The following is a 101,681-nucleotide window of genomic DNA, read 5'->3' on the forward strand; positions in this document are numbered from 1 at the left end:
TTCGCTGCGTCTCTAATGGTAGCACCATTCAGCAGCAGGTTAGCACCAATTGTGATGCCATCCATATCCAGATCTCCGTTCTGAACAGTGTACCTGAAGGATAAATCCTGTGTACCGGCGCCTCCAGTATAAACCGCTGAAACATTTGTTCCGCCTATATTTACACTGATGGATGGCACACCGCCTGTAGTATTGATGAGCACATTTTCACTGTACGTCACTATAAAGGTCAACACACTGCCAGCTTTATAATAACCATTCGCAGGCACAATTACCTGTGTAACTACTGGTGCCGTGATATCTGCAGTAATACTAATGGTGTTACTGGCAGTGTTCCCGTTGTTGCCAATATTCACGGCTACATCTGCAGGCAATGAAATACCAACAGCCCCATTGGCTGTTGGCGTTATATCAATGGTATAGGTAATGTTGTCGGTAGTTTGCAGCGTAGCAGCACTCGCATTGGCTAATGCAAAGTCTGCTACGGTAAGACCAGTTACCGCTTCGCTGAAGACAGCAGTTACCGTAAACGGTGCGTTCACAACGGCAGCGGCAGCGGTAGACAGCGTTACTGTTGGATGCGCCGTATTCACAAATATCCTGGTGGTGTTGGCAATATTATTCAAAGCAGTCAGCGCATTATTGCCAACAGCATCTCTAATAGTACCTCCATTCATGACCATGCCATTATTTAGAACGATGCCATCCATATCCATATCTCCATTCTGCACCGTATAGCTAAAGGATAACACCTGCGTACCAGAACCATTGGTATAAACTGCCGGAACCGTTATGCCACCAATATTTATCCCTATGGCTGGCTGGCCAAGGGTAGTATTTACCACCACATTCTCACTGTATTGCAATGCAAAGGTTAATGTGTTCCCGGCCTTATAGTAGCCATTGGCGGGTACACTTACCAGCGTAATTACCGGTGCGGTTTTATCCGCAATTACGCTGAGCGTGTTACTGGCGGTATTGCCGTTATCACCAATGTTAATGGCTGCATCTGCCGGCAACAGAACACTGACAGCACCGTCTGTAGTGGGAGTTACGGAGAAAGTATACGTGATATTATTTGTCGTCTGAAAATTGCTGACCGTGCCATTGGTAACGGTGAAATCTGCCGCAACAAGACCAGTCACTACTTCCGTGAAAGTCGCCGTAACAGGGAATGGCCCACTAACACCTGGGCCTGCGGTGGTAGATAACACAACATCCGGATGCACGGTATTTATAAATATGCCACTTGCATCCACATTGCCGGGGAAAATCGGGTTCACATCATTACCCGCAATATCCCGGATGGTGGCGCCCGCACCTAATGAAATGGCTGGGCCAATTGAAATACCATCTACATCCATATCTCCATCCTGTATCACATAGCTGAATGTCAGCGCATTGGTACCGGAACCGCTTACATATTCAACCGGAACGGTTGCTGCGTCCATATTAATAGCCATCAGCGGAATACCATTGGTGGTATTCACGATCACGTTTTCATCAAAGTGAACAACGAAACTCAACGTCTTCGTGGCATTATAATATCCATTGGCAGGGATATCTACCTGCGTCACTTTAGGCTGCTTAAAGTCGGCAGTCACAGTAATTTGATTCGATGCCGTGTTACCGTTTTGCCCCGCATTCACCGCTGCATCTGCAGCAACTGATATACTTACAGGCCCGTTTGTCATCGGCGAAATATCTATCGTATAGGTAATATTGTCTGTTGTTTGTGGCGCATCTGCCGTCGCATTCACCAAATTGAAACCCGCTGCCGTGAGTCCCGTTACCGGTTCGCTGAAAACAGCGGTTATGGTAAATGTACTGTTCAGTATCGCCGGAGCGGTGGTTGATAATGTTACAGTGGGATGTGTTGTGTTGACCAATACTCCGCTGGTAGGGGCGACATTTTGCAGTGTAAGCGCAGCATTATTGCCAGCTGCATCGCTGATCACCGCGCCATTCAACAGAAGATTTGCACCAACAGCAATACCGTCCATATCTCCATCGCCATTCTGCACCACATAATCAAAGATCAGTTGAGAAGTGCCGGAGCCGCTGGTGTATTGCGCCTGCACTGTTGTTCCGCCGATAATCACCGCCAGAGAGGGTGTACCACCTGTTGTATTAACAATTACATTCTCATTATATGCTACTGTAAAGCTTAATGTACCGGAAGCATGGTAATAACCATCTGCCGGCACGCTTACCTGCGTAACTACCGGCGGTGTTAAATCAGCAGTAACAGCAATCTCGTTAGATGCAGTATTACCATTTTGCAATGCATTTTCTACAACATCTGCAGGAAGCGATACGCTAACAGGGCCGCCACCGGTAGGTGTTACCCATATTGTATAAGTGATATTATCGTTCGTTTGCGGAGTAGTTACGTTCGCATTTGTCATAATGAAATCAAATGCGGTTAGTCCCGTCACTGCTTCACTAAAAACAACCGTTACCTGGAATGGATCTTTCAACACAGCTGGTGCAGTAGTTGACAACACAACTGATGGACGTGTAGTATTCACCGTAATGCCAACAGTATTATTTGCTGGCAGTCTGGTGAGTGCATCATTTCCCGCCAGATCCTTAACACGTCCACCGCCCCATCCAATATCACGCCCCAACAATATGCCATCCAGATCTTTGTCACCATCTTTTATGGCATAACTGTAAACCAATGTATTGGTACCGGATCCAGAGGCATAGAAAGCCTTTACCGCCTTTGTTCCTATGGTGATAGGTATATTAGGTGTGCCTCCGGTTGTTGTAACATACACCACTTCATTATACTCCACTGTAAAGTTCAGCACACCGGTAACATTGTAGGTACCGTTGACCGGTAAGGTCAGCTTTGTGATTTTGGGGTCCGTATAATCAGCCATCAGGGTGATCTCATTAGAGGCGCTATTTCCGCTTGAATAGCCATTCACAGCTCCATCAGCCGGCAACAATATCTTTACCGGGCCATTATAATTTGCTGCTACGTCTAAAGTATAGTGGATATTATCTGTTGTGGTTATCCCATCAAAATAGAGATTGGTTGTCTGGAAACTTGATGCTGTTAACCCTGTTACGGCTTCACTGAAAACGAGTGTTATGGTAAACGGATTATTTACCAGGGCAGGTGCCGTGGTGGATAATACCGCTGTTGGGCGTACCGTATTCACAGTAATTCCGCTTGGATCAATACCGGCAGGCAATGTGAGATTCGCCTTATTCCTGGCGGCATCCCGGATACGGGCGCCGTTCAGCAACAGGGTGGCTCCCAGTGCAATGCCGTCCATATCTATATCCCCATCCTGTATCTTATAGCTAAAGGTCAACGCATCATTACCTACCCAGGCAGTAAAGTCTGTCACTACTGTTTTCCCTCCGATGGTTAACTCCAAAGAAGGATTTCCATTGGTTGTCTGCACAATTACATCTTCACTGAAATGGACGGTAAAATCCAACGTGCTGGTAGTACCATATTTTCCTGCAGCGGGGATATCCAGCTTTGTAATCGTGGGTATCGTCAGGTCAGCCGTCAAGTCCAGTTGATTAGAAGCGAGGTTGCCATTCGGACCTGTATTCACCGCTGAATTTGCAGGAAGTGATACGCTCACCGGGCCATCGGTAACAGGGGTGATGTCTACAAAAAAATTAACGTTATCGGTAGTTGTTGGCTCACTGGCGGTAGCATTTACTAATGTAAAGTCTGATGCGGTAAGGCCGGATACGAAATCGCTGAATACTACGAGAATTTGAAAAGGACCATTTACGATCGATGGTCCCGGGCCGCTTATATCCACTGTCGGAATCTTTGAATTAATTAACACACCACTGGCATCCGTTACATTATTCAGTGTCATTACGGCGTTATTCCCTGAGGCATCCTGTATCGCCCCCGATGAAATCGTCAATGCTGGTCCTATCTCTATTCCATCCAGGTCCTGATCCCCCGGTTGTATGATATACTTGAACATCATACTCGTAGGACTATTAATACCATATAAGGGGATCATCACTTGTCTGGAGCCTATCGTTACAGGTAAATAAGGTGTTTCACCAACAGGATTGACAGCAACCGCTTCAGAAAAATCAACAATAAAATAAAAGGGATCTCCTGTTACATATGCTCCCGCTGCAGGCACACTTACCATGGTAATTACCGGTGCTACATTATCCACCGAAATACTCACAACGCCGGAAGCTACATTATTCTCTCCAAGGGTGTTAGTTAACACCCCCGCAGGCAAGCTAACAGAAAGTACGCCGGTTACAGCAGCAGGAAAATGTACAGTGGCTGTATATATATTGGGATCTGGCGTTGCCATCATGTTATTCACATAAGCACCCGGCATTCCGCTTAAACTGAAATCACTTACCGAAAACCCTACGGCCGGCTCACTGAATGTAACCGTAATAATAGCCGTGGTGGAATTGGATTTCAGAGGCATTGACAGCGTCGCTGTAGGAGGCACACGATGAGCTACATCTGCGGCCTTTACCAGGTAGCTGCCGAAGAGCATAATAAATACAAGGAGCAGTAACTTAATATTATTGAGTAGAGAATGATTCATATAAACTCATTAAAAAGGCATAGAGGAAGGATACTATTCTTCGGAAATCCGGAGAATAATAATGATGGATTGACTAAGATTATCTGAACAGGTGGATAGTAGCCCCTATTTCATAAGTATTATTAACATAGGTTTTGATTCCCCCGGTCTGAGCAGTGTACAAAACCCGGAGGGCTAAAGTTTTCATGATATCTACCCCAATTCCGGCAGTTACGCTTTTAGAGGTATGATATATGGCCAGTACGTTGGCAACCTCATTTAGTACGGCCACGTTGACGCCTATATCAAAGATGTTATCATAGCCTCTTACGCCACGATAACAAATCTTTGGTTCCACACTGCTGATCACCGCATCGGATGTAAACCGATAGGAGGTTGCGGAATAAAAGGTATTACCACCATCTACTTCATTATTGTCTCCCGTAACCAGGCCTCTTATATTAGGGACGGCGGCTTGCAGGTTCCAATGCCCATCTGTATAGGCCATTCCGAATTCGCCTTCAAAATAATCATCCCGGCGGTTGAATGCCCCGATAGAAGGATCGTTAGGGTCTCCACTCAGGTCTTTAGTATTTAACCGTTGCATGTTAAGTGCAAGCGAAAGTCCGAAACTTAACTGCTGTCCCTTATCACTTAGTGGCAGGTGATAAGCATAGGAAAGCGCTATTCGTGTGCGGTTAAGTAAGCCGGCAGCATCATTAAACACCCGAAATCCCGCACCCACTCTGTTACCGATGTTCCCATCGGCCGACAAAAATTTGGTGACGGGTGCGCCCGCGATATCCCCCCATTGATTACGGTAGGAAGCATTGATGTGCAACCCCGTATCTATGCCTGCCATGGCAGGATTGGCCAGGTACTGATTTTGAAAGAATTGGGTCCCGGAAGGCTCCAGTAACGCAGCTGCTTTGCTGAACGATTGAGCCATACCACGTAGGGAGAGCAGGAAAAGACCGGATAACAGGAATAAACAGATATAGGATTTATTACGCATAATCTCTTATTGGTTCAATTTTAACCCAGGATGATCGCTACATAAATAATTACCTGCGCTATTACAGCAGGTAAATAGATGCGTTGCACTCATTCGTCCTGAATAAATGAAACAGGCAAATAAGTGCACTTCCAACCATCTGGAATTTTCTGTAAAGAGATATCATCCACGATAAATAAACCAATAACAGGTGTCGACAAAGTGTATACACATAGAAAAACTTTCGTTGTACACACAAACGGAAAGTTCTATAATTAATTGATTATCTAATAGTTATATAAACAGAGATTAGTTCTGTTCCGGAGAGGATGGAATGGAACCTGTAGGGTTATTCATCTTTTTATTTAACCTTGCTTTCGCCTGTCTTACACTGGCGGGTTCTATATTAAGTAACGCCGCAATTTCTTTGGTAGACAAATGAATATGGAAATAAGCGTACAATCTTAGTTCATTTTTGGTCAGAGTAGGGTGACTGGCTTGCAGGTTTTCAAAAAAATCGGGATGTACCTGTTCAAAATGCAATTTGAATTTATCCCATTCTGCGTCCAGGTGCTGTCCATCCTTCAGGGAAGACTTAATATTTTTTAAGCCGGGATGTTTAACATGTGGATAAAGATTGTCAATATCCTGTAGCTGATCTTTCAGATCTGCCAGCAATTTATTTTTTTGATGTATGTACAAACTGTTACCAACAAGTTCTCGTTGGTTGGCTTCCAGTTTTTGTTGTAGCAAATCATTCTTGTCCTTTTCTTCCTGGATAGTCAGCACAATCTGTTCATTTTCCTTTTCAATCACCTCACATTTGTACATGGCCTGTGCAATATCTGTTTCCAGCTTCTCCAGCTCCAGTTCTTTTAGTTTCAACTCCTCATTCACCACCCGGATACGGGCCAGTAGTGCTACCGCAAATGTGAATATCTGGGAAAATATAGCCATTTCAGGCAACAGTAAGTGATTTTCTACATAAGGTGGCGATGAATGAATAATGAAATATGTAGCAAAAATGACGATAAAAAGTAACGGCAACATATTCGCCAGTAAAAAATGCTTGGCGGCTCTTACTTTGTATTTATAGGCAATTAAACAGGTAAGGATAACGGTTAACATAATAGATACGATGAGAATATTATCGTACAACAATGTGAAACTATCTGAGTAATATAATCCCGTAATAGTAATAACGGCAGACACCAATGCAAACAAGACATAACCATACGTAAGATATTTAAGCACCTTATCACAGCGAGGCAACAGTTTTTCCGTACGCAGGTATATCCGGGTCAGCTGAACAGCTCCCGAAACAATAATCGCAGATGCCACATGTAAAAAGAAAGCATTAAGATCATAGGCATATACGGTTCCGTCAGGGTTCAGTCTTACATTGTATATGGCAACCGGAAAAAACAGGTTAAAGAAATGCTTGAACGAGGTAACAAAAATAATTCCGCCAATCTGTACTGCCAGGTAACAGCCATAAATATTATCCTTTAACTGCAAATAGGTATATAAGCTATAGCCGCAGAAGCTGAGTAATATAAACACGCCCACCAGCCAGGAATACCATAAAAAGCTTTCCCGCCCATCGAAGGAGATCTCTTTTTCCAGTATAATAAATGGTTGGATACTATATCCATAAGATTGTACGTCGCGGATATCGATTTTTATATACAGCGTATTTTTGGTGTCTCCCTGTAGAAAAAGCGGCACCACTTCTCTTTCCCTTTGTTGGGCTGGTACTGCTAAACCAGCGCGGTAACTGACCCATTTGCCCTTATTACTATCAAAAAAATACAGGGTATAATTTAACCGTAGCGATAACGAAAGCCGATAGCTCTCCTTATTGGGGTAAGGGTTTTCCACCACCACTTTCACCCAGTAGTAATCAGTAGCAGCGGTATTTAATAAGGTATGCTGTGAAAAAGCCAGCGTGGTATCTGTCAGGATCCGATCAAAGCTATACTGACTATCCCGCAGTACATCATACGTTTTAATCTGTAAAAAAGCATCGTTTGTTAAAACATGCGTGGTTTGTGCGTTTAACCTGGTAACAACACAAAGCAGTATAAGGAATAAATATTTTATTTTTCGGGTTGGCATCCGGACCTATGTTACGAGTATTTCGTACTGACGTTAAAGTTAGTAGGTTTAACTTTATCATAGGTAAATAATTTAAAGAAAAAGAAAGGAGAGGAGGGAATTATTAAACGCGGGTTCGGAAAATAATTTCATTTATGTAATTGATAATTTTCAATATGTTATAAATGTTATTATGTAATTGATTCTATTCTTATAACTTAGATTTTAATACATTACTTATTCCCTTTTGATTCAAAAAAAGAAAAGGCTTTCAGGTATAAACACTGAAAGTCTTTAACAGGTTTTACCGTTTTCGATTACTTTTTGTGTCACCTGGGAAGGTCGTAGGTTTGGAGTGTTATTATCCAGGATAAAAGCAGGAAATAGAAATAGGTTTATATTTATAATTCATCCATAAAATTATTCAGTATGTATTTTATCCAGGTAACAAAGTATGAAAGTGGCGATGTTGTTGAATTAAATATCAATCATATCGTTTTATATCGTAACAGTGTTGATACTGAAGATGCGGTTATTATTGAGACTACTCAGAGTAAAGTTCTGGTGAGGGAGTCTATGGAAAGAATAGGTGTTTTGATTAAGAATGCACGTGATAAATAAGGGGCCCGTCAGTCTTTTACTTATTTACTTTGTTCTCGGTAATCACCGTTTACATAGCTCATTTAACGTCCATCTGCCAGTATACGGATAACAACATCGCCTTTGTCGAACGAGGCCTGCTAAATACTAATAATAGCGCAATCTGTATTATTAGATAAGGTGGCATCTGCCATTAATGCCTCCCCGTTCTGAATGCTAATAAAACTCGCGGAATATCTTTTTTCAATATTCTCTAAATGCCCATACACTCGCATTTGCCATTCTCAAATCCCCATTGAACTATCCTTGAATATTATACAATACTCAATACACTAGCTATAGATAATCTTCAATTTGTCCCGAAAACACGTTCCCCGAATTATGTTATATTTATAGTAATCAAAATAATCTCCCATGGCAAAACAAATGTCTGTCATTTCCTTTACGGGAAAACTCGGCCATCTCATTGGGTATAAGCGCAATGGCAAATACTTCCTGCGCTCCATGCCGGAAAGCGTGCAGCAAACGGCTGCTACCCGCCGCGCATCCCGTCGCTTTGGCATCGCCAGCAGGAAAGGCGCTTTTATCCGGCATGCTTTCTACCCCCACCTGGATATCCATTGTGACGGTGGCCACATCAATCGGCTCAACAAGCTACTCATTGCTGCCGGCGATCATCATGCCGCCCTGACAGGCTTCCGCTTCAATCAGCATACCGGCGTAGATCGTTTCTTTGCGGTGGCTCCCCGGCTTCTGAGTAACGGGGTATTAAATATTCCTGCACAAACCATAGCCGGGTATAAAGGTATCGCTGCCCTGGAAGTAAAAGTGATCGCAACACGCATTGATTTTAGATCACGCCAGGTGGCGGGTAGCGAAACGGTTACGCTGATGATAGATCCGGATGGCACTTTCCAGGAAACAAATGTTTCTTTGGATGTACCCGGACAGGGTTCACTGGTAGTAGTTTTCCAGGTAAGAGCAATGTACAAAGATGGCCCATCCAACAGCAGACAATATACGGCGGCCGATATTATTGCAGTGGCAGCGCCACAGTTACTCAAATACACCCATAAACGTACTTACCCCAAGCGGAAGATATTGCTTCCCAACCTTACCTATACATACACATATCCAGCTGTCATTCAACTGGAATAAAGCCATCTTGCCCCCGGAGATATTTTGATGAATAAACCCTTTATACCTGCTTTCTTTAAATAGTATATCTCTTTCCGCAACTACAGCCTGGTACTGAAGCAGCCCTTCTATGGCCAGTTCTGACCTCCAGCCGTCTTCTGATTCAATTTCATCCCGGTTATACACCCTGACGTCATCCCCGCATCAAGTCCACCTCTGCTGCGGTGTTTCTATAGGTACATAGCGGGTACTAAGCATAGCATAGACGGAGTCTACGTAATGAAAAGGTAATGTTGATTATAATGATGGGGTTCTTAATGTACTTATCTTAAAAGAGTGTTCAGAGATAACGAAAATAAAATTCCTTCTAAAATATCCGTGATGCAGGTTTTGGGGCAGCTGGTAGGCTTCTTCCTTTGTAGATTAACTAAACTGTTTGCTTAAAATTTACACTATCTCCCAAGTTTTCAACTTGATCGCCCAAGCTCAATTAGGGCTGATCTGATTGTAAAAATCTATCTTCCGTTATTGAAAACAAAGTTTAATATCCTTCTCCAAAAAACTCCTCCATCGTCATTCCAAACGCACTAACCACCTTCACCAAACTACTAAACCTCAAATCCTTCCCTTGCTCATACCTCCCAAACTGCGCCCGTGGAATATTATGCTCATAAGCAAAATACTCATAGCTGGTATACCCCGCCTTAATTCGCAAATCTTTAATCCTCGCGCCCAATTTCGCGAGCTGGTCATCTGGATCAAGCTGCACTTTTTCAGTGTTTTTCTTTTTACTATCCATACACTAAAATAAATGAATAGTTTATACATTAGTAACCATCAATATATTACTACCAATAAGAAACCACTAATAAATAACTACAAATAAGTAGCTAAATTCATTCTTTTTTTTTAATTTGCTTTAAACACTAACAATATGCTCAAGCTATCAGGTTAAAAAAAATCAAAGTACTATTTTAGCGATCTAAAGATATTTCAAGCTTCTTGCTTTAGATCTCGTCCTGGTAAACTGGTAATTTCAATGGCGACGAGGAGGAAAGTGGGTAGCCCATGCTATGACGCATGGGCTCACTTAATCGTCGCCGGGTATACCAGTACCTCCAGGACGTTAAGTTGGGTCCTGCGTCTTTTTTATTTTCCTCACACCAAGACCCCTCTCTTATAAAATTATAATCAGGTATTAAACGACCAGCTGGCCGCATAGGAATGATTTTGTCATTACAGGAGGCAATTTCATATCTGTTGAATAAAAACACAAAAAGTAAAACGAGTTCTATGAATAATGAACCTATTTACCCAGAGTGGTATAATCAGCCTTTTAATTTGACCATAAACGAGCTTTCAAATCCCCTCGGTGTTATACGGGACTTTTGCTGGCAATATTCCTTGTCTGAAATCAGATCGTCATTGAAGGAGTGGTATGCTGCATCATTATCAGATGAAGCCGCAAACACCATGATGATCTTTACAATGTATACCGATGTCGAACGGTTAATTAGTGCTGTTCATCTGTTAAATAATCAAACCAAGGAAAAAGACGAAAATATTTAACTTCTATACTTCAAGAAATATTCTATTGCAAATTCATGCACTTCGAATATGAGTTATTAAACACTGTTATAAAACAATGGAACCAATCCCCCTGGCTATTCTTTGGCCGGGAGTTCATTTTATCCAATAGTAAAGGAGAGCCAAGTACAAGACTTGTTGTTTGATATATCAAGGTATAAAGCCCTTTGTATGCAAATTGTATACAAATGATAAAAGGCTTCCCGCGTCTCACCGCTGAAAGCCTTTTATGTAGTGTGGTCCCACCTGGGCATGATCCAGGGACCCCCTGATTATGAGTCAGGTGCTCTAACCAACTGAGCTATAGGACCCGTTCCGAAGAACAAAAATTCCCCTTTTCAAGGGACGGCAAAATTAATTATTTTATTGAATTAACCTAAAATATTTTTTTGATACCAACGCGTACGCCTATACTTTAATAAATTTGCCTTCAATCTTTCACCATATGCAAGGCATCAAAAATATCATTTTCGATCTGGGTGGCGTAATTCTTAATATTAACTACCAGCTTACCAGCGACGCTTTTACCCAATTGGGGGTAAAAAACTTTAAGGAGCTGTACTCGCAGTTTCATGGCTCCAGTTTGTTTAACAGGTTGGAAACAGGGCATGTGTCAACCGAGGAATTCCTCGCAGAAATGCATCAGCATGTACCGGAAACCGTAACAGATGAGCAGTTAAAGGCTGCATGGAATGCCATGTTACTCGACTTTCCGCTACAGCGCCTGCAGTTATTACAGCAGTTGCGGCAGCATTATAACCTTTATTTACTTAGTAATACCAATGCTATTCACCTGGAGGAGTTCAACAGGATGCTGCAGGAAACGCGGGGAATCCCTTCTCTGAGCAGTTTCTTCGACCGGGCGTACTATTCTCATCTGATGGGACAGCGTAAGCCGGATAAAGCATCTTACCAGATGGTATTGGATGAAAATGGGCTGAAAGCTGCGGAAACGGTGTTTATAGATGACCTTTTACCTAATATAGAAGGGGCGAAGGCCGTAGGATTACAAACCATCCACCTCGAATCTCCTAAAACGATACTGGATATTTTCCGCCCTGCGAGCGCGGTATAACAAAAAAGGCTGGTTTAGTAAACCAGCCTTTTTTGTTATTTAATTTCTTCGAAATCAAGATAATCTCCTTTATCCACTTTCTTGGGTTCAGGAGGAGAGGAGGGCTGCTTGGGATTTCCCGGCTGCGCACCTTGTTGGCTTTCATATTGCTGGCGCATATGATCTTGCATATCGCTCATCTGCCTACGTACTTGCTTGGTCATTTTATAGCCCGGTATGAGCAGGTCAAATACCAACTTGTACAGCAGCCAGGCAATAAATATGGAAAAGAGAAATTTCAACATAATGGTGCGAAGTTAGCGGAATATAGTATCCGGCGCCTTGAAAATCACCTCATTTTAAGGTTTTTTTAACTTTCCGCCAGGTTTAAAATCCAAGCAGCGCAACGCAGGTTAATGCCTCTTTCTTGTTAAATTGCCAGGTCATTTTGCGGTAGTTGACGGCGTCAATGATGGTGCCGACAAAGCAAAACCCCAGTGTGATAAAGTATATAACTCCCATAGCAATCTGGTTCAACAGAAAGCGTTGAACTCCTGCGGGACCGAGCAATCCAATCAGGCTGCAGATAAGAATAGTTTGCGGATCCTTACGTCTGCTTTGGTATACAGTCAGAAAACGTTGTTTATTTTCTTCAGAATAACCTTTGGTGAGTTCCTGTAACCATATCAATTCCTCGGTTTCTATTCCTGGAAGCGTTACAAATGAAAAAGCGGTCATAGTATTGGGTTTATTGTTGTTTAAGGTCAGCGTATTGGAGACGGGCCAGTTGTACGGTGCGGTATAGCAATACCACTACTACCAGGGGCGACAGCCAGTGATGGTGGATCGCAGCAGACCATTGACCGTGTAAAAAATAATGAATACCGTGGCCTAAGCCGCAGCCGGGACAAAAGGGGATGCCCAGGTTTTTTAGTAAACATAAGCTACCGGCATTTTCATCTGGCGTCATTAAGTATAGCAGGACCAGCCCCAGGGGCCAGGCAATTAGTTCTATATTTATTTTTCGCCAGAAAGCAGTGCTCACATCAAATATTTTAAAAATACATATGAATGATGGCAGAGCCTCTCATCTAAATATTTATATACAAGTTAAAGAAATAGTTTTTCAATCAAAATAAAATCCTAATTTTGTATGAGGAAAAATGATTCAAACGAAGGGGACGAGATATTGTCCCCTTCGCGCTTTTTGTATGGCAAACGAACACGTGATAAAAACTATCCGGGAAATGGCAGAAGGACTGCTGGCTAACGATCCCGACAATTTTTTGGTAGACATCAGAATTAAGCCCACTAACAATATCAAGCTCTTTCTGGACGGAGATAAAGGGGTGCCGGTGGCTACACTGGTGTCGTTTAACCGTCAGTTATATCCTTTGCTGGAAGCAGCTGAACTGTTCCCTAACAATGATTTCTCCCTTGAAGTCTCGTCTCCCGGACTGGATGAACCGCTCAAACTGCACAGACAATACCTTAAAAATATTGGACGCAAAGTGGAAGTAACCCTGCTGGATGGCTCAGTAAAGGAAGGTACCCTGCAATCAGCAACGGAAGAAGAGATTAACATTGAAGAGTTGATTGGCAAGAAGAAAGAGAAGAAATCAACCGATTTAAAACTTAATGAAATAAAGCACACAAAGGTGTGCATCGTGTTTTAAAATATAACAACTAAACATGGCTAGTATTAACTTGATTGAGTCATTTACCGAGTTCAAGGAGGCGGAAAATATCGACCGTCCTACATTGATGAAGGTCCTGGAGGATGTGTTCAAAACACTGCTGCGGAAAAAGTATGGCTCAGATGAGAATTTTGACGTGATTGTAAATACCGAAAAAGGTGACCTTGAAATATTACGCCGTCGTACCATCGTAACCGATGGAGAAGTAGAAGATGAAAACGCACAGATCGCATATTCCCAAGCTATCAAGGTAGAACCGGATTATCAGGTAGGTGAAGATTTATATGAAGAGGTAGAGATCATGGATTTCGGTCGCAGGGCTATCCTGGCGGCTAAACAAACTTTATCTGCCCGTATCGGCGACCTGAAAAAGAATATTCTGGTTAAGAAATACGCCGACAAAGCAGGTGAAATTGTAAATGGTGAAGTATACCAGGTTTGGAAAAAAGAAGTTTTATTGCTTGATGATGAAGGGAATGAGTTAATTTTGCCTAAATCTGAGCAAATCCCCACAGATTATTTCAAAAAAGGGGAGAACGTAAGAGCGGTGGTGAAGAAAGTGGAAATGAAAAACAACGCACCACTCATCATTCTCTCCCGTACACATCCATCCTTCCTTGCTAAATTGCTGGAAATTGAGGTGCCTGAGATCTTTGACGGCCTGATTGTGATCAAGAAAATAGTTCGTGAACCAGGTGAAAGAGCCAAAGTGGCAGTAGAATCCTACGACGATCGTATCGATCCGGTAGGTGCCTGCGTAGGTATGAAAGGTAGCCGCATACATGGTATCGTGCGCGAACTGAGAAATGAAAATATAGATATCATTAACTTTACCACCAACATTCAACTGTTGATTCAGCGTTCCTTAACACCCGCCAGAATCAGCCGCATGGAAGTGGATAACGAAAACAAATATGCTTCCGTTTACCTCAACCCTGACCAGGTATCACTGGCCATCGGTAAAAAAGGCGTAAACATTAAGCTGGCTTGCGAACTGACTGGTTTTGAGATTGATGTATTCCGTGATGAAGCACAAGAACAGTCTGAATTTGATATCGATCTGGAAGAATTCTCGGATGAAATCGAAGAATGGATAATAGATGAACTGAAGCGAATAGGTTGTGACACTGCCCGCAGCGTATTAGAACTGACTGTTGAAGAACTGGTTCGCCGTTCAGATCTGGAAGAAGAGACAGTGCAGGATGTAAGAAGAATATTACAGGAAGAGTTTGACAAAGAATAAAGCCGAGCCACAACCCTTCCCAGGTAAAGGCCTTATTAGAAAGGGAATTGATTTTTTCGAGTTATTGTTTAAACGTAAAAAAACATCCCGTTTTGAAGAAACGGGAAACAGGGGAGGCCCGAAATACGATATGCCTGAAACAACAAACAACACACCACGCTTGCTGGCTGCAGCCAAGGAGTTTAATATTGGTAAGGAAACCCTCATCGATTTCCTTGGCAATAAAGGCTTTGACATGGGTGGCTTTGGTTCTCCCAATGCCCGCCTTACGGCTGTTATGTACACAGCACTGCAGTCGGAGTTCCAGCAGGACAAGGCTAACAAGCGCAAAAGCGACCAGATAGCCCTGCCCAAAGGAAGCGTGTTAGAAACGATGAAGAAGAAAGAGAAGGAGGAAGCGGAAGCGGCGGCTAAAAAGAATACCAATAAAGAAAATGAGGCAACTCCCGCTCCAGTAGCAGAAGCGCCTAAGGAAGAAAAACGTGAGCCTCAACCGGAACCAGTAAAGGAAACCCCTAAACCGGAACCACAACCACAGGCAACTGTTGCCCCGGCAACAACACCACCTCCCGCAAAGGAAAAAGCAGAACCGAAGCCTGAACCACCCGTTGTTACAGCTCCCCCTGTTGCGGAAGTTCCTAAAGCACCGGCAACGCCTCCTCCGGCTGAACCAGAAACAGTAAAAACAGAAGCGCCGAAAATTAACGGCCCTAAAGTCATTACTACCATCGATCTGGACGCATTAAACCGCAATAAAAAACCAGTTGCTAAAAAAGCAGAACAGGAAGAAACGCCGGCTCCGCAACCAGAAGCAGTAAAACCTCCGGTAAAGGAAGAAAAACCTACCCCGGCACCAGTTATACCAGCTCCTCCTGTTGCTGAAAAACAACCGGAACCTAAGCCAGTTCCTGCCCCTCCTGTACAGGAAGCAACTACAGCTCCAACTGAAAAACCAGTTGAGAAAGCTGATAAAGCCGTAAAAGTAGAACAGGCCCCTAAAGCCGAAACTACCCCTCCGGCAGAGAAAGTAGCGAAAACAGAAAAGACCGATACGACAGAAAAAACGGAAAAAGCCGCACCGGTTGAAGATAAACCTGTAGTTAAAAAAGTGGAAGAAGTATTACAAGAGGCAAAACCGGCTGCAGTCAAAGAACCGGCGCACATTCCTGTTAAACAAGTCGTAAAGACAGAACATCGCAAACCCACTGCTGCTGTCGATAACACACCACCAACACCTCCTCCCGCTGCCCCTCAGGCACAGGACGAACCAGCTGGTGCTGCTGTCATTGAAAATATTCAGGCCGAAAAATTAACCGGCCCTAAAGTAATCGGCAAAATTGAGCTGCCAGTTCAATCTGACAGACGCGATAATAATAAGAACAACTTTAGCAGGGACGAAAAACGCAAACGCAAGCGTATCATCGTGGAAAAGAAACCCGAACCTGTTCAGCCTAAAGATTTCAAGGAAGGCGACCGCAAAGAAGGTGGCACTCCGGGCGAACATCGCCCACATCAACACGGCGGACAAGGTGGCGGCGGAAATCGCCCTCACCATAATGATAACCGCGGTGGCGGTCATCAGGGTCAGGGACACCAGGGTGGTGGCGGAAATCGTCCACAAGGCGATAATCGCAACAATAATAACCGTCCAGGCGGCGCCAACACCGGAACCGGTGGCGGTGGTTACAACAGACCTGCAGGTCAGGGTCAGGGCGGTGGCTATAACAGGCCAGCCGGACAAGGCGGTGCAAGTGGTGCTGGTAACAGACCTGCCGGACAAGGTGGCGGATACAATCGTCCAGGCGGCGGAACCGGTGGAGGTAACAGACCAGGCGGTCAAGGCGGTGGCTATAACAGGCCAGGCCAGGGCGGCGGCGGTTACAACAGACCAGGTCAGGGTAACCGTGGCGAAGACAAACGCACTACCGAAGAAAAAGAAATCGATAAGAACGAGATCCAGAATAAGATCAAGGAAACAATGGCCAAACTCGGTGGCGGTCGCGGTAAAAACGTGAAAGCTAAACACCGTAGAGAAAAACGTGAAGAAAGAGCCCACCAGAAAGCGAAGGAAGGAGATGGAGACAACAAACTCCAGGTAACAGAATTCGTTTCTGTATCCGAACTGGCTAACCTGATGGATGTAAGCTTCGCAGAAGTTATCTCTAAATGTATGGGCCTCGGTATCATGGTATCTATCAACCAACGCCTCGATGCGGAAGTAATAGAACTGGTGGCCGGCGAATTTGGTTACGAAGTGGAATTCATCGGTCTGGAAGATGCAGAAGAATCCGATGATGAAGACGAAGTAGATGATCCTGCAGACCTGGAACCACGTGCTCCGATTGTGACCATCATGGGTCACGTAGATCACGGTAAAACCTCCCTGCTCGATTATATCCGTAGTGCAAACGTGGTAGCCGGTGAAGCCGGTGGTATCACCCAGCACATCGGTGCTTACCAGGTAACTACCGCAAGTGGTAAAAAAATCACCTTCCTCGATACACCTGGTCACGAAGCGTTTACAGCGATGCGTGCCCGTGGTGCCAAAGCAGCAGATATCGCTGTTATCGTGGTAGCTGCCGATGATGCCATCATGCCACAAACAAGGGAAGCAATATCCCACTCCCAGGCTGCTGGTCTGCCAATGGTATTCGCTATCAACAAAGTGGATAAAGAAGGCTCCAACCCTGAAAAAATTAAAGAACAACTGGCCGGCATGAACCTCCTGGTAGAAGACTGGGGCGGTAAATACCAAAGTCAGGAAATATCCGCTAAAAACGGATTGAATATAGATATCCTCCTCGAAAAAATATTGCTGGAAGCGGAACTGCTGGAATTGAAAGCAAATCCAGACCGCGAAGCATCCGGTAGTATCGTGGAAGCAACACTGGACAAAGGCCGCGGTTACGTAGCCTCCCTGCTGGTACAAAACGGTACCCTCCGTCAGGGCGATACCATTGTATCCGGCTCCTTCTTCGGTAAAATCAAAGCCATGTTCAACGAACGTGGTCAGAAAATGGAAGAAGCAGGTCCATCTATGCCAGTACAGGTGCTCGGCTTAAACGGTGCACCACAGGCCGGTGAGAAATTCAAAATGTTCGCAGACGAGTCTGAAGCAAAAGAAGTGGCTAACCGCAGAGCTCAAATCGTTCGTGAACAAGGTATCCGTACCAAGAAACACATCACACTGGATGAAATCGGTCGCCGTCTGGCACTGGGTAACTTCAAACAGCTGAACCTGATCATCAAAGCCGACTTTGATGGTTCCGTAGAAGCATTGAGCGATTCCCTGCAGAAACTGTCTACCGAAGAAATCGTTATCAGCATCGTACACAAGGCAGTAGGTCAGATCACAGAATCCGACGTATTGCTGGCTACCGCTTCTGACGCCATCATCCTCGGATTCCAGGTACGTCCTTCTTCCCAGGCTGCTAAGCTGGCGGAAAAAGAAAATATCGAAATCCGTAACTACTCCATCATCTATGACGCGATCGATGAAATCAAGAGCGCCATGGAAGGTATGTTGGAACCAAAAATCGAAAAGAAAGTGGTGTGCAACGTTCAGGTGCGCGAAACTTACAAATTCGAAAAAGTTACCGTGGCAGGTTGCTTCGTTACAGATGGCAAGCTGACAAGAAACACCCGTATCAATGTGGTGCGCGACGGTATCGTGGTTCACACCGGCGAACTCGGCTCCCTGAAACGTTATAAAGATGACGTGAAGGAAGTGGCCGCCAACATGGAGTGTGGTTTGAGTATTCGTGGATTCAGCGACCTCAGACCTAACGATAACATCGAAGGATTTGAAGAAGTAGAAGTAAAGAGAACATTATAAAACAGCTATTAGCCTTTAGCTATTAGCTTTTAGGAAAAATACAACGGAGAAAAGAGCGATTATCAGCGTAAAACCTGTAGCCGTTTTTTTCTCCGTTGTATTTTTCCTAAAAGCTAATAGCTAAAGGCTAACAGCTGAATTCTCCCTGCTTATCTAAACTTTTGTTAAATCCATCGACTTTCCCTATGCTACTGACCTTTAAATGGTTATTTTTGATTTTTACCGCTTTTGTATGAAGAAACTTTTAGCATTATCCGCAGGCGCTTTGCTGTTATGGCAAGCCTCTTCGGCTCAGCAGAAACTGATTGCAGACAAGATTATCGGCGTAGTAGGGGATAAGATTATCCTCAAATCCGATATGGATGGGGCGCTGGCCGATCAGATGCACAACTCACCAGATGGAAATCTGATGCCCGATGCTGCCTGCAAAACCCTGGAAATGCTGATTTCCCAGAAGGTAATGGTACTTCAAGCAGAAAGAGACAGCTTGCCCGTAAGCGATGGTGATGTGGAAGCTCAAATGGAAAACCGTATCCGCTACTTCGAACAGATGTACGGCTCCAAAGAAAAGATGAAGGAAATTACCGGCTACTCCATCTACCAGCTCCGCGAACGCTTCCGTTCACCCATCAAAGAAGGGTTGCTGGCACAGGCAATGCGTAACAAAATCATTGAACCGGTAAAAGTAACACCGTCAGAAGTAAAACGCTTCTACGATGCCATCCCCAAGGATAGTCTCAAATTTTACGAATCAGAACTGGAAATAGGTACCATCGTATTAACACCGAAGGCCACCCGCGAAATGGACCAATACGCCATTGAACGCCTCCTCGATTTCAAAAAACGTGTAATAAACAAGGAATCAGACTTCACCTCCCTGGCTATCCTGTACTCAGAAGATCCAAGCGTAAAGGATAACAAGGGTATCATGGTACTCAACCGTGGGGATAAAAACTGGGATCCTGAGTTCATGGCCGCTTCCTTCCGTTTGAAAGAAGGCGAACTATCTTCTCCGGTTAAATCCCAGTTCGGATACCACCTGATCCAGATGCTGAAACGTTCCGGCGATAACATCACCGTACAGCACATCATCCTGAGAGCAGCAGTTACCAAATCCGACCTGGCAGCCAATATCGCCAAACTGGATTCTATACGCACCAGCATCCTGGCAGGCAGAATTAACTTTGCCGAAGCCGTTGCTAAATACAGCGATGCGCCAAGTGCCAAATTTGATGGTGGTATGCTCCAGTCTAAAACAGGCGATGGTAGCACCCTGATCACCATTGATCAGCTGGACGATCCGGGCGAAAGAGATATCGTACTGATGCTCGACACCCTGAAACCAGGTAAAATTTCTGCACCAGTACAGTTCACAGACGAAAGCGGCCGCCAGGCGGTACGTATCGTTTACCTGAAAACACGCTCACAACCACATAGAGAAAATCTTACGGATGACTACTCCCGCGTACAGCAACGTACCCTGGATATCAAACGTGCGGAAGCTATCAACAAATGGCTTATCGAAAAGATACCAACCTTCTATGTACACGTAGATGAGGAATACAAAAACTGTAATCACATCAGCCAGTGGATGGCAGCCCTGGCCAAACAATAACATCAGCGGTTAGCTTTTAGCTATCAGCAGTTAGTAAAGCGGAGATAAGAGCGAAAAGCTTTTATCTCCGCTTTCTTTAGGACAAATAATTAAAAGTGATATCCCTTACGCCACCCCGCCATTCCCACTCTTACTGATACACTTCACTTCCCAAAACACTAAAAGCTAACTGCTAATAGCTAATAGCTTATCAGCAAAGCCTGATACCTTTACCATCCCCTTTCTGGTTTTCTCCTTTTTTGCCGTACCTTTGCGACTTCAATTTTCTGCCATGAGTGATGCGATCAAACATGAATGCGGTCTGGCATTTATAAGATTAAGAAAACCGTTTTCCTACTACCAACAAAAATATGGGAGTGTTTTCTATGGGCTAAACAAACTGTACCTGCTCATGGAAAAACAACATAACAGAGGCCAGGATGGCGCTGGTTTGGCTACCGTAAAACTGAACACCGAACCCGGCGTTCCCTTTATGCACCGCATCCGTAGTGCAGCTCCACAAGCGATCGGTGATATCTTCGCAAAAGTACGTGACGAAATACAGGAGATAGAAAAATATCAGCCGGAAATTACCAAATATCCAGGGCTGATGAAAGGCCATGTACGCTTTCTCGGTGAACTCATGATGGGACATATCCGTTATGCTACACAGGGTAAAAACAACGTGGAACTCTGCCATCCTTTTGTACGCTACAATACCATTCCTGCCCGTAACCTCGCTATGGCAGGTAACTTCAACCTGATCAATACGGATGAACTGTTTGAGTTCTCCAAAGCTGAACCAGGTGAGGTACACAAAAACAGCGATCTCGCCGCTATGCTGGAAGTGGTACACCATTTCCTCGCTAAGGAAGATAATGAAGGCAGCAATGACCTTGATATCAAAAAAATCCTGCAGCAGGCATTCTCTATGTTTGACGGAGGTTACCATACCTGCGGACTGATTGGTTCCGGAGATGCTTTCGTGATCCGGGATGCTCACGGTATCCGTCCTTCCTACTACTACATCAATGAAGACGTGATTGTGGCTGCCTCTGAAAGAGCCGCTATCCGCACCACCTTTAACGTTGGGGAAAATGAAGTACTGGAACTGATGCCCGGTAATGCCCTCATCGTTAAAAACAATGGCGACTACAGCATCGAACAAATTCTCGAACCCAAGGAACGTAAAGCCTGCAGCTTTGAAAGGATTTACTTCTCCCGCGGTAACGATGAAAAAATATATAAGGAACGTACTGACCTGGGCCGCCTGTTATCCGGTACGGTTTTAAAGGCCATCGATAATGACCTCCGCAATACCATCTTCTCCTTTATTCCAAACACCGCTGAAGTAGCCTTCTATGGCCTGCTAAAAGGACTGGAAGACTATCTCAACAAAATAAAGGTAGAACGTATTCTCTCCTGGGGTAATGACTTTGATGAGGAAAAGCTCACTGAAATGGTGAACCGCCGTATCCGAATCGATAAGATCGCTACCAAGGACGTAAAAATGCGCACCTTCATTACCGAAGATTCCAGCCGTAATGAAATGGTACAACACGTGTACGATATCACCTACGGTAAAGTAAGACCCGGTATTGACTCCCTCGTGGTAATAGATGATTCCATTGTTCGCGGTACTACTTTAAAAGAAAGTATCGTTAAAATGCTGGATCGTTTAGGACCTAAAAAGATCATCATCGTATCTTCTGCCCCTCAGATCCGCTATCCGGACTGCTATGGTATTGATATGAGCAAGATGGGCGATTTCGTAGCCTTCCAGGCCACCATTGCTCTTCTGAAAGATCATGGCAAGGAACATATCCTGAACGAAGCTTATGGTCTTTGTAAGGAACTGCAACGCACCAATACCCTTCACGCACAAAACGTAGTGAAGAATATATACAAGCCATTTACGCCGGAACAGATCTCTGCAAAAATCGCAGAAATCCTCAACCCAGGCGGTATCCGTGCCGAAATAGAAGTGATCTATCAATCTATCGAAAGCTTACATCAGGCTTGTCCGAATAACCTGGGTGACTGGTACTTTACCGGTAATTACCCTACTCCGGGCGGCAACCGTGTCGTAAATAAAGCATTCATGAACTTCATGGAAGGCAAAAACGAAAGAGGATATTAATTAAATAATAAAAGCTATTATTTACAGGATTTAATCGGATCACCTCCCTTATATCTTGTAAATAATAGCTTTTTGCTTTATCCTTTAAGCCATCAGCCTACGTCAAATGGCTAAATGTTTCCATGTTAATTTTATCTTAAATAACCCCTTTCCCTCGAACAGTATAAGTCTAACAAGTTAACTTCCTGTAAAATCTGTATTTTCGTTTTCGTTAACTATCGGTTTTCAGCCCATGAAAACATTACTACTAATACGTCATGCTAAATCCAGCTGGACAGATCCAGACATGGATGATTTTGACCGGCCCCTCAATAAACGGGGAAAACAAAATGCCCCGGAAATGGCCCAACACCTCATTACACGGGGTATGGTGCCGGAATTAATCATTTCGAGCCCGGCCAAAAGAGCCAGAACAACCGCCAAAATGATGGCCAGCGAGTGGAAATATCCCAAACAGGCCATCCTGCTGGAAGAAGAACTCTATCTCTGCTACGCAGCCACCTTTCTGAAAGTCATTACCAAAATAGATGATGACTTCGGCGCAGTAGCCATATTTGCACATAATCCCGGTATTACCGATTTCGCCAATTACCTGACAGAAGAAATCAGAATAGACAACGTGCCTACCGCCGGCGTCTTTGGGATACAGGCAGATACGGACAACTGGAAAGATTTTGACCTGGCAAAGAAAAAGTTCCTCTTCTTTGAATACCCCCGGAAAGACTAATCTTTAACTATTTTGTTATAAGATGCTGTAATCCCTTTGATCAGCGAAGAACTGAACCCCTGATGCTCCATTTCATTTAAACCAGCAATAGTACAGCCTTTGGGCGTAGTTACCTTGTCTATTTCTTCTTCCGGATGACGGTTTTCCCGGATCAGCAATTCCGCTGCCCCTTTTACCGTTTGTGCCGCAATAAGACTGGCGGTGCGCACATCAAAGCCGATTTCAATACCCCCTTGTATATTGGCCCGGATGTAACGCAAAGCAAAGGCAATACCGCAAGCCCCCAATACAGTAGCAGCATCCATCAGCTTTTCATCGATGGTAACCGTAGCCCCCAACTGATCAAACATGGTTTTTATATACCGGATCTGTTCTTCTGTAGCATGTTTATGCGAAATACAGGTAATAGACTCCTGAATGGCAATAGCGGTATTGGGCATAGCACGTACTACCGGCATTCCTGGCACCACATGTTCCAGGTCATCGATACTCACACCGGTAACAACGCTGATCAATATATGCCGCTTTGGATCAAAAGATGATTTGAACTCCTGCAATACTTCCCGCACATTGTACGGTTTTAATGCCACCACAATCACTTCTGACTCGCGGATCGCTACGTCATTGTCCGTTTCTATCCTTACGCCTGCATCACGCAGCGCAGAAAGGGTGCTGGTGTTACGCTTGGTAACGGTGATATCACCGGCCTTTGAAAAACCGCTCTTCAGCAATCCCTGGGCAATGGCCGAGCCCAGATTTCCTCCACCTATAATGGCTATTTTTTTGGCTGACATAACAAATTATGTTTACACTATAAATCCTAGGGAAGGTATAACAAATGCTGCATCCATGCAAGAAGCAGAAAGCGAAAAGCAGAAAGCAAAAAGCTATTGCAGCGGATGTTAACAGCGAAGCCTGCGTATTTAATCGCACTTCTCATCCGCTACAATAGCTTTTTGCTTTCTGCTTTTCGCTTTCTGCTTACCTTGCAGCTATGCAGGCATTACACACAGCAACTGCGTTTTACGCCAGGATTAAAGAAGCACACGGTGTTGAGAATACGGAAGAAAAAACACGACACTATAAACAGATACTGGAAATCCTTTTCAGAGAACTTACCAGGAAAGAAACCCGCTCCTTCGGGAACCTGTTTGCACGCATGCAATTCTTCTTTGACCGGCAAACAGTTCCCCCTGATATTCTTCAGCAGCTGACGGCCCTGCGTATACTAACGAACAAGGCTACACGTGGTATATTCCCCCTGCAGGAAATAGAACACTTACTTTGTATCAAAGCCCTCACCGAATCGGTAGCATGGTGCTACCAGGTAGAACCACCGGCAGCATTAACAGAGATCTACGCTCCTTCAGGTACACATAAATTATCACTGGCATATCAGCACCGTCCCGGTAGCTTAGCCCTCCTGAAATGCATGGTAACTGCAGTTGGCCCACTCACCACAGGAGCCCAGGGAAAATATACCCTGCTGCTGGATGTAAAAAATGATGAACAGGGCGATTTCCAGCTACAACTGGAACATATGGAGTCGGTTACAGTAGTATCGTTACACGGCCTGTTACGTCCTTACGACACCATTAACGTGCTTCATTGCCGCCAGGGTGCAGAAGGGCATGAATATGCTACCACCAGCGAAAGCCAGGTGGTGCTGGAACCCGACCTGCTCATCGATATCAGTGACCTGGCGGAATGCTTTACCCATAAAGGTCCTAACCGCTTATTATACCTCGTTAAAAAACTGACGCCACAGCAATCCAGCCCGGCGGCATTCAAGGGAAACCTGGTGAATGCACTACTCGATGAGATGTTGCGCAACAGGGAAATAGATTTCAAAAGCTCCTTTGTAGAGGCGGTAGCCGAAAACGTGCTACAGGCAGCGGCCTATGGCAGGGAAAAAATAAACGAAATGTTCCGCGATATCAAGCAGCATCACTGGGGCAACCTCCACAATACAGTGAAAGAACTGCAGGATAAACCGGTACGTATAGAGCCCACCTTCTTCTCCGCTCAATACGGGCTGCAAGGACGTTTAGACCTGATGGCAGAAGATGATACCGATGAATACCGTAAAGAAATATTCGAGTTAAAAAGTGGAAAGTGCCCGGACTTCAATACCTGGAAGAACCATGAAATGCAGGTAGTAGGGTATAACCTGTTGCTCCGTTCTACCTTTGGCCGGCACCGCAAAGGCAGTTCTGCCATCCTATACTCCGCCGCCGCAACCAACCCACTGAGGAATGTGAGCAGTACCCATCTTACAGAAAATGATTTACTACTCCTCCGCAATGAAGTAGTGGGCATGCTCCTCCGGCTGGCAGGCTGTGAGTTTGAAGTACTGTCTACCATCACTACGGCGGCAGCGCTCGGACTACCATCTTTCAGCGCGACACATTTTACCTCCTTTGAACAAGCCTGGCAAACAGCCCCGCCGGTGGCGAAAGCCTACTATCACGAGTTTTTGGCGTTTATGCTACGGGAATACCTGCAGGCAAAGTGCGGTATGTTTTCAGAAATTAACCGGGAAGATGATGCCGACGGATTTGCGGCCCTCTGGCTGCAACAGGAAAAAGACAAGCTTTCCCGCTTCAATATTATACCAGGACTACGTTTCCGGGAATTTGATACTGTAAACAGTTCCGTATTATTTGATATAGTCGTACCCGTTAGCCATAATTTCCGCCGGGGGGATACCGCAATTATTTACCCGCGTACCAGCACAGAACTGCAGCCCATGCAGCAACAGCTGCTGAAAGGCAGGATAGAGGAAGTGGGGAAGGAGCAGCTGAGTTTTTCCCTGAATAACCGACAGATGACCCTGGACTTTTTCCGGCAGTTTGATGAGTGGATTATTGAACACGATATATACGAGTCGAATTACTGGATAGCAGCGGCCTCCCTGTTTCATGTGATTTCACCACGCTACCGGGAGCGCACCAATATGCTGCTGGGACTTACCACTCCGCGCTGGTACCCACTGCAACGTACCACACCTGCTATGTTTAACCCCAACCAGGAACAGATTGTAAAGCAAGCCCTGGAAGCGCAGGACTACTACCTTTTACAGGGACCTCCAGGCACAGGTAAAACATCTTCCCTGTTGACCACCATCGTGGGAGAAATGGTTAAGCAGGATACCTACGTAATTATTGTTGCCTTCACCAATAAAGCGGTAGAGGAAATCTGTCATAAGCTGACGGCTAAAAATATTACCCATCTCCGTATGGGTGGCCGCAGCTCAGAAGCTTCGCTGACGTTGAAGCAATATTGCCTGGATGGCTCGCTGGACGAGGCCCATAGCTATATTACCAGTCACCGGGTATTTGTGGCTACAGTAGCCACGATGGCTACTCGTATGGAACAATTAATAATGATGGGGATTCCTACCGATACTTTAATTGTGGACGAAGCCTCTCAGCTAACAGAACCCCAACTGCTCGGCTTGTTGATGCCTTTCCGCAAATTTATCCTGATAGGAGATCAGAATCAGCTGCCGCCGGTGGTAGCACAGGAAGAATATTTTTGCCAGGTAAAAGCTCCCTGTTTAGTGGAGCTGGGCATCCGTGATCTGCGGACTTCGATTTTCGAAAGGTTAATACTACGCTGCAAAACCAGCCACTGGCGCCATGCCTGGGGCATGCTGAATACCCATTTCCGCATGCATGACAGTATCGCTGCATTGGTCAATCATTACTATGCTGGTCAATTATCTTCCGGGAAACCGGAACAACAGGCAGGCTTTGATCTGTATAAAGATTATGAAAACGTAGGGTGGGAGCGGATTTTATCTTTAGGAAGAAAGATTTTTATTGCCAGCCCCTATGAAGCGACTTCCAAAATGAACAGAACGGAGGCGCAATGGGTAGTATCCTTGTTACAACATCTGAAAAGCCGTTATGGCGCTGGCTTCAGTAAAGACACCGTGGGCGTGGTGACGCCCTGGCGCACACAAATCAGTCTTATCCGCGAGCTGATAGCAGAAGATACCACCTTGCAGGACATCAATATAGATACCGTAGAACGCTTCCAGGGCTCTGAAAACGACATTATCATCGTTTCCCTGGCGGTATATCATGCGGCGCAGGTGCAGACATTACAGTGCCTGGGACAGTTTAGCTGGGAAGAAGAAGAGATAGAAGTAGACCGTAAGTTGTTGGTAACGTTATCGCGTGCACGAAAACAGGTAATTATCCTGGGATATGAGCCGGTACTGCAGGACAGCGCCCATTACCGGAAGATGTTGGGGGAGATGGTGAGAGGAGTGCTGTAGTACCAGCCACTAATAACTATGGCCATACTGGTAGTATGGCCACAGTTTAGACAACATCATATATGATCACTCCTGGAAATCCAGGCTTTAATCCAATGTTACATGCCCCCAGTTTTCACCGCTCTTGATGCGGTAAAGCTGCATTTCGCTGATATCAAACTGTTCAGCAATCTGCTTCATAGTTTTCTTACCGGGCTTATTCAGCAGGCGTTTAATGCTTTTTACTTTGGTTACATTCAGCTTCAGACCTTTTACACGGTTGCGTTGCTTTTCTTTATAGGCCAGCTTCGCAGGGCTTTTCTGCTGATGCTCTTCCATTTCCTCCTTGGTTGCCCATTGGAGATTGGTTGCTTTATTATTTTTTTTATCGTAGTCCAGGTGAATCACATATTTATGTGCCCGTCCTCCTTTTTTACTAAAAAGTTTGGCCACCTCCCGGTGCAGGTAGAGTGACTGATAGCTATCTGCAGGCTTTACGTTTAATACCGTATAGCCTTCCACGGTAGACCCCGTGAGCAGCTTACCATCTTCGGTACTTTCATGATAACTGATCACTCTCCCCATGTTTGATACAGCGTATTTTTTACGCAGGGCAGATTTGTTTTTAATCTGTAAGTCTTTCCAGACTTCATTTTTCAGATTTTTAATTGTGGTCATGTGAAAGTATTTTTTTATTTTTTTATACTCTGGGGTTTATCCGTTTATCCGTAAACGTTACAACCGGCCATTTCAGTATCAGCCGGCAGAAAATCGTGTGCAGCTAATTGGGGAGCAGCCCTTTCGAATATATGGTCCTTGTATTGTAACACCACCGCGTCTAGTACTTCCTCTATTTCAGCTAATGTATTGTAAGTTACTAATTGTTGTCTGAATTCCTTTATATGTGGCAATCCTTTGAGGTAATTTGTGTAGTGGCGGCGCATTTCCAGTATGCCTACTACTTCTCCTTTCCAGGAAACTGATTGGTGAAGGTGCTTTTTACAAACTTCCACTCTTTCTAAAACAGTTGGTAGTGGCAAATGTTCGCCAGTCTTCATAAAATGCTTGATCTCCCTGAAAATCCATGGATAACCAATCGCAGCCCGGCCTATCATTACCCCATCTACGCCATATTTCTGTCTTGCAGCAATTACCTGCTCCGGCGTACATATGTCACCGTTACCAAAGATAGGAATTTGTATGCGTGGATTGTTTTTTACTTTTCCGATCAGTGTCCAGTCGGCACTGCCTTTATACATCTGTGTGCGGGTACGGCCATGAATGGTGAGGGCTTTGATCCCAACATCCTGCAGCCTTTCCGCTACTTCTTCAATATTTTTGGTATCGTCATCCCAGCCCAGTCGGGTTTTAATGGTGACTGGCAGTCTTGTTGCCTTTACTACGGCTGCCGTCAGTTTTATCATTTTAGGTATATCTTTCAAGATACCTGCGCCAGCACCTTTACAGGCCACTTTCTTTACCGGGCAACCGAAGTTGATGTCAAGTAAATCAGGATTGGTGGTTTCTACGATCTGTGCGGCCAATGACAAGGATTCCTCATCACCCCCGAAAATCTGTATGCCTACCGGACGTTCGTAGTCGAAAATGTCCAGCTTTTTACGGCTTTTGATGGCATCACGTATCAGTCCTTCCGAAGATATGAACTCGGTATACATGAGATCGGCCCCATTATCCTTGCACACCGCACGAAAAGGCGGATCGCTCACATCTTCCATGGGCGCCAGTAATAAAGGGAATTCTCCCAGTTCAATATTTCCTATCTTCACCATAATTTATATAACCACAGCAGGTTTTGCCGTAGTTATTATTTTAATGTTTTATATACTATTTCTTTTACAAGCGGGATTTCTTTGCAGTAACAGCTAACGCCAGGCAGCTGTAATGATCAAATAAGTAACTGCAAAAACTGGATTTCGCGCTGTAAATTTACGCAAAATTTAATACAGTATTTTCTTATGACCGGTTATCTGAAGCAGTCTTCCACTTTATTACAGTTTGTTACCTTCCTGGGCTTTTTCTTTGGGTTCTTTGCATTATACATTGCTGCGTTGCAGACTATAACTCCTGCTATGACCGGACAAAGCCTGGAGGCCATTCAAAGTGGGGCCTTTAATGATCCTAACCTCATCGGCTATCTGAAAATAACACAATTCTTTTATACCATCGTGGCATTCTTTGTGCCGGCCGCGCTTTTTGCCTATCTGTGGCAGCCTTATCCTGCTACCTACCTTGGTTTAAAACCGGCACCTAAAGGCATCCAGATAGTGATTGCCCTGTTTGCCATGTATGGCGTATTACCACTGGCAGGCCTGTTAGGAGAGTGGAATGAGACCTGGCCTATATCGCAATCGGCGAAGGATATGCAAACCATGGCCGAAAAGCTGCTGGCAGTCATGTTACGCATGCCTACCATAAAGGATCTCTTTATCAACCTGGTACTGGTAGCCATTATACCAGCCATCGGGGAGGAGCTGTTTTTCCGGGGTGTGCTGCAACGTCTTGTCATAAAAGCTACCCGTAAAGTATGGTTGAGCGTATTTATCACGTCTATTCTATTCAGCGCCATTCATGGTGAAGTGCTGGGCTTCATGCCCCGTGTGGTGCTGGGCTTTGGGCTGGGCGCCATCTACGTGATCAGTGGCAACCTCTGGTTAAGCATCCTCGCACATATACTCAACAATGGCTCACAGGTAGTTATGCTATATCTTTTCCAGCATGGCATGATGAAGGATGATCCCATGAAAGACACACCTGTAGCCTGGTATTATGTAGCTTTGAGTATTCCTGTAACCATTGCACTGTTTTGGGCGTTAAGTAAAAAATCAACACCTATGTCGATGATTGATCCGGTGGAGGAAAAAAAGAAAGATGGGGCAGACGAAATAGGAATGGACGAAAATTTGTAATCTTACTAAGACATTAAAGCTATTATTATGGAAAAAGACTGGGTTAAAATTTTTTCAAGCGACAGGCCATTTGAAGCAGAAATAGTGAAAGGAATGTTGCTGGACAATGGCGTAGAAGCGGTATTACTGAACAGGCAGTCATCTTCCTATAACATTTCCTTACCTGGGCAGGCGGAACTATATGTTCATCAAACCCAGGAAGAAACTGCCAAAAGTCTGGTGCATCATCACAACAATCTGCCCACCGGCGACCCCAACCAGGTAGATTCTGAGTAGGGGTGTCAACTCCTGTCAGGCGTCTACCCACTTGAATGGTGTCTGACAGGGATTTGCTCCAACGGGTTATTTTATCCACATTTGCGGGCAGCAATTTAATCACCAGATTTAAGCATAATGAAGACTTTTTTCACCCGCACTGCCTCTGCGCTTGTGTTTGTGGCAGTAATGCTGGGAGGTATCCTATGGACCGACTATACATTTTTTCTGCTTTTTTTCCTGATAGGCTGTTTCGCCCTGCAGGAATACTTTAAATTAATCCGGCATATAGATCCTGATTACGCGGGCGTTCCTGCCTGGCATAAATGGGGAGCCACTATCGCCGGAGCTGCTATACTCCTCACTTTTACCGGCAATAATTTCCAGATAGCCCACATCCCCACTGGCCTTATTGGTTGGTGGATAGCTGTTATTTTCCTGCTGGTAATGCCATTGGGAGAAGTATTAATGAGTAAAGATTTCTCTTTAAAGAACATAGGCTACTCGGCCATTGGACTGCTGTATATCATCATTCCATTCGGGCTGCTGATAAATATAAGGCTCAACGCCATCAATATTCACTACACCCCTTCGGACGTAGGTACTGCCCCGGGATGGCTGATTCCTTTACTGCTCATCATTTTCATCTGGATAAATGATACCATGGCCTATATCGTGGGATCGCTCATCGGGCGTACCCCTTTTGCACCGGCTATTTCTCCTAAAAAAACCATTGAAGGTACTGTTGGCGGTATGATCCTCGCAGTAGCCACTGCAGGTGTATATGGTCATTTCTGGGGGGCCGGATACCTGGCCCTGCAGCATTGGATAGCCCTGGCGCTCATTGCTGCCATATTCGGCACTATCGGGGATCTGATAGAGTCCAAACTGAAAAGAATGGCAGGGGTAAAAGATTCCGGCCGCATCATGCCCGGCCATGGCGGATTCATGGACCGTTTCGACTCATTGCTCCTGGCCGCTCCCTTCGCCTGGATCTATGTTCAGTTCTTTATGATGGCTTAACCATAATTTCGTATGCTGAAAAAATTGAATTGAACTAACTTCGCACTTTGATTAAACACATAAATCAATCATTTTAATAAAAAAACAATGAAGATCCATCGTGAAGGATTTGCTACCATTTCCCTTGTATTCCTGGTACTGGCGTTAATTAACGGAGCAGTATTTTATTGGTTCGGTAATTCATCCGGCCTTTGCTGGACAGTATCTCTTATATCCCTGGCATTCTTTCTGTTCATCGTATCCTTCTTCCGGATTCCGGCAAGACAATACACAACAGGAGATTCGCTGGTAGTTTCTCCCTGCGATGGTAAGGTAGTGGTGATTGAAGAAGTATATGAGCCGGAATATTTCAAAGATAAACGCCTGCAGGTGTCTATCTTTATGAGTCCCGCTAACGTGCATGTAAACCGTAATCCTATCAGTGGTGTGGTAAAACTGTCGCAATACCATGCAGGTAAATACCTGGTGGCCTGGCATCCAAAGTCCTCTACTGAAAATGAAAGACATTCCGTGGTGATCGGCAACGGTAAAACGGATATCCTGGTAAGACAAATTGCCGGCGCACTGGCCCGCAGAATTGTGAACTACCTGAAACCAGGAATGGATGTAAAACAGAACGAGGAAATGGGCTTTATTAAGTTCGGCTCCCGTGTAGACCTCTACCTCCCCATTGGTACCGAAGTAGCGGTAAAACTGGAAGAAGTGGTGCAGGGCGGTGTATCTGTTATAGCTAAAATCTAGTATCTTTAATAGCTAAATGGCATTTTTATGATAAAGAAAGCTTTTACCGGCGCTGCAGCCCTCCTGTTATTGGCAGGTGTTGTATTTGCCCAGGAAAAAACAAACAGCAAAACCGCAGACAAGTCCGCTAAAAAGAACTGTTCTGCTGCCACCTGTAAAACCACTGCAAAAGGTAAAAGCTGCTGCCAGCAACCGTCTAAAACCGCCAGCCTGAGAATGGCTGCAGCCACTAAAAATAAGCCGAAGGCATAAAGGATAAAGCAAAAAGCTATTGAGGCGAATGATCTGAGCGAAAGGTTAATACCCGCTTAAGTCATTCGCCTCAATAGCTTTTTGCTTTATCCTTTATGCTTTCAGCTACTTATAATATTTCTCTCAGCTCCCGCAGGTGGCTGATAACATAAGTAGGCTGAAAATCAACCGGTGGTTTACCTGGATTAAAGTACACCTGGTCCATACCTACGCCGTGAGCCCCCTTAATATCCAGCTCCATCGCATCTCCGATCATAATACTTTCTGTAGCACTGGTACCGGCTCTGCTGATGGCAAAGTCGAAAATTTCGCGGTAAGGCTTTAAACTGCCCGCTAATTCAGAGGTAACGATATGCGTAAAGAACTGGTCGATACCGGAATTTTTCATTTTCAGCAACTGTGTTTCTTCAAACCCGTTGGTGATCATGTGCATGGGATACTCCTTTGCCGCCAGGTATTCCAGCGTTTCCTTTGCTTCGGGAAATAATGTTTTTTTATACGGGAGGATTTCCAGGAATTCCTCACTGATCTTTTGCGTCAGTTTTTCATCTCCTATCTTGAAATCAACCAGCGTAAGGCGGAAGCGTTTGTCGCGCAATTCGCGGCGGGTAATGAATCCTTTGCGAAAGCGATCCCATAAACGTTCATTGTGATCCACATAAGAAACGGAAAACGCCTCAAAAGATGGTATTCCTCTACTTTCTAAAGCATGGCTGTTGTACAGCTCCAGCAAGGTTTCCTGTTCATTTGTTTCAAAGTCCCAGAGTGTATGGTCCAGGTCAAAGAAAAGATGTTTGTATTTCATGACTGCGCAAAGGTACAAAATACCTCCTGCATGAAGGAAGCATCCCTGTCTGTTAAAAGTAAATTCGTTATTTTACTGCACTAATCAACGAAACTATGAATGCAGTAATTACGGGCGCCAGCAAAGGCATTGGAAAGGCTATTGCGGAAAAGCTGGCGCTGGAAGGCTTTAATGTAGCGATTTGTGCAAGGAATGCAGATACCCTGGCAACCGCCAAAGCTGATATTCAGCAAAAAAATCCGGCAGTAACCGTATTGGCGGAGGTAGTAGATATGGAAGATAAATCACAGGTGTTGGCTTTTGGAGAGAAAATCAAATCCACCTTCTCCCGTGTAGACATCCTGGTGAATAATGCCGGGATTTTTGTGCCTGGTAGTCTCCATGAAGAAGCAGATGGCCTACTTGAAAAGTTGATGTCCGTAAACGTATACAGCGCTTATCATCTCACCAGGGCCCTATTACCCGCTATGATTGCCAACCGTAAAGGCCATATTTTCAATATGTGTTCTACTGCCAGTTATGGGGCTTATCCAAATGGAGGTTCCTATAGCATCACCAAATATGCCCTGCTCGGTTTTACCAAAAATCTGCGAAAAGAACTGATACCCCACAATATCCGGGTAACTGCCGTGAGCCCGGGACCTACCTTGACAGCTTCATGGGAAGGTTTTGAAGCGGCCCCAGACAGAATGATGCCCCCCGAAGATATTGCCAGCGTGGTATGGTCTGCCTGGACCATGGCCAAACAAACCGTTATTGAAGAAATTTTGCTCAGACCCATACTGGGAGATATTTAAAGCATTTATTATTTTGGGAGATTGTTATTGGGAGATTTGTTTCAACACAGATTATCCAAATAACTAAATAAGAACATATTAAAATGTTTTAACTAACTTTTAACGGGGCCTTACAGCGCTTCCGGTGCGGCTTTGGTTAAATTTGTTGACATAATTATGATGTACAGATATTGCATAAGGAAGTGTATTTACTCCATTTTGTTTTGTTTAGGACTGGTAGCCTGCGCCTCCGCTCAGGAGTTCCGCTTTACTACCACTGTGAGCAATAACACTGTGACGCAGGATGAACCATTCCAGATCCAATTTATGCTGGAAAACGGGGTGAACGTTGCCAGCTTTACACCACCCAGTTTCAAAGACTTTGAAGTATTACAGGGCCCCTCACAAATGCAGGGGCAGTCTATCTTCAATGGTAAGCGCTCTGAATACATTGCACTGAGCTACCTGCTGCAACCCAAACATGTAGGCAGCTTTACCATTGCCGGCGCACAGGCCCGCGTCAATGGAAATCTGGTTAAATCAAATCCGGTTCTGATTGAAGTAAGAAAAGGCAATGCCCAGCAGCAGCAACAACCGCAGCAGCAGGTGCCCCAGGCTTCCGCCGGTGCCCAGCCCCATCGTGGCGGGGAAGACCTGCCAGAAGGCTTCCTGAAAAAAGGTGAAGACATCAATGAAAAACTAAAGAAGAACATTTTCCTGAAAGTAGATGTAGATAAAACCAACTTATACGAAGGCGAACAACTAACAGCCACGTATAAACTTTATACACGCCTCCCAACTAATTCAAGCGTTACCAAAGTACCGGCTTTCAAAGGCTTTTCCGCCAAAGATATTGAGCTGCCAAATCCTCCACAGGCTACTGAGGAAAGGATCAATGGCATACCCTATAAAGTATTTACCATCCGCAAAACGCTCCTGTTCCCCCTGCAATCAGGCGCACTGGAGCTGGATCCCGTGGAAGTAGACAACCAGGTACGCCTGGTAAAAATGGTCAGCAACAAACGAGGTGGTGGCCGCGCCAAAGATCCGTTTGAAGATTTCTTTAATGACCCCGCCTTTAAAGATCCCTTCTTCGATGACTTCTTTAACCGGCCGGAAGTTGAATACCAGGATGTTCCTTACAAAATACAGAGCAGCCCGATTAAGATCAATGTAAAACCCGTTCCTGTTGATGAACGGCCTATCAGCTATAATGGCGCAGTAGGTAAATTCAACATGACGGCCGTAGTAGATAAAAATAAACTGACCACCGATGATGCCCTCACCTTAAAGGTAACAATCAGCGGACAGGGTAACGTAAACCTGCTCAACTCTCCTAAAATAGAGCCCCCTACCGGGTTCGACAGGTACGACCCCAAGGTAACCGATGACATAGAAAAGAACAGCAATCCGCTCTCCGGCAGCCGTACTTTCGAGTATGTACTGATGCCGCAGGAAGCCGGAGACCATACCATTCCGGCCGTTGAATTCTCTTACTTTGATCCGGCTGCCAACAGCTTTAAAACACTGCGCTCCCAACCTTTCAATGTACACATTGACCAGGGCAAACATATTAAACAGGATAAACAGGATTATGGCACCGGCAAAAATGACCTGGTGAAAAATCATACCGGTATCCTCGACTGGACAAGAAATCACAGCTGGTTTATTCTCAGTCCCTGGTTCTATATCCTCTTGTTATTGCCTTTGCTGATTGCTGCAGGTATCATTTTCTACAAACGCAGAAAAGACTACAATACTACCAATGCAGCGGTCCTGAAACACCGTTACGCGAATAAGGTAGCACTGAAAAGACTGGAACTGGCGGCCCGCTACCTGAAAGAAGGAAAGGATAAAGCATTTTATGAAGAAACTTCCCGCGCTGTATGGGGATACCTCAGTGTGAAACTGAAAATACCAATGGCTGATCTGAGTAAACAACTCGTGCAGGATAAATTGAGCGCCCGCAGTATTAACGGCAGCAATACCCACGAACTGTTTAACCTGATAGACAACTGTGAAGTAGCACTGTATGCACCTGGTCAGGATGACCGTAAAATGCAGGGCACTTATGAAAAGGCTGTTGGCATTATCAGTAACCTGGAAGAAGCGTTGAAGAACTAACTATTTAACGAAAGGCGAAAATGCTGAACTACAGAAATATTAAACCGGTCTTTTTTGCAATAGCATGGCTGCTGACGGCAATCGTTAGCCAGGCGCAGGTTCCTCAAAACAACCAGCAACAACGCTTTGAGCAGGCTAATCTTCTTTTCAACCAGAGCAAGTATACAGAAGCTGCCAGGACTTATCAGCAACTGCTGGACGAAGGTCATACTCAAAAAGAACTCTATTTCAACGCCGGCAATGCCTGGTATAAAGCAGGTAAAACCGGACAGGCTGTATATAGTTACGAAAAAGCATTACAACTATCACCCAACGATCCTGCTGTAAAGCATAACCTGGCGATTGCCAATCAGAAAGTAAATGGCTTTGTGGAAGAATTGCCGTTGGTATTTTTTCAGCAGTGGTGGCTACAGTTACAACATCTTCATAAAGCCAATGGATGGGCAATAGGCACTGTAGTGTTATGCTGGTTGCTGATTGCAGGCATTATGCTCAATACTTTTCTTCCCGGATGGAGAAATAAGTTCCTCCGCTGGGGCAGTTACGTGATAGGCGCATTATGTTTACTTTACCTGCTCATGGCCGTTGACACTTACCTCTCATCCAACAACCACGAATCCGGTATTGTGATGAACAGCAATATCAAAGCAAAATCATCTCCCGATGAAAACAGCCGCGATGCATTTGAAGTAGGAGAGGGTATGAAAGTACATATCACAGATGCCACGGCAGACTACTGCAAAATAGAACTGGCAGACGGTAAAAATGGATGGATAAGTTGTGCTTACATCAAGCGGTTATAAACACTATAACCGTTCTATACGCAGGAGGAAATCATGTTTCTTTTCACGCGCTACCGGAACGCTATAGCCATCACACATAATTATTTCGCCTCCATCTCCCTTAATATATTTGTCCATAAAGGACAGGTTGATCAGGAAGCTGTTGTGTACCCGGAAGAAGCCTTTATCAGAAAGCCATTCCTCCATTTCGAGGAGAGTGCGGCATACCATTACCGGCTTTTCGGGTTCCTGTAAATGCAGCTTTGTTTGGATACCGGCAGACTTACAATAGATAATATTTTTAGCGGCTACCATACGTAAGCCTTCCATAGTAGGCAGGGCCAGTCTTTCGTCCTGGTACATATGCTGTTGCAGGAATAGCAGCAGGTTATCTACCTTATCGGTGCTATCAGCGCTGGTTTGGGTGCCGGCTTTTTCCACGGCATCCTTCAGCTCTTGAATATCAATGGGTTTAAGCAGGTAGTCCAGTGCGCTGTGGTGAATGGCCTGCAGTGCATATTGATCATAGGCAGTGATGAAAATGACAACAAAATCGTGATGATGACAGGCTTCCAATACCTCGAAACCATCCATGCCGGGCATTTCCACATCCAGGAAAATTAATTGGGGCTGTAATTCATTAATAGCAGTGATGGCGTCAGCGCCATTACTACAAACGGCCTGAACAGTAACTTGCGGGCAATACCTCTCCAACATCATTAGCAGCGCATCCCGACTATGTTTCTCGTCGTCCACAATAATGGTACGCATTTGATCAGATTGTATTAAAAGTCCGGGTATTACAGATTTGCAGTGAGATCTTGCTAAATATGGTCATTGATTCGAAAAATCCATGTAGAAATTAAGCAATTAATGGCATATTTCCAATTAAAGACTCAGCCCGCCAGGGATTGCCGGTTACCTACATGCTGCATACTGATAATTAAGCGGTTACCAGTTGGCAACAGTTCTTCATCGTATACCTGCAATGCCTTGATACTGGCTTGCATATGGTATTTCTCGCTCATCATATACAATCTTTCTGAAGCGATATCTATTCCGGAGGCCTGTCGCTCGCCGGTACTATCCAGCACTTCGGTGATCAGGATCCCATTATCTTCCAATTGAATAAGCAGCCTGTCTTTTTCCTTACGGATGGTGATCAACAGTTCTCCACCTGTTTTCTCGGGGCGGAGCAGGATCCTGTGCCAGATGGCATACTGCACATATGGCTGGATGATCAGGGGAGGGATCAGGGTAAACTGTTTGTTTACTTCCGGAAACACATTCAGCTGGTAGTTGAACTGTTCATCAAACCGCAGTTGTTCCAGCTGTATATATAGTTCAAGTGCATCCAGTTCATCCTGCAGGGAAATCCATTCTTTGTTGAAGTTGCCTATCATGAGGCGCATTAAACGGGAGAAGCGGGTAAGATACAGGGAGGCCATATCTGTACTGGTCGTAAGAATATAATGGTGAATAGCGTTGAGGCTATTGAAGATAAAATGAGGGTCCATTTGCGCCTGGAAAGCATGTAGCTCCAGGTTTATCTGTGTGTGGTGTTTGGTTATTTCTTTCGCTGAGGCTCTCCTGATTTTTCTTTCCCGCAGGGTAAAAAATACTATTAGGGTAACGAGACTTAACAAAAAAAACAGCCAGAACGGCCACTCCGCAGCAAAGACTATTTCTGTGTAATAATGTGCCACATATTAGGTTTACAGGAAGATGATCTTCTTCTCGTATAAGCGGAATAAATATCGGCTAATTAATCACCTTAAGAAAGTGGGATTTACTACGAGGTTGAATTTTAACGGAAACCGGGGAGAATGAGGTGAAAAGTGGCGAGGTAGCTTTTAGCCGTTAGCTTTTAGTAAATGCAGCGAATGCTCAACATATCATGACCTTTGCTGCAGTTACTAAAAGCTAACGGCTAAAAACTCTTCCTATGCTTCAGTGAATTTATATCCTACACCTCTGACAGAGTGGAAATAGCGGGAGTTGCGGCTGTCTTCTTCGAAGTACTTCCGGAAGTTGAGTATAAAGTTGTCGATGGTACGGGTAGTAGGATATACGTTATATCCCCACACCACCTGCAGTATCTTTTCGCGGGTAACTACTTCGCCTTTGTTTTCGATGAGTAATTTGAGCAGCATGGCTTCTTTCTTACTTAGCTCATAATGCTTCCCATCTTTACCTACGCATTCCTGTGCAGCGAAGTCGATCATATTGTCTCCGAAGCGGTATACATTGGGCACGCTGTCTTTGTCCTGGATCTTCTTGTTTTTTACGATGAGTTTCTCCACCCGTAGCAACAGTTCTTCCAGGTTAAACGGCTTGGTCATGTAGTCATCGCCGCCTTTCTTGAGTCCGAGCACACGGTCTGCGCTGCTGTTTTTGGCACTCAGAAACAGGATAGGTATTTCATTGTTCTGAATACGGATGTTTTCGCATACCGCGATACCATCCATTTCGGGCAACATGATGTCCAGTATAATGAGATCGAAATATTCGTTTTTTACTGCTTTCAGCGCAGCGGTGCCGTTGTCAACTGCGGTAACCTCGTATCCTTCCAGCTCCAGGTTCAGCTTCAGCGCTTCCTGGAGATTTTCTTCGTCCTCCACCAGTAGTATTGATGCCTTTGTCGCTTCCTTCATGTGTTATTGTTTGATTTTACATCGAATCCGGATTCTCCGGTATTCATCAATCCGTCATCTAATTTACGCCGTTTGCACGGAATATTCAGGCAAGGTTATTTCAAAGCAGCTTCCTACGGGTAAGTTATCCTTTACTTCTATCTCGCCGCCGTGCTGTTCCACAATCTTGGCAGTAAGGAACAGGCCGAGGCCAGAGCCTTTCGCCTTGCGGGTATTTTCATTACCTACGCGATAAAATTTCAGGAAGATTCTTCTTTTTTCTTCTTCCGGTATCCCCGGTCCTTCATCAATTACCTGTAACTTCAGCTGGTCGTCGCTTTCAAAGAGTTTTACGATGATAACGGTGTTCTTAGGTGCATATTTGGCGGCGTTTTCCACCAGGTTGCTGAGTATAATCTGTAGGGTTAGTTTATCACCATCCAGCCATACATCCGGTAAAATATCAGCTTCTATCTGATGGGTACCTATCCGGCCATCCAGATCTTTGATGCTACCTGCCACCAGTGCTGAAAAATCGAGCGGCTCTTTATACAGCTGATATTTGTGTGTTTCAAGTTGCGCTGCCAGCAGGATGTTATTACACAGCTGGTCGAGGCGATTGGTTTCACGAATGGTATTATTGATAAGCTTCAGCTGTTTTTCCTCGTCCAGCCGGTGTTTGCGGATAGTTTCAAGGTTTAATTTGGCGGCTGCAATAGGTGATTTCAATTCGTGTGTGACGGCCATCATAAAATTCTGTTGCTGCCTACTGAGCTTCATATATTTCCATACAGCCCTGTATACAAAGAGTGCGCCGAGTAAAATGATACCTAAAAAAATGAGGCCTTCGCCCAGGTATTTGAAAGAGCGCATATGCTCTTCCTTGTTAATACGCTGCAATTCCAGCTGGTGAGCGATGGGTTGAGCAAGACTGTCTACACGTAAATAGAGATTTTGCCGTTCAAAGCCGCTGATCTGTTCACTTTGTCTGAACAGGAGAATACCCCACCATACCAGGGCTGCTATAGTGTATGCCAGTACTAAAAAATAGACGAGGGAAACGGATTTGCCCTCCTGCATTTTATTGAAAATTTTTGTCATCATTGCCTCGTACCGGCTTTCTCAATCCGCAAGCCAACATTCATCACATGGGGTAGCGGATTTTGCCGCATATTTTGTTCAAAGGTAAACTTATAGATCCCCGGTTTATTAAGGATCGCGCGCTGTTGAATGAATACGCGGTGTTCATAAATATCATCCAGACCGGAACCTGCCCACTTGCCTGATGTTTCCGCGAGTGGTAATTCCACCCGCTGCTCTTTGACGGTACTGTCGCCGGGAGTCTGTGTTCCTACCACCAGCCATATATTGCTGTAAGGGTAGGCATCTGTATGCCTGACGTTTACATAGATGTTATACAGATACGCTGTGTCTTCCGGTTGTATTTTTACTTCAAAAGACGGTTTATAATCATACGTCCACTCATGCCCCGGGATTTCCAGGTTCTTCTCGTAAGTGTCCATTTTAGGCGGCTTGCAGGCTGCAGCCAACAATAACAAGCCTGCTGTTGCCAGGAAAAGTCTGTTCATACGGTATTCGCCTTACTATAAAACGTTTAAAACTTGTTCTTTGGCTTTTTCCAGTTCATCCTTCATCAACACCACCCATTGCTGTATACCGGCATCATTGGCTTTGGAGCCGGTTGTATTTATTTCCCGACCAATTTCCTGTAACACAAACCCCAGTTTCTTTCCTTTGGCAGAATCTGTATCTTTCAATATTTCCATGAAATAACGCAGGTGATTCTCCAGGCGGGACAGTTCTTCTGAGATATCCAGTTTTTCCAGATAGAAGATGAGTTCCTGCTCCAGTCGGTTACTGTCTACATTTTCTTTACCTACATGTTCAGCCAGCAACCCTTCCAGGCGTTGACGGATACGATCTTTACGCAGCGGATCCAGTTCTTTCACCTTCTGCATAGAGGAGTCAATATTTTCTATCCGTTGTTGCAGGTCAGCTTCCAGCATCTGTCCTTCATCTATACGATGGGTATCCAGATCGGTTAATGCCTGGCGCAGGGTATCTTCCACGTCTTTCCACTCTTCGTCTGTCATTTGCTCGGTAGCAGGACTTACCACTTCCGGTAATTTCATCAGTACGTTGAGCATATCGCCCTGAGGCAGTTCCAGCTGGTTAGCCAGCATGGTGATAGATTGGTAATAATATTTTGCAAGGTCTGTATTAATCACAACCGGTCGGGTAGCCCCATTCTGACGGATATTAATAGTTGCATCCAGTGTTCCCCGCTGCAAGGTTTGTTGCATAAGGGCGCGGATGTCGAACTCATAGGGTCTTAACAAAGGAGAAAACTTCAGATTCACTTCAAACTGCTTACCATTCAGCGATTTGATCTCCACTACGATACTAGTTTCGCCTCTTGTGCTTTCTGCCCTTCCGAAGCCGGTCATTGATTTCAGCATAATAGAAATTTGTAGGTGACAAACCTAGTTAAAAAAGCTGAAAGCATAAAGCCCAAAGCAAAAAGCCACCGAAGCGATACTTAAAAAGATTTCGCTTTATATCCGCTTTGGTGGCTTTTTGCTTTGGGCTTTATGCTTTCAGCTTCAACTTACTATAAATCTCTTCCCGGCTTAGCTGCACCATTGACCCGGGCTGCATGCCAGCAATGGTAATATCTTCCATACGATAACGGACAAGCCTCAACGTAGGAAATCCAACAGCGGCAGTCATGCGTCTTACCTGGCGGTTCTTTCCTTCGCCCAGCACCATCCTGATCCAGGGCGCGGGGATACTTTTGCGAAAACGAATAGGAGGGTTGCGGGGTGGCAATAGTGGCTCTTCCTCGAATATCTCCGCAATACATCGTTTGGTTCGGTATAGCTTACCATCTACGTTGATCTGCACACCTGCCTGTAGCTGTTGCACTGCTTCCGGCGTAACAGCCCCATCTACCTGTACCCAATACTCTCTTTCATGTGCATGCTGCGGCAACAACAATTGCTGATTCAACGCCTTGTCATTCGTGAGAATGAGCAAACCCTCACTGTCGTAATCCAACCGGCCCACCGGGTATACGTCTGACGGTACTTTGAAATAATCTGCCAGACAGGCTTTATTGCCTTCCGGAGTAAAGCGCGTCAAAACCTCATATGGTTTATAAATAATATAATAATAAAGCGCCACGAATACTTTTGCTTTGGTTAAGGAGCCGTAAATTAGTACTTTTGCAAATTGATTATGGCTACATCGTTCCACAATCCTTCGTGTCAACACTGCAAGGATCGTTTCTCTTCAATATTCTGCAAAGCGGAACAGTGCAATCTGGAACAAATTTCAGAGGCAAAGGTGTGCTCTATATACAAAAAGGGACAAGTGATCTTCCATGAAGGCGCTTATCCGTTCGGCGTATATTGTATCAACGACGGTAAGATAAAACTATCTCACAGTGGCGATGACGGCCGCGAGCAAATCGTACGCCTCATCAAAGCAGGCGATATCATGGGTTACAAAGCATTGCTCAGTAACGAAAGATATACCGCCACAGCTACCGCCCTGGAAGACTCCTCCATCTGCTTCATCCCTAAAGACCTGTTTCTCAGCATTCTCCAGAAAGATGCCTCCCTTTCGTTTGAAATGATGCGCATCTTATCCAGTGAGCTGCGCAAAGCAGAACTGAAAATCACCCACCTGGCCCAAAAGCCGGTAAGAGAACGACTCGCAGAAACTTTACTCTTCATCAAAGAAACCTATGGCCTCGAAGAAGATGGCCATACCCTCAGCGTACGCCTTTCCCGCGATGAAATCGCCAATCTCGTTGGTACCGCCACCGAATCTGCCATACGCCTCCTTTCTGAATTCAAGAAAGATGGCATGATAGAACTGGAAGGCAAAAAAATCCGCCTGCTCGACCTGCCCGAAATTATCAGGACCGCCAACCTGCAGGACTAACCACTCCCCTAATAGCTAACAGCTAACGCCTAAAAGCTAAGATGATAAATATCATACTCTCCCTTGACGCATATCATTGCGCCTCGTTGCGGCTACCTGTACTTTTGTATCAAGTAAAACGCCCGCTTCATGTTCGCTTATTCCATCATCAACTTCCATGAACTAACACCTGGAAACCTGTGCAATGTCATTGCCAGCAAATTCCATTTCCCTATTCACCACCTGGCTGAACAGGTAATGACCTATTTTAACCAGGAAAGACAAAAAGACCGGGACGCCCCCGCTACTGCCGATTTACAGCAATTACTGTTTGGTAAAATGTACACGGAAATTGCACAACTCATCCGCAAAGAAACAACGATATTATTCCCGGTTATCTGCAATACTTCTCCACTCAACAAAAATCAGAAAACTATAAGGCCGGCCGTATACGATAGCATACAGCAGTCGCTCCAGAAAATATTACTTCTGCTGCAAAGACTCCGGCAAATCTCCGCTAATTACCAGCTGCAGAAGCATTGGAGTCCGGAATATAAATTATGCGTAAACGACATTTTTACTACGGAACAACTGCTGCAGCAATGGATATACATAGAACAAAATATCCTTTACCCGGCAGTTATTCCAGGTCATACCATAATGATCACCCAACACGATATTAATAACGTAATTATTGACTAATGGCTGTTACTTCGCACACCAATACACAAATTACCTGCTTCCATTGTGGGGAAAACTGTACTGATAAGGACATTAAGCTGCAGGAAAAATTTTTTTGCTGTCAGGGCTGCAAAATGGTTTATGAAATATTAAACCAGTATGATCTCTGTGAATATTATGACCTTAACAGCAAGCCTGGTATTAATCAACGTATTGCTGTGCGCGGCGACAAATTTGCCTTTCTGGACGATGAAAAAATTGCGCAACAGTTGTATCTCTACAAAGATGAAACACAAACGCATGTAAACTTCTACATTCCCCAAATCCACTGTAGCTCCTGTCTATGGCTGCTGGAAAATCTGCATAGGCTGGAAGATGGCGTACAGCGTGTAACCGTTAACTTTAGTAAGAAGGAAGTACTCATCATCTTTTCTCATCCACAAACATCATTAAGAAGAGTAGCAGAAATATTAACTGCTATCGGATATGAACCGCATATCAGTTTGCAGGATCTGCAACATAAAAAACCCGGTCCTAATCGCAAGCTGGTGTATCAACTGGGCGTAGCTGGATTTTGTTTCGGCAATATCATGCTGCTTAGTTTCCCGGACTACTTTGCCGGTGCAGGCGGACTGGAAGAAAGTTTTAACCACCTGTTCCGGTATATGAACCTGCTACTGGCATTACCGGTGCTCTTCTATAGTGCACAGGCCTTTTACAAATCAGCCTGGAGCGGGTTAAAACATGGATTTCTGAATATAGACGTTCCTATTGTACTGGCCATCTTTGTTACGTTTGCACGTAGCCTGGTGGAAGTAGGGCAGGGGCATGCGGGTTATTTCGACTCTATGACCGGCATTGTTTTTTTTATGCTGATAGGAAGAGTTTTACAGGATAAAACCTACCAGGGGCTTTCCTTTGATCGGGACTATACTGCCTATTTTCCTATAGCCGTCAGCGTTATTAAAGAGGAGAAAGAAATTCCCACCACGCTACCGGAACTTAAAACAGGTGATACCATCCGCATTCATAACAATGAACTGGTGCCGGCGGATGGTATTATTGTAAGAGGTAAAGCACTGATAGATTACAGCTTCGTGACGGGAGAATCAGCCCCTGTGAGCAAATCCACAGGAGAAATTATTTATGCCGGCGGACGGCAACTGGAAGGCAACCTGGAAATACTGACCATTAAAGAAGTGGCACAAAGCTACCTGACCAGCTTATGGAACAGAGATGAACTCAAAAATAAAGCAGCCAAACAAGTCTCCTTTGTGCATTTGCTAAGTCGGTATTTTACCTGGGTAGTGCTATTGATTGCCGCCATCACAGCAGGTTACTGGGCTATTCATGAACCAGCACGCATATGGCCTGCCGTTACAGCCATCCTGATCATTGCCTGTCCCTGTGCATTACTGCTGGCATCTTCTTTCACCAACGGACATATATTACGTATCCTCAGCCGGCAGCGGCTTTACCTGCGAAATGCACAGGCCATTGAAAATATGGCTGCCACCACGCATATTATCTTTGATAAAACAGGTACGCTAACCGGCAAAACCGGCAGCTCCGTTATATATTATGGTACCCGGTTAACACCGGAGCAGGAAATGATGATTGCAACGCTGGCTGCACAGTCAACTCATCCACTCAGCAAAGCCATTGTGCAATACTGTGGTAACCCAAATACAAAACACGTACATGATTTTCAACACTTTACGGGAAAAGGCGTATGTGGTTGGGTGAATGGATCTTTTATCCGTTTGGGCAACGCTGACTTTACCGGAGCGCATAAAAAAAATGAGCAGGAAGGTAGCATGGTATATGTATCTGTCAATGAAAAACTAGCCGGGCTATTTACAATCCGAAACACCTACCGCAACGGATTACAGCACCTGATGGAGATATTGCAAACACATTACCCGTTGTCTGTGCTTTCCGGAGATAACAACCATACGGCCACACAGCTACGCAAACTCATGGGCAGCAATGCCACCTTGCTTTTTGAACAACAACCTGCAGATAAACTCGCTTATGTCATCTCCCTTCAACAACAAGGAAAAAAGGTAATGATGATTGGTGATGGATTAAATGATGCAGGTGCATTAAAGCAAAGTGATATCGGCATTTCCCTCACGGAAGACAATAACAATTTTACGCCTGCCAGCGATGGTATTATGGCAGCGGAACAACTTCCTTTACTATTTAGTTTCATACAGTTATGCAAAGCCAATAAGCGAATTATCCTGGTGAGCTTTGCGTTATCACTCCTCTATAATATCTCTGGTTTATATTTCGCTGTGCAGGGAATTTTATCTCCGCTGGTAGCCGCTATTCTAATGCCAGCAAGTTCCATCAGTATTATACTGATCACTTACGCGTGCAGTGAATGGCAGGGAAAAAAGCTTTACGATAAAGGATTACAGCAAATGACTGATAAAAATCATATTCCTGATTGAGTAAAGTCATAGTAGTGGCCGGGCCAGCAGATTACCTTTGCTATCACACGAAACATACATAGTATAATCTAAGCAAACCTCAATTGAAGCTCGCATGAAATAGGCGTGTAAGCAGTCGCAAAAAAAGTGACTGCTTACACGCAGCGGGTGAGGCATGCCGGAAATGCAGCATTGTATTACATCACAACAAACAGCAAATGAAAGGAATGAACGTAATGCAGGTAGCAGGAAATGAAAGAGTGAAGAGCTGTGCTATTCTGAAAACTAAACGCTTTGATGCCACCCTGCTTATTATGCAACAGGGACACCAGATTCCACCGCATACATCACCGGCAAATGCGATGATACTCATTCTCGAAGGAAGGATCGCATTTATGCTGAACGAAGAAGTGACCATACTGGAAACAGGCGACGTATTTTCCTTTCCTGCCAACGAGATACATGCTTTACAGGCGCTGGAAACAGCACGATTTATTCTCATCAAATAACTACATCCATGGGCGTTATCATCATATTACTCGGAGCCAGTTTACTGGTAGCATTGGGGTTCCTCGCCGCCTTCATCTGGTCTGTAAAAAACGGACAATTTGAAGATGATTTCTCTCCGGCACACCGCATCCTGTTTGAGGATAAGCATGATAACGTAAACGACTAAACGCATTTATCAACACCTTTAAATACCACTATGTCACTCGAAAAATTTTATTACGACAACCGCACGGTAAAATGGTTTGCCTACGCTTGTATGTTCTGGGGGCTGATAGGCATGCTGGCCGGTCTTTGGGCAGCGCTGGAACTGGTGATCCCCGGCCTTAACATGGGATTTGCCCCCATCACCTTTGGCAGATTAAGACCCGTGCATACCAATGCTGTGATCTTTGCCTTTGTGGGTAACGGTATATTCATGGGTGTGTACTATTCGCTGCAACGGCTATGTAAAGCACGTATGTTCAGCGACCTGTTGAGTAAAATACATTTCTGGGGATGGCAGGCTATCATTGCCGGCGGCGCCCTCACCTTGCTCCTCGGCTATACTACCGGCAAAGAATATGCAGAGCTGGAGTGGCCTTTCGATATCGCCATTACCCTTATCTGGGTAGTATTTGGCGCCAATATGCTCGGCACCATTTTACGCAGACGTGAATCTCATTTATACGTGGCCATCTGGTTTTATATTGGTACCTGGGTAGCGATTGCCATGTTACATATTATTAACTCTTTTGAGTTCCCATTATCCCTGTTCAAAAGTTACAGCTGGTATGCGGGCGTGCAGGATGCACTGGTACAGTGGTGGTATGGACATAATGCGGTAGCCTTTTTCCTGACCACTCCCTACCTCGGACTGATGTATTACTTTGTACCCAAAGCGGCCAACAGACCGGTATATTCCTACCGCTGGTCTATTATTCACTTCTGGTCACTGATCTTTATTTACATCTGGGCTGGCCCGCATCACCTGTTGTACACAGCCCTGCCTGAATGGGCGCAGTCGCTGGGAACCGCCTTCAGCATTATGCTCATTGCTCCTTCCTGGGGAGGTATGCTGAATGGTTTACTAACACTCCGCGGTGCATGGGACAAGGTGAGAGAAGATGCTATCCTTAAGTTTTTTGTGGTGGCACTTACCTGCTATGGTATGGCCACTTTTGAAGGTCCGATGCTTTCCCTGAAAAACGTAAATGCTATCAGTCACTATACAGACTGGACCATTGCACACGTACATGTGGGCGCACTGGGTTGGAACGGCTTCCTGACTTTCGGAATTCTCTACTGGCTCATTCCACGCATGTTTGGTACACAGCTGTACTCCCGCAAATGGGCCAACACCCATTTCTGGATTGGTACACTGGGCATCATCTTTTATGTAATTCCACTTTACTGGGCTGCCTTTACACAAAGCATGATGTGGAAACAGTTTACGGAAGAAGGACAACTGAAGTATCAGTTCATGGAAACGGTTACCACCATAGTACCAATGTATGCCCTGCGCGCAGTAGGAGGTATGTTATATATCAGTGGGCTGGTGTTAATGATCGTGAACCTTTCCAAAACAATCCGCCGCGGTTCCTTCATTGCCAACGAAGCAGCGGAAGCGGCGCCATTGCCAAAAGTCATTGCTACCCATGGCAAAGCCCACTGGCATAACTGGATAGAACGCCGCCCCCTGCAGCTGGTGGTATTCAGCCTGGTAGTAGTATCCATAGGTGGCTTACTGGAAATGATGCCCACCTTCCTGATACGCAGTAACATCCCTACTATCAGCAGTGTAAAACCATATACACCGTTGGAATTACATGGTCGCGATATCTATTTAAGAGAAGGTTGTTATAACTGTCACTCACAAATGATACGTCCTTTCCGCGATGAAGTAGCGCGCTACGGTGAATACTCCAAAGCAGGTGAGTTTGTATATGATCACCCTTTCCAATGGGGCTCCAAACGTACCGGTCCGGATCTGGCGCGTATCGGCGGCAAGTATCCTGATTCCTGGCACTTCAATCACATGCTGGATCCAACGTCTATGTCGCCGGGATCTATTATGCCTGCTTATCCCTGGTTGTTTGAGGAACGCGTAGATAAGAGCAAAACACCGGCTATGATCAATGTGATGCGCAAGCTGGGAGTACCTTATGGAGCGGGCTATGAAAAACAGGCAAACGCCGATCTCGAAAAACAGGCACAGGAAATTGCGGCATCTCTGCAAAAAGATAAGCTGCCTATTAAAGCAGATCGTGAAATCATTGCATTGATAGCTTACCTGCAGCGCATGGGAAAAGATATTAAGTCAGCACCTAAACCGGCTCCTGTTGCCGATAAAGAAGCATTTTAAATCACACATCATGAAGTTCATTAATTACCTGGAATCCATAGCCGGCATCAGCGTTTATCCGATGGCATCACTGCTGTTACTCTTTACCTTCTTCATAGGTGCTTCCTTATGGGCTTTTAAAGCAGATAAAAAAATGGTGGATCGGATCAGCCGTATTCCTTTAGATAATGATGAGACTAATCCCTTGTAAAAAAAAACGTATGAATAAACGGTTTATACAGCTACTCGGCGGCAGTTTATTATGCAGCATGCCGGCTATTGCAGATAGCGGCGCCAATGCTCCGTCAGAATTATATGATCCTGTTGCCTTGCTCTTGCTGGTAGTAATTGGCGGGCTGTTACTGGCCATCATTCTTCTTGGCAATGCCGTTTTAGGCGCTATGGATATTTTCAGAGAGAAAATGAAAAAAGATGCCGGCAAAACCCTGGTCACCATAGGTATTGTCTCACTGACACTCATGAGTCAGTCCTCGTTTGCAATGTCAGCAGATCCGGCGCCGGCTTCTTACTTCACTCACCTATCACAAACGTCCTTTTACCTGCTGGTATCTGTGATCATCGTAGAACTCACGGTCATCATCAGCTTGTTATTTGTGTTACGCTTCCTGGCAGGTATTAAACGTAAGCGCAAGCCAGCTAAAGTACCGGTACCAGGAAAACCGCGGGTGTCCTGGTTTGAGAAAATAAACAATACTAAAACCGTGGATGCAATAGCAGAAGCTGATGAAGACATGGGGCACGACTTTGATGGCATTCATGAATTAAACAACCCTACACCTCCCTGGTGGAAATGGGGTTTCATTTTTACAGTATGTTTTGGGATCGTGTACTTCTGGCGAACAGAAATATCACATTCAGCACCAGGGCAGCTGGAGGAACTGGCCGCAGCAGAAGAACAGGCTGCTATTGCCAAACAGGAATACCTGAAAAAAGCGGCCAATAATATTGATGAAAGCAACGTTACCCTGCTCGCTGATCCTAATGACATCGCTGCTGGTCAAAAAATGTTCATCTCCAACTGTGCACCTTGTCATGGGCCACAGGGGCAAGGCGTGGTAGGTCCAAATCTTACAGACGACTACTGGTTGCATGGCGGCAAAATAAATGAGGTTTTTAAAACTATTAAATATGGTGTAGCTGACAAAGGGATGAAAGCCTGGCAGGAGGATTTCTCTCCGAAACAACTGGCCCAGCTGGCCAGCTTTATTAAATCTATACACGGCAGCAACCCACCTAATGCCAAGGAAGCACAGGGAACGAAGGAGTAAACCAACAGTACAGGCTTAGATACACCAGCATCATTGACAAGCAGGGATAAATAGTATACATCATGACCGACAGTACATTCAGAGATACGATAGCCACCGTTGATAAGCAAGGCAAGCGCAACTGGATTTTCGCGAAGCAGCCTAAAGGGCGCTGGTATAATATCCGTAGTTGGGTGAGCCTCTTTTATTTTAGTGTTTTTTTCAGCCTGCCGTTTATTTCTATAAATGGCAGGCCCTTATTTCTGCTGAATGTGATAGAGGGGAAATTTATACTGTTTGGCGCCATTTTCTGGCCACAGGACTTTTTCATTTTCGGACTGGCGATGCTGGCATTCATTCTCTTCATCGTAGTATTCACCATGGCTTTCGGTAGGCTCTTCTGCGGATGGATGTGTCCACAAACCATTTTCATGGAAATGCTGTTCCGCCGCCTGGAGTACTGGATAGAAGGAGATGCCGCAGCACAGAAAATGTTGCAGCAATCGCCCTGGAACACTAACAAAATAATCCGTAAAACAGGGAAACACCTGACCTTTTACGCGCTGTCGTTTCTTATCGCCAATATATTCCTGGCTTACATCATTGGCGCCAAAACACTGGGACATATCATCACGGAACCGCTCTCGGCTCATACCGGTGGTTTTATTGCCATACTGGTATTTTCCGGGGTATTCTATGGCGTATTTGCCTTTATGCGGGAACAGATCTGCACGATTGTTTGTCCTTACGGCCGTTTGCAGGGGGTATTGCTCGATAAAAACTCCATACTGGTTGCATACGACTACAAAAGGGGAGAACCCCGTGGTAAGTTCCGTAAAGACGATTCCAGAGCGCATGGCGACTGCATCGACTGTATGCAGTGTGTAAAAGTATGCCCTACGGGTATAGACATTCGGAATGGAACGCAGCTGGAGTGTGTAAACTGTACCGCCTGCATAGATGCCTGTGATTTCATGATGGAACAAACGGGCCGCCCGAAAGGACTGATACGCTATGCTTCTGAAAACGGGATTGCACAACAACAAAAGCTGCGTTTTACCACGAGGCTAAAAGTATATACAACCGTGCTGACATTGCTGCTGATAGTCATCAGCTTTATGTTGGGTAGTCGCAAACCGGTGAGTGGTACTATCATGCGCACTGCAGGAATGTTATACCAGGAGCGGGGAGTAGATAGTGTATCTAACCTCTACCGCATTAAGCTGGTGAACAAAACCAGTAAAGATATTCCTCTTGAGCTGAAGCTGGAAGATGAAAACGGAGTAGTGTATATGGTTGGTAATGGGGTGATCCACGTAAAAGCAGAAGGACAGGGAGAAGGTACCTTTTTTATTGTATTGCCCAAAACGATGGTGCATCAGCGCAAGTCCACTCTATACGTAGGACTTTATGAGCATAATGAAAAAATTACCCGGTTACGTACCACCTTTTTGGGCCCGGTGCAGTAAGCAGGTATCGATATAACATTCTCTAAACTGATTATTATGAACTGGGGACACAAGATCATTATTGTATTTGTAGTGTTTGCTGCCGGCATTTTAACACTGGTCACCAAAAGTATGCGAACCAAAATAGACATGGTGACGCCGGATTATTATGGTGAAGAACTAAAATATCAGCAGGTAATAGACGGTAAGCAAAATGTATCGGGTCTTTCTGCCCCTGTTAACGTTGCTCAGGCGGCAGAAGGTATCCTGCTTACCTTTCCACATGAGCTGCAAGGCAAAGCGATTACGGGTAAAGTTACCTTCTACCGGCCTTCTGATTCAGGGAAAGATATACAGCTGCCACTACAGCCTGATGAAGCCGGACATCAATTGATAAACAGACAGTTATTTATCAAAGGGCAGTATCGTTTCAAGGTGCAATGGATCATGAATGACCGGCCATTTTACCAGGAACAGCCTATCAATATTAACTAACCAATAAAACGGATATTATGATCGCCTCCTTTATGCTGGGTTTTGTAGGTAGCTTTCACTGCATTGGTATGTGTGGTCCTATTGCCTTAACGTTACCCGTGCAACATCTTACCGGCAGCAAAAAAATGGCAGGCATACTACTGTATAATGCCGGTCGTATCAGTGCCTATTCCATATTGGGACTCGTCTTTGGTTGGCTGGGCAAACAGTTATACCTGGGCGGACTGCAACAATGGTTATCTATCATTATCGGCTGTTTGTTATTGCTGGTAGCGGCCCTGAAATATACCGGTATCCGCTGGACAAAAGGAGGACATCTCCCCAACGCATTTACAACAAAAATAAAATCCCTGCTGGGCAGGCTACTGCAACAACAACGCTTTCGCACCCTGTATGCTATTGGCTTTTTGAACGGACTCCTGCCATGCGGACTTGTATACCTGGGAATTGCCGGCGCTATTGCTACTGGCGATGTGCTGAAAGGAATGTTGTTCATGGCGGCCTTTGGTGCAGGCACACTACCTGCAATGGCAGGCGTTACCTGGTTCAGTCATCTGATCAGTCTTACAGTCCGGAATAAAATGCGGAGCATGATACCAGTTGTCGTGAGCGTAATGGGGATATTGCTGATCCTCCGGGGCCTTAACCTGGGCATCCCTTATATCAGTCCTACACTAATGCCACACAGTGAACATGTCGTTGAAAATTGTTGTCATAAATCATAAGATATCATGAGCCTCATCAGTAAATATAATGTAGCCGCACCGCGGTATACCAGTTACCCTACCGTACCATATTGGGAAGAAAACAGTTTTAATCCGGACAGCTGGAAAGCGTTGCTGAAGAAATCCTTTCTGGAGTCTAATGGGAAGGACGGCATCAGCATCTACATTCATCTTCCTTTTTGCGAAAGCATGTGTACCTACTGTGGCTGTAATAAATATATCACCGTTAACCATGGCGTAGAGATACCGTACATAGCTGCTTTATTGAAAGAGTGGCAACTGTATGTAGATACGTTCGGCAGGAAGCCGCGTATCCGCGAACTACACCTGGGAGGAGGTACGCCTACCTTCTTCAGCGCAGAAAATTTAACCACCCTGCTGAAAGGTATTTACCATCTTGCAGAAGTACTCCCGGATGCCTCCCTCAGTTTCGAAGGTCATCCCGGCAATACCACACCGGAACATCTGCAAACATTATACAACCTGGGCTTCCGCAGGATTAGTCTGGGGATACAGGATTTCGACCGACGGGTACAGGAAATTATTAACCGCCTGCAACCTTTTGAGATGGTAGCATCTGTAGTAGAGAACGCCAGGAAGATTGGTTTTACTTCTATCAACTTCGACCTGATTTACGGACTGCCATTGCAAACGACCAACAGTATGCAAAACACCATCGACAAGGTGGTGAGATTACACCCTGACCGGATCTCTTTTTACAGTTATGCACATGTTCCCTGGATAAAAGGTACTGGTCAGCGCAGATATACAGAAGAAGATTTACCGGGAGATGAAGAAAAGAGACAGCTGTATGAACTGGGCAAGTTGCTTTTCGACAGCAATGGATATACAGAAATCGGAATGGACCATTTTGCGTTGCCGGGAGAAGCGTTGGATACTGCTTTTAAACAGGGGAGGTTGCACCGCAACTTCATGGGCTATACGGTTTCTCATACCTCCCTGCTGGTGGGTTTGGGCGCGTCCTCCATTGGTGATAACTGGTACGCGTATGTACAGAATGAAAAAAAGATCGATGCCTGGCAGGAGCTGGTCAACAAAGGAGAATTTCCGGTGGTACGTGGCCACCTACTCAATGAAGAAGACCTGCTGTTGAGAAAACATATTCACGACCTGATGTGTCACTTTGAAACTACCTGGCATAAGGCAGACACACAATGCGATGCTGTAATAGATGGGTTGCAAAGACTACAGGAGCTGGAGAAGGATGAACTGGTACAGGTATCTCCTCAAAAAGTGGTGGTGACAGCTAAAGGCAAGCCGTTTATACGCAACATCTGCATGGCTTTTGATGCCCGTCTGTGGCGACAAGTACCACATTCACAATTGTTTAGCAAGTCCATTTAAACCAGGTTGTTTATGTTTTTTATGATTCACCGGAGAAGCAAAGATCAGTGATAAGGATTCGTTTAAATTTTCACGCTTCGGGTGAATCATAAAAAACATAAAAAAAGTTGGGTTGAAAAGGATAAAAAATCGCCGTTCCAGGGTAAAATTCCCAAAAAACATAAAAAATGAGGGTTGGTCGGTTTTCACCGGACTAGCTTAAAAAAGGTAAAAAAGTAATTGAGCAGCAGGTATGTTTTTTAGTAAGATAAAATAGCGATCGGCTGTAATGCTTTATTCGTACGGGTTTCAGAGGCAATAAAAAAAGTCTGACCGTTTTAACAATCAGACTTTCTTGTTATGTGAATGGGTTAGTAAGTACAGGGAAACAAAATTCCCTACACAATATTAAAAAGAATTTCATCACAAAAGAAAAATTTTACAAAAAAATTTATTCACACCACTAAAATAATTGTGGATAACAGCCGATTGAAACTTTCCGAACATCGTCATCATCTCCCCATATTTTGATTATTGCAATCGTTGATTCACTACCTTTGCTACTCTTTAACATTCTTTAATAATTCAGAGTATATGAAGTTCGAAGCACCTGTTGCAGTAACTGAAATAGCAGCATACATAGGCGCAGAGCTGATTGGCAACAGTCAATTGATGGCTACTGGCATCAATGAAATTCATAAGGTAACACCAGGAGATATTTCCTTTGTTGACTTTGAGAAATACTATAACGCCAGTCTGCATTCGGCAGCAACAATTATCATCATTAACAAAAAGGTAGATTGTCCGGAAGGCAAGGCAATTTTGGTACTTGATGACCCTTTCAGTGCCTACGTAAAACTGGTAAAAAGATTCAGACCATTTGAACCGGCAACCAAAGCCATCAGCGATAGCGCTGTCATTGGAGAAGACACTGTTATTCAACCCAACGTATTCATTGGCAATCATGTGCGTATCGGACGGAACTGTCTGATTCATCCCAACGTAACTATTTACGATCACTGTGTGATAGGAGATAACGTAGTGATTCATGCAGGTACTGTACTCGGTGCAGATGCTTTTTACTTCAAGAAAAGAGCGGAACGGGAAGTCATGTATGATAAGATGGTGAGCTGCGGCAGGGTAATCATAGAAGATGATGTGGAACTCGGCGCCGGCTGTACCATCGACAAAGGCGTAAGTGGCGACACGATCATTGGTCGTGGCACCAAACTGGATAACATGATCCACGTAGGTCATGGTACTGTAATCGGCAGGAACTGCCTCATTGCTGCACAGGTAGGTATCGCCGGTAAAGCCCACATTGAAGACAATGTAATCCTGTGGGGACAGGTAGGCGTAAACAAAGATCTCACTATCGGAAAAGGTGCCGTTGTACTTGCACAAAGTGGTGTACCCGGTGACCTCGAAGGTGGTAAAATATACTTTGGCAGCCCGGTAACTGATGCCCGCGAAAGAAAGAAAGAAATCAGCTGGATCAAACGCATTCCTGAGATATGGGAAAAAGTAAAAGATCTCAAATAAGCTTTTCAATAGCGGATTGTTTGTCTGCCAAAGGGCAGGTAAACAATCCGCTTTAACCCGTGCTACAACATTCAAAACCCACCCGCTTCATGAAGCTATTATTTGCCGCTTTAATCCCCCTGCTCCTCTGGAGCTGCAGCACTACCAAAAAGACAAATACCACCAGTTCTCTTTATAGCAACGACCAGGAATGGGCTACCAAGGTGAAAGATGGCTGGCTTACCGCTAAAACCATCTCTTTTGGCCTTTATTCCACTACTTCCCGCAAAAATGGAGTAGCGGAGGCCACCTTCATTAAAGACCCTAAAAACGCCTTTAATTTTTATCTGAATGGCAATAGCGAACACCTGTTGGTACAAACCATGAACACAACAGCCATCGCCTTTACCAACCGTGATTTACCGTCTTATTTAAGTGGTTTGGCTGCTGGTACCGACCTTCGTTACACCCTGATCAACGGCACCAAAAATGAGCCCTTAAAGCGCTGGGAAATGATCGTTAAAGCCCCCCACTACCTGGAGTTGAATGAAAACAAACCGGTAGGCGTCCTGAGATCTACGGATACAGATATACGCATCACGGCACATAACCGATATGGCAAGGTTAATTCTTATGAAAACATATGCTACGAATTCCAATATCGCGGACAACCAGTGGCGGCTGTAATACCCGGCGATAAACCAAGAGTGTGGGTAAGCAGGGAAGCAGATCCTGAAATTGCTAAAACGCTATCTGCGGCTATCGCGGCGTTTTTGTTGTAATGGAGATACGTAATGATTAAAAACAACACCCGTTTGAGCCACCCGGGAATAAGGCGACACCACCCTCCCGGCCAACGGCAAAAGATGCCGCCAATGCACTTCTATTGCTTTCCGGAACGCTCCTGCAGGAAAGCAGCTGCAATCTGTTTAATGGTCTCTTCCAGCGGCCGGAACTGAAAACCCGGCAACGCATTCAACACCTTCGTGTTTTCGTAATTAACTTTCATTTGTGCGGTGCGGGCAGTTTCTTTTGTTACCAGCGGATGCTTTCCCGTCACCATCCCTTTCACTTTTTCCAAACGCCATACTACTTCTGCCATCCAGGGCTTTGCAGCGATATGTGGGGGTTTCTTACCCAGGGCATGTGCCATAGTGGTAAAAAGACGCTGATAACCCCAGTTGTCGGCAGACAGGATGAACCGCTCTGCATTGATATCACTATCCATGAGCTGTATCATCGCCTTCACCACATCTTCCACATCTACAAAACCATTTACGCCCTCCGTATAATAGGGGAATTCCTTCCAGGCATTTTTCAGCAATGCACCGGATCCATCATCCCAGAAACCGGCACCTAAAATAATAGACGGGTTTACGATCACGGCGTCCAGTCCTTCTGCAATCCCCCTCCACACTTCCATTTCACCCTGGAACTTACTGATGCTATAGCGCGAGTTATTTTTGCTGTCCTGCCACTCACAGTCCTCATTCACCGCTGCATTATCCCTTGCCCTGCCAATGGCAGCTACCGAGCTTACATACAGCAGCTTTTTAACACCGGCATCCAATGCCATATTCACCACATTAGCCGTTCCTTCTACGTTAATCTTCAGGAGACGATCTTTGTCGGCGGCCTGAAAAGAAACCATCGCAGCACAGTGATATACCTGGGTTACACCTACCAGCGCATCTTCCAGGGTGAATATATCCAGGATATCGCCAGGTACCCATTCTATCTTATCTGAAATATCCTGCAACCGGGGAGAAGGTTGTTGACGGTACAATGCCCTTACAGGTTTTCCTGCAGCAACCAATGCCCGAATTAAATGACTACCCAAAAAACCTGTACCGCCGGTGACTAAAATCATGAAGACTAAATTCTAAAACTATAAGAGGACCAAAAATAACTAAAACTATTGTTCGTACCTGTAAAAACCCAATCCCGTTTTGCGTCCCAGCTTACCGTCTTTTACCCTTTGCTCCTGTAATGCATTCGGTTTAAAACGGGGCGCCTGGGCAAATGCATCATATAGCGACTGCGTTACTGCCAGATTCACATCATTACCTATCAGGTCCATTAAGGCAAAAGGCCCCATTTTAAAACCGGCGCTTTCCAGCAGCTGGTCAATGGTACTGAAATCGGCCTGTCCTTGTGCTGCCACATGCATGGCTTCCAGGTAATAGTGCCTGGCCACTCTGTTGACAATAAATCCCGGGGAATCCTTCACCCTTACCGGCACCTTACCCATCTTCTGCGCCAGCGCATACACAGTGTCTGCCACTTCAGGAGCGGTATCTTTACCACTCACCACTTCCACCAGCTTCATCAGGTGTGCCGGATTAAAAAAATGCATTCCCACCACCCTGGTAGAATGACCTATTACTGCCGCCGCTATGTCAGAAACAGAAAGGGAAGAAGTATTGGTAGCAAAGATGGTATCCGGAGCGTTGATAGCTGCCAGTTGATTAAACAGGGCTGTTTTGGCGGCAACTTTTTCTACTATAGCTTCAAGAATCACATCAGCTATACAGTCTTCAATTTCAGCGGTAAAACGGATACGCTGCAGGATAAGTTCTTTTTCTTCAGCAGCCAGTTTACCCTTTTCTACCGCTACTGTTAAACTCTTCTCAATTTGTGCTTTCGCCCTATCCAGACCTTCCTGTTGTATATCGAACAACAATGTATTAAATCCGCTATAGGCTGCTATCTGTGCTATTCCGGCACCCATGGTACCTGCGCCGCATACGGCAATAGATTGAATCACTGGGAAAAGAATTAGAATGATGAATTACGAATGATGAATTACGAATGACGGATTTGTGAGAAGATGGTAAAGGCTATATTCATCCTATTCTATCTCCTCACAAATCCGTCATTCGTAATTCATCATTCGTAATTTCTATATAGCACCTTCAAACTGTTCCAGGAAACGGGTATCGTTCTCGGAAAACAGGCGTAAATCTTTAATCTGATATTTCAGCATGGTAATACGTTCTATTCCCATACCAAAAGCGAACCCGGTATATTTTTCCGGATCAATGCCGCAATTAGCCAACACTTTCGGATGTACCATTCCACAACCCAGTATTTCTACCCAGCCGGTTTGTTTACATACAGGGCAACCGGTACCGCCACAAATGAAACATACGATGTCCATTTCAGCGCTGGGCTCTGTGAAAGGGAAGTAGGAGGGGCGGAAACGAATGCCCGTGTTTTCACCAAACATCTCTTTCACGAAGTGATAAAGCGTTTGTTTAAGATCCGCGAAAGAAACATTTTCGTCTATATACAATCCCTCTACCTGGTGGAAGAAGCAGTGTGCACGGGCTGAAATAGTTTCATTACGGTATACTCTTCCCGGGCTGATAATGCGGATAGGCAGTTTGCCTGCTTCCATCACCCTTACCTGGGCAGAGGAAGTTTGGGTACGCAGCAACCAGTCAGGGTTTTTGCTGATAAAAAAGGTATCCTGCATATCGCGGGCCGGGTGGTTTTCCGGTAAATTCAATGCAGTAAAGTTGTGCCAGTCATCTTCAATTTCAGGACCTTCGGCAATGCTGAAGCCCAGACGCTCAAATATGCGGATAATTTTATTCCGCACCAGACTGATAGGATGACGGGTGCCCAGCCGGTGTGGCGCCGCCGGCAAGGTATAATCAATATCGCCGGTATCTGCGCCGGAAGCATCTTTCAGATCACTGAACTGCTCATAACGGGACTCCGCGAGTTGTTTAAATTCGTTTAATATCTGCCCAAATTCTTTCTTACGGTCATTCGGCACCTGCTTCATCTCCCCGAAAAGAGCTTTCACGATACCTTTTGTACCCAGGAATTTTATGCGGTACTGTTCCAGATCCGCTGCGCCGGCAGGCGTAAAAGCCGCTATTTCTTCTTTGTAGGCTGCTATTTGCTGTACTAACTGTTCCATAAACAACAAAGATAAGCGATTAGAAGTAAATCTACCGGCATAAACCCATAGCTTATTTCCCGGAAATAACGTATATTTTCATTAGCAAATCTGAAGGGGTATGCCTACAACTATACACACAACACTGCTGTCACTTGTTACGGCTGTATCTATCATTTTCTTACTCCTTTTCCTCCATTACAGATCCCGTTACCTTGTCCTCAAAGGCAGTGAAGCCGTTATGGTGCGCCATACCAACCAACAGGAAAAAGAACTCCTGCTGCTCCGTAAACAATTGTCGGAACTAAAGCTGCTCTCCCTGAAGTCACAGGTAAATCCGCATTTCCTATTCAATTGCCTGAATGGTATTTATACCGCCCTTATGACCGGAGAAACGGCCCTGGCACAGGAATATATATCCGGATTTGCCATGTTGCTGAGGAAAGTATTAATGCTGGCAGATAAAAACTTTATCTCTTTACAGGAAGAATCTGATATGCTTGAACTATACCTGAAACTGGAACAGCTACGCACCAATAACGGATTTGAATATACGCTCATCACAGATCCCCAAATTTCTCCTGCTGCATTACCTGTACCCTGTATGCTGGTACAACCCTTTGTGGAAAACGCCATCTGGCACGGACTGATGCATAAGGAAAAAGACCGGCGGCTACATATTCACTGGATGCAGCTACAAACTAATCTTTACGCCTGTGAAGTAACCGACAACGGTATTGGCCGCGTACAAGCCCTGCAATATCATCATGATGGCCTGAAGACGAATAACCATCACTCCCGGGGCATGGAAATATGTATGGAGAGAGCCTCCCTTTACAGATCCATGTACCATACCCAGTTTAATATTGAAATTACGGATCTCCCGGGAGAAGAGAACACGGTACAGGGGACCCGTGTATACATCACTTTTGAAGTAGACCCCAATATGAGCACCGCCCGCTAAAAAATCAATTTATAACCCACCCCGCGGATATTCACAATCTGTACCCTGGAATCATCCTTCAGGTACCGGCGGAGCTTTGTGATAAAAACGTCCATGCTGCGGGCATTAAAAAAATTATCATCTCCCCATAAATCCAGCAATACCGACTTCCGCTCCATTACCTCATTTTTGTTGTTGTATAACCGTTGTAAAATAGCTGCTTCGCGGTGAGACAGGAACTCAATGGTATTATTACGGGCAAGGGTTTGCTTGGTATAATTAAACACATACTGCCCAATAGATACGGCGCCTTCTTCCATTTCACGGGTGCCGGGATTGTCGCCGAAACGTTTCAATAAGGCGGTAATGCGTACAATCAGTTCATCCATACTGAAAGGCTTCTTCAGATAGTCATTGCCCCCCAGTTCAAAGCCCTTCACCACATCTGCTGTCTGCGATTTGGCCGTCAGGAAGATGATCGGCGTAAATTTATCCTGCTTGCGGATTTCTGCCGTAACAGTAAACCCGTCCATATTAGGCATCATAATATCCAGCACCACCACATCCGGATGCTCCTGCTGATATAAACGTAACCCTTCCTTGCCATCGGCCGCATACAACATTTCAAAACCCCGCATTTCAAGACTGTCTTTTACAATCTGTCCCAGCTGTACTTCATCTTCTATTAATAATACTTTTGCCATAACGTCTTTTATTTATTGTTGCTACGCTGAAGGGATGATAATAGTAAATTCGCTGCCTTTATCCGGCTCACTCTGCACATGTATAGTACCACCATGCATTTCCACAATCTTTTGCACATAACTTAAACCCAAACCAAAGCCTTTCACATTGTGCAGATTGCCTGTAGGTACCCGGAAAAACTTATCAAAGATACTTCCCTGGTACACCTTCGGGATACCAATACCATTGTCTTTCACCCGGATCTTTAAGATACCATTTTCCAGGCTGGTTTGTATATATAACTGTACCACTTCGCCCGAATATTTGATAGCATTATCTACCAGGTTATTGATAGCATTGGATAAATGTGTTTTATCCACGTACACCATTTTACCAGCCAGGTTATTGTCGTAGCGTAGCTGCAACTGTTTTCCTGCTTTCAGCTGATGATTGGACAGTATATTATCGATGACTTCATTCAGGTCTGTTTCTTCGCGGAACAACTCAATATCTTCTTTTTCTTCGGCTGCAATGTGCAATACTTTTTCTACCAGGTCGGATAAGCGCTGCAATTCATTCTTAGAAATGTCGAGATAGGTTTGTGTTTTGCGCTGATCGTTCAGTGCATTGAAATTCTGCAATGCTTCCACTGCAGCAGACACAGTAGCAATGGGCGTTTTCAGCTCATGTGTCATGTTGTTGATAAAATCATTCTTCACCTCTGATAACCTTTTTTGTTTGAGGATTGTTCTCAGCATATAAACAAAGCAGAGGGTAGTCAGCACCAGTAGCACCAATGAACTCAGCAGGGTCCAGATCATTTTCTGCAGGATAAACTGCAGGGGAGAATCGAAGCTGGCCTGTACAAAAAGACTGCTGGCCGGGTTAAAGGGGATCTTGGCCGTTTGCCGGGGCTCACGGCGGCGGATACTGTCTCTGAAACTTTCTCTTTCAAAGCCGCTATAGTTAAGATGAAATGTATCCATTTCGTAAGGTGTGGCAATTTGGCGGCTCGCCAGTTCTACCTTAAAAACGGAATCCAGCTTTACAAGGTTAGTGCTATCATTGTGTAAGTTGTTGGTAATGAGGATTTCAGAGATCTGTCTGGCCAAAGTATCCACGTAAACTTTTGAGGGGGAATCACTATGAAGGGCTTCTGGTGGAGGTGGAGCAGGATAACGGTCAAAGTCTCTTTGTCCCCTGAATCGTTTCCCTTTAGGCATGCCAATTTCTTCCAGCTGGTCAGCGAGCCCTCTCATTGGGCGGTTCAATGAATCTTTGTCCTTCCCGAAATATTTGATATAGCGGCGTACATCAGAAAACTGTTTATTGAAAACCGCCATACGGAGCGATTCATTAATTTCTTTGCTGAATTGTTCCTCTCTTAACCTGTAAGAATTGTACAGCCAGTAGCCCTGGAATAGAAATATACCCAGTATACAGACAGACATGAGGATGAGGATATTTCTGATTCTTTGTCTCATGAAGCATTTTAAGATCCCTACAAAACTATCCATTCCCGGTTTAATACCGGCTAATCTCTTAACAGTAATTAACAGTAAATAAGGAAGATTAACGCTTACAGATAGTCCTTAACAGTAAATAACAGTAAATAAAGCTTTTTAACCCAAAAAATGAAAGCGAAAGAGCATTTTTGTGATAACAAAAACAACCAGGTATGAACCGAACTATCCGTTTATTCATTGCGGCTGCCACGCTGCTTTCTGCTACCAGCCCGGCATTTGCACAGCAATCAGGTACTATTGAATATGAAGTCACTGCTAAAACAGATCCGGAGCGTATGCGCGGTTTCCAGCGCGGTGGCGATGATGCGCCGGCTATACCGGATGTCATCACCTTCAAACAAACCTTTACTTTTAGTAACAACATTGGTAAAATCACTACAGAACGTCCTGACTTTGGTGGCGGCAGAAGACAACGCGCCGATGGGGACACCAGTGCAGGCAGAAGACAGCGTCCACAAGGCGATACCAGCAACCGTAACGGACGCAGGCCGGGCATGGGTGGCGGTATTGGGCGTGGTAACAACGCCCAATACGTAGATCTGGCCAACAAAAAATATGAACAGGTATTCAGCACTTTTGGCGATGATAAGAAAACTTATTACACAGAAGAGGATTTCATCATTACCGCTAATACCAAGTCATCTGACAAGACTAAAAAAATAGCCGGATACAACTGCAAAAAGGCCACCATACAGCTGAAAGACGACACTTATACTGTTTGGTATACCACAGAATTGCCGTTCAGCTTTTCTCCTCTCAATGGCTTGTTACCCGAAAACAATGCAGTAGTACTGTCGGCAGAAGGCAGTAACCGTTCTTTCGTTGCAAAAAATGTAACCCTGAAAGCCATAACAGATGCAGATCTGAGCCTTCCTGCCGGCGCTGAAAAAATAACGCAGGATCAAATGAGAGAAATCAGGAAACAGGAAATGGATAAATTACGTAAGCGGCAACAACAATAGTGAATTTCATCCTAACTTTCCCCTTTCCTGTTAATTTCATTTATGAAGAAACTTATACAACTCTTGCTGATACTGGGTTTGGGCATATCATATGCCCAGGCCCAGTCGCAACAAGGAAAGATTAAAGGCCAATTGACTGACTCCAGCAGCAGGGAGGCGATGCCGGCTGCCACAGTGGTACTGCTAAACGCAAAAGACTCCAGCGTTGCCAGCACAACCATGACGGATACCAAGGGCAATTTTGAACTGACCAGTGTGGCAGATGGCGCCTACCGCCTCTATGTAAGCTTCCTGGGCTACAAACCGCTCAACAAACAAGTACAGATAACTCCCGACCACAGAGATATTTCCCTCGGCAACATCGCTATGGGACATAAAGGCGTAAATCTTAACACCGTTGAAATCGTGGATGAAAAGCCGCCGATTGTAGTGAAAAAAGATACCCTTGAATTTAATGCGGATGCCTTCAAAACCCGCGAGAATGCAGTAGTTGAAGACCTTCTTAAAAAGTTACCCGGCGTTACAGTGGACAAAGATGGCGCTATCACCGCACAAGGTGAAACCGTTACAAAAGTATTGGTAGATGGTAAACCTTTTTTCGGCAATGACCCGAAACTGGCTACCAAAAACCTTCCTGCAAACATCATTGATAAAGTACAGCTGATAGATAAGAAATCTGATCAGGCACAATTTACCGGGATCGATGACGGACAAACAGAAAAAACAATCAATATCACCATCAAAAAAGATAAGAAAAAAGGGATGTTTGGCCGCGCCACAGCAGGGTATGGAACAGATGACCGCTACGGTGTTTCTCTTAGCTTAAACCGCTTCCGCGAAAATCAACAGATGTCGTTGTTAGGTGGAGGGAACAATGTGAACAACATGGGTTATACACAGCAGGATCAGATGAGCTTCAGTTCTGCCGGTGGAGGAAGAGGTGGTGGCCGTGGTGGAGGAGGCGGAGGCATGCGCGGCATGGCACAAAGCTTCGGAGGCGGTGGTAACAATTCCGGTATCACCCGCAACTGGAACACCGGTTTGAACTTTAACCAGGACTTCAGTAAAAAACTGATCGTAAACGGTAGCTACTTTTTTAATGATACCAAAACGGATGTAGAACAAAAACAGGAAAGACAAACGTTCTCCACAGACAAGGCCGGTAAGTCAAATACCACCTACGACAATTCCAATTCCGTATCACAAACAGATAACAGTAACAACCGCATTTCCGCCCGTATAGAATATACGATCGATTCATTGCATTCCCTGATCTTTACACCCACTTATTCCCTCACTAACGGCAACAGCTATAGTATTACCAATAATGTGTCGCTGAACACAGCCAGGGACTCGATCAATAAAGGTGTTACAGTAAACGATGGGCAGGGTAATAATACCAACGTTGGTGGGTCCCTGTTATTCCGTAAACGGTTTAAAAAGCAAGGCCGGTCACTGAGTGCAAACTTCAATTACAGCAATAGTAATAACGATCAGCAAAACTATGTGAAGTCCAGTTTTTACTTCTTCGATAAGGATAGTGTGAATGCTTTTAATCAGCGTAACCAGATCAATACCGATAGTCGTAATGAAAGTGTCAACCTCACGTATACAGAGCCTATAGGGAGAGACCGTTACCTTGAAGCGAACTATGGTATCACCAAATACAATAGCACCAGCACCAAGTACACGTATGATTATGACGCAGGAAAAGATGAATACACCTCTATGAATGACTCACTGAGCAACGTTTTCACCAACAGCACATTGAACCAGCAGGCAGGGCTATCCGTCCGGACCAACAAACTGAAATACGATTACTCATTCGGATTGAATGTATTGTTCAACAACCTGGATAATACCACCCATTCCTTCCTCACAGGGAAAGACACCCTCATTCAGCAACGTACAGTTAATTTTGCACCGCAGGCCTCTTTTAACTATATGTTTTCGAAAAGCAAACGGTTACGCATCAACTATAACGGAAGCACGCAACAGCCTACTGTACAGCAGCTGGCACCCGTGCCGGACAACAGCAATCAGTTGTACATACAGCTGGGTAATCCAGACCTTAAGCCTTCATTCAACAATAACCTGAACATCAATTTCAACCAGTTTAACAATATCACTTTCCGTGGTATGTTTGCCTCCCTGAATGGGTCGTACTCGATGAATAAAATCATCAATGCCACCACATTGGATAATACGACTGGTAAGCAAACCGTGAAACCTGTTAACGTAAATGGATTTTTTAGTGTCCGTGGTATGGTGCACAACTCTATTCCATTATCTAAAACACCCGGACAAAACCTGAATACCGGTACCACTATCGGTTACAGCAGGGATGTTATTATGGTAAATAATACCACCAGTTACACCGGAACGTTGCAGTTATCTCAGTCTGCCAATGTGAATTATATGTACAAGGAGCTGCTGGATGTATCGCTGGGCGGCAGTATCAACTATAACGCTGTCCACTATACGCAGGCAGCAAATGATAATCAGAAAGATACCCGTTACCTGGATTACAACATCAATACAGACTTTAACATTAACCTGCCTAAAGGCTTTATGATAGGCAGTGATATCACTTGCACGCTGAACCGCGGCAGACCCGTAGGATATAATCTGACTTCTACTATGTGGAATGCCAATATCTCAAAGTATGTATTCCCTAAAAAACAAGGTATGATTAAGGTACAGGGCTTTGATTTGCTGAGACAATATATCAGTGTAACCCGTTCGGTAGCTGATAACTATATTCAGGATACACAAAGCAATGTGCTGCAGCAATATTTCATGGTGAGTTTCACCTACTTCCTGAACAAATTTGGAGGTAACACCAAAGGCGGAGACAGAGGTAACCGTATGGGCTTCCCCGGAGGCCGGGGCGGTGGAGGCGGGGGATTCCGTCAGGGCAGAGGATTTTAAACAACGCCGAAAGCAAAAAGGCGAAAGCAAAAAGCTATTGAAGCGAAAGACCAATGCAGATAGTAATTCCTCTCTGATCCTTCGCTTCAATAGCTTTTTGCTTTCGCCTTTTTGCTTTCGGCTATTTAAATAGATACCGTTCTTCTTCTACCAGCCAGCACTCGTTTCAACACCCAGGAAAGTGTAAAGGTGGGGATGAAATCTGTTCCGGGAAATAATTCCTCCATAAAGTTAAAAACACTACCAAAGGTGCCAAGTGTACCGCCAAACATGCGGTAGAAAATAATGGCAGAAATGGGGGCCCAGATAAAGTCGCTGACTTCTCCTAAAACCGGTACCGCATAACTGGCGCACCCTAAAACGTCCATCAGGATGCAGATCCATAAACTGGGAGTATATTTTTTATCCATATCAACCTCCGCTTTTTCTGTACTTAAACAAATTACTTACCAAATTTTAAATACTACCTGCAATTTAACATATAAACGTAGTAGGACAGCAGATAGTTCTACGCGAAAAATAAAATCCGTATTTCCACGTCTTTTTTCATCCCAAAACGTAGCAGGGGCTTGTAAGTAACGATAATTTCAACTACATTGATCTCCATTTAAAGCAAACCTTTTTATGCACCAGGAAAACTCACGCCGCGATATGATAAAAAAAGTAGCCACCATGGCCTTGGCATCCACCGCGCTATCATCGCTCACTAACCGGGTATCTGCACATGAAAACGCAGTAGACCAGCCTTTAAAAGGCAAAATTAACCACTCCGTATGTGCGTGGTGTTATAATATTCCACTGGATGATTTGTGCAAAGCCGCTAAAAATATCGGCATCCATTCTATTGATCTGGTAGATCCGAAAGACTTCTCCATACTGAAGAAGAATGACATGATCACCGCCATGGTAGCCAGTAACGGTCCTGACTGGGGCATTACCAAAGGGTTTAATACCGTAGCGCACCACGATAAACTGGAAGAATATTTCAAACATTATATAGACGAAACCGCCAAAGCCGGCTTCTCCAACTTAATCTGCTTTTCGGGCAACCGTAACGGGATGAGCGATCAGGAAGGCATTGACAACTGTACCAAAGGATTGCAGCGGATCATTGGCTATGCAGAAAAGAAAAAAGTAACCCTGGTAATGGAGCTGCTGAACAGTAAAGTAGATCACCACGACTACCAGTGCGATCATACTGCCTGGGGTGTAGCACTCTGTAAATCATTGGGTTCTCCTAATTTCAAGCTGTTATATGATATCTACCATATGCAGATTATGGAGGGAGATGTAATCCGCAACATCCGTGATCACCATGAATATATAGCACATTACCATACTGGTGGCGTTCCGGGTCGTCATGAAATAGATGAAACCCAGGAGCTGTTTTACCCGGCTATTATGAAGGCGATCTACGAAACCGGTTTCAAAGGTCATGTGGCGCAGGAGTTCATTCCAGCACACAAAGATCAGATTGCCTCTCTCACACAGGCGATCGGAATTTGTGATATCGCTTAAATTCATAAATATATCCTACTTTCGCACACTAGTCCACCAAAACAGTAGGGTATACTAATGAAACAATATTACAAAAAGCCTTTATCATGGCTGCTCAACGAGTCGGCTGATGAAAGTAAACATACGCTGAAACGTACGTTGAACGGCTTCCAGCTGCTAATGCTGGGTTTGGGTGTTATTATCGGAGCAGGATTATTTTCCCTGACAGGACCTGCAGCCGGTAATAACGCCGGACCGGCCATTACACTTTCCTTTATCGTTGCGGGTGTAGGTTGCGCTTTTGCGGGCCTTTGCTACGCCGAATTTGCCTCCATGATACCAGTGGCCGGCAGTGCATACACGTACGCTTATACCACTATGGGAGAGCAACTGGCGTGGATTATAGGCTGGGACCTGGTGCTGGAGTTTTCCGTAGGCGCCGCCACAGTAGCCATCAGCTGGTCTAACTACCTGGTAGAATTCCTGGCCAGGTATAAAGTTTATGTCCCTGCACAATTTATACATTCTCCTTTTGAAACCGTTACCCTGGCCAATGGCGTAACCACACACGGCTATTTTAACCTGCCGGCTGCGCTGGTGGTGATATTGATGTCTCTCATTTTAATACGCGGCACCAAAGGCTCTGCCCTGTGGAATGCAGTGGTAGTATCCCTGAAAGTAGGGGTAGTTCTCGTTTTCATCATTCTAGGCTGGAAATATATACAGCCAGCCAATCTCACCCCATATATTCCTAAAAACACCGGGAACTTCGGAGAATATGGCGTTTCTGGTATCCTAAGAGGCGCAGGCGTCATTTTCTTCGTGTACCTGGGCTTCGATATTGTAAGTACGGCTGCACAGGAAACCAAAAATCCCCGGCGAAATATGCCTATCGGTATTTTGGGTTCACTGGGGGTGTGTACGGTGCTCTTCATTCTTTTTGCGCACGTGCTAACGGGTTTAGCGCCCTACCAGGAGTTTAAAAACAGTGCGGCACCTGTGGCTATCGCCATTGCACATACGCCGTTCAAATGGCTGGGGCAAATGATTATTCTGGCCATTATCGTTGGTTATACCTCCGTCATCCTGGTGGATTTATGGGGACAGTCAAGGGTATTTTATTCTATGTCGAAAGATGGATTGTTACCGAAAATATTTTCAGATGTACATCCCCGTTATCGCACTCCCTGGAAAAGCAATATCCTCTTTTGTGTGTTTGTAAGTTTGTTTGCGGCGCTGGTACCGATAAGGGTAGTAGGGGAGATGACCAGCATAGGCACCCTGCTGGCTTTTGTAATCGTATGCGCGGGGGTATGGATGATGCGTCGTTCCATGCCTGATGCACCGCGTGCATTCAAAACACCCTGGGTTCCTTTTGTACCCATCATGGGCATCCTCACCTGTACGGTAATGATGGCGTTTCTGCCCTGGGATACCTGGCTACGCCTCATTATATGGATGGCAATAGGAATGCTGATCTATCAATTTTACGGTAAAAAACACAGTAAGGTGCGGAAATCCCTGCAGGACTAGAACTTCCAGTCCTGCCGCAGAATACCCATTACCACCATATCCACATACTGCCCATGCAGTTTGGCGCTATGGCGCAAGGTACCTTCCCGGGCAAACCCCAGCTTAATGGGGATTTGCCCGCTCCGTTCATTTTGTAACACGAAACGGATTTCTATTTTGTTCAGGTGCAGTTTTTTAAAGGCAAAAGAAATCAGTCCTTTACAAGCAGCGGTAGCAATGCCTTTACGCTGAAACGACTCACCTATCCAGTAGCCTATTTCAGCTTTCTGTAACTGATGATCCCAGCCATGCAAATCAATAACGCCACAAAACTGTTGCTGATACCATACGCCCAAAGCAACAGCCTCTTGTTCTTCGGCCTTGCGGAGCATTAATTGTATAAAACGGAGGGAATGTTCTTCGTTGGTATTATAATCTACCCAGGGTAAAAACTTACGCAGACTTTTCCGCGACACATCCAGTTGTTTATATACCAGTGGGGCATCCTGCAGTTGCAGTTGTCGCAGGTATATATTTTCATTGACAGTAATTTCGAACATAGCTGGATTTAAAGGGGCGTTAAACTTACACCGATTTAACGTAAAATCCAACCAGCATTTAGTATTTGGCCGTTAGCTCTTAGTCTGCTTGTAGAGCAATCTAAGAACTAACGGCCAAATACTAAATGCTATTCCTGTTTATTGTTTTGCCAATAACTGCTGTCTGGCCATATCCTTCACCACTTGCTGAGCATATAAAACAGCCATTCTTTCTGTTGTTGGCGGATCAAAAGACTGTGACTGCACAGAGTATAACATTTGTCCACTCTTCAGATCATACAGATTACCTTCCCACTGATATTTAGTGTTGTAGGTATAATATCCGGGCGCATACATTCTGGAAGACCACATAGAGTAATAAGGCCAGAATCCATAATAGCCGTAGGGCTGATAGTTAGGAACAAAGTTTCTTTCTCTGCCTTTATCCAGCATTACAATGGTCATCACCTGATTTACATCGCTACCCTGTAATTGCTTCAATACCTGTTTTTCCGTCATCTTGCCAAACTCCTGAGGTCCGTAGGTCTGTAGTGCCGACACGGCATTATATCCTTTTCTTTTAAGTTCCGCTACTGTATAGTTTTCCATTTGGCTGCGCAACGTACGATCTCTCTGAGGTACCAGTGCCATCACCATTATTTTGTTTTCCTTCTGCAGCTGCTGTGCATCATTAGAACGCCAGGAAGACGTTACTTTGGTGCTTGTACAGGCTGCCATGGCTATGATTGCAAATCCTGCCATGATAAGACCCAGCTTTTTCATATTCCCTCCTTTAGTTTGATTAATTTGTATCTGTTAGACGTAGAAGGGAGCATTTTGTAACATCTACAAGACAGTTTTAACAATTCTTTGTCACTTGTTAATAATTTGCTAATGAGTGGTTTATACACAATAAAAAGGGCATCCCGGAAACCGGAATGCCCTTTTGTAATTAATGACAGCTTCTAGTAATTTATAACCTGCTCTTCGATGGCAGCAGGGACTTCCCTGAATTTGTAGAGTTGTGTGCGTAACTGTGGTTCAAATCCAGCTTCGCGGATCGCTTCCTGCATAGACAGGTAAGTAAAGCGATGTGGTGCACCGGCAGCACTTACCACGTTTTCTTCGATCATAATAGACCCAAAGTCGTTGGCACCGGCATGCAAACAAAGTTGCGCTACCTGCTTACCAACCGTCAACCAGGATGCCTGAATGTTCTTAACATTCGGCAGCATGATACGGCTCATCGCAATCATACGGATATACTCCTCTGCAGTAGTCATATTATGCACACCACGGATTTTTGCCAGCAACGTATCTACATCCTGGAATGTCCATGGTATAAAGGCGGTGAAACCGTAGTGTCCTTCCGGTTTTTCGCTCTGTACCTGCCGGATATCCACCAGGTGTTCAAAGCGTTCCAGCACTGTTTCTACGTGGCCGAACATCATGGTGGCAGATGAAGCGATATTCAGCTTATGAGCAGCACGCATTACATCCAGCCATTCCTGTGCACCGCATTTGCCTTTGGAGATCAAACGGCGTACGCGATCGTTCAGTATTTCAGCACCGGCGCCGGGAAGGCTGTCCATACCAGCTTCCTGTAAAGCACGCAATACTTCAATGTGTGTGCTTTTTTCCAGCTTGGTGATATGAGCTACTTCGGGGGGCCCGAGGGTATGTAATCTTAATTCCGGATATAACTGTTTCAGTTCTTTAAAGAGATTCACATAGAAGCTGAGTCCCAGCTCCGGATGGTGGCCTCCCTGCAACAGCAGCTGATCTCCGCCATACTTCAGGGTTTCCTCAATCTTCTTCTTATACTCTTCTATAGGCGTGATATAAGCCTCTTTGTGGCCTGGAATACGATAAAAGTTACAGAACTTACAGTTGGCTGTGCACACATTGGTGGTGTTCACGTTTCTGTCTATCTGCCAGGTTACCTTACCATGCGGCACCTGTTGCTTTCTTAACTCGTTGGCTATCTCCATCAGTTCCGCCAGTGGTGCGTTTTCAAACAGATAAACACCCTCTGCTGCTGTCAGAAATCCGAAATCCTGCGCCTTTTTATATAAATCCTGAAGTTCCATTTGCTAATATTTCTAACCGGGAATAAACTTAGGCAAAGGTAGTATTTAGGTAAATAACCGCCCGTAATAAATATATTTTATACGAACACTTTTTAATGTTAAATTTAGATTCATATACATCCCTGCATCCCCCAGTATGCTTAGACCAATTCTGTTACACGTTATGCTGCTCCTGGCAGCCACCGCCGGCACATCAACCAGAGCACTAGCCGGAAATACCACGTCCTACAACGATAGTACTCGCGAAGCCATGCTCATCACCCGTTTCCACTTCAAACAATACTATGGAGGGGTAGTTGTCGTTCAGGCATTAGTCAGTAATTATCCGGATACCCTGCAATTTATCCTGGATACAGGCAGTGCTGGCATTTCCCTTGACACCGCCACCTGTATGAGGCTGGGTATCAAAATGGAACCTTCAGACCGGATCATCAAAGGACTGGGCAGTTCCAAACCCGTATCATTTGCCCGCAATCATTCCCTGAAATTGCCCGGACTCACAGTAGATAGTCTTGACTTCCATATCAACGATTATGAACTTATCAGCCAGGTATACGGTATACAGGTAGATGGTATCATGGGATTCAGTTTACTGAGCAGGTATATCGTCACCATAGATTACGATACAGAAGAAATCCTCATCTATTCCAAAGGAAAATATACTTACCCAAAAGGTGGACAACTCCTGAAACCGTCGCTCACACAAATACCGCTGATATCCGCTCCATTAAAAACCGGTCTGAAAACCATCAACAACCGTTATTATTTTGATACCGGCGCAGGTATGTGTTTATTGCTCTCTACTCAGTTTGTAAACGACAGTAGTGTACTGCAGGGCAAAAGGCGTCGTAGCAAAAGAATGATTCAAACAGAAGCCCAGGGGCTGGGAGGTAAGATGGCAATGTCTCTCACCACCATCAATGAATTCCGCATCGGCAACTACAGCTTCCGGAACGTGCCCACTTACATCTTCGATGATAGGACTAACGTTACCGCCTATCCTTTTCTAGGAGGTATGATAGGCAACGATTTGCTGAGACGCTTTAATATCACGCTCAACTACGGCAAGAAGGAAATATACATGGTGCCCAACTCGCATTTCCGTGATATGTTTGACTACTCCTACACAGGTTTGATCATTTATCTGATCAACGGCAGGGTAGAAGTAACCGATATTATCAAAGGCTCACCAGCAGAAAAAGCGGGCTTCAGGAAAGGTGATATTATTATGGCCATCAACAATAACCTCGGCCCAAACCTGCAGCTATTCAGGGAAATCTTAAAAAACATAGGTACCCGGGCCATTTGCCTGATCAGCCGGGACAAAGACCTCCTTATCAAAAAGTTGCCAATAAAAAGCATACTTTGACGTTATTTGTGTCATGTGGCGTTTTATATGGATAGTAACCGTGTTTTCTTGCAATGCCCTTATGTCTGCCTACGCACAGCGTAAAAGCACACCATCTGCAGATGCAAACGAAAATAAAAAGCCGGTAGCAGTTATCCCTTTCCAACTGGTGGATAAACATGTGATCATTCCTGTGCTGATTTCCGGCAGTACGGATACCCTGCATTTTATTTTTGACAGTGGAGCTGAAGTAACGGTGCTACATACCACCACCGCAGCCAGATTACGGCTCAAAAGTTCCGCAGAAGCCTATATGAGTGGCACCAATAACGCAATGGTGCAAACGGCAGTAACCACCCTTAATGTATTGTATCTGCAGGAACAACGCCTTCCTTATGTAAAGGCCTACCTGGAAAACCTGGATGATCTGGGCCCTGTAGACGGCATCATAGGCGTAGCGTTGATGAAAACCTATATTGTGAAAATTGATTACCGTAAACAACAACTGGTATTATACAAAGCAGGGAAAACCCCTATTGGTAACGCGGGCCGCTTGCTGCATTTTCAACTTAATTTTACCACCCCCGTAATAGACGCTTCTATACAACTACCCAATGGCAGCCGGCTGCCCGGCCACTACCACATTACTACCGGTGGCGACTATGGCATCCTTTTCAACTGGCCTTATGTAGACAAAAACAAACTCAATACCCTGCTGCCTACTGTTAATACCGACAGGGTACAGGATATGGTCAAAGTATTATACTATATCAATAGTTCGGTTCCCTCACTGGAATTGGGCGGCCACAGCATTAAAAATGTACCCGTCAGTTATAGCAAAGATATTGACGACCTCGGCGTATTTACCGAAGTAGCCGGCTCCATTGGTTACGATATCTGGAAGGACTTTACACTTACCATTAATTACGACCGGAAAGAACTTTACCTGGAGTAAATTGCTAACGTTTAGCCGTTACCTTTTAGTCAGATGCAACAGACCATCCCAGGATACCATTCCCAATTTTTTGCTAAAAGCGAACAGCTAAACCCTAAAAGCTGTCAAAAGCTACCCGTAATTCCCTATTTTTACCATATTGACCAATAAAAAGATATGATCCATTATAATAAGTTTACGCTGGCAAACGGACTGAGAGTAATTGTTCACGAAGACCACACCACGCCTATGGCGGTCATAAATGTACTGTATGATGTAGGCGCAAGGGATGAAGACCCTGCACAAACGGGGTTTGCCCACTTATTTGAACACCTGATGTTTGGCGGCTCCATCAATATTCCCTCTTATGATGAGCCCCTGCAAATGGCTGGAGGAGAGAATAACGCCTATACTACCAGTGATCTGACCAACTACTATATTCAGTTGCCTGCAGAAAATATTGAAACAGGCTTCTGGCTGGAAAGCGACCGTATGCTCTCCCTGGCCTTTGATGAAAAGAGCCTGGATGTGCAACGTAAAGTAGTATCAGAAGAATTTAAGGAACATTACATCAACAAGCCCTATGGCGATGTATGGCATAAAATGCGCGAACTGTCCTACAGTACGCATCCTTATCGCTGGATGACCATAGGCAAGGAATTATCTCACATAGAAAATGCTAAACTGGAAGATGTGAAAGCATTTTTCTTTAAGTATTACCGGCCGGTCAATGCGATCCTTGCCGTTGGCGGTAATGTTACCGTTGAACAGGTGAAAGCACTGGCGGAGAAATGGTTTGGAGATATTCCTTCCGGAGAAAAATACCAACGCCACCTGCCGGTTGAACCGCCACAGACAGCTGCCCATAAACTGGAAGTAAAAGCCAATGTGCCACTGGATGCGTTATACAAATGCTATCATATGTATGCACGCACCGACAAGCGTTACTATGCGGCAGATCTTATTTCCGATATTCTGGGCGGAGGAAGTTCCTCCCGTTTGCACCAGGTACTGGTAAAAGAAAAAAAACTATTCAGCAACATTGAGTGTTATCATTTTGGAAGCCTCGATGCCGGCTTACTCACCATTGAAGGTAAACTGGTAAAAGGCGTAAAGATGAAAGACGCTGAAAAAGCCATACAACAGGAACTCGAGAAATTACAAAACGAAGTGATTTCAGAAAGAGAGCTGCAAAAAGTAAAAAACCGCGTAGAAAGCTTACTGGCTTTTGAAGATATGAGTTTACTGAACCGCGCCAACAACCTGGCTTTTTATGAACTGCTTGGCGATGCCGAAGGAATGAACCACGAATTTGAAAATTACGAAGTAGTAACGGCGGCAGAATTACATGAAGAAGCAAAACTGTTACTTGATGAAAAGAATTCCAACACTATTTACTATTACGCTGCAAACTAAATCTGTGGCTTGTTTACAGCCCATTACAGTTTAAATAAGACCCGATGAACAGAACGATAGCCCCTCCCATTAAAGATGCGGTGGATTTTGATATAAAGCTGAAACCATATGAACAGTTCAAACTGGACAATGGTATCCCCGTGTACGTAATGAAATCCGATGAACAGGAAACATTACAACTGGAATTGGTATTTCCGGCAGGCAGCTGGTATGAAAGCGAAAGCCTGGAAGCCGCTGCTACCAACTTCCTGATGAAGAATGGTACCAGCACACACACCGCACAGGAAATAAATGAAAGTGTAGATTATCATGGCGCTTATCTGAATCGTAACGCCTACCATGAAAACGCAACCTACACCCTGCACTGCCTGACGAAACACACAGAAGTACTGCTACCCATATTACAGGAAGTAATTCTTGATCCGATATTTCCGGAAGAAGAGTTAAGTCTGTACAAGCAGAACCAGAAACAAAAACTGGCGGTGAACCTGCTTAAATGCGATTTCGTAGGCAACCGTTTTATTGATAAATACCTGTTTGGTGACTTTCATCCATATGGCCGCGTAAGCACCATGATGGCTTATGATGCCCTGCAAACAGAAGGACTGAAAGCGTTTTATAAAAAGCATTATACTTATAACAACTGCAAGATCTTTGTAGCCGGCAATCAGCCCGCCAACATGATTGCTTTGCTAAACAAATATTTCGGCAGCACACCATGGAATGGAGAGGCACACCTGGTAAAGCTGGACCTGCCTATTCAGCCTGCTGAAGAAAAAAAGTTCAGGATTTTCAATGATGAAAACGGCGTACAGGGCGCGGTACGTATTGCTCGTCATTTCCCCAACCGCTACCATCCTGATTTTCCAAAGATGCTGGTATTAAACACCATATTCGGTGGCTACTTTGGCTCCCGGTTGATGAGCAATATCCGGGAAGAAAAAGGATATACTTATGGCATCTATTCCCAGTTGTACAACTTCCGTCAAACCAGCGCACTGAATATACAAACAGAAGCAGGACGGGATGTTTGTGAAGCGACCATCGGCGAAGTATATAAAGAATTGGTACGCCTGCAGGAAGAACCGGTTCCAAAAGAAGAGCTGGATCTCGTGCGTAACTACATGATAGGATCCATTCTGGGCGACCTGGATGGCGCTTTCCAGTTAATTCAGCGTTGGAAAAACCTGATACTGAATGACCTGGATGAAAATTATTTCTATAATAATATTCAAACAATCAAAACAATTACCGCCGAGGAATTACAACATTTGGCTAAACAATACTTTACACCTGGTGATTTCTATGAATTAGTAGTAATATAAGATATAGTCATCCTGAGAAGAATTTAAAAACGTTTCCATTAATGGAAACGTTTTTATTTTTGGGTAACCTATGTCATACATGTAAACGACAACGGCAAATGAAAAAGAAGCCTCTAAATCCCCCTCCTTTTGATGAAGTAAAAGACCTGTTTCTGGGGGATGCAGAAAACCCAGATATCCAAACTGGAAAACAATAGGCTGGATACCATTTTGAAGGTATCCAATGCGCTGAAACAAAAGTAACTTTCAAGGTACAAATGAAAAATGAAGAGTATCTTTTCATATAAATCAGCATTTATGGAAATTTCAGCAGACTATATTTCAACGAACAAAGAGCTATGGAATAAACGTACGGCCGTTCATGTTACATCTGACTTCTATGACGTACCTGGCTTCCTTAGCGGTAAAACATCGCTGAAGGCAATAGAGCTGGCTTTGCTGGGAGATGTAACGCAACAGGATATCCTGCATCTGCAATGTCATTTTGGACAGGACACCTTATCGCTGGCCAGAATGGGAGCGAAGGTCACCGGCGTTGATCTGTCGGATGCAGCGATACATCAGGCCAATGAATTTACGATGCAATTACAACTGGAAAACAGCGCACGTTTTATCTGTTGTGATCTCTATAGTGCCCCGGCACATTTAACCGGTACATTTGATCGTGTATTTACGTCTTATGGCACTATTGGCTGGCTACCGGACCTGGATAAATGGGCCGCGGTGGTTAATCATTTTCTAAAGCCAGGGGGCTATTTTATTATGGCAGATTTTCATCCGGTACTCTGGATGCTGGATGATCAGTTTAAAGCCATCACATACGATTACTTCAATACAGAAACTATTATAGAAGAAACGGAAGGCACTTATACAGACCGTAGCAGCAACATTCAAAACAAGTCCTATTCCTGGAATCATCCATTGAGTGAAATCATCACCGCATTAACCGGGCAAGGCTTGCAGCTACAAGTGTTCCAGGAGTTTGATTATTCTCCCTATAACTGTTTTAATAACACCGTTGAGAAAGAAGGTCGCTTTTATATCAAGGGAATGGAAGGAAAACTACCAATGGTATATTCATTTAAATTCTTCAAACCTTAATTACATGAAATCTCTTTTTATTTTTCTTTTACTGATGACAGGAGGTATGGCTGCATTTTCACAGTCACAGTCAGAACTGAATAAACAGGCAGCACAGGAATATAAGGATGCTGATAAAAAGCTGAATGAAATCTATCAGCTGATTCTGAAAGATTATGCGCCCAATAAAGCATTTATTCAAAACCTGAAAGATGCGCAGCGTATCTGGATACAATTCCGCGATGCGCAGGTGAAAGCCATGTACCCTGCTTCGTCAAAAAGTTATGGTAGTGTATTTCCTATGTGCAAAGCCAATTACCTGTCCGAATTGACCCATCAACGCACCGAAGCGCTCCGGGTATGGCTGAATGGACTTCCCCAGGGCGATGTCTGTACCGGATCAATCGGTGATAAACAAGCTAATTAAATATTAACATTTTTCAGAATGTTATTTTCGTATATTTGCTGTTCACACAGTACCTATGCGAAACCTAGTCCTATTCCTATTGGTTTTTCTGTGCACCAAAGCGTATTCACAAAAACAACAATCAGCGCTGGACACACTTGAAACCCGCTACCAGCAATGTCTTGGTAATAACCAGCACATGTATAACTGTGCAGTTACTTACTATAAGCAACTGGATAGCTTACTGAATCACACTTTACAACACCTCTATTCCAGCCTCACACCGGGCCGGCAACAACAACTACAGGCAGAACAAGGGGCCTGGGAAGAAAAAAAAGAAGAGTATTTTAAGAAGATAGATGAGCGGGTGGAGAAGATGCATAAACGCACCATGGAAGGCCTGGACGATGACATGATATCAACGGACAATAAAGCCGCCTTTCTAAAAGCACGATTAAGAACACTACTTAATATTTAGTGCTTTTATTATTTGGATATGGTAGCATATCCAAATAATAAAAGCAGCTACTACCGGGGATTACCTACAGTCTTTCCTGATGACGTAACCACCGTTCCGGCATCTCGTTATTACTCGCCATGAGATAGTCATTGTACGCGCAGGGAACAAATTCCCTATCGGGTAACTGCATCCACCAGCGACCGGTTTTTTTGCTTTTCAGAAAAACAGTTTCTATATCAGAGAAGGCTATATGAAATTCCCAGAAAGCATCCCGGTCATCCAGCAAGGCTTCCTTATTTTTTACTGCTCGTCCGTCCATAAAATACCATAGCATTTGAGCTATTTGCCGGGCGGTGAGTTGTTCTTTATCTTTTTCCGGGCGATACCCATAAATACCAAAAGAGGAGAGGCGGCTGCTCATGCCCGCATATCTTGCCAGCGAGCAGGCTTCTTCACCACTAAATCCATTAGGAGAAAGCTGGTTGGCTGGTGCATCAGTATGCCGGATGATGTTAATATCCAGACTGAATAAATCGGAATGCCGCAATACTGGTTCAGCTTCTTCCATATTCTCACGAATACGTCCGAGCCTAAAACAATCGAAGCGTAATTTATCCAGCGTTTCTAACATCCGCGGATGTACGAAATAACTTTGAAAACCAAGATGATTGTAATGCCGGAGGTAATTGGGTTGTTCTGTAAGTATGTCCATTAAAAACCGTTCACTGCGCACATTTGAGTCTTCTTTAAGATCAATCAACGCATCTGCTACGGTGGCCTCAATAATTAGTTGCTGGGAAGCATAGGCCTTATATTGCGGATAGGTGAGGTCATGTGACCCTCCCAAAATAATCACTGTTTTATTAGCTGCTAATAATTCTGCTACAACTGTTTTCATTGCAGCATACGCATCTGCAAGAAAAGCGCCTGACAGCAGGTTGCCCACATCTGCCAGTTTAATATCACGGTGCCAGTTGTACAATCGGAAAAATTCACGGCGAATGGCATCAGGCCCACCTGTATTTGTTTTGCCGGATACACTTCCTCGTTCTTCTCCTACACCCAACAAAATAATATCAGCGGCATCGATGTCCGGCTGGTGATCGTCTTCGTACACATCAATCATACCGCCAACCTGGAATGGATCATATTCCTCGTCATCGTTGAGAAATGCCTTAGAAACAGGATGTAGAAAATCCTGCAGGTGCGAAAAATCTGCCATCAGTAAATTAGATTTAATTGATGGCGAACTTACAACAAGAATTTAAAAAAAAGCAAATCGGACAGATAAGGCAGCGGGTCAAAACTACTATAACGGGAATTTTGTAGAGATAAAGCTACTAGTTCTTGTGAATAATAAATTCGAAAGGCTTATGCGACTTACGTGAAATTGCTTTTTCCAGCACAGATCGTTTGCTGGTAATACGACTCTTGTTACAATCCATAACTTCCATAACTGCACAGAGATAATCCATCGTCTCAATCAACGAAAGCATTTCGCTGATTTGTCTCACCGCAGATTGTATCTGCTGTTCCGTGTACCTATCTTCATGTAGCAAGATTAATAAATCTCTATCTACAGGTTTCATGAATAAAAAATTTGACTGTTCCCCGAAATATTGTTTGGCCAGGTATCAAGGATAATCCAAAAAGATAAGGTAAAAATTGTTAGTTGTCAGCTGTTGTCAAAGTCTTCGTTAGTTGTCAGTTCGTTAGTTGTCAAACAGATCGTTATCAGTGCATTCGTTTTTTATTCATGGTAGGACAACCGCAATCGTTTTTCTTAAAAACCTTACAACCCTCCATTGCTAAACTTCCACATAGAAAAATGACTACAATCCATTTTATACTTTTCATACTACAGTTTAATATACTTAGCTATTATTTAAAAACCTGTCTAAAAGAGTTTACCTTTTCTTAACAATGCCCATTTGTAATTTAAGCTAAATTCGTAAAAAATATTAAATTATTTGTCCACAATCCGAACCGACCGAAAAATTCTTGTAATTCCCCTCGACTGGGGCCTTGGCCACGCCACCCGGGATATTCCCTTGATCCATGAAATGCTAAACGCAGGTTGTCAGGTTTTTATTGCCGCCGAAGGAAAGCATGCCGCTTTATTGCAGCAGGAATTCCCGCAATTGACCATATTTCCACTACCTGGTTATCGCATTAAATATGCACAAAAAGGGGAATTTTTTGGGTTGAAAATTATTCAGCAAATCCCCAAAATATACCGCTCCATAAAGTACGAGCAACAATGGCTGAAGAAGATAGTAGCTGAGTATCAAATAAATGCAGTTATTTCGGACAACCGTTTTGGCTTATACCATAAAAAAATACCCACTGTTTTCATCACACATCAGCTGCTGATAAAAACACCTTTTGGAGGTTGGATAGAGCGGACCCTGCAAAAGATAAATTATAGTTTTATTAACAAATATGGCGCCTGCTGGATCCCTGATTTTGCCGGCGATAATAATCTTTCAGGCGAATTGGCTCACCCCGGCAAGTTACCGCCACATACTACCTATATTGGTTGCCTGAGCCGGTTTGAGCCCAAACCCAATGTGGAAAAAAAATATGATCTGCTGGTATTGATTTCCGGACCAGAACCACAACGGTCCAATCTGGAAAAACTAATCCTGGATCAGATTAAGTCCTTGCAAATCACTGCACTAATCGTAAGTGGTAAGCCTGGTACACCGCAGAATGAACAGGTGGCTCCCGGCGTTACACAGATTAATCACCTGAATGCCAGCGAACTAAATGATGCCATGCTGGCTTCTGACATGGTGTTAAGCCGTTCCGGCTATACTACCCTGATGGACCTGGCAAAATTGAATAAAAAAGCCATACTTATCCCTACACCTGGCCAATCAGAACAGGTATACCTGGGCGAATACCTGATGGAAAAAGGATATTTTTATTCTCTTCCACAAGAACAATTCAATTTGAAAACTGCATTGGAAGAAGCATCCCGCTTTCCATTCCGATCATTTCATCATGAACAGGATATGAACCAGTACCGGCAGGCAGTACAACAATTTGTACAATCCCTGTAACCTTTCTTCACTAAAGGAGGCTGTCTGCGTTAAAACAGACAGCCTCCGGTGATTTGTCACATGGATAATTCATTGTTTACTTCAGCATCACCATGCTGTAATGCAAATTCAAAATTCGTTACCCTCTGCTGGACCTTAAAAAATTCCCATCCCCCGAAATTCAATGAATTCAACCCCTGGCTAAATATTTTTCACCTCCGCACCGGTATAGATTTTATTACCAACGATGGCCACCGGACGTTTCAGAAAAGAATACTCCTGTAGAATAAGGTCCCGGTAGTCAGATTCCTTTAAATCTTTTTCATGTAATCCCATAGGCCTGTACTGCTGGGATCTGCGGCTAAACAGCGACTCATAGCTACCTGACAAGGCATGCATTTCATCCAGTTGTTCCGGCGTAATTTTTTCTTTCTTGATATCCTGTAAAATAAACCCACGCTCTTTTGCATTGGTTTCTTCAAGTATTTTTTTACAGGTGCTGCAGGTAGACAGATGATAAATTTTATTCATTCCTTACTTTTTTTTCAGCACTAAAGTTACACCCTCACCGTATATTGTGGTACTATCTTAATTTTGCAGATTCAAATTAAATCTTGTAGGTTTAGCGATGGAAAAGAAATTATTTTTACTGGACGCCATGGCACTGATTTACAGGGCTTATTACGCCCTGATCAGGAATCCCCGCATCACCAGTGCGGGTCGAAATACCAATGCGCAGTTTGGTTTTACCACTACTTTACTGGATCTCATCAATAAAGAAAAGCCTACTCATATGGCCGTAGCGTTTGACACGCACGCGCCTACTGAGCGTCATACTACCTATACTGATTATAAAGCCAACCGGCAGGATGCACCGGAGGATCTCCTGGATGCATTGCCAGATATTAAACGCATCATAGAAGGGTTTAATATTCCGGTAGTGGAGCTGGATGGCTATGAGGCTGATGACGTAATTGGTACCCTCGCCTGGCAGGCTGCCGATGCTGGTTATACCGTATACATGGTAACACCGGACAAAGACTACGGACAACTGGTGAGAGATAACATCTTTGTCTACAAACCTCCGTACATGGGCAACAAGGAAGAAATCATGGGGCCTAAGGAAATCTGTGAGAAATGGCAGATCAAAGATGTACACCAGGTAATTGATATTTTAGGTCTCATGGGTGATGCCGTGGATAACATTCCGGGCATTGCAGGTATTGGTGAAAAAACCGCCATGAAACTGCTGGCACAATATCATTCCCTGGAAAATGTACTGGAAAATGCCGATAATATTGGCGGGAAAATGGGTGAGAAGATCAAAGCTGGTCGCGACAACGCCATCATGTCTAAGGAACTGGCCACCATTATCACTGATGTACCGGTAAGCTTTCATGAAGAAGACTTCTGCATCAAAGACTGCGATAAAGAAAAACTCACCAGCATATTTACTGAACTGGAATTCAAAACCCTTGGCAAAAGAATCCTGGGTGAGGGATTTGGAGGTAGCGCCAGCCCGGATGCCAAACCAAGAGTGGTGCAAACAGACCTGTTCGGAACAGCCATTGTTACAGAAGAAATTACGGTTACCACAGAGATAGTGGAATCAGGTAATATCCTGATGGCTGATAAAAATATTCACAATACACCGCATCAGTATGAAGTGGTGGATACCCTGGAAAAAAGAAGCGCACTGTTAGCCCAACTGCTGCAGCAGCAGGAAGTTTCTTTTGATACGGAAACCACGGGTACAGACGCGAACGAAGCAGATATTGTAGGAATGAGCTTTGCCTTTAAAAAGGGAGAAGCATATTATATTCCTTTGCCGGCAGATAATACTGCTGCCCGCGCCATTATCCATGAATTCATGCCACTGTTTCAGCACAAAAGCATTATCCTCATAGGGCAAAATGTGAAGTATGATATGTTGATCCTGAAGTGGTATGGAGTGGATATTACTACCGCCGTATTTGACACCATGCTCGCACATTATCTCGTTGAGCCGGAAGGCCGCAGGAGCATGGATGTATTAAGCGCTCAATACCTTGGCTATGAGCCGGTTTCCATAGAATCGCTCATTGGCAAAAAAGGAAAAGGGCAGGGCAACATGCGGGATGTGGAAATTGAAAAGATCAAGGAATATGCGGCGGAAGATGCAGATGTTACCCTGCAACTGAAAGAAGTATTTTTGCCCATGCTGCCTGATAAAGCGGTGGACAAAGTATTTTACGAGATAGAAAACCCGCTGGTACCGGTGCTGACAGACATGGAGTATGAAGGTATCGCTATTGATACCCTGGCGCTGGCAGACTATTCGAAAGAGCTGGAAAAAGAAATCAAACGCGCAGAGGAAAGTGTATACGAACAGGCTGGTGTGCGGTTCAAGTTGGCGTCTCCCAAGCAACTGGGAGAGGTGTTGTTTGAAAAATTACAACTGGACCCTAAAGCCAAGAAAACGCGTACCGGCCAATATGCCACCGGTGAAGATGTGCTGCAAAAGCTCTCCAATAAACATAAAATAGTAGAAGACATTCTCATTTTCCGTGAGCTGAGCAAACTCAAATCTACTTACGTAGACTCGTTACCGTTATTGCTGAATAAACGAACCAATCGTGTACACACTTCCTATAATCAGGCAGTAGCCGTTACAGGGCGTTTAAGCTCCAATAATCCGAACCTGCAGAACATTCCTATCCGCACAGACAGGGGGCGTGAAATACGCAAAGCATTTATTCCGCGCAATGAAGAGTATGTATTGTTATCTGCGGATTACTCACAGATAGAACTGCGTATTATTGCAGCGATCAGTGAGGACAAAGAAATGTCTGCAGCGTTTCAAAATGGAATAGATATTCACACTGCTACTGCGGCCAAGGTATATAATGTAGCGCTGGATGCAGTTACGTCCGATATGCGCCGTAATGCGAAAAGTGTGAACTTCGGGATTATCTATGGTGTAAGTGCTTTCGGATTATCAGAGAACCTCGGTATTCCGCGTGCCGAAGCGAAAATGCTGATCGACAATTATTTTGCGCAATATCCATCTATCAAGCAATACATGGAAGACCAGGTGAAGTTTGCGCAGGAGAATGGTTATGTGCAAACCCTGTTGGGCAGGAAAAGATGGTTGAAAGATATCAACTCTTCCAACGCGGTAGTGCGTGGCTTCGCAGAGAGGAATGCGATCAATATGCCTATTCAGGGTACTGCGGCCGATATGATTAAGCTGGCCATGATATCGATCCATAAAGCATTTAAGGAACAAAACCTTAAGTCCCGTATGCTCCTGCAGGTGCATGATGAATTGGTGTTTGATGCACATCGTTCCGAATTAGAGATTATTAAACCCCTTATATTAGATCTTATGCGTAATGCCTTACCACTATCTGTTCCCGTAGAAGCAGAAATGGGTATTGGTAACAACTGGCTGGAAGCGCATTGATACAGCTTTTAGCGGTTAGCTTTTAGCTTTTGGCCAATACAGCGAATGATCTTCGCTGTATTGGCCAAAAGCTAAAAAGCTTGCTCCCGCTATTGTATTTCCCAAAACAGTTTACTAGTTTTCAAACATGATCCAAACACCTCGACTACAATTGTTGCCGTGCTCACTAGAGCATTTCGAATTGCTATTACAGGGCAACGATCATCTGGCCGACCTGCTTGGCATTTCTATTCAGGACGGGTGGACAGAATATCCGGAAATGGTCCTGGTAGCATATGATAAGTTACGCAATGATCCCGCCATGCTGGGCTGGTTCTTTTACCTGGTATTACATCGCGCCGATAAGCGCCTGATTGGTGCAGGCGGATTTAAAGGCAAGCCCAATGAAGAAGGGCTGGTAGAAATGGGTTATGAAATAACCGCAGATTACCGGGAAAAAGGACTGGGCACAGAAATGGCAGAAGCCCTGATCAGATTTGCCTTTGGGCATTCTTACGTAAAACGTGTGATTGCCCATACAGAGGAAGAATACAATGCTTCCGTTAAAATATTACAAAAAGCAGGAATGCGATTTGTGGGTACCATTAAAAATAAAGAAGGAGAAGATCTCTGGGAATGGGAGATTACCCGGGGACAATACCAGGAAAAATAACTGTAATTCGTCTGAACAATGTTAAATCAGTAGCTGTAGCAAGCTCCGTTCATCCATCTTTTCACCAGTCAAATACCTGCTTTCCCTTATTTTTGGTCCTTGTCTTAAAAATCAATCATTATACACCATGAAGAAATGGATGATGTGTGCAGCCATGCTTTGCAGCATAGGAGCATTTGCACAAAACAGTACCAATGTGGAAGGAAGCAAATACCAGTTCACTGTTTTAAAGAATCTGGATGCGGGTGATGTGCAGAACCAGGGACGTACTGGTACTTGCTGGTCTTTCTCCGGCTTGTCTTTTTTTGAATCAGAAATACTGCGCACCGGCAAAAACAAGGGCTTGAATCTCAGCGAAATGTATGTGGTACGCAAAATGTACCCCTTGAAAGCTGCGAATTATGTACGTATGCACGGTAAAGCTAACTTCGGTGAAGGTGGTGGATTCCCGGATGATTTGTTGTGCCTCCGCGAATACGGCCTGGTTCCACAGAGCGTATACGATGGTAACAAAGACAAAATGTATAACCACGCCGAAATGGAAAGTCTCCTGGAAGGTATGGCCAACAAAATCGGTAATGCCTCCGGCACTATCAACCCTAACTGGTCTAAAGCTTTTGATGGTGTCCTGAATGCCTATATGGGAGAAGCACCTGAGAAATTCCAGTATAACGGTAAAAGCTACACGCCACAGTCGTTTGCAAAAGAACTGGGTATCAATGCAGATGACTATGTGCTGATTTCTTCTTTTACACACCATCCTTACAATTCACAGTTTGTACTGGAAGTTCCGGACAACTGGAACTGGGAGAAAGTATACAACGTAAACCTGAATGACTTTACTAACATCGCTGAAAATGCCATCCTGAATGGTTACTCCATCGCATGGGCTGCAGATGTAAGTGAAAAAGGCTTCAATTTTAAAGATGGCCTGGCGATCGTTCCTGAAAAGGATTGGGCCGACATGTCTGCTGAAGAAAAAAGAAACGCGTTCCTGGTGCCAGGTAAAGAAAAAACCATCACTCCTGAACTGCGTCAGCAGGCTTTCGATAACTTCGAAACACAGGATGATCACGGTATGCACATTGTCGGTCTGGCAAAAGATCAGAACGGCAACAAATACTTCCGTGTGAAAAACTCCTGGGGTACAGACAATCCTGGCCAGGGATATTTCTATGCTTCTGAACCTTACTTCGCATATAAAACCACCTGCTTCATGGTAAACAAAAAAGCTTTACCAGCAGATGTTGCAAAGAAACTGGGTATCAAATAATAGCCATTGGCCATTAGCAGTTAGCTTTTAGTAAATGCAGCGAATATCTATATTTTATCATCCCTTACATTTACTAAAAGCTAACTGCCAATAGCTAACCGCCAAGAAAAATATATTTGCTTCCAGCAACTATATTTAGTTGACAAGGTCAATCATTACCGGCCAACATCAACATGACAAAAGATTTTAATGCTTTCCTTCCAGCTGCTGTGTGTAAGAATAATTACCTAAGCGGAGTTTTACCGGCAAGCCTGTATGCTTTTGCCAGGTCCATTCCTGTTTGCAGAAAAAACCGAAGTGTTGCCGATAATAAGTATCCGGAGCCATTATATAAACAGGGTAAACGGGTGAGGGAGCAGGCGGGAGATAGGTGGTTTTAGTAACCGGTAATAACTTCACTGGCTTCAGTGCAAATGTTTGTGCCCCGGCAACTTTGCTGCCCAACACAATACCAACGATCAATACCCACCATCTACTTTTCATAAAAATTATTTTATCAGGATATTTCCTCGAAACTGCCAATTCCTTCACGGATCAATACCGGTTCTGCACCAGTACAATCTACCACTGTGGAAAACGCCATGCCTCCGGGGCCGCCATCTACTACAATGTCTACCTGCTTTCCAAACTTCTCATAAATGATTTCCGGATCTGTATATTCTTCTACATAATCTTCTATGGGCAGGGTAGTACTCATCAGTGGATTACCCAGCTCCTTTACAATCGTGCGGCAAATATTATTGTCCGGCACCCTTATACCTACAGTGTCTTTCTTCGTCTTCAGCAACTTGGGCACCAACCGGCTGGCTGGCAAAATAAAAGTGTATGGACCCGGCAATGCTTTCTTCAGCATCCTGAATATAGGCGTATCCACACYCTTCGCATAATCAGATAAATGACTCAGGTCATAACAGATGAAGGAAAAGTGCGCCTTTTTAGGGTCTATCTGTTTAATCCGCGCTATACGTTCTATGGCTTTATGTTGGGTAATATCACAGCCTAAACCGTATACCGTATCAGTAGGGTAAATAATGATCCCTCCATCTTTCAAACACTCTACAATTGTTTTCAAATGGCGCGGATTCGGGTTATCAGGGTGTACGTTTAATAGCATATATAAAGTTAACGATTGTGTTTCACTTTCAGCTTTTTAGCCTACCTTTCGGCCCGATTTTTCTAAACCTACGCGATGAATTTAAAAGGCATTGTACCCAGAACGTGGAGGAGATTGAGGAGAGTACTACTGGTTTTAATTGTTGCACAATTTGTTTATATCATCCTGTTGAAATGGGTGAATCCGCCTGTTACCATCACTGAAATCTCCAGCTGGTTTAGTCTCTGGGGAACAGATAAAAAACTGCAAAAAACATGGGTAAGCTATGATGAAATATCACAGCACGCCAAACTCGCGGTGATAGCCAGCGAAGATCAGCTCTTCACCGACCATAACGGCTTTGACTTCAAGTCTATTGAAAAGGCAATGAAGCATAACCAACAGAGTAAAAAAATAAAAGGAGCCAGCACCATCAGTCAGCAGGTAGCAAAAAATGTATTCCTCTGGCAGGGTCGTAGCTGGTTTCGGAAAGGCCTGGAAGTATACTTTACTTTCATGATTGAAAAAATATGGGGCAAGCAACGTATCCTGGAAGTGTATCTTAATGTAGCAGAAATGGGAGAAGGCATATTTGGTGTAGAAGCCGCCGCCCAGGCCAATTATAATAAAAATGCGGCCAGTCTTAACCGCGAAGAAGCAGCAATGATAGCCGCCTGTTTGCCCAATCCCGTTAAATACACGATTAATCCACCGGCAAGAATTACCAGTTACCGTCAACGCAAAATCCTGGTACAAATGCGTAACCTGGCGCCTGATGCGGATATTATGGAACTGGTAACGGGTAGAAAATAATTATGCCTGGTCGAGTAATTGCTGTACAGTCGCAATAGCAAGCGCTTCGCGCTCTTCATAAGTCCCCCTGATTTCCTGCCAGCGGGCACCGGAAGCCATCACAATATCTTTATAAATATTATAGAAATAAGTACGCATGTCCGGATCAGGATATTCTCTCTGTGGATCTTCTTCCCAGGGCAGATCAATGTAAGTCAGCAGATAGAGATCACAGTGTTGTTTGGCAATCTGCTTTAAGATGCGGGGATCACAATTGCCGTATTTATGCTCACTCCATACTTTTATTACGTACAAATCAGTATCACAAATAAGGACCTTATTTGCCTTCATGGCCTGTTGATGTTCCAGTGCTATCTGACCGGCAGCTATTTCCAGCAGATCGTTTTGCTCATAAGGACGATCGAGCTGGTCGATATATTCACGGGCATACTCCGGCGTCCACACTGTATTAAAATGAACCGCCAGCTTTTCGCTGAGGGTGCTCTTGCCTGTAGATTCAGGCCCTATAACAACTACTTTCTTCATTGATGAGAAGTTTCTCTTTGCTGCACAATTGCTCTCCAACCAATATATCCGAATATGGCAATGATAAATAAAAACACGGTGAGCAGCGCTGTCAGATAAAGGTGCTTATAAAACAGCAATGGTATGGCCACCAGGTTAGATATATTCAGCAATATCCAATTTTCCAGTTTTCGCTTTGCCAACAACCACATGCCTGCGCAGGCACTGGCAGAAACAAAAGCATCCATTACCGGTACATTGGAATCAGAAAAACGGCTTAACAGGAAGTAGAAAATCCCCCAGCCGGCCAGCGCGATAAAAATGGCGGTAGATAACTCCCTGCCGTTACTTCTCATAATAGGAGTAGCTGGTTCTGCTGGGCCTTTCTTTGCCCAGTATATCCAGCCGTATACGCTCATGATGAGGTAGTAGGCATTCAGTGTGGCATCGGCATACAGCTTAAAATGCTCACGTGACAGGAGATAAGTGTAAATACCAGTACTGATAATACCCGTAGGATATACCAGGATATTATTATTTTTTTGAAAGATGACCGACAAGACAGCAAAGAATACGGCTATTCCTTCCAGTAAAGTCATTTGATGCAGGCCGTCCAAAAAGCCCTGGTATAAATCATTCATAGTGCGAAAGTGGATAAATTTTCCCAGATGTTGTCAATAGTTGCTGCCTCAAATTTCCGCAGCAACTATTAACAACAAAACTATTTTTTCTCTCCAATCAGTGTTCCCGATACATTCCAGAAACTCTGGCTGCTACCTTCAGGCTTGCCCTGTGGAATAGCCACCTGTATAGTATGCAACCCGGGCGTGATATCCGGCAGCGAAATAATTACCGGTGACGTAAGGGTGCCCGGACACCAGTTGGAACGACTCAGATCAGAAGAGGATAAGCCGTTGCCGAAGTTGCCGGAAGCCGGATTAGACAGGCGATAAGTGGCACAATCTGTCCGCCATGGAATAAAATGATAGATCCGTTTACCGTCTACAAAAATTTCATTCTGTTTGGGGTTGAATTCATCGCCGCCACCCCAGCCGCCATGACCGGTAGTAAGGAACCGCAGTTGCACGTTCCTAAGTCCTTCCGGAATATTCACTGTCACCTTCAGAGAATCTTTGTCGAACAGGGTAGCATATTCCTGTCCGGCCATTTCCATCAGGTTAGTCGTGTTGAAGATTGGGTATATCCAGTTGGGGGTGGCGCGGTTTTCATCTTCGGCATCACCTGGATAATATTTAAGGCTAAGGCTTACTTTATGGCCACCTTTATCATAGTTGCCGATATATACACCCAACCATACATCGCCCTGGAGGCGATTATGCAGCTCTGTAATATCCTGTTTATAGATCACTGAATCTGCCCAGTTATAACCGGCTATTTTCACCTGGTTATTAAACTGTCTTACCCCAAATGGTGTAAAGAAGCGCAGTATTTCCAATGCCGGTAAATAGTTATCTGTAGCTACCATACCATGGTATGGACTACCGTTGTTGGCTGTGAATAACGGTAAGGCCTGTACGCCTTTTTGTAACCCATCCAGGAAAGAGGTCGCTTTGTCTGCCGGTATCATAAATACGGAACCCGTTCTGTCGTAAGCATCGCCATTAGAGTATTGGGTAAGCTCTGCAAAAAGTGTTTCCCCTTTCTTAACCGCAGGCAACGATACTTTTTTCAGTATCACTGTACCGCCGGCATAGTGATAGGTTTGATTTAATTGTTCTCCCTGTGGATTGGCTGGATTATTTCCCCAGCTGATCTGCTCCTGGTTGAAAACAGGAAGGGTAGTATAACGGCTGTCGATTACCTGCCTCATGTAGGCGGCATCATTTACCATAGTACCTGTATTGGTTGGCCAGGCCAACTCTGCGTCTGTTATTTTACGATAGGTTATTTTCTTTGCCAGGGTTTCGCTGTTACCGTTGCGTACGATTTTAAGCACCAGTCCCAGGCCTGGAGCAATCGTGATATTAGGCGTTCCTTTCAATGTCAGGGCATTGGTGTACCATACTTCAATGGTATTGGAACGGATAAAGAGTTTTGCTTTCTTACAAACATATCCCAGGATAGTAGCGGTATCAGGCAGTAATTCCGGCGCGGCGTATTCGCTAAACGGTTTTTTCAGCGTGTATACTTCGTTATTAGGAAGACTTAACACCTGCAAGCTAGCCTGTTCAGACATTTGCAGGAATTGTTGTTCTTTTTGTTTCCCGTTGCCAGCAACAATATGGGCGCGCTGATGATCAATGAACAACTGCAGTTCATTGCCGGGTATGGTTTTACCGTTGCTGCCGAAGCCATAGGTAATAACGGCGGATGCACTATCCACACCTTTCTTTCTTTGGGCCTGTACCGGCTGCATGGCGATGGCCAGGCCGGCAAATACCAGTAATAATCCTTTCATCTGCTTTTTTAGCTTTTATTCGTCTGCGTGCAGTGGTGAGTATTTATCAACCCCAACGGCTACACGCTAAAAAAAAGCACAGCCATTAAGACTGTGCTTTCGTTTAACACTATCATTCACTCAACTATGGCTTATTCGGCTTCTGCCACCACTTCCTTCACTTCAGGGATCATACGCTTCATCATGCCTTCAATGCCGGCTTTGAGCGTAATCATGGAAGAGGGACAGCCTGAGCAAGAACCTTGCAACATCAGTGTTACCGTACCGTTGTCGTAATCTTTGAACTGAATGGCGCCGCCATCCATTTCTACAGCCGGTTTCACGTAGTTTTCAAGTAATTCCTTGATACGTTTTACCACATCCGTGTCATCTGCACTCACTTCATTGCTGGCAGTGTCTTTGGTAATCACTACCTCATCTTCGTTGATAACAGGGCGGGAGTCTTCCAGGTATTCCTTCAGGAAGGCTTTTACCGTAGGAATTATATCGTTCCAGTCAGTTTCGCTGGTTTTGGTAAGCGTAATAAAGTTAGCCATAATAAACACCCCTCTAATGAAAGGGAAGCTAAACAACTCGATGGCTAAAGGAGATGGTTTAGCGCTGGCTTCATCCGGGAAATCAATGCTTTTACCTGGATACAGGAGTTTGTTTGCCACAAACTTCATGGTTTCCGGGTTAGGCGTCATTTCTGTATATATGCTGATGATTGGATTTCCTGTTTTAATCATTTTATCCTAATTTACTTATGCAAAGGTAACATTTTTCGGGCAGATTTTCGGGATGCATCCAAACGTGTGCTATTGAAAATAACAATCTGGTCATAGGCATCATTGATATCCCCCGCCACACCTCAATCTTCCTAATTATACAATTTTTTTGTCATGCTACTGAAAGAACTTTCGCCGAAAATCCAATCCGCGCTCAATCAACAGGTAGAAATGGAAGCAGCCTCTTCCCAATATTATCTTGCTATGGCTTCCTGGTCTGAAGTAGAGGGCTTTAATGGGGTGGCTCAATTCTTATACCGTCACTCTGATGAAGAACGGACACACATGCTCAAATTGCTGAAATTCATTAACGAACGAGGAGGACATGGCCTGGTACCTGCCCTGAAACAGCCTACGGTAAAGTTCAAAAACATCCATGAAATTTTTGAACAGGTGTTTAGCCATGAGCTGGCAGTATCCAAAGAAATTAATAACCTGGTAGATATGTGCCTCAGCGAAAAAGATTATGCCACCCATAACTTTTTACAATGGTATGTAACTGAACAGATTGAAGAAGAGCGCCTGGCTCGCCACATCCTCGACAAATTAAAGCTGATAGGAGAGGATAAAGGTGGTCTGTATATTTTTGACCGCGACCTGGCCACACTGGATACCAACGAAAGACATTAAAACATTACAGTATTCAACATCTATTTATTGCGGCCCACTTATTACTTTTGTAACAGATATGCAAACAACGAAAGTATTAAAAGCACGCAAAAGGATAGCACTGATTGCTCACGATCACAAAAAAGCTGAGCTGATCGAGTGGGCTATCTATAATAAAACGGTATTAAGTCGCCATGAACTATATGCTACCGGCACTACCGGCCTGCTGATAGAACAGGCGCTGGACGTATCTGTAAGAAAGTTACTGAGTGGCCCCCTGGGCGGTGATCAACAAATCGGAGCCCTGGTGGCCACCGGGGAACTGGACGTCATTATTTTCTTCTGGGATCCCATGGAAGCGTTGCCACATGATCCGGATATCAAAGCCTTACTCCGTTTGGGGGTAGTGTGGAATATCCCGATGGCCAGCAACCGCGCCTCCGCCGACTTCCTGCTTACATCTCCCCTGATGCACCAGGAATATGAGGCTACCTTGCCGGATTACAGTCAGTATACCAAGAGAAAGGTATAACTCCGTTCATCCGTTTTCCTCTCTTTATAAATTTTCACCACTTTAGCGGGTAGCTACTACCCGAATTTTCCGTACTTTAAAGAAAAGCTTCGGGAATGAGAATTGTTTTTACCCTTTTCATCACTACTATACTGGTTAGTATCAGCTTATTGTGCTCCGCACAAAGTGATAGCAGCAAAGCCTCCCGCGACTCGCTGGCGGATACACAACTGGTACTTACCACCCGCCTGCTCCGGGAAAATGATTCCCTCCAAAAAGCAGATGAAGCACAAAAGAAAGCTTTGCAGCAACAACTCCTCCTCAGCAACGATAACGACAACCGAAAAAAAGAACTGCAACAAAAGCTCAACTCCTTTGAACAGGCCGACTCCCTGAAAAAAGCAGCCAATCTGCTACGTATTAATCAGCTGAAAGCCACTCATAGCGGCTTTCCCGTAGTCCCTTTCGGCGATACCCTTTTTTATATTTACAATAAACTGGGGCCATTGCAACCCAGCGACAGAGCCCAGAATATCAATCGCAAACTCGCAAAACTATCTGATGACCCGTTTTTTGCTGCTGACTCCATTCGCGCTATACAAAATGAAAACAATATAGATGTTGCCTATAATGATCTGGTGCTGTTAAGTGTTACTGATGATGATGCACTGTGGCTTAGCCAGGATAAAATGGCGGTGGCACAGGATTATGCAGCTATCATCAAAAAAGCCATATTACAGGAAAAGAAAGATAACAGCCTTCAAAGTATACTTATTCGAATAGGCTGGCTGCTATTGATTATCGTGATATTTTCCACGATTGTATATGGCATTAACCGGCTGTTCAAACGGCTGCGCAAAAAAATTGTCAGAGAAAAAGACCGGTACTTCAAAGGTGTGAAAGTAAAAGAATATGCCCTGCTGAATCAGCAAAAGCAGGTAGGGATTGTATTTAATGTTCTCCGCATCGCACGGATTATCTTTATCCTGTTCATCTTCTACATTACCTTACCTTTTGTATTCAGCATATTTCCCTGGACTAAAGGCATCGCGGATAAACTCATCGACTGGACATTGTCCCCCGTTAAATCAATATTCCTGGGCTTTGTTCATTATCTCCCTAAATTACTTACTATCCTGGTGATATACCTTATTACCCGATACCTGGTAAAACTGGTGAACTACCTCGCAGAAGAAATCGCTACCGGCAACTTAACGATCAATGGCTTTTACGCAGACTGGGCAAGGCCTACCGCCAGCGGCATCAAGTTCCTGTTATATGCATTTATGTTTGTTGTGGTGTTTCCTTACCTCCCTGGATCCGACTCAAAAATATTTCAGGGCGTATCTGTTTTCCTTGGCATCCTGTTCTCACTGGGCTCTTCCTCCGCTATTTCAAATGTGATAGCGGGCTTTGTAATTACTTATATGCGTCCCTTTAAAATCGGCGACCGTGTGAAAATAGGGGAGATCACCGGTGATGTTATTGAAAAAAATTTACTGGTCACCAGGTTACGCACCATAAAAAATGAAGAAATCACGGTCCCCAATGCCAGTATATTAAGCGGCCATACCATCAACTTTACCACTTCCAGTAAGGATCTGGGGCTAATACTGCATACCACTGTTACTATTGGCTATGATGTGCCCTGGAAACAGGTACATGAAATGCTGATTGGCGCTGCCATGGCAACAAACGGTATTATGAAAGACAGAACGCCTTTTGTATTGCAAACAAGTCTGGACGATTTTGCTATTGCCTATGAAATCAACGTCTATACCGACCATTCACATAAAATGGCCCTGATCTATTCAGATCTGCATCGCAACATCATCGATCATTTCAATGCCGCCGGCGTGGAAATTATGTCGCCACATTTCATTGCTCACAGAGACGGAAATACGAGTACAGTACCGCCGGAATACCTGGCAGATGATTATAAAGCGCCGGTGATGAAGGTGAAGGTAGAAAAAGAATAAATACGCTATCTTCATAAGAATCACATAATTATATCGCATCAGCCCCGGTTTTTGCTATTTTCGCATCTTACGGTTAAAAGTAAGGCAGATGTTGAAGCAATTTATAGCAGGTACAATTCTATGGATCATTCTGATGCAGCAGTCGTGGGCGCAATTGCCACCCAAACGCGAATTAAGGGCCGTTTGGATAGCCACTGTTGAAAATATTGACTGGCCATCCCGGCGCGGGCTGAGTACAGAACAACAAAAGCAGGAATTCATCGCTTTACTTGATCAGCAACAACGTAATGGCATGAATGCAGTGGTAGTACAGGTTCGTCCGGCTACAGATGCTTTTTATCCTTCTCCATACGAACCCTGGTCTGAATACCTTACCGGTGTGCAGGGACAGGCGCCCAATCCATATTACGATCCTTTGCAGTTCATGGTAGAGGAAACCCATAAACGCGGCATGGAGTTTCACGCCTGGTTTAACCCATACCGTGCTGTGTTCAACGTAAGCCGCAGCAGTGTGGCTCCCAATCACATTACCCGCCTGAAACCACAATGGTTCCTCACTTATGATGGCAAGAAATATTTTGATCCGGGCATTCCTGAAGTACGTGAATATGTTACCATGGTTATCCGGGATGTGGTAAAACGATATGACATTGATGCCGTACACTTCGATGATTACTTCTATCCGTATCGTGCGCCGGGGAAAGAGTTTCCTGATAACAGCTCTTATCGTTTATATGGTAATAACATGATGAAGGATGATTGGCGCCGCGCCAATGTAGATGCGATCATACAGCTGTTGAGTGTGGCTATCAAGGCAGAAAAACCCTGGGTGAAATTCGGTATCAGTCCTTTTGGCGTATGGCGTAATAAAGATAAAGATCCGGAAGGTTCCTACACTAAAGGCGGCCAAACCAACTATGACGACCTGTATGCAGATATCCTGAAGTGGCTGAAAAAAGGGTGGATTGATTATGTAGCACCACAATTATACTGGGAACGGGGACACCGGCTGGTAGATTACGAAATATTGCTGAACTGGTGGGGACAACACAGCTACGGCCGGCAGGTGTATATTGGTCATGGTGTATACCGTATTAACAGCAATGCTGCCTGGAAAAATCCAAACGAGATACCTGCTCAGGTAGAAGAAGCCAGGACATTAAACACTATCCAGGGAAGTATTTTTTATAGCGCTGCTTCTTTCAGAGGAAATCCTCTCGGCATAGAAACGCTGTTGCGCAATGGCATTTTTAAATATCCGGCATTGAGACCGATTATGTCGTGGCTACCTAAACAAACGCCGGAAGCACCTTATTTCATTGATGCCTTTGAGCGGCCCGGTGGACTGGAAATACACTGGTCGGATGACGATACCAGTGGCCATACCAAACAATATGTACTGTATCGCTTTGAGCAAAATGAAGCGATTAATGTAAGCGACCCAACGAAAATCCTCACCATTCTGGATCAGATGCCTGATCCAGTGTATAAAGACATTACCTATGTAAAGGGGAAAACGTACATCTATGTAGTGACTGCCCTGGACAGGATGCAAAATGAGAGTTTATTGGGAGAGCCCTTACGGGTACAGATAAAAAACGGGAGGGCTGTTTTCCTGTTTGAACCATAACCTCATAGCGAAATTAATTGAATTGTCTTACCCGGTTATGGGCCAAAAACATTGGTTCAGTACAGGTTGATAATTTGAATGGGGGCAAGGAAAAAATTATTACAACCATCCCTCTCGATAAGCAAAAATTTTTCGCATAAAGCATATAAATCGTGTGGTCCGCAGGTTTGACCTCATTTCCCCTTTCGGGAAAAACCGGCGGTTACATGCTAAAGGGATAGTTACGCGTCCTTCACTTTTCTTTGCTTTTGTTTTTCGGCTATTTTTGACTGCGATTGTTATTGCTTGATCAGTATCTGGTTCCTATACTAACACCTATACTGTAACCCTTTTAATTGTCAAAAGATTAATTATCTCAACAATGAATTTAAACACTAAATTTTTTACCTGCGTTGCCGCAGGTGCCGTTTTTTTGTCGGCGTGCACAAAAGATCCTACTACCCCGGAAGATGGCACAAAAATATCTGCCTCTACTATGGGCAAAATCAATGCTTTGGGCTTTGATACGCTAAATGCAATAAAACTAAATGGAGGTTATGTAGTAGAGGGGGATCTTTTTTTAACTGAAAAAGACCTGGACAGCAAACAAGGATATACCGCCCTGTTTATCGCTGATGCCGACCAATACAAATTATCTTACACACTGACGGCATTGCCCCGTATAATCAATATCTCGGCAACAGGTTTGCCAACCGCTTATTCAAATGCGCTGGATATTGCGATTGCAAGATATAATGCACTTAATCTGCGTGTTACCTTTAAAAAAGTAGCCAATTCTTCAGAAGCAGATATTCAGATTAAAGATGGTAAACTGGGTGGCCCGCAGGTATTAACTCCAGCCTATCCTGCTGTTTCCAGAAACCCATCCAGTCCGGTAACCCTGGACGTAACCGCACTGGGAACGAACCTGGATGAAAAACGGCTGGCAACATTGATTGCCCATGAAATTGGTCACGCTATTGGAATCAGGCATACTACCTATGCAGACAATCTTTACCATTGTACTTATACACAGGTAGCTAAAGCAAACGATACTCAGGTAGATCTCATAAAAATTGATGGCACACCTACCAGTGGAGCAGCTTTTAGCTGGATGTCCGGTTGTTTAAATAATGAGGATCATCCGTTTAATCCAAATGACGTAGTTGCCTTAAATCAGTTTTATGGCAATTTATCCGGTAATTTCAATGTCCCTACTGCTACTTATAGAAAAGGCACCAAAGAGCTGCACTTATTCTTAAGAAGCAAGAACAATACACTTCTGGAGAAAGTATACACCCCTGCTACTGGCTGGTCTGCCTGGACTGACCTGGGAGGAACGCTTACTTCAGATCCTTCTGCCACTTCCCGCGATGAAAACAATATTGCTGTTTTTGCAAAAGGAGCATCCAATAATCTCATCTTCAAAACCTGGACCCCGAATGGCGGATGGAGTCAATGGACAGACCTTGGTGGTTACTTCTTTTCGGCTCCCAATGCTGCATCAAGAGGTGCCGATTTTATCAACGTACTGGTAAGAGGCGCTAATGACGTTTTGCAAACCAGGTATTATGTAGAAGGAGAGGGCTGGCACGAATGGCAGAACTTTGTGACGAATGTATCTTCAGCTGCCACCAGCGCTTCCCGCTATATCAACTCAATAGAGATGTATGCGCAGGACAATGCCAATCACCTGGTACAGGGAATATGGACAAAAGAGAGTGATAGAACAGTATGGAGCAATTTGGGTGGTTCTATTTATTCCGCTCCTGCTGCTACTGCAAGAGGATATCTTAATGTAGATATTTTTGCTTTGGGCAATAACCATCAACTTATCACTACTAATTGGTCTGTTACCGACAGCTGGAAAAGTTGGAATCGTATTGGTGCCAGCATTTATTCTGCACCGGCAGTAGCGTCTCCGGACTCCCTGTCAATGGATATCTTTGTTAAAGGACCTAGTGATAACCTGATTCAGCGCACCTGGACAAAAGCCAATGGTTACGGTCCATGGCTTAGTTTGTAATTCGATCGCAATAAAATATTACCCGTTAGGGCCAACCAAATAGACTTTGGTTGGCCCTTCTTCTTTATCCCTGGTTTTCTTTTCGGAACAAACCCTTTTCGGATCAAGTTGAAAACCTGGGGGATATCTTTTTTCAATATGCTCTAAATGCCCATACTCTTCCGTTTGCGATTGTCAAATCCCTACTACACTAGCTTTGAATATTATACAATACGCCATACACTCTCTTTAGCTAATCTTCAATTTGCCCCGAAAACACCCTCCCCGAATTATCTTATATTTATAGTAATCAAAATAATCTCTCATGGCAACACAAATGTCTATCCTTCCCTTTACGGGAAAACTCGGTCCTCTCATTGGGTATAAGCGCAATGGCAAATACTTCCTGCGCTCCATGCCGGAAAGCGTGCAGCAAACGGCTGCTACCCGCCGCGCATCCCGTCGCTTTGGCATCGCCAGTAGAAAAGGCGCTTTTATCCGGCATGCTTTCTACCCCCACCTGGATATCCATTGTGATGGTGGCCACATCAATCGTCTCAACAGGCTGCTCATTGCTGCCGGCGATTATCACGAAGCCATCACAGGTTTCCGCTTCAATCAGCATACAGGAGTAGATCGTTTTTTTCCGGTGGCTCCGCGGCTTTTGAGTAACGGGATATTAAATATTCCTGCACAAACCATCGACGGGTATAAAGGTATTGCTGCCCTGGAAGTAAAAGTGATCGCAACGCGTATTGATTTTATATCACGCCAGGTGGCGGGTAGCGAAACGGTCACGCTAATGATAGATCCGGATACCACTTTCCAGGAAACAAATGTTTCGCTGGATGTACCCGGGCAGG

The 101,681-nt window shown here is 44.5% G+C and carries 92 protein-coding genes and 1 tRNA gene; 56 read left to right on the forward strand and 37 right to left on the reverse strand.

The features are described 5' to 3' along the window. The 3 genes from AB4Z08_RS34110 to AB4Z08_RS34120 all read right to left on the reverse strand — a co-directional run. Nucleotides 1-4,568 (reverse strand): beta strand repeat-containing protein (locus AB4Z08_RS34110; RefSeq protein WP_441578265.1); only part of this gene is annotated, 4,568 nt, incomplete at its 3' end. Between the two features lie 79 nt (nucleotides 4,569-4,647). Then, on the reverse strand, nucleotides 4,648-5,562 hold the full coding sequence (locus AB4Z08_RS34115) for a PorP/SprF family type IX secretion system membrane protein (RefSeq protein WP_441578266.1): 915 nt from the start codon (nucleotides 5,560-5,562) through the stop codon (nucleotides 4,648-4,650). Nucleotides 5,563-5,850: 288 nt separating this feature from the next. Then, on the reverse strand, nucleotides 5,851-7,659 hold the full coding sequence (locus AB4Z08_RS34120) for a 7TM diverse intracellular signaling domain-containing protein (protein ID WP_441578267.1): 1,809 nt from the start codon (nucleotides 7,657-7,659) through the stop codon (nucleotides 5,851-5,853). A gap of 408 nt (nucleotides 7,660-8,067) precedes the next feature. Here AB4Z08_RS34120 and AB4Z08_RS34125 point away from each other — a divergent pair, with 408 nt between their 5' ends. Both AB4Z08_RS34125 and AB4Z08_RS34130 read left to right on the forward strand, forming a co-directional pair. Further along, nucleotides 8,068-8,259 carry a hypothetical protein gene (locus AB4Z08_RS34125; protein ID WP_441578268.1) on the forward strand — a complete coding sequence of 64 codons (192 nt, stop codon included), beginning with the start codon at nucleotides 8,068-8,070 and terminating at the stop codon, nucleotides 8,257-8,259. A 393-nt stretch (nucleotides 8,260-8,652) separates the two neighbouring features. After that, nucleotides 8,653-9,396 (forward strand): hypothetical protein, encoded by a 744-nt coding sequence (locus AB4Z08_RS34130; protein WP_441578269.1) that lies wholly within the window; start codon nucleotides 8,653-8,655, stop codon nucleotides 9,394-9,396. Nucleotides 9,397-9,916: 520 nt separating this feature from the next. Here AB4Z08_RS34130 and AB4Z08_RS34135 read toward each other — a convergent pair. Beyond that, nucleotides 9,917-10,174, reverse strand: coding sequence for a helix-turn-helix domain-containing protein (locus AB4Z08_RS34135; RefSeq protein WP_441578270.1), 258 nt, complete (start codon nucleotides 10,172-10,174; stop codon nucleotides 9,917-9,919). Between the two features lie 494 nt (nucleotides 10,175-10,668). Between AB4Z08_RS34135 and AB4Z08_RS34140 the strand changes: the two genes are divergently transcribed. After that, nucleotides 10,669-10,944, forward strand: a complete 276-nt coding sequence (locus AB4Z08_RS34140) for a hypothetical protein (protein WP_441578271.1) — start codon at nucleotides 10,669-10,671, stop codon at nucleotides 10,942-10,944. Between the two features lie 255 nt (nucleotides 10,945-11,199). On the opposite strand, the gene AB4Z08_RS34145 is transcribed toward AB4Z08_RS34140, so the two are convergent. Then, nucleotides 11,200-11,273: transfer RNA gene (locus AB4Z08_RS34145), tRNA-Ile, on the reverse strand. Nucleotides 11,274-11,407: 134 nt separating this feature from the next. Here AB4Z08_RS34145 and AB4Z08_RS34150 point away from each other — a divergent pair. Then, entirely contained in the window at nucleotides 11,408-12,037 is a 630-nt protein-coding gene (locus tag AB4Z08_RS34150; RefSeq protein ID WP_441578272.1) for an HAD family hydrolase, read from the forward strand. Nucleotides 12,038-12,072: 35 nt separating this feature from the next. Here AB4Z08_RS34150 and AB4Z08_RS34155 read toward each other — a convergent pair whose 3' ends face one another. The 3 genes from AB4Z08_RS34155 to AB4Z08_RS34165 form a co-directional block, all read right to left on the reverse strand. Further along, nucleotides 12,073-12,321 (reverse strand): hypothetical protein, encoded by a 249-nt coding sequence (locus AB4Z08_RS34155; RefSeq protein ID WP_441578273.1) that lies wholly within the window; start codon nucleotides 12,319-12,321, stop codon nucleotides 12,073-12,075. An 82-nt stretch (nucleotides 12,322-12,403) separates the two neighbouring features. Continuing rightward, nucleotides 12,404-12,754, reverse strand: coding sequence for a TM2 domain-containing protein (locus tag AB4Z08_RS34160; protein ID WP_441578274.1), 351 nt, complete (start codon nucleotides 12,752-12,754; stop codon nucleotides 12,404-12,406). A 10-nt stretch (nucleotides 12,755-12,764) separates the two neighbouring features. Next, nucleotides 12,765-13,061: a DUF2752 domain-containing protein gene (locus AB4Z08_RS34165; protein ID WP_441578275.1), complete on the reverse strand. Its 297-nt coding sequence runs from the start codon at nucleotides 13,059-13,061 to the stop codon at nucleotides 12,765-12,767. 166 nt (nucleotides 13,062-13,227) lie between these two features. Here AB4Z08_RS34165 and rimP point away from each other — a divergent pair, with 166 nt between their 5' ends. The 6 genes from rimP to AB4Z08_RS34195 all read left to right on the forward strand — a co-directional run bounded on the left by rimP (nucleotide 13,228) and on the right by AB4Z08_RS34195 (nucleotide 23,252). Continuing rightward, a complete protein-coding gene (gene rimP / locus AB4Z08_RS34170) occupies nucleotides 13,228-13,692 on the forward strand; it encodes a ribosome maturation factor RimP (RefSeq protein WP_441578276.1) in 465 nt (154 codons plus the stop codon). Between the two features lie 16 nt (nucleotides 13,693-13,708). Then, nucleotides 13,709-14,956: a transcription termination factor NusA gene (nusA, locus tag AB4Z08_RS34175; protein ID WP_133807155.1), complete on the forward strand. Its 1,248-nt coding sequence runs from the start codon at nucleotides 13,709-13,711 to the stop codon at nucleotides 14,954-14,956. After that, nucleotides 14,943-18,791 (forward strand): translation initiation factor IF-2, encoded by a 3,849-nt coding sequence (gene infB / locus AB4Z08_RS34180; RefSeq protein ID WP_441578277.1) that lies wholly within the window; start codon nucleotides 14,943-14,945, stop codon nucleotides 18,789-18,791. Before nusA ends, infB begins: the two co-directional genes overlap by 14 nt. Before the next feature lie 232 nt (nucleotides 18,792-19,023). Further along, the gene (locus tag AB4Z08_RS34185; RefSeq protein WP_441578278.1) at nucleotides 19,024-20,406 is read left to right on the forward strand and encodes a peptidylprolyl isomerase; all 1,383 of its coding nucleotides are present in this window, start codon (nucleotides 19,024-19,026) and stop codon (nucleotides 20,404-20,406) included. Between the two features lie 391 nt (nucleotides 20,407-20,797). Beyond that, nucleotides 20,798-22,525 carry an amidophosphoribosyltransferase gene (locus AB4Z08_RS34190; protein ID WP_441578279.1) on the forward strand — a complete coding sequence of 576 codons (1,728 nt, stop codon included), beginning with the start codon at nucleotides 20,798-20,800 and terminating at the stop codon, nucleotides 22,523-22,525. Nucleotides 22,526-22,757: 232 nt separating this feature from the next. Beyond that, nucleotides 22,758-23,252 (forward strand): SixA phosphatase family protein, encoded by a 495-nt coding sequence (locus AB4Z08_RS34195; protein ID WP_441578280.1) that lies wholly within the window; start codon nucleotides 22,758-22,760, stop codon nucleotides 23,250-23,252. On the opposite strand, the gene proC is transcribed toward AB4Z08_RS34195, so the two are convergent. Continuing rightward, nucleotides 23,249-24,046 carry a pyrroline-5-carboxylate reductase gene (gene proC / locus AB4Z08_RS34200; RefSeq protein WP_441578281.1) on the reverse strand — a complete coding sequence of 266 codons (798 nt, stop codon included), beginning with the start codon at nucleotides 24,044-24,046 and terminating at the stop codon, nucleotides 23,249-23,251. The genes AB4Z08_RS34195 and proC overlap by 4 nt on opposite strands. Before the next feature lie 200 nt (nucleotides 24,047-24,246). On the opposite strand from proC, the gene AB4Z08_RS34205 reads away from it, so the two are divergent. Then, complete coding sequence (locus AB4Z08_RS34205; RefSeq protein WP_441578282.1) at nucleotides 24,247-27,537, forward strand: AAA domain-containing protein; 3,291 nt, start codon at nucleotides 24,247-24,249, stop codon at nucleotides 27,535-27,537. 87 nt (nucleotides 27,538-27,624) lie between these two features. Here AB4Z08_RS34205 and AB4Z08_RS34210 read toward each other — a convergent pair whose 3' ends face one another. Both AB4Z08_RS34210 and dusB read right to left on the reverse strand, forming a co-directional pair. Beyond that, entirely contained in the window at nucleotides 27,625-28,194 is a 570-nt protein-coding gene (locus tag AB4Z08_RS34210; RefSeq protein WP_133807162.1) for an NUMOD4 domain-containing protein, read from the reverse strand. A 44-nt stretch (nucleotides 28,195-28,238) separates the two neighbouring features. Next, entirely contained in the window at nucleotides 28,239-29,306 is a 1,068-nt protein-coding gene (gene dusB, locus AB4Z08_RS34215; RefSeq protein WP_441578283.1) for a tRNA dihydrouridine synthase DusB, read from the reverse strand. 186 nt (nucleotides 29,307-29,492) lie between these two features. Between dusB and AB4Z08_RS34220 the strand changes: the two genes are divergently transcribed. From AB4Z08_RS34220 to AB4Z08_RS34240, 5 genes are all read left to right on the forward strand, one after another. After that, complete coding sequence (locus tag AB4Z08_RS34220) at nucleotides 29,493-30,443, forward strand: CPBP family intramembrane glutamic endopeptidase (protein ID WP_441578284.1); 951 nt, start codon at nucleotides 29,493-29,495, stop codon at nucleotides 30,441-30,443. 27 nt (nucleotides 30,444-30,470) lie between these two features. Further along, complete coding sequence (locus AB4Z08_RS34225; protein WP_441578285.1) at nucleotides 30,471-30,719, forward strand: putative signal transducing protein; 249 nt, start codon at nucleotides 30,471-30,473, stop codon at nucleotides 30,717-30,719. 117 nt (nucleotides 30,720-30,836) lie between these two features. After that, the gene (locus tag AB4Z08_RS34230; protein ID WP_441578286.1) at nucleotides 30,837-31,721 is read left to right on the forward strand and encodes a phosphatidate cytidylyltransferase; all 885 of its coding nucleotides are present in this window, start codon (nucleotides 30,837-30,839) and stop codon (nucleotides 31,719-31,721) included. Nucleotides 31,722-31,808: 87 nt separating this feature from the next. After that, complete coding sequence (locus AB4Z08_RS34235) at nucleotides 31,809-32,462, forward strand: phosphatidylserine decarboxylase family protein (protein WP_441578287.1); 654 nt, start codon at nucleotides 31,809-31,811, stop codon at nucleotides 32,460-32,462. Nucleotides 32,463-32,489: 27 nt separating this feature from the next. Beyond that, nucleotides 32,490-32,714, forward strand: coding sequence for a hypothetical protein (locus tag AB4Z08_RS34240; RefSeq protein ID WP_441578288.1), 225 nt, complete (start codon nucleotides 32,490-32,492; stop codon nucleotides 32,712-32,714). 109 nt (nucleotides 32,715-32,823) lie between these two features. Here the strand turns inward: AB4Z08_RS34240 and AB4Z08_RS34245 are convergent, their stop codons facing one another. Then, the gene (locus tag AB4Z08_RS34245) at nucleotides 32,824-33,519 is read right to left on the reverse strand and encodes a YjjG family noncanonical pyrimidine nucleotidase (protein ID WP_441578289.1); all 696 of its coding nucleotides are present in this window, start codon (nucleotides 33,517-33,519) and stop codon (nucleotides 32,824-32,826) included. Between the two features lie 95 nt (nucleotides 33,520-33,614). Between AB4Z08_RS34245 and AB4Z08_RS34250 the strand changes: the two genes are divergently transcribed. The 3 genes from AB4Z08_RS34250 (at nucleotide 33,615) to AB4Z08_RS34260 (ending at nucleotide 37,222) form a co-directional block, all read left to right on the forward strand. Further along, nucleotides 33,615-34,316: an SDR family oxidoreductase gene (locus AB4Z08_RS34250; protein WP_441578290.1), complete on the forward strand. Its 702-nt coding sequence runs from the start codon at nucleotides 33,615-33,617 to the stop codon at nucleotides 34,314-34,316. Nucleotides 34,317-34,472: 156 nt separating this feature from the next. Further along, entirely contained in the window at nucleotides 34,473-36,419 is a 1,947-nt protein-coding gene (locus tag AB4Z08_RS34255) for a BatD family protein (RefSeq protein WP_441578291.1), read from the forward strand. 20 nt (nucleotides 36,420-36,439) lie between these two features. Further along, entirely contained in the window at nucleotides 36,440-37,222 is a 783-nt protein-coding gene (locus AB4Z08_RS34260) for a tetratricopeptide repeat protein (protein WP_441578292.1), read from the forward strand. A 3-nt stretch (nucleotides 37,223-37,225) separates the two neighbouring features. On the opposite strand, the gene AB4Z08_RS34265 is transcribed toward AB4Z08_RS34260, so the two are convergent. The 7 genes from AB4Z08_RS34265 to AB4Z08_RS34295 form a co-directional block, all read right to left on the reverse strand. Further along, nucleotides 37,226-37,972 (reverse strand): LytR/AlgR family response regulator transcription factor, encoded by a 747-nt coding sequence (locus tag AB4Z08_RS34265; RefSeq protein WP_441578293.1) that lies wholly within the window; start codon nucleotides 37,970-37,972, stop codon nucleotides 37,226-37,228. Nucleotides 37,973-38,097: 125 nt separating this feature from the next. Continuing rightward, nucleotides 38,098-38,907, reverse strand: a complete 810-nt coding sequence (locus AB4Z08_RS34270; protein WP_441578294.1) for a sensor histidine kinase — start codon at nucleotides 38,905-38,907, stop codon at nucleotides 38,098-38,100. A 237-nt stretch (nucleotides 38,908-39,144) separates the two neighbouring features. Next, nucleotides 39,145-39,855 (reverse strand): response regulator transcription factor, encoded by a 711-nt coding sequence (locus tag AB4Z08_RS34275; RefSeq protein WP_291915691.1) that lies wholly within the window; start codon nucleotides 39,853-39,855, stop codon nucleotides 39,145-39,147. A gap of 63 nt (nucleotides 39,856-39,918) precedes the next feature. Next, nucleotides 39,919-40,938, reverse strand: a complete 1,020-nt coding sequence (locus tag AB4Z08_RS34280; RefSeq protein ID WP_441578295.1) for a sensor histidine kinase — start codon at nucleotides 40,936-40,938, stop codon at nucleotides 39,919-39,921. Continuing rightward, entirely contained in the window at nucleotides 40,935-41,423 is a 489-nt protein-coding gene (locus AB4Z08_RS34285; RefSeq protein ID WP_441578296.1) for a gliding motility lipoprotein GldH, read from the reverse strand. The genes AB4Z08_RS34280 and AB4Z08_RS34285 overlap by 4 nt, the downstream gene beginning before the upstream one ends. Nucleotides 41,424-41,438: 15 nt before the next feature. Further along, nucleotides 41,439-42,314: a YicC/YloC family endoribonuclease gene (locus AB4Z08_RS34290; protein WP_441578297.1), complete on the reverse strand. Its 876-nt coding sequence runs from the start codon at nucleotides 42,312-42,314 to the stop codon at nucleotides 41,439-41,441. Nucleotides 42,315-42,444: 130 nt separating this feature from the next. Further along, nucleotides 42,445-43,038 (reverse strand): pseudouridine synthase, encoded by a 594-nt coding sequence (locus tag AB4Z08_RS34295; protein ID WP_441578298.1) that lies wholly within the window; start codon nucleotides 43,036-43,038, stop codon nucleotides 42,445-42,447. A gap of 54 nt (nucleotides 43,039-43,092) precedes the next feature. Between AB4Z08_RS34295 and AB4Z08_RS34300 the strand changes: the two genes are divergently transcribed. The 14 genes from AB4Z08_RS34300 (at nucleotide 43,093) to AB4Z08_RS34365 (ending at nucleotide 57,314) form a co-directional block, all read left to right on the forward strand. Beyond that, nucleotides 43,093-43,803, forward strand: coding sequence for a Crp/Fnr family transcriptional regulator (locus AB4Z08_RS34300; RefSeq protein ID WP_331957020.1), 711 nt, complete (start codon nucleotides 43,093-43,095; stop codon nucleotides 43,801-43,803). Between the two features lie 129 nt (nucleotides 43,804-43,932). Then, nucleotides 43,933-44,484 (forward strand): hypothetical protein, encoded by a 552-nt coding sequence (locus AB4Z08_RS34305; protein WP_441578299.1) that lies wholly within the window; start codon nucleotides 43,933-43,935, stop codon nucleotides 44,482-44,484. Further along, nucleotides 44,484-46,922, forward strand: coding sequence for a heavy metal translocating P-type ATPase (locus tag AB4Z08_RS34310; protein WP_441578300.1), 2,439 nt, complete (start codon nucleotides 44,484-44,486; stop codon nucleotides 46,920-46,922). The genes AB4Z08_RS34305 and AB4Z08_RS34310 overlap by 1 nt, the downstream gene beginning before the upstream one ends. 197 nt (nucleotides 46,923-47,119) lie before the next feature. Further along, a complete protein-coding gene (locus AB4Z08_RS34315; protein WP_331958334.1) occupies nucleotides 47,120-47,410 on the forward strand; it encodes a cupin domain-containing protein in 291 nt (96 codons plus the stop codon). Between the two features lie 8 nt (nucleotides 47,411-47,418). Next, on the forward strand, nucleotides 47,419-47,577 hold the full coding sequence (ccoS, locus tag AB4Z08_RS34320; RefSeq protein ID WP_441578301.1) for a cbb3-type cytochrome oxidase assembly protein CcoS: 159 nt from the start codon (nucleotides 47,419-47,421) through the stop codon (nucleotides 47,575-47,577). A 30-nt stretch (nucleotides 47,578-47,607) separates the two neighbouring features. Beyond that, entirely contained in the window at nucleotides 47,608-49,752 is a 2,145-nt protein-coding gene (gene ccoN, locus AB4Z08_RS34325; RefSeq protein ID WP_441578302.1) for a cytochrome-c oxidase, cbb3-type subunit I, read from the forward strand. A gap of 10 nt (nucleotides 49,753-49,762) precedes the next feature. After that, the gene (locus tag AB4Z08_RS34330) at nucleotides 49,763-49,942 is read left to right on the forward strand and encodes a CcoQ/FixQ family Cbb3-type cytochrome c oxidase assembly chaperone (protein ID WP_331958343.1); all 180 of its coding nucleotides are present in this window, start codon (nucleotides 49,763-49,765) and stop codon (nucleotides 49,940-49,942) included. 10 nt (nucleotides 49,943-49,952) lie between these two features. Next, complete coding sequence (locus AB4Z08_RS34335; protein WP_441578303.1) at nucleotides 49,953-51,020, forward strand: cbb3-type cytochrome c oxidase N-terminal domain-containing protein; 1,068 nt, start codon at nucleotides 49,953-49,955, stop codon at nucleotides 51,018-51,020. Between the two features lie 62 nt (nucleotides 51,021-51,082). After that, a complete protein-coding gene (gene ccoG / locus AB4Z08_RS34340) occupies nucleotides 51,083-52,468 on the forward strand; it encodes a cytochrome c oxidase accessory protein CcoG (protein WP_441578304.1) in 1,386 nt (461 codons plus the stop codon). 36 nt (nucleotides 52,469-52,504) lie between these two features. Beyond that, a complete protein-coding gene (locus AB4Z08_RS34345; RefSeq protein ID WP_441578305.1) occupies nucleotides 52,505-52,942 on the forward strand; it encodes a FixH family protein in 438 nt (145 codons plus the stop codon). A 17-nt stretch (nucleotides 52,943-52,959) separates the two neighbouring features. Next, nucleotides 52,960-53,667: a sulfite exporter TauE/SafE family protein gene (locus AB4Z08_RS34350; protein WP_441578306.1), complete on the forward strand. Its 708-nt coding sequence runs from the start codon at nucleotides 52,960-52,962 to the stop codon at nucleotides 53,665-53,667. 6 nt (nucleotides 53,668-53,673) lie between these two features. Then, nucleotides 53,674-55,032, forward strand: coding sequence for an oxygen-independent coproporphyrinogen III oxidase (gene hemN / locus AB4Z08_RS34355; RefSeq protein ID WP_441578307.1), 1,359 nt, complete (start codon nucleotides 53,674-53,676; stop codon nucleotides 55,030-55,032). 573 nt (nucleotides 55,033-55,605) lie between these two features. Beyond that, complete coding sequence (locus tag AB4Z08_RS34360; RefSeq protein ID WP_441578308.1) at nucleotides 55,606-56,553, forward strand: UDP-3-O-(3-hydroxymyristoyl)glucosamine N-acyltransferase; 948 nt, start codon at nucleotides 55,606-55,608, stop codon at nucleotides 56,551-56,553. A gap of 89 nt (nucleotides 56,554-56,642) precedes the next feature. Further along, nucleotides 56,643-57,314 carry a hypothetical protein gene (locus AB4Z08_RS34365; RefSeq protein WP_441578309.1) on the forward strand — a complete coding sequence of 224 codons (672 nt, stop codon included), beginning with the start codon at nucleotides 56,643-56,645 and terminating at the stop codon, nucleotides 57,312-57,314. Nucleotides 57,315-57,415: 101 nt separating this feature from the next. Here the strand turns inward: AB4Z08_RS34365 and AB4Z08_RS34370 are convergent, their stop codons facing one another. From AB4Z08_RS34370 to pheS, 3 genes are all read right to left on the reverse strand, one after another. Then, nucleotides 57,416-58,402, reverse strand: a complete 987-nt coding sequence (locus AB4Z08_RS34370; RefSeq protein ID WP_441578310.1) for an NAD-dependent epimerase/dehydratase family protein — start codon at nucleotides 58,400-58,402, stop codon at nucleotides 57,416-57,418. 45 nt (nucleotides 58,403-58,447) lie between these two features. Continuing rightward, on the reverse strand, nucleotides 58,448-59,299 hold the full coding sequence (locus AB4Z08_RS34375) for a 3-hydroxyacyl-CoA dehydrogenase family protein (protein WP_441578311.1): 852 nt from the start codon (nucleotides 59,297-59,299) through the stop codon (nucleotides 58,448-58,450). A 135-nt stretch (nucleotides 59,300-59,434) separates the two neighbouring features. After that, entirely contained in the window at nucleotides 59,435-60,463 is a 1,029-nt protein-coding gene (pheS, locus tag AB4Z08_RS34380; RefSeq protein WP_441578312.1) for a phenylalanine--tRNA ligase subunit alpha, read from the reverse strand. A gap of 100 nt (nucleotides 60,464-60,563) precedes the next feature. Between pheS and AB4Z08_RS34385 the strand changes: the two genes are divergently transcribed. Beyond that, the gene (locus AB4Z08_RS34385) at nucleotides 60,564-61,406 is read left to right on the forward strand and encodes a sensor histidine kinase (RefSeq protein WP_441578313.1); all 843 of its coding nucleotides are present in this window, start codon (nucleotides 60,564-60,566) and stop codon (nucleotides 61,404-61,406) included. Here the strand turns inward: AB4Z08_RS34385 and AB4Z08_RS34390 are convergent. Together AB4Z08_RS34390 and AB4Z08_RS34395 are read right to left on the reverse strand one after the other, a co-directional pair. Next, on the reverse strand, nucleotides 61,403-62,089 hold the full coding sequence (locus AB4Z08_RS34390) for a response regulator transcription factor (protein WP_441578314.1): 687 nt from the start codon (nucleotides 62,087-62,089) through the stop codon (nucleotides 61,403-61,405). The two genes, AB4Z08_RS34385 and AB4Z08_RS34390, sit on opposite strands and share 4 nt — an antisense overlap. Nucleotides 62,090-62,110: 21 nt before the next feature. Then, a complete protein-coding gene (locus AB4Z08_RS34395) occupies nucleotides 62,111-63,553 on the reverse strand; it encodes a sensor histidine kinase (RefSeq protein WP_441578315.1) in 1,443 nt (480 codons plus the stop codon). Nucleotides 63,554-63,747: 194 nt separating this feature from the next. Here AB4Z08_RS34395 and AB4Z08_RS34400 point away from each other — a divergent pair, with 194 nt between their 5' ends. Further along, a complete protein-coding gene (locus AB4Z08_RS34400) occupies nucleotides 63,748-64,557 on the forward strand; it encodes a GLPGLI family protein (RefSeq protein ID WP_441578316.1) in 810 nt (269 codons plus the stop codon). A 42-nt stretch (nucleotides 64,558-64,599) separates the two neighbouring features. After that, on the forward strand, nucleotides 64,600-67,488 hold the full coding sequence (locus AB4Z08_RS34405; protein ID WP_441578317.1) for an outer membrane beta-barrel protein: 2,889 nt from the start codon (nucleotides 64,600-64,602) through the stop codon (nucleotides 67,486-67,488). A gap of 125 nt (nucleotides 67,489-67,613) precedes the next feature. On the opposite strand, the gene AB4Z08_RS34410 is transcribed toward AB4Z08_RS34405, so the two are convergent. Continuing rightward, complete coding sequence (locus tag AB4Z08_RS34410; protein ID WP_441578318.1) at nucleotides 67,614-67,898, reverse strand: hypothetical protein; 285 nt, start codon at nucleotides 67,896-67,898, stop codon at nucleotides 67,614-67,616. A gap of 241 nt (nucleotides 67,899-68,139) precedes the next feature. Here AB4Z08_RS34410 and AB4Z08_RS34415 point away from each other — a divergent pair, with 241 nt between their 5' ends. Together AB4Z08_RS34415 and AB4Z08_RS34420 are read left to right on the forward strand one after the other, a co-directional pair. Beyond that, nucleotides 68,140-69,006 carry a hydroxypyruvate isomerase family protein gene (locus tag AB4Z08_RS34415; protein WP_441578319.1) on the forward strand — a complete coding sequence of 289 codons (867 nt, stop codon included), beginning with the start codon at nucleotides 68,140-68,142 and terminating at the stop codon, nucleotides 69,004-69,006. Nucleotides 69,007-69,063: 57 nt separating this feature from the next. Further along, nucleotides 69,064-70,518 carry an amino acid permease gene (locus AB4Z08_RS34420; protein WP_441578320.1) on the forward strand — a complete coding sequence of 485 codons (1,455 nt, stop codon included), beginning with the start codon at nucleotides 69,064-69,066 and terminating at the stop codon, nucleotides 70,516-70,518. Here the strand turns inward: AB4Z08_RS34420 and AB4Z08_RS34425 are convergent. From AB4Z08_RS34425 to mqnC, 3 genes are all read right to left on the reverse strand, one after another. Further along, nucleotides 70,515-71,057, reverse strand: coding sequence for a GNAT family N-acetyltransferase (locus AB4Z08_RS34425; protein WP_441578321.1), 543 nt, complete (start codon nucleotides 71,055-71,057; stop codon nucleotides 70,515-70,517). The genes AB4Z08_RS34420 and AB4Z08_RS34425 overlap by 4 nt on opposite strands. 138 nt (nucleotides 71,058-71,195) lie before the next feature. Then, nucleotides 71,196-71,819, reverse strand: coding sequence for a hypothetical protein (locus tag AB4Z08_RS34430; RefSeq protein ID WP_441578322.1), 624 nt, complete (start codon nucleotides 71,817-71,819; stop codon nucleotides 71,196-71,198). A gap of 182 nt (nucleotides 71,820-72,001) precedes the next feature. Next, a complete protein-coding gene (gene mqnC, locus AB4Z08_RS34435; RefSeq protein WP_441578323.1) occupies nucleotides 72,002-73,126 on the reverse strand; it encodes a cyclic dehypoxanthinyl futalosine synthase in 1,125 nt (374 codons plus the stop codon). A gap of 136 nt (nucleotides 73,127-73,262) precedes the next feature. Between mqnC and AB4Z08_RS34440 the strand changes: the two genes are divergently transcribed. From AB4Z08_RS34440 to AB4Z08_RS34470, 7 genes are all read left to right on the forward strand, one after another. Further along, the gene (locus tag AB4Z08_RS34440; RefSeq protein ID WP_441578324.1) at nucleotides 73,263-74,495 is read left to right on the forward strand and encodes an aspartyl protease family protein; all 1,233 of its coding nucleotides are present in this window, start codon (nucleotides 73,263-73,265) and stop codon (nucleotides 74,493-74,495) included. Between the two features lie 61 nt (nucleotides 74,496-74,556). Next, nucleotides 74,557-75,429 (forward strand): aspartyl protease family protein, encoded by an 873-nt coding sequence (locus AB4Z08_RS34445; RefSeq protein WP_441578325.1) that lies wholly within the window; start codon nucleotides 74,557-74,559, stop codon nucleotides 75,427-75,429. Between the two features lie 156 nt (nucleotides 75,430-75,585). Further along, nucleotides 75,586-76,824 carry a M16 family metallopeptidase gene (locus tag AB4Z08_RS34450; protein WP_441578326.1) on the forward strand — a complete coding sequence of 413 codons (1,239 nt, stop codon included), beginning with the start codon at nucleotides 75,586-75,588 and terminating at the stop codon, nucleotides 76,822-76,824. A 44-nt stretch (nucleotides 76,825-76,868) separates the two neighbouring features. Beyond that, the gene (locus AB4Z08_RS34455; RefSeq protein ID WP_441578327.1) at nucleotides 76,869-78,149 is read left to right on the forward strand and encodes a M16 family metallopeptidase; all 1,281 of its coding nucleotides are present in this window, start codon (nucleotides 76,869-76,871) and stop codon (nucleotides 78,147-78,149) included. Between the two features lie 297 nt (nucleotides 78,150-78,446). Continuing rightward, nucleotides 78,447-79,250 carry a class I SAM-dependent methyltransferase gene (locus AB4Z08_RS34460; RefSeq protein WP_441578328.1) on the forward strand — a complete coding sequence of 268 codons (804 nt, stop codon included), beginning with the start codon at nucleotides 78,447-78,449 and terminating at the stop codon, nucleotides 79,248-79,250. 4 nt (nucleotides 79,251-79,254) lie between these two features. After that, entirely contained in the window at nucleotides 79,255-79,656 is a 402-nt protein-coding gene (locus AB4Z08_RS34465) for a lysozyme inhibitor LprI family protein (RefSeq protein WP_441578329.1), read from the forward strand. Between the two features lie 55 nt (nucleotides 79,657-79,711). After that, nucleotides 79,712-80,113, forward strand: coding sequence for a lysozyme inhibitor LprI family protein (locus AB4Z08_RS34470; RefSeq protein WP_441578330.1), 402 nt, complete (start codon nucleotides 79,712-79,714; stop codon nucleotides 80,111-80,113). A 64-nt stretch (nucleotides 80,114-80,177) separates the two neighbouring features. Here the strand turns inward: AB4Z08_RS34470 and AB4Z08_RS34475 are convergent, their stop codons facing one another. Together AB4Z08_RS34475 and AB4Z08_RS34480 are read right to left on the reverse strand one after the other, a co-directional pair. Next, entirely contained in the window at nucleotides 80,178-81,317 is a 1,140-nt protein-coding gene (locus AB4Z08_RS34475) for a formimidoylglutamase (protein WP_441578331.1), read from the reverse strand. A gap of 118 nt (nucleotides 81,318-81,435) precedes the next feature. Beyond that, complete coding sequence (locus tag AB4Z08_RS34480) at nucleotides 81,436-81,684, reverse strand: hypothetical protein (RefSeq protein WP_089764628.1); 249 nt, start codon at nucleotides 81,682-81,684, stop codon at nucleotides 81,436-81,438. Between the two features lie 381 nt (nucleotides 81,685-82,065). On the opposite strand from AB4Z08_RS34480, the gene AB4Z08_RS34485 reads away from it, so the two are divergent. Further along, nucleotides 82,066-83,160 (forward strand): glycosyltransferase, encoded by a 1,095-nt coding sequence (locus AB4Z08_RS34485; protein WP_441578332.1) that lies wholly within the window; start codon nucleotides 82,066-82,068, stop codon nucleotides 83,158-83,160. Nucleotides 83,161-83,340: 180 nt separating this feature from the next. Here AB4Z08_RS34485 and AB4Z08_RS34490 read toward each other — a convergent pair whose 3' ends face one another. Continuing rightward, entirely contained in the window at nucleotides 83,341-83,670 is a 330-nt protein-coding gene (locus AB4Z08_RS34490; protein ID WP_441578333.1) for an arsenate reductase family protein, read from the reverse strand. 97 nt (nucleotides 83,671-83,767) lie between these two features. On the opposite strand from AB4Z08_RS34490, the gene polA reads away from it, so the two are divergent. The 3 genes from polA (at nucleotide 83,768) to AB4Z08_RS34505 (ending at nucleotide 88,509) form a co-directional block, all read left to right on the forward strand. Continuing rightward, nucleotides 83,768-86,584, forward strand: a complete 2,817-nt coding sequence (gene polA, locus AB4Z08_RS34495) for a DNA polymerase I (RefSeq protein ID WP_441578334.1) — start codon at nucleotides 83,768-83,770, stop codon at nucleotides 86,582-86,584. A 127-nt stretch (nucleotides 86,585-86,711) separates the two neighbouring features. Then, complete coding sequence (locus tag AB4Z08_RS34500; RefSeq protein WP_441578335.1) at nucleotides 86,712-87,236, forward strand: GNAT family N-acetyltransferase; 525 nt, start codon at nucleotides 86,712-86,714, stop codon at nucleotides 87,234-87,236. Nucleotides 87,237-87,363: 127 nt separating this feature from the next. Next, entirely contained in the window at nucleotides 87,364-88,509 is a 1,146-nt protein-coding gene (locus tag AB4Z08_RS34505; protein WP_441578336.1) for an aminopeptidase C, read from the forward strand. Nucleotides 88,510-88,695: 186 nt separating this feature from the next. Here AB4Z08_RS34505 and AB4Z08_RS34510 read toward each other — a convergent pair whose 3' ends face one another. After that, complete coding sequence (locus AB4Z08_RS34510; RefSeq protein ID WP_441578337.1) at nucleotides 88,696-88,992, reverse strand: hypothetical protein; 297 nt, start codon at nucleotides 88,990-88,992, stop codon at nucleotides 88,696-88,698. A 13-nt stretch (nucleotides 88,993-89,005) separates the two neighbouring features. After that, nucleotides 89,006-89,623, reverse strand: a complete 618-nt coding sequence (locus tag AB4Z08_RS34515; protein ID WP_441578338.1) for an L-threonylcarbamoyladenylate synthase — start codon at nucleotides 89,621-89,623, stop codon at nucleotides 89,006-89,008. A gap of 75 nt (nucleotides 89,624-89,698) precedes the next feature. Between AB4Z08_RS34515 and mtgA the strand changes: the two genes are divergently transcribed. Further along, a complete protein-coding gene (mtgA, locus tag AB4Z08_RS34520; protein ID WP_441578339.1) occupies nucleotides 89,699-90,415 on the forward strand; it encodes a monofunctional biosynthetic peptidoglycan transglycosylase in 717 nt (238 codons plus the stop codon). Here mtgA and AB4Z08_RS34525 read toward each other — a convergent pair whose 3' ends face one another. The 4 genes from AB4Z08_RS34525 to AB4Z08_RS34540 all read right to left on the reverse strand — a co-directional run bounded on the left by AB4Z08_RS34525 (nucleotide 90,416) and on the right by AB4Z08_RS34540 (nucleotide 94,066). Continuing rightward, nucleotides 90,416-90,940 carry an AAA family ATPase gene (locus AB4Z08_RS34525; protein WP_441578340.1) on the reverse strand — a complete coding sequence of 175 codons (525 nt, stop codon included), beginning with the start codon at nucleotides 90,938-90,940 and terminating at the stop codon, nucleotides 90,416-90,418. After that, entirely contained in the window at nucleotides 90,937-91,560 is a 624-nt protein-coding gene (gene pnuC, locus AB4Z08_RS34530; RefSeq protein WP_441578341.1) for a nicotinamide riboside transporter PnuC, read from the reverse strand. The genes AB4Z08_RS34525 and pnuC overlap by 4 nt, the downstream gene beginning before the upstream one ends. A gap of 80 nt (nucleotides 91,561-91,640) precedes the next feature. Next, nucleotides 91,641-93,338, reverse strand: a complete 1,698-nt coding sequence (locus AB4Z08_RS34535) for a PNGase F N-terminal domain-containing protein (RefSeq protein ID WP_441578342.1) — start codon at nucleotides 93,336-93,338, stop codon at nucleotides 91,641-91,643. A gap of 131 nt (nucleotides 93,339-93,469) precedes the next feature. Next, a complete protein-coding gene (locus AB4Z08_RS34540) occupies nucleotides 93,470-94,066 on the reverse strand; it encodes a NifU family protein (protein ID WP_133807858.1) in 597 nt (198 codons plus the stop codon). Nucleotides 94,067-94,219: 153 nt separating this feature from the next. Between AB4Z08_RS34540 and AB4Z08_RS34545 the strand changes: the two genes are divergently transcribed. The 6 genes from AB4Z08_RS34545 to AB4Z08_RS34570 all read left to right on the forward strand — a co-directional run. Further along, nucleotides 94,220-94,735, forward strand: coding sequence for a ferritin (locus tag AB4Z08_RS34545; RefSeq protein ID WP_331965408.1), 516 nt, complete (start codon nucleotides 94,220-94,222; stop codon nucleotides 94,733-94,735). A gap of 58 nt (nucleotides 94,736-94,793) precedes the next feature. Beyond that, nucleotides 94,794-95,246, forward strand: coding sequence for a methylglyoxal synthase (locus tag AB4Z08_RS34550; protein ID WP_349258196.1), 453 nt, complete (start codon nucleotides 94,794-94,796; stop codon nucleotides 95,244-95,246). Nucleotides 95,247-95,341: 95 nt separating this feature from the next. After that, nucleotides 95,342-97,204 (forward strand): mechanosensitive ion channel family protein, encoded by a 1,863-nt coding sequence (locus AB4Z08_RS34555; protein WP_441578343.1) that lies wholly within the window; start codon nucleotides 95,342-95,344, stop codon nucleotides 97,202-97,204. An 88-nt stretch (nucleotides 97,205-97,292) separates the two neighbouring features. Then, a complete protein-coding gene (locus AB4Z08_RS34560) occupies nucleotides 97,293-98,834 on the forward strand; it encodes a glycoside hydrolase family 10 protein (protein ID WP_441578344.1) in 1,542 nt (513 codons plus the stop codon). 361 nt (nucleotides 98,835-99,195) lie between these two features. Then, nucleotides 99,196-100,839 carry a M57 family metalloprotease gene (locus AB4Z08_RS34565; protein ID WP_441578345.1) on the forward strand — a complete coding sequence of 548 codons (1,644 nt, stop codon included), beginning with the start codon at nucleotides 99,196-99,198 and terminating at the stop codon, nucleotides 100,837-100,839. Nucleotides 100,840-101,143: 304 nt separating this feature from the next. After that, nucleotides 101,144-101,681 (forward strand): hypothetical protein (locus AB4Z08_RS34570; protein ID WP_441578346.1); only part of this gene is annotated, 538 nt, incomplete at its 3' end.

The sequence above is a fragment of the Chitinophaga sp. RAB17 genome (genome assembly GCF_052114225.1).
GTDB lineage: Bacteria > Bacteroidota > Bacteroidia > Chitinophagales > Chitinophagaceae > Chitinophaga.

Coding starts and splice junctions, on each gene's coding strand:
- AB4Z08_RS34505 (WP_441578336.1), top strand. CDS start 87,364: ATGAAGAAATGGATGATGTGTGCAGCCATGCTTTGCAGCATAGGAGCA.
- AB4Z08_RS34480 (WP_089764628.1), bottom strand. CDS start 81,684: ATGAAACCTGTAGATAGAGATTTATTAATCTTGCTACATGAAGATAGG.
- AB4Z08_RS34470 (WP_441578330.1), top strand. CDS start 79,712: ATGCGAAACCTAGTCCTATTCCTATTGGTTTTTCTGTGCACCAAAGCG.
- AB4Z08_RS34415 (WP_441578319.1), top strand. CDS start 68,140: ATGATAAAAAAAGTAGCCACCATGGCCTTGGCATCCACCGCGCTATCA.
- AB4Z08_RS34410 (WP_441578318.1), bottom strand. CDS start 67,898: ATGGATAAAAAATATACTCCCAGTTTATGGATCTGCATCCTGATGGAC.
- AB4Z08_RS34315 (WP_331958334.1), top strand. CDS start 47,120: ATGAAAGGAATGAACGTAATGCAGGTAGCAGGAAATGAAAGAGTGAAG.
- AB4Z08_RS34450 (WP_441578326.1), top strand. CDS start 75,586: ATGATCCATTATAATAAGTTTACGCTGGCAAACGGACTGAGAGTAATT.
- AB4Z08_RS34115 (WP_441578266.1), bottom strand. CDS start 5,562: ATGCGTAATAAATCCTATATCTGTTTATTCCTGTTATCCGGTCTTTTC.
- AB4Z08_RS34195 (WP_441578280.1), top strand. CDS start 22,758: ATGAAAACATTACTACTAATACGTCATGCTAAATCCAGCTGGACAGAT.
- AB4Z08_RS34425 (WP_441578321.1), bottom strand. CDS start 71,057: ATGTTCGAAATTACTGTCAATGAAAATATATACCTGCGACAACTGCAA.
- AB4Z08_RS34135 (WP_441578270.1), bottom strand. CDS start 10,174: ATGGATAGTAAAAAGAAAAACACTGAAAAAGTGCAGCTTGATCCAGAT.
- AB4Z08_RS34245 (WP_441578289.1), bottom strand. CDS start 33,519: ATGAAATACAAACATCTTTTCTTTGACCTGGACCATACACTCTGGGAC.
- mqnC (WP_441578323.1), bottom strand. CDS start 73,126: ATGGAACTTCAGGATTTATATAAAAAGGCGCAGGATTTCGGATTTCTG.
- AB4Z08_RS34345 (WP_441578305.1), top strand. CDS start 52,505: ATGAACTGGGGACACAAGATCATTATTGTATTTGTAGTGTTTGCTGCC.
- AB4Z08_RS34185 (WP_441578278.1), top strand. CDS start 19,024: ATGAAGAAACTTTTAGCATTATCCGCAGGCGCTTTGCTGTTATGGCAA.
- mtgA (WP_441578339.1), top strand. CDS start 89,699: ATGAATTTAAAAGGCATTGTACCCAGAACGTGGAGGAGATTGAGGAGA.
- AB4Z08_RS34440 (WP_441578324.1), top strand. CDS start 73,263: ATGCTTAGACCAATTCTGTTACACGTTATGCTGCTCCTGGCAGCCACC.
- AB4Z08_RS34305 (WP_441578299.1), top strand. CDS start 43,933: ATGTTCGCTTATTCCATCATCAACTTCCATGAACTAACACCTGGAAAC.
- AB4Z08_RS34500 (WP_441578335.1), top strand. CDS start 86,712: ATGATCCAAACACCTCGACTACAATTGTTGCCGTGCTCACTAGAGCAT.
- AB4Z08_RS34510 (WP_441578337.1), bottom strand. CDS start 88,992: ATGAAAAGTAGATGGTGGGTATTGATCGTTGGTATTGTGTTGGGCAGC.
- nusA (WP_133807155.1), top strand. CDS start 13,709: ATGGCTAGTATTAACTTGATTGAGTCATTTACCGAGTTCAAGGAGGCG.
- AB4Z08_RS34405 (WP_441578317.1), top strand. CDS start 64,600: ATGAAGAAACTTATACAACTCTTGCTGATACTGGGTTTGGGCATATCA.
- AB4Z08_RS34130 (WP_441578269.1), top strand. CDS start 8,653: ATGGCAAAACAAATGTCTGTCATTTCCTTTACGGGAAAACTCGGCCAT.
- AB4Z08_RS34140 (WP_441578271.1), top strand. CDS start 10,669: ATGAATAATGAACCTATTTACCCAGAGTGGTATAATCAGCCTTTTAAT.
- AB4Z08_RS34465 (WP_441578329.1), top strand. CDS start 79,255: ATGAAATCTCTTTTTATTTTTCTTTTACTGATGACAGGAGGTATGGCT.
- AB4Z08_RS34125 (WP_441578268.1), top strand. CDS start 8,068: ATGTATTTTATCCAGGTAACAAAGTATGAAAGTGGCGATGTTGTTGAA.
- rimP (WP_441578276.1), top strand. CDS start 13,228: ATGGCAAACGAACACGTGATAAAAACTATCCGGGAAATGGCAGAAGGA.
- AB4Z08_RS34240 (WP_441578288.1), top strand. CDS start 32,490: ATGATAAAGAAAGCTTTTACCGGCGCTGCAGCCCTCCTGTTATTGGCA.
- AB4Z08_RS34205 (WP_441578282.1), top strand. CDS start 24,247: ATGCAGGCATTACACACAGCAACTGCGTTTTACGCCAGGATTAAAGAA.
- AB4Z08_RS34120 (WP_441578267.1), bottom strand. CDS start 7,659: ATGCCAACCCGAAAAATAAAATATTTATTCCTTATACTGCTTTGTGTT.
- AB4Z08_RS34395 (WP_441578315.1), bottom strand. CDS start 63,553: ATGAGACAAAGAATCAGAAATATCCTCATCCTCATGTCTGTCTGTATA.
- AB4Z08_RS34445 (WP_441578325.1), top strand. CDS start 74,557: ATGTCTGCCTACGCACAGCGTAAAAGCACACCATCTGCAGATGCAAAC.
- AB4Z08_RS34250 (WP_441578290.1), top strand. CDS start 33,615: ATGAATGCAGTAATTACGGGCGCCAGCAAAGGCATTGGAAAGGCTATT.
- AB4Z08_RS34300 (WP_331957020.1), top strand. CDS start 43,093: ATGGCTACATCGTTCCACAATCCTTCGTGTCAACACTGCAAGGATCGT.
- AB4Z08_RS34360 (WP_441578308.1), top strand. CDS start 55,606: ATGAAGTTCGAAGCACCTGTTGCAGTAACTGAAATAGCAGCATACATA.
- AB4Z08_RS34285 (WP_441578296.1), bottom strand. CDS start 41,423: ATGAACAGACTTTTCCTGGCAACAGCAGGCTTGTTATTGTTGGCTGCA.
- AB4Z08_RS34545 (WP_331965408.1), top strand. CDS start 94,220: ATGCTACTGAAAGAACTTTCGCCGAAAATCCAATCCGCGCTCAATCAA.
- AB4Z08_RS34535 (WP_441578342.1), bottom strand. CDS start 93,338: ATGAAAGGATTATTACTGGTATTTGCCGGCCTGGCCATCGCCATGCAG.
- ccoS (WP_441578301.1), top strand. CDS start 47,419: ATGGGCGTTATCATCATATTACTCGGAGCCAGTTTACTGGTAGCATTG.
- AB4Z08_RS34225 (WP_441578285.1), top strand. CDS start 30,471: ATGGAAAAAGACTGGGTTAAAATTTTTTCAAGCGACAGGCCATTTGAA.
- AB4Z08_RS34275 (WP_291915691.1), bottom strand. CDS start 39,855: ATGAAGGAAGCGACAAAGGCATCAATACTACTGGTGGAGGACGAAGAA.
- ccoG (WP_441578304.1), top strand. CDS start 51,083: ATGACCGACAGTACATTCAGAGATACGATAGCCACCGTTGATAAGCAA.
- AB4Z08_RS34150 (WP_441578272.1), top strand. CDS start 11,408: ATGCAAGGCATCAAAAATATCATTTTCGATCTGGGTGGCGTAATTCTT.
- AB4Z08_RS34430 (WP_441578322.1), bottom strand. CDS start 71,819: ATGAAAAAGCTGGGTCTTATCATGGCAGGATTTGCAATCATAGCCATG.
- AB4Z08_RS34335 (WP_441578303.1), top strand. CDS start 49,953: ATGAATAAACGGTTTATACAGCTACTCGGCGGCAGTTTATTATGCAGC.
- AB4Z08_RS34280 (WP_441578295.1), bottom strand. CDS start 40,938: ATGATGACAAAAATTTTCAATAAAATGCAGGAGGGCAAATCCGTTTCC.
- proC (WP_441578281.1), bottom strand. CDS start 24,046: ATGTCAGCCAAAAAAATAGCCATTATAGGTGGAGGAAATCTGGGCTCG.
- AB4Z08_RS34385 (WP_441578313.1), top strand. CDS start 60,564: ATGCCTACAACTATACACACAACACTGCTGTCACTTGTTACGGCTGTA.
- AB4Z08_RS34550 (WP_349258196.1), top strand. CDS start 94,794: ATGCAAACAACGAAAGTATTAAAAGCACGCAAAAGGATAGCACTGATT.
- AB4Z08_RS34560 (WP_441578344.1), top strand. CDS start 97,293: ATGTTGAAGCAATTTATAGCAGGTACAATTCTATGGATCATTCTGATG.
- dusB (WP_441578283.1), bottom strand. CDS start 29,306: ATGGTGAAGATAGGAAATATTGAACTGGGAGAATTCCCTTTATTACTG.
- AB4Z08_RS34210 (WP_133807162.1), bottom strand. CDS start 28,194: ATGACCACAATTAAAAATCTGAAAAATGAAGTCTGGAAAGACTTACAG.
- AB4Z08_RS34370 (WP_441578310.1), bottom strand. CDS start 58,402: ATGATTTTAGTCACCGGCGGTACAGGTTTTTTGGGTAGTCATTTAATT.
- AB4Z08_RS34330 (WP_331958343.1), top strand. CDS start 49,763: ATGAAGTTCATTAATTACCTGGAATCCATAGCCGGCATCAGCGTTTAT.
- hemN (WP_441578307.1), top strand. CDS start 53,674: ATGAGCCTCATCAGTAAATATAATGTAGCCGCACCGCGGTATACCAGT.
- AB4Z08_RS34255 (WP_441578291.1), top strand. CDS start 34,473: ATGATGTACAGATATTGCATAAGGAAGTGTATTTACTCCATTTTGTTT.
- AB4Z08_RS34350 (WP_441578306.1), top strand. CDS start 52,960: ATGATCGCCTCCTTTATGCTGGGTTTTGTAGGTAGCTTTCACTGCATT.
- AB4Z08_RS34160 (WP_441578274.1), bottom strand. CDS start 12,754: ATGACCGCTTTTTCATTTGTAACGCTTCCAGGAATAGAAACCGAGGAA.
- AB4Z08_RS34475 (WP_441578331.1), bottom strand. CDS start 81,317: ATGGCAGATTTTTCGCACCTGCAGGATTTTCTACATCCTGTTTCTAAG.
- pnuC (WP_441578341.1), bottom strand. CDS start 91,560: ATGAATGATTTATACCAGGGCTTTTTGGACGGCCTGCATCAAATGACT.
- AB4Z08_RS34455 (WP_441578327.1), top strand. CDS start 76,869: ATGAACAGAACGATAGCCCCTCCCATTAAAGATGCGGTGGATTTTGAT.
- pheS (WP_441578312.1), bottom strand. CDS start 60,463: ATGGAACAGTTAGTACAGCAAATAGCAGCCTACAAAGAAGAAATAGCG.
- AB4Z08_RS34525 (WP_441578340.1), bottom strand. CDS start 90,940: ATGAAGAAAGTAGTTGTTATAGGGCCTGAATCTACAGGCAAGAGCACC.
- AB4Z08_RS34565 (WP_441578345.1), top strand. CDS start 99,196: ATGAATTTAAACACTAAATTTTTTACCTGCGTTGCCGCAGGTGCCGTT.
- AB4Z08_RS34540 (WP_133807858.1), bottom strand. CDS start 94,066: ATGATTAAAACAGGAAATCCAATCATCAGCATATATACAGAAATGACG.
- AB4Z08_RS34400 (WP_441578316.1), top strand. CDS start 63,748: ATGAACCGAACTATCCGTTTATTCATTGCGGCTGCCACGCTGCTTTCT.
- AB4Z08_RS34155 (WP_441578273.1), bottom strand. CDS start 12,321: ATGTTGAAATTTCTCTTTTCCATATTTATTGCCTGGCTGCTGTACAAG.
- AB4Z08_RS34220 (WP_441578284.1), top strand. CDS start 29,493: ATGACCGGTTATCTGAAGCAGTCTTCCACTTTATTACAGTTTGTTACC.
- AB4Z08_RS34555 (WP_441578343.1), top strand. CDS start 95,342: ATGAGAATTGTTTTTACCCTTTTCATCACTACTATACTGGTTAGTATC.
- polA (WP_441578334.1), top strand. CDS start 83,768: ATGGAAAAGAAATTATTTTTACTGGACGCCATGGCACTGATTTACAGG.
- AB4Z08_RS34420 (WP_441578320.1), top strand. CDS start 69,064: ATGAAACAATATTACAAAAAGCCTTTATCATGGCTGCTCAACGAGTCG.
- AB4Z08_RS34230 (WP_441578286.1), top strand. CDS start 30,837: ATGAAGACTTTTTTCACCCGCACTGCCTCTGCGCTTGTGTTTGTGGCA.
- ccoN (WP_441578302.1), top strand. CDS start 47,608: ATGTCACTCGAAAAATTTTATTACGACAACCGCACGGTAAAATGGTTT.
- AB4Z08_RS34290 (WP_441578297.1), bottom strand. CDS start 42,314: ATGCTGAAATCAATGACCGGCTTCGGAAGGGCAGAAAGCACAAGAGGC.
- AB4Z08_RS34365 (WP_441578309.1), top strand. CDS start 56,643: ATGAAGCTATTATTTGCCGCTTTAATCCCCCTGCTCCTCTGGAGCTGC.
- AB4Z08_RS34490 (WP_441578333.1), bottom strand. CDS start 83,670: ATGAATAAAATTTATCATCTGTCTACCTGCAGCACCTGTAAAAAAATA.
- AB4Z08_RS34390 (WP_441578314.1), bottom strand. CDS start 62,089: ATGGCAAAAGTATTATTAATAGAAGATGAAGTACAGCTGGGACAGATT.
- AB4Z08_RS34235 (WP_441578287.1), top strand. CDS start 31,809: ATGAAGATCCATCGTGAAGGATTTGCTACCATTTCCCTTGTATTCCTG.
- AB4Z08_RS34310 (WP_441578300.1), top strand. CDS start 44,484: ATGGCTGTTACTTCGCACACCAATACACAAATTACCTGCTTCCATTGT.
- AB4Z08_RS34265 (WP_441578293.1), bottom strand. CDS start 37,972: ATGCGTACCATTATTGTGGACGACGAGAAACATAGTCGGGATGCGCTG.
- AB4Z08_RS34260 (WP_441578292.1), top strand. CDS start 36,440: ATGCTGAACTACAGAAATATTAAACCGGTCTTTTTTGCAATAGCATGG.
- AB4Z08_RS34460 (WP_441578328.1), top strand. CDS start 78,447: ATGGAAATTTCAGCAGACTATATTTCAACGAACAAAGAGCTATGGAAT.
- AB4Z08_RS34190 (WP_441578279.1), top strand. CDS start 20,798: ATGGAAAAACAACATAACAGAGGCCAGGATGGCGCTGGTTTGGCTACC.